This is a genomic window from Tenacibaculum todarodis (assembly GCF_001889045.1).
In the GTDB taxonomy this organism is placed as follows: Bacteria; Bacteroidota; Bacteroidia; order Flavobacteriales; family Flavobacteriaceae; genus Polaribacter; species Polaribacter todarodis.
The window spans coordinates 2701102-2816444 of sequence record NZ_CP018155.1 but is presented as its reverse complement, the minus strand read 5'-3'; the positions used below and the strand labels follow the sequence as shown (position 1 = coordinate 2816444).

General features: G+C 31.1%; 106 protein-coding genes and 2 tRNA genes (1 of these 108 running past the window's edge). 56 read left to right on the top strand and 52 right to left on the bottom strand.

Annotated elements, in window-relative coordinates:
• Window positions 1-100 precede the first annotated feature (100 nt).
• Both LPB136_RS12890 and LPB136_RS12885 read left to right on the top strand, forming a co-directional pair.
• A complete protein-coding gene (locus LPB136_RS12890) occupies window positions 101-892 on the top strand; it encodes a class I SAM-dependent methyltransferase (protein WP_072556726.1) in 792 nt (263 codons plus the stop codon).
• A gap of 90 nt (window positions 893-982) precedes the next feature.
• Window positions 983-1798 carry a T9SS type A sorting domain-containing protein gene (locus tag LPB136_RS12885; RefSeq protein ID WP_083426219.1) on the top strand — a complete coding sequence of 272 codons (816 nt, stop codon included), beginning with the start codon at window positions 983-985 and terminating at the stop codon, window positions 1796-1798.
• Between the two features lie 55 nt (window positions 1799-1853).
• Here LPB136_RS12885 and LPB136_RS12880 read toward each other — a convergent pair whose 3' ends face one another.
• From LPB136_RS12880 to LPB136_RS12795, 18 genes are all read right to left on the bottom strand, one after another.
• Window positions 1854-2120, bottom strand: a complete 267-nt coding sequence (locus tag LPB136_RS12880; protein ID WP_072556994.1) for a heavy-metal-associated domain-containing protein — start codon at window positions 2118-2120, stop codon at window positions 1854-1856.
• A gap of 13 nt (window positions 2121-2133) precedes the next feature.
• Window positions 2134-2496 (bottom strand): rhodanese-like domain-containing protein, encoded by a 363-nt coding sequence (locus LPB136_RS12875; protein ID WP_072556724.1) that lies wholly within the window; start codon window positions 2494-2496, stop codon window positions 2134-2136.
• Window positions 2497-2502: 6 nt separating this feature from the next.
• Window positions 2503-3516, bottom strand: coding sequence for an alginate O-acetyltransferase AlgX-related protein (locus LPB136_RS12870; protein ID WP_072556723.1), 1014 nt, complete (start codon window positions 3514-3516; stop codon window positions 2503-2505).
• 4 nt (window positions 3517-3520) lie between these two features.
• Window positions 3521-5089: an alginate O-acetyltransferase AlgX-related protein gene (locus LPB136_RS12865; protein WP_072556722.1), complete on the bottom strand. Its 1569-nt coding sequence runs from the start codon at window positions 5087-5089 to the stop codon at window positions 3521-3523.
• A gap of 3 nt (window positions 5090-5092) precedes the next feature.
• Window positions 5093-6412, bottom strand: coding sequence for an MBOAT family O-acyltransferase (locus tag LPB136_RS12860; RefSeq protein ID WP_083426218.1), 1320 nt, complete (start codon window positions 6410-6412; stop codon window positions 5093-5095).
• 565 nt (window positions 6413-6977) lie between these two features.
• The gene (locus tag LPB136_RS12855) at window positions 6978-8450 is read right to left on the bottom strand and encodes an alginate O-acetyltransferase AlgX-related protein (RefSeq protein WP_072556720.1); all 1473 of its coding nucleotides are present in this window, start codon (window positions 8448-8450) and stop codon (window positions 6978-6980) included.
• A gap of 6 nt (window positions 8451-8456) precedes the next feature.
• Window positions 8457-9863, bottom strand: coding sequence for an MBL fold metallo-hydrolase (locus tag LPB136_RS12850; RefSeq protein WP_072556719.1), 1407 nt, complete (start codon window positions 9861-9863; stop codon window positions 8457-8459).
• A gap of 80 nt (window positions 9864-9943) precedes the next feature.
• Entirely contained in the window at window positions 9944-11671 is a 1728-nt protein-coding gene (locus LPB136_RS12845; RefSeq protein WP_072556718.1) for a SulP family inorganic anion transporter, read from the bottom strand.
• A gap of 10 nt (window positions 11672-11681) precedes the next feature.
• A complete protein-coding gene (locus LPB136_RS12840) occupies window positions 11682-12995 on the bottom strand; it encodes a hypothetical protein (RefSeq protein ID WP_072556717.1) in 1314 nt (437 codons plus the stop codon).
• Between the two features lie 13 nt (window positions 12996-13008).
• Window positions 13009-14031, bottom strand: coding sequence for a Holliday junction branch migration DNA helicase RuvB (gene ruvB, locus LPB136_RS12835; RefSeq protein ID WP_072556716.1), 1023 nt, complete (start codon window positions 14029-14031; stop codon window positions 13009-13011).
• A 108-nt stretch (window positions 14032-14139) separates the two neighbouring features.
• On the bottom strand, window positions 14140-15921 hold the full coding sequence (locus tag LPB136_RS12830; protein ID WP_072556715.1) for a cytochrome c oxidase subunit I: 1782 nt from the start codon (window positions 15919-15921) through the stop codon (window positions 14140-14142).
• Window positions 15922-15951: 30 nt separating this feature from the next.
• Window positions 15952-16959: a cytochrome c oxidase subunit II gene (locus tag LPB136_RS12825; RefSeq protein ID WP_072556714.1), complete on the bottom strand. Its 1008-nt coding sequence runs from the start codon at window positions 16957-16959 to the stop codon at window positions 15952-15954.
• A gap of 39 nt (window positions 16960-16998) precedes the next feature.
• A complete protein-coding gene (locus LPB136_RS12820) occupies window positions 16999-18564 on the bottom strand; it encodes a quinol:cytochrome C oxidoreductase (RefSeq protein WP_072556713.1) in 1566 nt (521 codons plus the stop codon).
• A 13-nt stretch (window positions 18565-18577) separates the two neighbouring features.
• Window positions 18578-19123, bottom strand: a complete 546-nt coding sequence (locus LPB136_RS12815) for a c-type cytochrome (RefSeq protein WP_204218337.1) — start codon at window positions 19121-19123, stop codon at window positions 18578-18580.
• Window positions 19124-19134: 11 nt separating this feature from the next.
• Window positions 19135-19671, bottom strand: a complete 537-nt coding sequence (locus LPB136_RS12810; RefSeq protein ID WP_072556712.1) for a DUF3341 domain-containing protein — start codon at window positions 19669-19671, stop codon at window positions 19135-19137.
• A gap of 2 nt (window positions 19672-19673) precedes the next feature.
• Window positions 19674-21101, bottom strand: a complete 1428-nt coding sequence (gene nrfD, locus LPB136_RS12805; protein ID WP_072556711.1) for an NrfD/PsrC family molybdoenzyme membrane anchor subunit — start codon at window positions 21099-21101, stop codon at window positions 19674-19676.
• A 65-nt stretch (window positions 21102-21166) separates the two neighbouring features.
• On the bottom strand, window positions 21167-24223 hold the full coding sequence (locus LPB136_RS12800; protein WP_072556710.1) for a TAT-variant-translocated molybdopterin oxidoreductase: 3057 nt from the start codon (window positions 24221-24223) through the stop codon (window positions 21167-21169).
• A 77-nt stretch (window positions 24224-24300) separates the two neighbouring features.
• Window positions 24301-25587 (bottom strand): c-type cytochrome, encoded by a 1287-nt coding sequence (locus LPB136_RS12795; RefSeq protein ID WP_072556709.1) that lies wholly within the window; start codon window positions 25585-25587, stop codon window positions 24301-24303.
• Window positions 25588-25785: 198 nt separating this feature from the next.
• Here LPB136_RS12795 and LPB136_RS12790 point away from each other — a divergent pair, with 198 nt between their 5' ends.
• Entirely contained in the window at window positions 25786-26154 is a 369-nt protein-coding gene (locus tag LPB136_RS12790; protein ID WP_072556708.1) for an SPOR domain-containing protein, read from the top strand.
• A gap of 527 nt (window positions 26155-26681) precedes the next feature.
• Here LPB136_RS12790 and infB read toward each other — a convergent pair.
• From infB to rimP, 3 genes are all read right to left on the bottom strand, one after another.
• Window positions 26682-29483, bottom strand: coding sequence for a translation initiation factor IF-2 (gene infB, locus LPB136_RS12785; RefSeq protein ID WP_072556707.1), 2802 nt, complete (start codon window positions 29481-29483; stop codon window positions 26682-26684).
• A 128-nt stretch (window positions 29484-29611) separates the two neighbouring features.
• On the bottom strand, window positions 29612-30868 hold the full coding sequence (gene nusA / locus LPB136_RS12780; RefSeq protein ID WP_072556706.1) for a transcription termination factor NusA: 1257 nt from the start codon (window positions 30866-30868) through the stop codon (window positions 29612-29614).
• Window positions 30869-30879: 11 nt separating this feature from the next.
• The gene (gene rimP / locus LPB136_RS12775; protein ID WP_072556705.1) at window positions 30880-31341 is read right to left on the bottom strand and encodes a ribosome assembly cofactor RimP; all 462 of its coding nucleotides are present in this window, start codon (window positions 31339-31341) and stop codon (window positions 30880-30882) included.
• A 157-nt stretch (window positions 31342-31498) separates the two neighbouring features.
• On the opposite strand from rimP, the gene LPB136_RS12770 reads away from it, so the two are divergent.
• Window positions 31499-32326: a universal stress protein gene (locus LPB136_RS12770; protein ID WP_072556704.1), complete on the top strand. Its 828-nt coding sequence runs from the start codon at window positions 31499-31501 to the stop codon at window positions 32324-32326.
• Window positions 32327-32373: 47 nt separating this feature from the next.
• On the opposite strand, the gene LPB136_RS12765 is transcribed toward LPB136_RS12770, so the two are convergent.
• Window positions 32374-32445 (bottom strand) — tRNA-Gln (locus tag LPB136_RS12765).
• Window positions 32446-32629: 184 nt separating this feature from the next.
• Here LPB136_RS12765 and LPB136_RS12760 point away from each other — a divergent pair.
• Together LPB136_RS12760 and LPB136_RS12755 are read left to right on the top strand one after the other, a co-directional pair.
• Window positions 32630-35725, top strand: a complete 3096-nt coding sequence (locus LPB136_RS12760) for a glycosyltransferase family 117 protein (protein WP_072556703.1) — start codon at window positions 32630-32632, stop codon at window positions 35723-35725.
• A gap of 7 nt (window positions 35726-35732) precedes the next feature.
• On the top strand, window positions 35733-36377 hold the full coding sequence (locus tag LPB136_RS12755) for a polysaccharide deacetylase family protein (RefSeq protein WP_072556702.1): 645 nt from the start codon (window positions 35733-35735) through the stop codon (window positions 36375-36377).
• A 96-nt stretch (window positions 36378-36473) separates the two neighbouring features.
• Here LPB136_RS12755 and LPB136_RS12750 read toward each other — a convergent pair whose 3' ends face one another.
• Both LPB136_RS12750 and LPB136_RS12745 read right to left on the bottom strand, forming a co-directional pair.
• The gene (locus LPB136_RS12750) at window positions 36474-36767 is read right to left on the bottom strand and encodes a thioredoxin family protein (RefSeq protein ID WP_072556701.1); all 294 of its coding nucleotides are present in this window, start codon (window positions 36765-36767) and stop codon (window positions 36474-36476) included.
• 86 nt (window positions 36768-36853) lie between these two features.
• Entirely contained in the window at window positions 36854-38074 is a 1221-nt protein-coding gene (locus tag LPB136_RS12745) for a metallophosphoesterase (RefSeq protein ID WP_072556700.1), read from the bottom strand.
• A 148-nt stretch (window positions 38075-38222) separates the two neighbouring features.
• On the opposite strand from LPB136_RS12745, the gene polA reads away from it, so the two are divergent.
• The 15 genes from polA (at window position 38223) to LPB136_RS12670 (ending at window position 54948) form a co-directional block, all read left to right on the top strand.
• Window positions 38223-41051, top strand: a complete 2829-nt coding sequence (gene polA, locus LPB136_RS12740) for a DNA polymerase I (RefSeq protein ID WP_072556699.1) — start codon at window positions 38223-38225, stop codon at window positions 41049-41051.
• Window positions 41052-41054: 3 nt separating this feature from the next.
• The gene (locus LPB136_RS12735; protein ID WP_072556698.1) at window positions 41055-41435 is read left to right on the top strand and encodes a hypothetical protein; all 381 of its coding nucleotides are present in this window, start codon (window positions 41055-41057) and stop codon (window positions 41433-41435) included.
• A gap of 32 nt (window positions 41436-41467) precedes the next feature.
• Entirely contained in the window at window positions 41468-42334 is an 867-nt protein-coding gene (locus LPB136_RS12730; protein ID WP_072556697.1) for a YkgJ family cysteine cluster protein, read from the top strand.
• A gap of 22 nt (window positions 42335-42356) precedes the next feature.
• Window positions 42357-44027, top strand: a complete 1671-nt coding sequence (locus LPB136_RS12725; RefSeq protein ID WP_072556696.1) for an RluA family pseudouridine synthase — start codon at window positions 42357-42359, stop codon at window positions 44025-44027.
• A gap of 114 nt (window positions 44028-44141) precedes the next feature.
• Window positions 44142-44579 (top strand): DUF5675 family protein, encoded by a 438-nt coding sequence (locus LPB136_RS12720; RefSeq protein ID WP_072556695.1) that lies wholly within the window; start codon window positions 44142-44144, stop codon window positions 44577-44579.
• Between the two features lie 123 nt (window positions 44580-44702).
• Window positions 44703-45158 (top strand): 50S ribosomal protein L13, encoded by a 456-nt coding sequence (gene rplM, locus LPB136_RS12715; RefSeq protein WP_072556694.1) that lies wholly within the window; start codon window positions 44703-44705, stop codon window positions 45156-45158.
• Window positions 45158-45544 carry a 30S ribosomal protein S9 gene (gene rpsI, locus LPB136_RS12710; protein ID WP_072556693.1) on the top strand — a complete coding sequence of 129 codons (387 nt, stop codon included), beginning with the start codon at window positions 45158-45160 and terminating at the stop codon, window positions 45542-45544. Before rplM ends, rpsI begins: the two co-directional genes overlap by 1 nt.
• Before the next feature lie 143 nt (window positions 45545-45687).
• Window positions 45688-46479 (top strand): 30S ribosomal protein S2, encoded by a 792-nt coding sequence (gene rpsB / locus LPB136_RS12705; RefSeq protein ID WP_072556692.1) that lies wholly within the window; start codon window positions 45688-45690, stop codon window positions 46477-46479.
• A 24-nt stretch (window positions 46480-46503) separates the two neighbouring features.
• Window positions 46504-47475 carry a translation elongation factor Ts gene (tsf, locus tag LPB136_RS12700; protein ID WP_072556691.1) on the top strand — a complete coding sequence of 324 codons (972 nt, stop codon included), beginning with the start codon at window positions 46504-46506 and terminating at the stop codon, window positions 47473-47475.
• Between the two features lie 112 nt (window positions 47476-47587).
• A complete protein-coding gene (pyrH, locus tag LPB136_RS12695) occupies window positions 47588-48295 on the top strand; it encodes a UMP kinase (protein WP_072556690.1) in 708 nt (235 codons plus the stop codon).
• A gap of 27 nt (window positions 48296-48322) precedes the next feature.
• Complete coding sequence (gene frr, locus LPB136_RS12690) at window positions 48323-48877, top strand: ribosome recycling factor (protein WP_072556689.1); 555 nt, start codon at window positions 48323-48325, stop codon at window positions 48875-48877.
• 97 nt (window positions 48878-48974) lie between these two features.
• Complete coding sequence (locus tag LPB136_RS12685; protein ID WP_072556688.1) at window positions 48975-51353, top strand: efflux RND transporter permease subunit; 2379 nt, start codon at window positions 48975-48977, stop codon at window positions 51351-51353.
• 77 nt (window positions 51354-51430) lie between these two features.
• Entirely contained in the window at window positions 51431-52864 is a 1434-nt protein-coding gene (asnS, locus tag LPB136_RS12680; RefSeq protein ID WP_072556687.1) for an asparagine--tRNA ligase, read from the top strand.
• 24 nt (window positions 52865-52888) lie between these two features.
• Window positions 52889-54349 carry an RNA polymerase factor sigma-54 gene (gene rpoN, locus LPB136_RS12675; protein ID WP_072556686.1) on the top strand — a complete coding sequence of 487 codons (1461 nt, stop codon included), beginning with the start codon at window positions 52889-52891 and terminating at the stop codon, window positions 54347-54349.
• Entirely contained in the window at window positions 54349-54948 is a 600-nt protein-coding gene (locus LPB136_RS12670; protein WP_072556685.1) for a hypothetical protein, read from the top strand. Before rpoN ends, LPB136_RS12670 begins: the two co-directional genes overlap by 1 nt.
• Here the strand turns inward: LPB136_RS12670 and LPB136_RS12665 are convergent.
• The 6 genes from LPB136_RS12665 to LPB136_RS12640 all read right to left on the bottom strand — a co-directional run bounded on the left by LPB136_RS12665 (window position 54943) and on the right by LPB136_RS12640 (window position 59289).
• Window positions 54943-55632 carry a porin family protein gene (locus LPB136_RS12665; RefSeq protein WP_072556684.1) on the bottom strand — a complete coding sequence of 230 codons (690 nt, stop codon included), beginning with the start codon at window positions 55630-55632 and terminating at the stop codon, window positions 54943-54945. The genes LPB136_RS12670 and LPB136_RS12665 overlap by 6 nt on opposite strands.
• Window positions 55633-55714: 82 nt before the next feature.
• Window positions 55715-56188, bottom strand: a complete 474-nt coding sequence (locus LPB136_RS12660; RefSeq protein ID WP_072556683.1) for an ExbD/TolR family protein — start codon at window positions 56186-56188, stop codon at window positions 55715-55717.
• Window positions 56189-56206: 18 nt separating this feature from the next.
• A complete protein-coding gene (locus LPB136_RS12655) occupies window positions 56207-56836 on the bottom strand; it encodes an ExbD/TolR family protein (RefSeq protein WP_072556682.1) in 630 nt (209 codons plus the stop codon).
• A 6-nt stretch (window positions 56837-56842) separates the two neighbouring features.
• Complete coding sequence (locus LPB136_RS12650) at window positions 56843-57283, bottom strand: hypothetical protein (RefSeq protein WP_072556681.1); 441 nt, start codon at window positions 57281-57283, stop codon at window positions 56843-56845.
• A gap of 5 nt (window positions 57284-57288) precedes the next feature.
• Window positions 57289-58014: a MotA/TolQ/ExbB proton channel family protein gene (locus tag LPB136_RS12645; RefSeq protein WP_072556680.1), complete on the bottom strand. Its 726-nt coding sequence runs from the start codon at window positions 58012-58014 to the stop codon at window positions 57289-57291.
• Window positions 58015-58257: 243 nt separating this feature from the next.
• A complete protein-coding gene (locus tag LPB136_RS12640; RefSeq protein ID WP_072556679.1) occupies window positions 58258-59289 on the bottom strand; it encodes an asparaginase in 1032 nt (343 codons plus the stop codon).
• 144 nt (window positions 59290-59433) lie between these two features.
• Between LPB136_RS12640 and LPB136_RS12635 the strand changes: the two genes are divergently transcribed.
• Complete coding sequence (locus LPB136_RS12635) at window positions 59434-60126, top strand: zinc metallopeptidase (protein WP_072556678.1); 693 nt, start codon at window positions 59434-59436, stop codon at window positions 60124-60126.
• Between the two features lie 559 nt (window positions 60127-60685).
• Here LPB136_RS12635 and lepA read toward each other — a convergent pair.
• Entirely contained in the window at window positions 60686-62482 is a 1797-nt protein-coding gene (lepA, locus tag LPB136_RS12630; protein ID WP_072556677.1) for a translation elongation factor 4, read from the bottom strand.
• Between the two features lie 102 nt (window positions 62483-62584).
• Between lepA and dusB the strand changes: the two genes are divergently transcribed.
• Window positions 62585-63586, top strand: a complete 1002-nt coding sequence (gene dusB, locus LPB136_RS12625) for a tRNA dihydrouridine synthase DusB (protein ID WP_072556676.1) — start codon at window positions 62585-62587, stop codon at window positions 63584-63586.
• Here the strand turns inward: dusB and LPB136_RS12620 are convergent, their stop codons facing one another.
• The 8 genes from LPB136_RS12620 to LPB136_RS12585 all read right to left on the bottom strand — a co-directional run bounded on the left by LPB136_RS12620 (window position 63587) and on the right by LPB136_RS12585 (window position 69317).
• Window positions 63587-64729 carry an ABC transporter permease gene (locus LPB136_RS12620; protein WP_418361249.1) on the bottom strand — a complete coding sequence of 381 codons (1143 nt, stop codon included), beginning with the start codon at window positions 64727-64729 and terminating at the stop codon, window positions 63587-63589.
• 61 nt (window positions 64730-64790) lie between these two features.
• Window positions 64791-65186, bottom strand: coding sequence for a 30S ribosome-binding factor RbfA (gene rbfA, locus LPB136_RS12615; protein WP_072556674.1), 396 nt, complete (start codon window positions 65184-65186; stop codon window positions 64791-64793).
• 67 nt (window positions 65187-65253) lie between these two features.
• Window positions 65254-65895 (bottom strand): response regulator transcription factor, encoded by a 642-nt coding sequence (locus LPB136_RS12610; protein WP_072556673.1) that lies wholly within the window; start codon window positions 65893-65895, stop codon window positions 65254-65256.
• A gap of 75 nt (window positions 65896-65970) precedes the next feature.
• Window positions 65971-66720: a sensor histidine kinase gene (locus LPB136_RS12605; protein ID WP_072556672.1), complete on the bottom strand. Its 750-nt coding sequence runs from the start codon at window positions 66718-66720 to the stop codon at window positions 65971-65973.
• Window positions 66693-67313, bottom strand: coding sequence for a hypothetical protein (locus LPB136_RS12600; protein ID WP_072556671.1), 621 nt, complete (start codon window positions 67311-67313; stop codon window positions 66693-66695). The genes LPB136_RS12605 and LPB136_RS12600 overlap by 28 nt, the downstream gene beginning before the upstream one ends.
• A gap of 67 nt (window positions 67314-67380) precedes the next feature.
• Complete coding sequence (locus tag LPB136_RS14045; RefSeq protein WP_158009641.1) at window positions 67381-67761, bottom strand: hypothetical protein; 381 nt, start codon at window positions 67759-67761, stop codon at window positions 67381-67383.
• Window positions 67762-68021: 260 nt separating this feature from the next.
• Window positions 68022-68645: a hypothetical protein gene (locus LPB136_RS12590; RefSeq protein WP_158009640.1), complete on the bottom strand. Its 624-nt coding sequence runs from the start codon at window positions 68643-68645 to the stop codon at window positions 68022-68024.
• 6 nt (window positions 68646-68651) lie between these two features.
• On the bottom strand, window positions 68652-69317 hold the full coding sequence (locus LPB136_RS12585; RefSeq protein ID WP_072556668.1) for a hypothetical protein: 666 nt from the start codon (window positions 69315-69317) through the stop codon (window positions 68652-68654).
• 325 nt (window positions 69318-69642) lie between these two features.
• On the opposite strand from LPB136_RS12585, the gene mce reads away from it, so the two are divergent.
• From mce to truB, 5 genes are all read left to right on the top strand, one after another.
• Complete coding sequence (gene mce / locus LPB136_RS12580) at window positions 69643-70044, top strand: methylmalonyl-CoA epimerase (protein WP_072556667.1); 402 nt, start codon at window positions 69643-69645, stop codon at window positions 70042-70044.
• 83 nt (window positions 70045-70127) lie between these two features.
• Window positions 70128-71006 carry a cell division protein FtsX gene (locus LPB136_RS12575; RefSeq protein ID WP_072556666.1) on the top strand — a complete coding sequence of 293 codons (879 nt, stop codon included), beginning with the start codon at window positions 70128-70130 and terminating at the stop codon, window positions 71004-71006.
• Between the two features lies 1 nt (window position 71007).
• Window positions 71008-71253 (top strand): DUF3098 domain-containing protein, encoded by a 246-nt coding sequence (locus tag LPB136_RS12570; RefSeq protein ID WP_072556665.1) that lies wholly within the window; start codon window positions 71008-71010, stop codon window positions 71251-71253.
• Window positions 71253-72047, top strand: coding sequence for an undecaprenyl-diphosphate phosphatase (locus LPB136_RS12565; protein ID WP_072556664.1), 795 nt, complete (start codon window positions 71253-71255; stop codon window positions 72045-72047). Before LPB136_RS12570 ends, LPB136_RS12565 begins: the two co-directional genes overlap by 1 nt.
• A 7-nt stretch (window positions 72048-72054) precedes the next feature.
• Window positions 72055-72750, top strand: a complete 696-nt coding sequence (gene truB, locus LPB136_RS12560) for a tRNA pseudouridine(55) synthase TruB (RefSeq protein ID WP_072556663.1) — start codon at window positions 72055-72057, stop codon at window positions 72748-72750.
• 6 nt (window positions 72751-72756) lie between these two features.
• Here the strand turns inward: truB and LPB136_RS12555 are convergent, their stop codons facing one another.
• Genes LPB136_RS12555 through LPB136_RS12545 form a run of 3 tightly spaced genes read right to left on the bottom strand, consistent with a single transcriptional unit; the run spans window position 72757 to window position 74900 of the window.
• On the bottom strand, window positions 72757-73296 hold the full coding sequence (locus tag LPB136_RS12555; protein WP_335743860.1) for an ABC transporter ATPase: 540 nt from the start codon (window positions 73294-73296) through the stop codon (window positions 72757-72759).
• A 20-nt stretch (window positions 73297-73316) separates the two neighbouring features.
• Entirely contained in the window at window positions 73317-73907 is a 591-nt protein-coding gene (locus LPB136_RS12550; RefSeq protein ID WP_072556662.1) for a thioredoxin family protein, read from the bottom strand.
• A gap of 30 nt (window positions 73908-73937) precedes the next feature.
• The gene (locus LPB136_RS12545; RefSeq protein WP_072556661.1) at window positions 73938-74900 is read right to left on the bottom strand and encodes an NAD-dependent epimerase/dehydratase family protein; all 963 of its coding nucleotides are present in this window, start codon (window positions 74898-74900) and stop codon (window positions 73938-73940) included.
• A gap of 188 nt (window positions 74901-75088) precedes the next feature.
• Between LPB136_RS12545 and LPB136_RS12540 the strand changes: the two genes are divergently transcribed.
• From LPB136_RS12540 to LPB136_RS12530, 3 genes are read left to right on the top strand one after another with little or no spacing between them, the layout of a single operon-like run.
• Window positions 75089-75745 carry a hypothetical protein gene (locus tag LPB136_RS12540; RefSeq protein ID WP_072556660.1) on the top strand — a complete coding sequence of 219 codons (657 nt, stop codon included), beginning with the start codon at window positions 75089-75091 and terminating at the stop codon, window positions 75743-75745.
• Window positions 75745-76281 (top strand): nuclear transport factor 2 family protein, encoded by a 537-nt coding sequence (locus tag LPB136_RS12535; protein WP_072556659.1) that lies wholly within the window; start codon window positions 75745-75747, stop codon window positions 76279-76281. Before LPB136_RS12540 ends, LPB136_RS12535 begins: the two co-directional genes overlap by 1 nt.
• Window positions 76282-76291: 10 nt before the next feature.
• The gene (locus LPB136_RS12530; protein ID WP_072556658.1) at window positions 76292-79741 is read left to right on the top strand and encodes a T9SS type A sorting domain-containing protein; all 3450 of its coding nucleotides are present in this window, start codon (window positions 76292-76294) and stop codon (window positions 79739-79741) included.
• A 55-nt stretch (window positions 79742-79796) separates the two neighbouring features.
• On the opposite strand, the gene LPB136_RS12525 is transcribed toward LPB136_RS12530, so the two are convergent.
• From LPB136_RS12525 to LPB136_RS12505, 5 genes are all read right to left on the bottom strand, one after another.
• Window positions 79797-80273: a regulatory protein RecX gene (locus tag LPB136_RS12525; RefSeq protein ID WP_072556657.1), complete on the bottom strand. Its 477-nt coding sequence runs from the start codon at window positions 80271-80273 to the stop codon at window positions 79797-79799.
• Between the two features lie 77 nt (window positions 80274-80350).
• Window positions 80351-83866 carry an efflux RND transporter permease subunit gene (locus LPB136_RS12520; protein ID WP_072556656.1) on the bottom strand — a complete coding sequence of 1172 codons (3516 nt, stop codon included), beginning with the start codon at window positions 83864-83866 and terminating at the stop codon, window positions 80351-80353.
• Window positions 83867-83886: 20 nt separating this feature from the next.
• Window positions 83887-85053, bottom strand: a complete 1167-nt coding sequence (locus tag LPB136_RS12515; protein WP_072556655.1) for an efflux RND transporter periplasmic adaptor subunit — start codon at window positions 85051-85053, stop codon at window positions 83887-83889.
• Between the two features lie 14 nt (window positions 85054-85067).
• Window positions 85068-86411 carry a TolC family protein gene (locus tag LPB136_RS12510; RefSeq protein WP_072556654.1) on the bottom strand — a complete coding sequence of 448 codons (1344 nt, stop codon included), beginning with the start codon at window positions 86409-86411 and terminating at the stop codon, window positions 85068-85070.
• 7 nt (window positions 86412-86418) lie between these two features.
• Window positions 86419-87012, bottom strand: coding sequence for a TetR/AcrR family transcriptional regulator (locus tag LPB136_RS12505; protein WP_072556653.1), 594 nt, complete (start codon window positions 87010-87012; stop codon window positions 86419-86421).
• A gap of 126 nt (window positions 87013-87138) precedes the next feature.
• On the opposite strand from LPB136_RS12505, the gene LPB136_RS12500 reads away from it, so the two are divergent.
• From LPB136_RS12500 to LPB136_RS12490, 3 genes are all read left to right on the top strand, one after another.
• A complete protein-coding gene (locus LPB136_RS12500; protein WP_083426217.1) occupies window positions 87139-88110 on the top strand; it encodes a polyprenyl synthetase family protein in 972 nt (323 codons plus the stop codon).
• Window positions 88111-88241: 131 nt separating this feature from the next.
• Window positions 88242-88315: transfer RNA gene (locus tag LPB136_RS12495), tRNA-Ile, on the top strand.
• A 158-nt stretch (window positions 88316-88473) separates the two neighbouring features.
• Entirely contained in the window at window positions 88474-88659 is a 186-nt protein-coding gene (locus LPB136_RS12490; RefSeq protein ID WP_072556651.1) for a PID-CTERM protein-sorting domain-containing protein, read from the top strand.
• A 2-nt stretch (window positions 88660-88661) separates the two neighbouring features.
• Here LPB136_RS12490 and LPB136_RS12485 read toward each other — a convergent pair whose 3' ends face one another.
• The gene (locus LPB136_RS12485; RefSeq protein WP_072556650.1) at window positions 88662-89249 is read right to left on the bottom strand and encodes a riboflavin synthase; all 588 of its coding nucleotides are present in this window, start codon (window positions 89247-89249) and stop codon (window positions 88662-88664) included.
• 59 nt (window positions 89250-89308) lie between these two features.
• Here LPB136_RS12485 and pdxA point away from each other — a divergent pair, with 59 nt between their 5' ends.
• The 11 genes from pdxA (at window position 89309) to LPB136_RS12430 (ending at window position 98203) form a co-directional block, all read left to right on the top strand.
• Complete coding sequence (gene pdxA / locus LPB136_RS12480) at window positions 89309-90343, top strand: 4-hydroxythreonine-4-phosphate dehydrogenase PdxA (RefSeq protein ID WP_072556649.1); 1035 nt, start codon at window positions 89309-89311, stop codon at window positions 90341-90343.
• A gap of 71 nt (window positions 90344-90414) precedes the next feature.
• The gene (locus tag LPB136_RS12475; protein ID WP_072556648.1) at window positions 90415-90951 is read left to right on the top strand and encodes a YceD family protein; all 537 of its coding nucleotides are present in this window, start codon (window positions 90415-90417) and stop codon (window positions 90949-90951) included.
• A 1-nt stretch (window position 90952) separates the two neighbouring features.
• Window positions 90953-91147, top strand: a complete 195-nt coding sequence (gene rpmF / locus LPB136_RS12470) for a 50S ribosomal protein L32 (RefSeq protein WP_072556647.1) — start codon at window positions 90953-90955, stop codon at window positions 91145-91147.
• A gap of 165 nt (window positions 91148-91312) precedes the next feature.
• Window positions 91313-92308, top strand: coding sequence for a beta-ketoacyl-ACP synthase III (locus tag LPB136_RS12465; RefSeq protein ID WP_072556991.1), 996 nt, complete (start codon window positions 91313-91315; stop codon window positions 92306-92308).
• A 28-nt stretch (window positions 92309-92336) separates the two neighbouring features.
• Entirely contained in the window at window positions 92337-92813 is a 477-nt protein-coding gene (accB, locus tag LPB136_RS12460) for an acetyl-CoA carboxylase biotin carboxyl carrier protein (protein WP_072556646.1), read from the top strand.
• 82 nt (window positions 92814-92895) lie between these two features.
• Window positions 92896-94236 (top strand): acetyl-CoA carboxylase biotin carboxylase subunit, encoded by a 1341-nt coding sequence (gene accC, locus LPB136_RS12455; protein WP_072556645.1) that lies wholly within the window; start codon window positions 92896-92898, stop codon window positions 94234-94236.
• Between the two features lie 90 nt (window positions 94237-94326).
• Window positions 94327-94788 (top strand): Lrp/AsnC ligand binding domain-containing protein, encoded by a 462-nt coding sequence (locus LPB136_RS12450; protein ID WP_072556644.1) that lies wholly within the window; start codon window positions 94327-94329, stop codon window positions 94786-94788.
• 16 nt (window positions 94789-94804) lie between these two features.
• Complete coding sequence (locus tag LPB136_RS12445) at window positions 94805-95386, top strand: HupE/UreJ family protein (RefSeq protein ID WP_072556643.1); 582 nt, start codon at window positions 94805-94807, stop codon at window positions 95384-95386.
• Between the two features lie 44 nt (window positions 95387-95430).
• A complete protein-coding gene (locus LPB136_RS12440) occupies window positions 95431-95853 on the top strand; it encodes a deoxycytidylate deaminase (RefSeq protein WP_072556642.1) in 423 nt (140 codons plus the stop codon).
• Window positions 95846-97420, top strand: a complete 1575-nt coding sequence (locus LPB136_RS12435; RefSeq protein ID WP_072556641.1) for a S41 family peptidase — start codon at window positions 95846-95848, stop codon at window positions 97418-97420. The genes LPB136_RS12440 and LPB136_RS12435 overlap by 8 nt, the downstream gene beginning before the upstream one ends.
• A gap of 18 nt (window positions 97421-97438) precedes the next feature.
• Entirely contained in the window at window positions 97439-98203 is a 765-nt protein-coding gene (locus LPB136_RS12430; protein ID WP_072556640.1) for a UDP-2,3-diacylglucosamine diphosphatase, read from the top strand.
• Window positions 98204-98256: 53 nt separating this feature from the next.
• Here LPB136_RS12430 and LPB136_RS12425 read toward each other — a convergent pair whose 3' ends face one another.
• Genes LPB136_RS12425 through LPB136_RS12415 form a run of 3 tightly spaced genes read right to left on the bottom strand, consistent with a single transcriptional unit; the run spans window position 98257 to window position 102906 of the window.
• Window positions 98257-99090 carry a hypothetical protein gene (locus LPB136_RS12425; protein ID WP_072556639.1) on the bottom strand — a complete coding sequence of 278 codons (834 nt, stop codon included), beginning with the start codon at window positions 99088-99090 and terminating at the stop codon, window positions 98257-98259.
• Between the two features lie 16 nt (window positions 99091-99106).
• Window positions 99107-99967, bottom strand: coding sequence for a Calx-beta domain-containing protein (locus LPB136_RS12420; protein WP_072556638.1), 861 nt, complete (start codon window positions 99965-99967; stop codon window positions 99107-99109).
• Window positions 99968-99978: 11 nt separating this feature from the next.
• Window positions 99979-102906, bottom strand: coding sequence for a TonB-dependent receptor (locus LPB136_RS12415; protein ID WP_072556637.1), 2928 nt, complete (start codon window positions 102904-102906; stop codon window positions 99979-99981).
• Window positions 102907-103146: 240 nt separating this feature from the next.
• Between LPB136_RS12415 and LPB136_RS12410 the strand changes: the two genes are divergently transcribed.
• The 11 genes from LPB136_RS12410 to LPB136_RS12360 all read left to right on the top strand — a co-directional run bounded on the left by LPB136_RS12410 (window position 103147) and on the right by LPB136_RS12360 (window position 114711).
• The gene (locus tag LPB136_RS12410) at window positions 103147-104136 is read left to right on the top strand and encodes an AAA family ATPase (protein WP_072556636.1); all 990 of its coding nucleotides are present in this window, start codon (window positions 103147-103149) and stop codon (window positions 104134-104136) included.
• Between the two features lie 88 nt (window positions 104137-104224).
• Window positions 104225-105088, top strand: coding sequence for a DUF58 domain-containing protein (locus tag LPB136_RS12405; protein WP_072556635.1), 864 nt, complete (start codon window positions 104225-104227; stop codon window positions 105086-105088).
• Between the two features lie 179 nt (window positions 105089-105267).
• Window positions 105268-106158 (top strand): hypothetical protein, encoded by an 891-nt coding sequence (locus LPB136_RS12400; protein WP_072556634.1) that lies wholly within the window; start codon window positions 105268-105270, stop codon window positions 106156-106158.
• The gene (locus LPB136_RS12395) at window positions 106145-107152 is read left to right on the top strand and encodes a vWA domain-containing protein (RefSeq protein WP_072556633.1); all 1008 of its coding nucleotides are present in this window, start codon (window positions 106145-106147) and stop codon (window positions 107150-107152) included. Before LPB136_RS12400 ends, LPB136_RS12395 begins: the two co-directional genes overlap by 14 nt.
• 85 nt (window positions 107153-107237) lie before the next feature.
• Window positions 107238-108278 carry a VWA domain-containing protein gene (locus tag LPB136_RS12390; protein WP_072556632.1) on the top strand — a complete coding sequence of 347 codons (1041 nt, stop codon included), beginning with the start codon at window positions 107238-107240 and terminating at the stop codon, window positions 108276-108278.
• A gap of 1 nt (window position 108279) precedes the next feature.
• Window positions 108280-109074 (top strand): tetratricopeptide repeat protein, encoded by a 795-nt coding sequence (locus LPB136_RS12385; protein ID WP_072556990.1) that lies wholly within the window; start codon window positions 108280-108282, stop codon window positions 109072-109074.
• Between the two features lie 69 nt (window positions 109075-109143).
• Window positions 109144-110907, top strand: a complete 1764-nt coding sequence (locus LPB136_RS12380) for a BatD family protein (protein ID WP_072556631.1) — start codon at window positions 109144-109146, stop codon at window positions 110905-110907.
• Between the two features lie 100 nt (window positions 110908-111007).
• Window positions 111008-111769 carry an SH3 domain-containing protein gene (locus tag LPB136_RS12375; RefSeq protein WP_072556630.1) on the top strand — a complete coding sequence of 254 codons (762 nt, stop codon included), beginning with the start codon at window positions 111008-111010 and terminating at the stop codon, window positions 111767-111769.
• A 64-nt stretch (window positions 111770-111833) separates the two neighbouring features.
• Window positions 111834-112124, top strand: coding sequence for a hypothetical protein (locus LPB136_RS12370; protein ID WP_072556629.1), 291 nt, complete (start codon window positions 111834-111836; stop codon window positions 112122-112124).
• A 75-nt stretch (window positions 112125-112199) separates the two neighbouring features.
• The gene (locus LPB136_RS12365) at window positions 112200-114065 is read left to right on the top strand and encodes a SulP family inorganic anion transporter (RefSeq protein WP_072556628.1); all 1866 of its coding nucleotides are present in this window, start codon (window positions 112200-112202) and stop codon (window positions 114063-114065) included.
• A 10-nt stretch (window positions 114066-114075) separates the two neighbouring features.
• Window positions 114076-114711: a carbonic anhydrase family protein gene (locus LPB136_RS12360; RefSeq protein ID WP_072556627.1), complete on the top strand. Its 636-nt coding sequence runs from the start codon at window positions 114076-114078 to the stop codon at window positions 114709-114711.
• Window positions 114712-114768: 57 nt separating this feature from the next.
• Here the strand turns inward: LPB136_RS12360 and LPB136_RS12355 are convergent, their stop codons facing one another.
• Window positions 114769-115343, bottom strand: the 3' portion of a protein-coding gene (locus LPB136_RS12355) for a bile acid:sodium symporter family protein (RefSeq protein WP_072556626.1). 304 nt of this gene lie beyond the right edge of the window; the window shows 575 of its 879 coding nt (coding positions 305-879); the start codon falls outside the window, past its right edge — the gene reads right to left on this strand; the stop codon is at window positions 114769-114771.

Here is a 115343-nt window from a genome sequence, read left to right as displayed (position 1 = left end):
TTATTTTTTTTAGTGTTATTAAGATAACTTAGTACTTGCTTAACTTAAATATGCTATTATTTAGTTAAATAAGAGTTATAAATAACCCTAAGAATAAAGTATGGGATCACAAAAAATACAAGGAGAACTTTGGGGAAAAAGACCCAAAGATTGGGCTAACATACAAGAACTAACAGGAGATTCTGGATATAGACACGCATTAGAATTACTTAAAATAGAACCTAACCAAACTTTATTAGATGTAGGTTGTGGTACAGGATATTTTTGTGATTTAGCTACAAAACAAGAAATTGATGTTACCGGAATTGACGCGAGTGAAGAGCTTATTAAATACGCTAAAAAAAGAAATTCAAACATAAAATTTTTAACAGGTGAAATGGAAGAACTACCTTTTGATGATAATTCATTTGATTTTGTTTGTGGGTTTAACTCCTATCAATATGCTAATAATATAAAAAATGCATTTACGGAAGCTAAAAGGGTCTTAAAAGATAATGGAAAACTAACAGTAATGATTTGGGGTAACAAAGAAGACTGTGAAGCATTAACCTATCTAAAAACTATTGAAAGTTTACTTCCGCCACCACCTCCAGGAGCAGCTGGTCCTTTTGCTCTTTCAGAAAACAAACTACTTGAGCGAACATTAGAAGAGGTTGGTTTTAAAATAATTTCAAGTAATGACGTGGATTCAATTTGGGATTATCCCAATTCTATAACAGCTTTAAAAGGATTATTATCTGCTGGCCCTGTAGCAAAAGCGATAGATAATAGCGGTTTCGAAAAAGTATTTGATGCAATAGATGTAGATATACAATCCTACATTCAATCTGATGGAGGTATTATCTATAAAAATAAATTTAGAGTTGTTATTTGTGAAACAAATAACAACTAATTAATATACAGTGTTTTACCTTTGGGTAATTGTTAATTAATAACTAACTTTCGTATAACTAATTATTTTAATAATCTAAAAAAAAATATTATGATAAACAACTATTTTTCATTTAAAAAATCTGGTTATAACTACTTATTATATTGTCTAATGTTATTAAATAGTAGTTACTTAAATAGCCAAACAATTAACTTTACTATAGACACTGCTGTGGATGAAAACACTGTTTCTATTACAGAAACTATAGGTAATGGAACAGACACGTATACATTAAATGTAGAACATCCTGGAAATGAGGAACTTGATGAATTAACTTCAGGAGATTTTATTTTTTATCTGAGTACAGGCGGAACAGTTGCTCTTCAACCCTATACAATTTCTATAACTAAAAATAATAATCCTGTAACATTCACTTTAAATGGTGTTGATTATGACACATTAGAAGCAGGAAGTATTTCTATTACAAACCAAGATGATGCTGAAATTTCAGCTAATAAGTTATATGCTATTGGTTCTGGCGCATTAACTTTTACAAATACTACAAATGCAACTGGTATCTCAGCTTTTAAAATTGTACCGAATTCTAACGGAGAATTAAATGATTTTGGGTTTCACAATATTCAAGTAGAAATATCTAACGTATTAAACGTAGATAACAACACATTAAGTACTAAAGGAATAATGATATATCCTAATCCTACTGAAGGATTAATAACTATAGAAAACTCGAGCAACACACCTTTAAAAGAAGTACAAATTATAGGCTTAAATGGTAGATTACTTAAAAGTTATGATTTTAGTTCCGAGAATAAAGAACTTAATTTAGACTATCTTTCTAGTGGTATTTATATATTAAAAATAAACACTTCTAAATCGTCAATAAGTAAAAAAATACTTATTAAATAATAATATAATTTTTAAAAAAATACTGAACATTTAAGTGATGTTCAGTATTTTTATTTTAAGAATCAATTCTACCAACAGCACAACTAACAAAAGATTTTGCCTTGTGTACAATAGTGTTTTTACCACCCACTTCTGGATATCCCAATTTAGATAATTTTTCTTTTATAACTTCTATTTTTTCATTTTCTGAAGTTACAAAAACCATTGATTTTTCTACATCAACTTCAACATTAGCAATTCCATCTAAGTTTAATAGTCCTTTTTTAATAGTTGCTGCACAACCACCACATTTAAGGTTTTCTATTTCTATTTTTGTTTTCATTTTTTCTATTTTTCTATTTTTCTTGTTTCCAAGCGTTATATCCACCCAAAACATTAATTACTTTATACCCTTTTTCTTGTAAAATTTTAGAGGCCTTCATACTTCTCCCTCCACTTCTACAGTAAATATATACAGGTTTTTTTTTATCTATAACTGAAGACACGCTATCATAAAAACCATCTTTATTAACATCTGAAAAGACAGCTGTTTCTATAAATCCCTGCTCAATTTCTGATGTAGTTCTAACATCTAATAATTGAATTTTATCATTTGATAAAATTGTTTTTAATTCCCTAGTTGTAATAGATTTTATTTCTTGAGAATTACTGCAAGAGATAAAAAATAGTGTTAAAAATACACATAGTAAACTTCTCATAATTTATTAATTTTTAACTACTGGTATCTTTCTCCATCCACTTATAGACTCAGAAAAATCTCTACCTGTAAAACACCAAATAACAACTTTTTTATTTTTAATCCAATCTATTTTTTTTGCTTTTCTGTACAAATCTATTCTAACTGAATTTGTACCTGAACCCTTAACTGCAATCAAATCTAAATTAAAGCCTAACTTAGAAGCCAATACACCAGGTAAACCTGCGTTTTCCGCTAACATATCATTACTTGAATGAAATATTAGACAATGGCTGTCACCCATTAAAAGTACGGGTGAATTATTATTAAGTTGAGACAACTTATTATATTGTTTGATTTTAATTTTCTCTTTCTTATCTGATTTATTAGAATTCTTCCATAAATCTCCTTCAATTTCTATTTCTAATTTATTTGGAGATTCGGACAATTTATTTTCTTTAAGGTAATCTATGTACCAACTATTTTCACTTACTTTTTTAAGTATTTCTTCTGAAGCAGTATTAATACCGTTAGGACTCCAATGAGAATCTTGCTTACAATAAGTTTCTATTCCTTTTCTTCTATTATTTTTAAATTTTGAAATAAGGTTTATAGTTTTAACCCCGCTTTTTTCTAACTTACTAAACAACTCTTTATAATTAACATCATATGTATTTTTAATAGAAAGTTTTTTTGATAATTTATCTGGGTAAAGCAAAGCTTTAGGAGGAACTGGCATTACAAATAAAGTTACTCCTAATTTTTGTAGTTGATTATTAAAATCTACAATTGCAGGTATTGGATCTTGCCTACCATTTTGTTTGTTTTCAGAAGTTATTTTGGAAACTTCTCCATAAAACTTACCCTTAGATAAATGGTTTATTTCATCTCTTAAAAACATCCACCCATCAAGACCTTTAATCGTTTTTTTTGTTTTATTATCTGTTAAAATTCTTTTACTTTCAACTTCTAATAAGTTTTGAGATCTAGTTTGTAAAATATTAAAAAATATTAAACTTAATATAAAAACTGTTTTTTTCATTATTTTATTTAATTAATTCTCCCCATAAAGGTTCTTCCAATGAAAGAATTTCATCATCTAATTCAGAACGATTTAAAGACCCGAATTTATTGATTTTTCTTTGCCAATTAGAGAGTTTTAGAGTAATCTTAGTCCCAACATTTAAACTAGCTGCTGGCGTCCAAACATTATTTTTCATGCTCTCTAAATATACTACTGCATCTCCTAATTTTTTATTATTTAAGGAAGAAACAACTTCTTTTAAGTGAACTGAAACTATATGGTCTTTATAAGGCACACTACCAACCATTGGGATTTTAGCAACGTCTTCAACCACAGCATTAACTATAATTTCATCTTCTTGTTTTAACATTAAAAAACTTGTTTCAAAATTGGGATTATATTTTAAAGGAATTAGTTTCCAATTCCCTAAAGATAATTCCCTTTCTGCAAATTGCCATATTATTACCTTTTTTCCTGCTAACCTATTCTCTCCTCTATTTAATTTATTAGCTAATTCTTGTCGGGTTGCAAAAGCACCGTTATTATTTAATGTAATTTTATCTATTGTTTTATTTAAACTTAAACTTAAGTTTTCAAATAGTCCTGCAGAAATACCCCATTCCATATTATTTATCGAGTAAATATTTGAAAAACTGTCTCCTAATAGCAACACGTCAGAATTTTTATTTGGTTTTAATGGATAGTTATTCTCTAAAACTTGCTTAATACCTACTGTTTGCTTATCAAATAACCTGCCAATCTTTTTCACCTTTAACATATTTGCAATATCTCCATAATTTGAAACTGCTGTATGATGAATAACAAATTCAGCATTACCTTTTTCGACCTTTAAACTATCAAGAATTTTGGCTAATAAAAAGTTGGCTTTATGCATTGTTTTTGGTGTCCAATGAGTATCTAAATTAAGGTATTTATCTTCTACAGACAATTTATTATACAGATCTAAAACTACAATATTTTCTTTTTTTATTTTATTGATGAATGCAGAAAATGATGTGTTATTTATTAGTTTACCCTTAGTATTATTAATGGACATTTTTGAAGGAACTGGCATCAAAACTAATTCTATACCTTGTTTCTTTAACTGATTACTAAAATCTACTATTGCTGCTATTGGGCTTGCTGAAACACCTTCATTTTCTACTCTTTGTTTTATTTTTTGTTCATCTAAAAAACCAGATGAAAACACATATTTATTAGAATCATAGAAATATAATTTATCATTGTCTATCCAAACCTTTTCATTTCCTACTTTAAAAACTGATGTTAATAGAGTTTGTACTCTTGGTAGAAAATATTGCTGTAATAATGATTTCTCTTCAATATCTTTTTCTAAATCTTTAAAAGATGTTATTAACTCTTCATTTAAATTAAATAAAGAGCTATTCTTTTCAGTTTTTACAGAAAATGTAGAACCATCACTAAATATATTTTGAATTATAGGAACCAAAGTAATTACTGCTATAAACACATAAAAAAGTATTTTACTTAAAACAGGATTAATTATTGTTTTACCAACTTCTAAACTTGCTAATTCTTCTGGTGTTATATTTATTTTTTTTTCGCTCATTAATTAAAAAATAAAATAAATAAATGGGTTAAAACTTTGTGTTAATAATGTAATTACGGAAACAGTAAATAAAGTAAGAATATATACAGCTTTTGGTATTGTTATTTTTTTTGTAAAATCCCATGTTTGAGGAAAAAACCAAACAACTATAGCAGAAATTATAAAGCATAAAAGGTAATACGGATTCCAAATTAAAATATCTATAACATTATCTGTAATTACATTTGTATTGAACCCTAACATTGAGCTTAGGTAATTTATTGCGCTAGAAAGTGTATCTGATCTAAAAAACACCCATGCAAAAACAACTATAATAAAGGTCACTAATATTGATGCATTCTTTGGTAGTTTTTTATACAAACTTTCTTTACCCACCATTCTTTCAATAGATAAAAACACTCCATGAATAATACCCCAAATTACAAAATTCCATGAGGCTCCATGCCATAAACCTCCTAGTAACATTACAATCATTAAGTTTATGTAAGTTCTATGTTTTCCTTTTTTGTTTCCCCCTAACGGTATGTATAAATAATCTCTTAACCATGTTGATAATGAAATGTGCCATTTTCTCCAGAAATCTGTAATGCTTCTTGATGAATATGGAGAGTCGAAATTTTTAGAAAAAACAAAACCCAGCATTAAACCTATACCGATAGCCATATCTGTATAACCACTAAAATCAAAATATATTTGAAAAGCATAAGCTATTGCACCATACCAAGAATCAATAAAACCAACTTCTACGGCATTAAAACAAGAGTCTGCAATTTTCCCACAGGGATTTGCTAATAAAATTTTTTTTGCTAGACCTAAACTAAAAAAGGCAATACCTCTAGTAAATTTTTGTATTGTATGAGTTCTAGTTTCTAATTGGTTTGCTATTTCTTGAAATCTTATAATAGGTCCTGCTACTAATTGAGGAAACATAGAAACAAAACACGTAAAGTCAATAAAATTCCTAATAGCCTTTGCATTACCTCTATATATATCTATAGTATAACTCATACTTTGAAATGTATAAAAGCTAATTCCTAAAGGAAGTATAACTCTAAAAAAACTATCATATTGATAATTATCAAAACCCAACCCTGTCATTAAACCATTATAACTTTCAATACCAAAGTTAAAATATTTAAAAAAAGCCAAAAGGCTTAAATTTGAAATTATTGATATTAATAAAGCTCTATATTGAACTTTAGTTCTTGTAGAATTCTTATTTAGCAGCTTAATTGGTTTACCCCATTCTCCAATACTTTCAGAAATAAAGAGCCCACAAATGTAATCTATAGTTGTGCTAAAGAGCATTAATAAAATAAACATTGGGTTAGCCCAACCGTAAAAAACATAACTTATAATTGTTAATGTAAGGTGGCGTATTTTTTTGGGAGATAAGTAGTATAATACCAATGCTATTGGCAGAAAATAAAATATAAAAAAGTAAGAGCTAAAAACCAAATCTTATTTACTTTTGAGAGAGTTAATTGTAATACTTTCTATTTCTAGGGGCCTAGAACTTCTTGTTTTTAAAAATTCTATTATAAGCTCTTTACTATTCATACTTATATTAAAATAGACTGTTTCTGTATGGCTATCTTTAACATTTTTTGTTCTAACTATTTTTTTTGAAATATTGTTATAACTTACTTTTAAATACCCAGGAACTATGCTTGTAAACTTTATAGGTACTTTTATGTAATATATGTTTTTATCAAATTTATAATTAACCTAGTCTATTTATCAGATTTATTCTTATTAATAATTTTCGGAAAAACCTTTAAATTACCATTACAAAGAATGTAAAACTCTTTTTCATTCTTGGTTTTATTAAATTTAAAAGGTGCAGATAAATATGTAAGATTTTTCCAATTTTCTTTTGATAATTTAACTATTTTTTTTCTAAAAATTCATCCTTTTTAAATTTATACGCTTCAGGAATTTTCAAAACATCTCCTTGAAAATGATCTGGATGCACAATATAAACTAAAACTTTTTTTCCTTCTAAATATTTCTCTCCGTTTTTAAAAATCAATCTACCAAATCCTGAGCCACCACTTCTTAAAAAAACATCAGGAGTAATATTACTTTGTTGTTTAAAATAATGCGGTACACTTGCCCCTTTCTTGAATGATGGATATGCTAAAAAAGAATTTCCAACAAAAAGAATACTAGATTTAGATTTGTCTGTTAATAAAAATGGGGTTTTCTGTTCATTAATAACAGCTGAATATGTAATATCATCTGTTGCTTGATATATATCATTTCCATTAGGCCATTTATATTTTTTCCTATTTCTAAATTGATTCTCTTTTTTTTCTGAAATTATATTTTCCTTTTTACTTTCTTTTTTAAAAAAAGGGTATCTTTTAACTCTATTAACAACTTCATCTGCAATAACCAAAGAGACTTTTTCCCCTGGATGTGATTCAGTAAAATCATTATAAAAATACGTCAAAGGAGAATTTAGTCTTTCTTTTATAAGCCGTGGAGTTATATTTATTACTTCTAGATCATTCTCTAATAACTCTTTTGTTATTTTTAAAACATAAGGATCTATTATTAAATTTTCTGGAGGATGCTCTATAAACAAGTCAGCACAAATCTCTCCTTTATAAGGGACTCTTACTAAAATTAAATCTATATTAAACTTATTTAAGTAATCCTTAAATTCAACCATTGCATCCACAAAGTTACCTTCCTTTTGTTTATGAAATGCTTTTCCAGCTGAAAAAAAAGAATTTTCGACCCATTTTTCCTCCTTTTTACTAAAAGATTTAATATATTCTTTTCGGTAATCTAATGTGCTGTCATACCAAGATTCCCAATTGCTACTTCCTTCTTTCTTATAACGTTTTCTTAACGCCTTTAAGTCTTTCTTAATATACTTTTTCCGTTGTTTTATTGCGAATCTACTTCTTGGTTTTATTACTAATTTTTCTTCTTTTACTTTATTTTTATTTACTTTATTTTTCTTTAAATATGATTTAACTTTAGAAAAGTTACTTGCAAAATATATAGGTAAATCAAAATCTTCTATATCATCTGAAAGTTGCATTTGTTGTATTTCTGAAGACGTATTTTTAAAAGGAACTAAATTCAATTTTAATTTATCCCCTTTTTTTAAAGTTGATGCAACTAGTAATTCATTATTTTTTATACCTCTAAAAATAACGCTTATTTTTTCATTTTCAGACGTTAAAAGAACAACTGAAAAATTACAATTGGGATAATTAATACTCTTAGGATCTGGCAATTTCGAAATAAAAGATAACTCACCAAACGTTAGTTTTTTAATTTGAAAAGTAAAAGCTTTATTACTCAAAACAAAAACAACAACAAGAAACAAAAGCTTAGACTTCATCTATATTTATTTTAAAGTTGAAGGACAAACTGTTGCTGTTCTTTTAATAGTAGTATTTTTAATTGCACCATAACCACCAGCAATATCAATTACATTATGAAATCCACGGGCTTTTAAAATTGAAGAAGCAATTACAGAACGATAACCACCTGCACAATGCACATAAAAATCTTTATCGTTTGGAAATTCCGAAATATGATTATTCAAGAAATCTAGCGGAGTACTTGGCACGTTTTCAATATGTTCACTGTCATATTCCCCAGGTTTTCTAACATCGAATACAAGTGCGTTTTCATTTATTTTTTCTTCCAAAGTAGCTGCAGAAACCGATTCTAACGTATCAATTTCTTTATTTGCTTTTTTCCAAGCATCAAAACTACCATCTAAATATCCTAAAACATTATCGAAACCAACACGAGATAAACGTGTAATTGTAGTTTCTTCTTCTCCAATTGGAGTAACTAATAAAATCGGTTGCGTAATATCTTTTATTAACGCGCCAACCCAAGGTGCAAAAGTTCCTCCTAAGCCAATAAAAATTGACTGCGGAATAAATCCTTTTATAAATTCTGATTGATGACGTACATCTAAAATGATTGCATCCGTTTCGTTTGCAATTAATTCAAAATCAGCAACAGATAGTGGTTTTTTAGAAGTCTTAACAATCTGATCTAACGATTCATAACCTTCTTTATTCAACTTTACATTTAGAGGAAAATATGCTGGCGGAGGCAACAAACCATCTGTTACTTCTTTAATAAATTCTTCTTTGGTCATATCTCCTCTAAGTGCATAGTTGGTTTTCTTTTGATCTCCAATTGTACCTACAGTTTCTTTACTTAAGTTTTTACCACAAGCAGAACCTGCTCCATGTGCTGGATATACTATTACATCATCTGCTAAAACCATCACCTTGTTACGCAAGCTATCAAATAACAAGCCTGCTAAATCTTCTTGTGTCAAATCTCCCTTTTGAGCTAAATCTGGTCTTCCAACATCACCTAAAAACAAGGTGTCTCCACTAAAAATAGCATGATTATTTCCTTGTTCATCTTTCAATAAATAACAAGTACTTTCCATTGTATGTCCTGGAGTGTGTAGTACCGTAATTGTAATATCACCTACTTCAAAAACTTGATTATCTTCAGCAATTATAGCATTAAAACTTGTTTTTGCTGTTGGTCCATACACTATTTCTGCTCCAGTTTTTTCTGCCAAAGTAACATGACCGCTAACAAAATCTGCATGAAAGTGTGTTTCGAAAATATATTTAATTTTAGCTTCATTTTTATCTGCTTTGGTAATATAATCTTCTACTTCACGTAGTGGATCTATTATAGCAACCTCTCCGTTACTTTCTATATAATAAGCTCCTTGTGCCAAACAGCCTGTATAAATTTGTTCTATTATCATTATTCTTGTATTCTTTTCTAACTTTAAAATAACTCATTAGTCGGTATTTGACATATGATATTTATCAGTTTTATTTTAAATTATTTATATGCTTGATGTATATATTTCGCATATTTTTCTTGATGCTTTCTATCACCTGTTTTATAAAATTTTACTGCTTGATTTGCTCTCATAAAAAAATGATTGACATCTATGATTTCTAAAAGTCCTCCTCTAAACAGCAAGTCTCTTACAGGTCCTTTTACCCCTGCAAAATAAAAGGCTATTCCTTTATTTTGATAAAACTTAACTCGCTCTTTAAGCATTTCTACTCCAGTACTATCAACTCTATTAATACTTTCTGCATCTATAACTATCAATTTTAATGCCGAGCCTTTTTTAGATGCCATTTCATCTAAATTATCTCTAAAATAACTTGAATTGGCATAAAATAACTGAGCATCGAATCTAAAAACTAATACATCTTCATCTATTACAACTTCTTCAAACCTATTTTTGTTTTTATAAAAATTAGAGTTTGGTACTTTTCCTAATTCTGTAACATAAGGTCTAGACGTTCTAAATATCAAAATTATTAAAGACAAGCCTACTCCTGTTATAATTCCGTATTCAACACCAAAGAAAAGGGTTGCTAAAAAAGTAGCCATCATCAACCAAAAATCTAGGTTATTCGCTTTCCATAAATAAGCTGCCTCTTTAAAATTTATCAATCCAAAAACTGCTACAATAATTATTGCTGCTAATACTGTTTTTGGCAAATAATAAAAAACGGGTGTTAAAAAAAGTAGAGAAATTACAATCATTATAACTGACACAATTGCCGACATGCCTGTTGTTCCACCGTTTTCTTGATTGATTGCTGAACGAGAAAAACTTGATGTTGTAGGATATGCTTTAAACAATGAACCTGCCATATTACTTAAGCCTAAAGCGATTAATTCCTGATTCGCATTTACGCGGTATTCATTTTGTTTAGCTTCTAATGATTTACCAATAGATATGGTTTCTAGGTAACCAACCATTACTAAAGTTAATGCAATTGGTAATAGTTCTCTAATCTGATAAAATTCAATCTCTGGCATTGTAAATTTTGGTAATCCAGATGGAATTTCTTTGACTATAGAAACATCAATTAAATTTTTTCCAAAATAATACATTATTAAAATTCCTAAAATCACCACAAAAAGTGCGCTTGGTAATTTCTTGTTTACTTTTCTAAAAGCAATTATAATTACTACAGTTATTAAACCAATTACAGATGTATTAAAGTTAAAAGTTGCTATTTGCTGCCAAATATCTTGTATTAAAATGTGTATTTGATCACTTTGAATGAAATCCACACCTAATAAATTTTTAAATTGATTTGCGCCAATTATTAACGCTAAAGCGGAAGTAAAACCCGTTATTACCGGTTTAGATAAGAAATTTACAATAAAGCCTAACCTAAAAACACCCATTAAAAATTGAATTGCACCAACTATAAGTGCCAACAAAATTGCAATGGCAATATAACTTTCCGATCCTGCTAGTGCAAGTGCAGAAACTCCTGAAGCTACAATTAAAGAATCTATGGCAACTGGGCCAATTGCTACTTGCCTTGACGATCCAAAAACAGCATATATTATCTGTGGAACTAACGCGCAATATAAACCGTAAATTGGAGGTAAACCAGCAATTAACGCATACGCAATTCCTTGTGGAATTAAAACAATTGCAACTGTAATCCCAGCAATAAAATCTCCTTTAAATTGAGATGTATTGTAGTTAGGCAACCACTCTAAAATTGGTATGAGCTTTTTTAAATTCATTTTATAAAAACTAATTTTTAGGTATGTAATAAAATGGAATTTTCCAATTTAAAATCTTAGTCTCTCCAAACTCTTTTTTTACTTCAATAGAATTAATACCTTTTTTAAGGTTTGAAATATCTAAATAAGAAATTACTCCAGATTGCTTCGTTCTTGAATGTGCATTAAGTCTTAAAAATTCAACATCAATTTTTTTATCATTAATATAAATATGATAATATTGATTATAACAATCTAAAATAAAAGTATTCCACTCTTCTCTACGAACTTCTAAAGATAGCTCAGAATTTTCATTATCATCTCCACAAAATTCAGTTTTCATATTTTCTTCATGCTTAAAAACAGGAATAAAGATTTTTAACACATTAGCTTCAACTTTGTCTGATTCTATTTCTGGCGTTAATAAAAAAGTATTGTTTTTATTTTCATCATTATAAAAACTTGAATATACTTTTGTAGTATTAAAATGTTTTTTATGACTAGTTAAATAAAGAATATTCGTTTTAGGAATTTGATTTGCAAAAACTAAAACACCTGCAAATAAAAATGTTAAGACAAGATATATTAACGATTTTTTCTTCTTAAAATTAGAGCCAAAAATCATGCTTATTTGTAAAATTGATCTATATAAAGGCCCAAAAAGAATTTTAGATACAAATGTATTTACTTTAAAAGATAGAATCTGTAATTTCTCTTTTTTTCTGTTAACTTTTAAGTTTGCTACAAAAGTAATAATAATTTGTACTAATAGACTTAATCCAATTAAAACTGCAGGAATTAATAATATATAAGTGTTTATATAAGTAGACAATAAATTAAAAACAAATAAATAAACACTAGTAAATAAAGATGAATATGCATATATCATCAGCATAGTAAATGCAGCAGAGAAAATAACGCTACATAGTTCATCTGTCTTTTGTATAGAATCTTTTAATTTAGGTAATATTCCTAATATTTTTCGAGTATAAATTTCTGAATACGCACTATCTTCAATACTATAATCAGGAAAAACTGAATTTAAACCTACTAATCCAATCCAATAAGCTCTAAGGGAAAAATGTATTATAAACATTGATACTAAAATACTCACAGCTAAAAGTCCAAAAGTTACGATATAATACCCAATAACATATTGTTCAGGGTTTAAGACATTAATAAAAAAATTAACACACCAAGAAATTACACCAAACAACTTAAATGTACCAAAAATAGCAATTGCAGAAACTAGTAATTCAGCTTCCCAACTTTCATCTTTTAACCTTTGTAACCAACCTGTTGTTGATGGTTTCGCTATCGTATTATTTACTTCTTGTTGTTCCATTTAAAATTTATGCCTAAAATAATTCGCCTTGATTTCTCCCTTTAATTAAACCTAAATGTTTATACGCTAAATCTGTAACTTCTCTTCCACGAGGTGTTCTCATTATAAAACCTTGTTGAATTAAGAAAGGTTCGTACACTTCTTCGATAGTTTCTGTGTTTTCGGAAACAGCTGTAGCAATAGTACTTAAACCAACAGGACCTCCTTTAAATTTATCTATAATGGTTTTTAAAATTTTATTATCCATTTCATCCAAGCCATGTGCATCTACATTTAATGCTTTTAAAGCATACTTTGCTATTTCAATAGTAATGTTTCCATCACCTTTTATTTGTGCAAAATCTCTTACTCTACGTAACAATGCATTTGCAATTCTTGGTGTCCCTCTACTTCGTCCTGCAATTTCAATTGCCGCTTCCATAGAAATTGGAACGCCTAAAATTTGTGCGCTTCTCTGTACAATTGTAGTTAAAAGTTCTGTAGAATAATAATGTAAACGACTACTTATTCCAAAACGAGCACGCATTGGCGCAGTTAATAATCCTGAACGGGTGGTTGCTCCTATTAATGTGAATGGTTCTAAATTGATTTGAACAGTACGGGCATTTGGCCCAGATTCAATCATAATATCAATTTTATAATCTTCCATTGCAGAATACAAGTATTCCTCTACAATTGGGCTTAATCGATGGATTTCATCAATAAATAAAACATCTCGTTCATCGAGATTTGTAAGCAAACCAGCCAAATCTCCAGGCTTGTCCAGAACTGGTCCAGAAGTTACTTTTATACCAACTTGTAATTCATTTGCTAAAATATGTGCCAAAGTAGTTTTTCCCAAACCTGGAGGTCCATGAAAAAGTGTATGATCTAAAGCTTCATCTCTTTGATTTGCTGCTTCAACAAAAATCTTAAGGTTTTCAATTGCCTGATCTTGACCACTAAAGTCTTCAAAAGAAAGTGGGCGCAATTTTTTTTCTACATCAATATCTTCATTAGAAAGATTTGTGTTTTCAGGATTTAAATTTTCATTCATACTTAACAAAGATAACAATTTGACAAGAAGCAAAAAACCTTTCCAATGGAAAGGTTTTTTTGTTATTTATAATGACCTTTAGCTAGGCTCAAGGTTACAATTTAATTTTTAAGACGGCTCTTCTCCATCATATAATGGTACTACTTGAGGTATAAAGTCTTTACCTCCTAAGTAATCACTATCATCATCTTTAGGATCTACTCTTTTACTATAGTCATAAGGCCAACGGTGTACTTCTGGAATTTTTCCAGGCCAGTTACCGTGAATATGTTCTACTGGTGTAGTCCATTCTATTGTATTAGAATTCCAAGGATTCTGAGTTGCATTTTTCCCTCTATAAATTGAGATAAAAAAGTTAGCTAAGAATATTATTTGACCTAAACCTCCAACTAAAGCAAAAATTGTAATTACAACGTTTACATCAGCTAGATCATCAAACATTGGAAAGTTTGTATTTGTATAATATCTACGTGGTAAACCTGCTAAACCAATAAAGTGCATTGGCCAGAATACACCGTAAGCACAAATAATGCTTATCCAGAAGTGCCAATAACCCATAGTTTTGTTCATCATTTTACCATACATTTTCGGGAACCAGTGATAGACACCAGCAAACATTCCAAAAATTGCAGATACTCCCATTACTAAGTGGAAATGCGCTACAACGAAATATGTATCATGAACATTAATATCTAATGCAGAATCTCCTAAAACTAATCCTGTTAAACCTCCTGTAACGAATGTAGAAACTAATCCGATTGAAAATAACATGGCAGGATTTAGTTGAAGATTTCCTTTCCACAAAGTGGTTATATAGTTAAATGCTTTTACCGCTGAAGGAATTGCAATTAATACAGTTGTAAAGGTAAACACAGATCCTAAAAATGGATTCATTCCTGAGATAAACATGTGGTGACCCCAAACAATTGTAGATAAAAATGCAATTGCCATAATAGAACCAATCATTGCTCTATATCCAAAAATTGGTTTTCTAGAATGCGTTGAAATAATTTCTGAAGTTAAACCTAAAGCTGGTAATAATACAATATAAACCTCTGGGTGACCTAAGAACCAAAATAAGTGTTCAAATAATACTGGTGATCCTCCTTGGTAATGTAATACTTCACCAGAAATAAATATATCTGATAAGTAAAATGAGGTACCAAAACTTCTATCAAAAATTAATAATAATGCTGCTGATAATAATACTGGGAAAGAAACCACACCAATAATTGCTGTGATAAAAAACGCCCACATTGTAAGTGGTAAACGCGTCATTTTCATTCCTTTTGTACGTAAGTTTAAAACTGTAACTATATAGTTTAATGATCCAATTAAAGATGAAGCAATAAAAATTGCCATAGAAACCAACCATAACGTCATACCTGCTCCAGAACCCGGAATTGCTTGTGGTAATGCTGAAAGTGGTGGGTAAATTGTCCATCCTGCAGATGCTGGTCCTGCTTCAACAAATAAAGATATAACCATGATTATACTTGATAAAAAGAATAACCAATAAGAAACCATATTTAAGAAACCAGATGCCATATCTCTAGCACCAATTTGTAAGGGAATTAATAAGTTAGAAAATGTACCACTTAAACCTGCAGTTAGTACAAAGAATACCATTATTGTTCCATGAATGGTAACTAATGCCAAATACATATCTGGATTCATTATACCATCTGTTTGATGATGTCCTAAAAATGCTTCTATAATAGAAAATGATTTTTCTGGCCATGCAATTTGCATACGGAATAACATTGACATGAATACTCCAATAACTCCCATAAAAATTCCTGTAACTAGGAATTGTTTAGAAATCATTTTATGGTCTGTACTAAAAATATATTTTGTTACAAATGTTTCTTTGTGATGATGCTCTGACATAATCTATTTATTTGTAGTCTCTTTTAATTATTATTTTACAACTTGGGCTAATGCTGGCTGTTCAGCTAACCATTTCTTATATACTGCGTCTTCTACAACTGTAATTTTCATTTGCATGTTATAGTGAGATGCTCCACATATTTTATTACATAAAAGTACGTAGTCAAAAACATAAGGATCTTCACCTTTGGCTTTTCTTATCTTATTAATTCCGTTTGTTTTAGCAACAACTTCAGATTGCACACGCATTTCTTCTGTTGTAAACTTAGGTGTAAAAGCAAACTGAGTAACCATACCAGGAACACAATTCATTTGTGCTCTAAAGTGAGGCATATAAGCTGAGTGCAATACGTCTTGTGAACGGAACTTGAACAATACTTTTTTACCTTTAGGCAAGTATAATTCTGTTACTTGTTTATCGTCTTGAGAGTTTTTATCAGACATATCAACTCCCATTGTATTAACTCCTTTAATATAGTTTACGTTTCCTAAACCTAAAGTATTATCTTCTCCTGCATAACGAGCTTCCCATTGAAATTGTTTTGAATATACTTCAATAACAATTGGGTTTTCATCATCACCAACATACATAATGTTATTCCAAGCCCATAAACCATAACCTATTAAGATTACAATAGTAAAAGCAGGGATTATAGTCCAAATCATCTCTAATTTATGACTATCTGCATAGAATTTTGCTTTATTTTCTTTTTTCCCTCTATACTTGTACGTAAAAAAGAAAATTAAAAATTGCATGATAAACTGCACAATACCAATTAACCAAAAGGTAATATTGAAAAGATTATCATCATGTTCTCCTTCAATTGAGGCAGATTCTGGTAACATTAACACATTCATTGCTATTAAACAATAAACCATCATTGCATATAAAAACACCATAAAACCAATGGCAATTTTACCTTGCGAATTATTGTCTTTATCTGTAGCAATAACTTCTCTCAAGTTCATTACACGGGTAATTTGCCAAAAGCTTACCCCGATTGCAACAGCTATAAAAATATAAAATAGAGCTAACATATTTATTTTTTCTTATTTATTTTTAATTCAATTATTTAATTAATGGTGCGCATCTGCGTCTTCACCTCTATGTTCAATATTATAATAGTGAAAGTGTTCACTTTCTCCTAAAAATGGATTTCCTTTTGCAACAGGATCTGCTTTTGCAAATGCACTAAAGGTTGTCCAAATTAGTAATCCTAAGAAAAATAGTATAGCACCAATTTCTGGAATACCAATTGCCCATTGAGCACCAACTGTCGCTGGCATAATCATAACAAATACATCTACATAATGCCCTGCTAAAATCACTATTCCTCCCATAACTACAAACCAAGGTATACTCTTAAAATCACTATTGATTAATAATAAAATTGGGAAAACGAAATTCATTACAACCATTCCTAAAAATAGTCCTTTATATTCGTTAAAACGCATTGCGTAATACGTGGTTTCTTCAGGAATATCTGCATACCAGATCAACATAAACTGTGCAAACCATAAGTACGTCCAGAATACTGAGAAACCAAACATAAACTTCGCTAAATCATGAATATGACTATCATTTACTTTTGGTAAATATCCTTTAGAACGTAAATAAATTGTTACAAATGTAATTGTAGTTACAGCACTTACTAAGAAAGTAGCTAAAACATACCAACCAAATAACGTTGAGAACCAGTGAGGGTCTAAGCCCATAATCCAATCCCAAACTGCCATACTTTCAGTAATCATGAATAGGAATAAAAATATTACAGAAACGTTATAATTCTTTTTGTATGTTGAAATATTTTCAGCAGTATCTTCTTTAATAGAATTTCTTCTAATAAACCAACGGTAAGCATTCCAAACAAATAAATAGAATACACTTCTAATCATCCACCAAGGTGCGTTTATCCATCCTGATTTACCATCTACAATTGGATCATAATTCTCGTGACCTGGAGTAAAAGTTCCTTCAGTCATCCAAGAAAATAAGTGATTCATGTGCATAAATGATGCAACTAAAACAGCAATCAAAATTAAACTAACTGGTAATAAGTTAGCAGTAATTGCTTCCATTACTCTAAACAAAACTATTGACCAACCTGCTTGCGCAACTCTTTGAATTGCATAAAAAGCTAAAACTAATAACGTAACTCCTAAAAAGAATATTAAAGCTACATAAAGTGCAGCCCAAGGTCTGTTTTGTAATTGGTGAAATACATGTTCTGCATGTGCATCATCATGACTTGTTCCGTGTGCGTTATCTGAAGCATGAGTGTCTAATTTTTCTGCATGTACTTCATCAACTTCTTTTACTTCTATTACTTCTTCTGAATGAGATTCACCTTCACTGTGAGAATCACCGTGTACTTCTTCAACTATAACTTCTGAATGAGAATTCTCTTCTGAATGATTATCTTCAGCATGAGCATCTTCTTTCTTTTCTGTATGAGTTTCCTCTACATGTTTTGTTTCACCATGGTCATTACCGTGTGCTCCGTGAGCAGATTGGTTAGCCATAATTTCTTTAGCGTCTTCTAAAGTTTTTGGTGCATTGTAAAAACCTAAAGCAACTCCTAAGGCTCCAAGAACCATAAATGCAATAGCGAGTGTTTTTAATCTACCTGAAAATTGATACATATCTATTATAGATTTATTTTAAATCTGCTTTTAATTTTTCTACATACTGAACAACTTGCCAACGTTCTGTTGGTGTCATTTGTGATGCGTGAGAACCCATTAAGTTTTTACCGTGCATAATTACGTGGTAAATACTTCCTTCGGTAAGTTCTCTATCTTTATAGTTAGGAATACCTGCAAACTTATCACGTTCAGTTAAAATTCCGTTTCCATCACCTTTTTTACCATGACATACTGCACAGTAAATATCGTACATTGCTTTTCCGTTTGTTAAGTTATCTTCAGTAACTTCTAACGGATTTTTTAATTCATTCTTAGCAATTTCGTAACCTTCATTAGTGTCTAAGATGTCATAAGCAGGATATCCTCCTCTTTTAACTGTACCTGCAACTGGTTTAGAGTTAACTGGTTTTCCATTTACACCTTCTGCTCCATTTACATCATAAGGTACAGACACATACATATCTGGCATATATTGTAAACTTGGCTCACGTTTGTTACCACAAGAAACTATACTTGTAAGTACTACTAAACTGAATATTATTTTTAAACTCTTCATTTATCTATTGATTAATGCTTGTCTACTACGTTAATTTCTACAGCTCCTGTAGCTGCCAATAACGTTTTTAATTCTTCTTCGTTTCCATGAACTGGAATTTCCATTAAGAAATGGTCATCGGTTGTTCTTGGATCTGGGTTTTCTGCTTCTTTAAATGGCCAAATCTTACTTCTCATGTAAAAAGTAATTACCATTAAGTGGGCTGCAAAAAACACTGTTAATTCAAACATAATTGGCACAAATGCTGGCATGTTTGTTGCCCAAGAAAAGTTTGGTTTACCACCAATATCTTGCGGCCAATCGTGAATCATTGTATACCAAGTAAGCCATATTGCTACAGACAAACCTGTAATACCATACATAAAAGCTGTAATTGCCAAACGTGTAGGCGCTAAACCCATTGCTTTGTCTAGTCCGTGAACTGGAAAAGGACAAAATATTTCTTCTATATGATGGTGTTCTCCTTTTACTTTTTTAACTGCATCCATTAGGATTTCGTCATCATTGTAAAGTGCATGAATAACTTTTGATGCTTCGTGTGCTCCCATAATTATCCGTTTATAGTGTTATTATCTTCAACTTGAGAAGTAGAAATTCCATCTCTTTGCTTCTTGTAATTTTCTCCTGAAGATTTTAATATTGTTTTCATTTCTGCAATAGGAATTACTGGGAATGTTCTTGCGTATAATAAGAATAATACAAAGAAGAAACCGATAGTTCCAATAAAGATACCTACATCTACAAATGTTGGTTCAAAACGCCACCAAGTTGATGGTAAGTGACCTTTACTTAATACAATTGCAATAATATCAAAACGTTCAAACCACATACCAATATTAATTACAATAGAGATAATGAATGACCAGATAAAACTTCTTCTTATTTTTTTAATCCAAAGTAATTGTGGCGTAAAGATGTTACATATTAATAATGACCAAAAAGCCCATCCATAAGGTCCAGTTTCTGCACCAATTGATAAATAAGTGTAATATTCATAAGGAGAACCTGTATACCATGCAATAAAGAATTCTGTTGCGTAGGCAACTGCTACGATTCCTCCAGTAACAATAATTACAATGTTCATATATTCTACGTGTAAACGTGTAATATATGCTTCCATATTAGTAACTTTTCTCATTATACCTAATAACGTTTGTACCATTGCAAATCCAGAAAAGATTGCTCCAGCTACGAAATAAGGAGGGAAAATTGTTGAATGCCAACCTGGGTTAATTGAAGTAGCGAAGTCCATCGATACGATTGTGTGTACAGAAAGTACTAATGGTGTTGCTAAACCAGCAAGTACCAAAGATACTTCTTCAAAACGTTGCCAATCTTTTGCTCTACCAGACCAACCGAAAGATAATAAAGAATATATTTTCTTTTGAAAAGGTTTTACTGCTCTATCTCTAATAGTTGCAAAATCTGGTAATAAACCTGTCCACCAGAAAACTAAAGATACAGATAAATATGTTGAAATTGCAAATACATCCCAAAGTAATGGCGAGTTAAAGTTTACCCATAATGAACCAAATTGATTCGGAATTGGTAAAACCCAATACCCATTCCATGGACGTCCCATGTGAATAATTGGAAACAATCCTGCTTGGAATACAGCAAAGATTGTCATTGCTTCTGCAGAACGGTTAATTGCCATTCTCCATTTTTGACGGAATAAAAGTAGTACAGCTGAGATTAATGTACCGGCGTGACCAATACCAACCCACCATACAAAGTTTGTGATATCCCAAGCCCAACCAATGTTCTTGCTTAATCCCCAAACTCCAATACCTGTTCCAACTGTATAAAATATACACCCAAATCCCCATAACATTGCTGCTAAAGAAATATAAAATGCTATATACCAGTTTTTGTTTGCTTTACCTTCTATAGGTTTAGCAATGTCTTCGGTAATGTCGTGGTAACTTTTATTACCTAATACTAAAGGTTCCCTTATGGGTGCTTCGTAATGAGACATATTTTTATTACTTAGTTTTTAATTTTTATTGAAGTTAAAGTTTTGAATTCTAACTTTCAACTCGTTTATGCTTCGTTTGTATTTCTAACTTTCACTTGATACACTACATTCGGTTTCGTCTGTAGATAATCTAATACGTGAAATGCTCTTTTATCTTCTGCTAATGCAGCTACTTCGTCTTTTTTGTTGTTAACATCTCCAAAGACCATAGCTCCAGTTGTACAAGCTGATGAACAAGCTGTTGAGAATTCATCTTTATTAACAGCTCTACCTTCTTTCTTAGCTTTTAAAATTGTTGCTTGTGTCATTTGAATACACATAGAACATTTTTCCATAACTCCACGAGAACGAACTACAACATCTGGATTTAACACCATTTTACCGTACTCATTATTCATATTGAAATCGAACTCTTTGTTTTCTGAATAATTAAACCAGTTAAAACGCCTAACTCTATAAGGACAGTTGTTTGCACAATATCTTGTACCCACACATCTATTATAAGCCATTTGGTTTTGACCTTGACGACCATGAGATGTTGCTGCAACTGGACAAACTGTTTCACATGGAGCGTGATTACAGTGCTGACACATCATTGGTTGGAAAGTAACAGAAGGATTTTCTGCTTCAGTTTCTAAAGCTGAATACATTTCTGCTCTACTTAAACCTAATTCCTTAGCTTCTTCTCTTGTTTCAACTTCCGAAGAATAGTATCTATCAATACGCAACCAGTGCATATCTCTACCAACTCTTACTTCGTTTTTACCCACAACAGGTACGTTGTTTTCTGCATGACATGCAACAACACAAGCACCACATCCTGTACAAGATGTTAAATCTATAGATAAGTTAAAGTGATGACCTATTTCTCTGTTATGCTCATCCCATAAATCAATAGATTTTGCTTCTACTTCTTGATGGTCATAAGAAACCATAGCAGGAACATTCCATCCATTTTTATGATCTTTAGGATCTACAGTTAAATATTCTTTTAACGTAGCTTCCTTTAATATATCGTGACGACCTGCAATTGTTTTCTGTACTTGCGTACAAGCAAACTTGTGTACTGCTCCAGATGTCTTCTCAATAGAAACATTATACTGAACATTATTACCGTTTGCATATAAAGAGTAAGCATTTACTCCAACTTGCATTTCTTCTTTTAAACCTTCTAATTTACCGTAACCTAATGCTAAACCAACAGATCCATTTGCTTGACCAGGTTGTATCATTACAGGAACATTTTCTAAAATGACACCATTAACAGTGACTTTAGCATAATTACCATTTATGGCTCCATTATCTTTTACAGGGTTTTCAAACTCTAATGTTTTGGCATCTGCCATAGAAACAGTTAAGTAATTATCCCATGAAGCACGTGTAATTGGGTCTGGGAATTCTTGTAACCAAGGATTGTTTGCTTGTTTACCGTCTCCCATACCGCCTTTGGTATATAAGTTTAATTCAAATGCTGATGCTTTTGTTGCTTTACTTAACTCAGCAGCAACTGCATTTACATCAATATCTCCAGCTGTGTTACTTGCAGTTACTTCTTTATTGAAAGAACCATCATGTAAAACTGTATTCCAAGAAGTTGTTCCTAAAATAGCAGCTGAATTAGTTTTTAAATAATCGTAATATTTTGTTGAATTTCCAGACCAAGTTATTAACGTGTCTTGTAATTGACGTGTATTAAATAATGGTTGAATAGTTGGTTGCATTAATCCGAAATTAGATTCAGAAATCATAATATCTCCCCAAGATTCTAAATAGTGAGGCGCTGGTAATACAAATTCAGAAGCCATTGCCGTTGCGCTATTTTCCGTAGAAATTGCAACAGATAATTTAGCTTTCTTTAATCCTTCTGAAAAATCGGCTGAATTAGCAAGTGTGTAAACAGGATCTACATTATAAGTAATAAGACCTGCAACTTTTCCTGATTTTAAATCAGCAACTACTTGTGCAACTTTAGCATCATTTCCTTGACGGATGTTTAATGTATTGTTTACATCAATCACATCACTACTCAATGCTTTGTTAATTGCTAATGCAATTAATTGTGCATTCTTATCATTTAACCCTGTTAAAACAACTGCTTTAGAACCTGCTTTACGCAAATCTTTAGCTAATGTTTTTACAACAGCATCAACTGGTGTAGTTTTAGAAGGAACATTTGCTCCTGTTACTGCGTTGTATAAGTTTAATAAAGCGAATACTTGATCTGATGGTTTTACAACCACACGTTTATCTGCATTTGCTCCAGTTAAAGACATATTACTTTCCACTTGAACGTGGTAAGACATATGTCCTGTTTCTGGTTTACGACCTGCTATGTAAGATTTTTCGAATCCTCCGTGGAAATCTCCTAAGAAATCTGCCCCAAAAGAAACAATAACTTTCGCTTTGCTAAAATCGTAATTTGGTAATGCGCGCTTTCCGTACATTTCTTCAAAAGCATCGGCAGCACCGCTTTCTGAAATTGCATCATATACAACGTGTTCTACGTTTGGATATGCTGTTGTAAATTCAGAAATAATTTTATCTGTAGATGGACTTGCCATTGTTCCTGTTAATAACACAACAGGTTGGTTAGCATCTTTTAATTCGTTTAATTTTGCCCCAATTTCTTTATCGGCATCTGCCCAAGAAATTACAGTTGAACCTTTAGTTGGCTCTTTAATACGTAATGCCTCATCATATAAAGACAATACAGAAGCTTGCACACGTGCATTTGTTGTTCCGTTTGCTTCTTTATTTGGCATTATTTGAATTGGACGACCTTCACGTGTTTTTACTAACACATTTGCAAAATCGTATCCATCTGCCATTGTAGTTGCATACCAGTCCGCAACACCTGCAACAGTGTCTTCAGGTCTTACTACATAAGGAATAGATTTTCTTACTGGACCTTCACATGCTGCTAAAGAAGCGGCTGCTGTTGTAAATCCTACATATTTTAAGAAATCTCTACGAGAAGTTGAAGAGTTTTCAAGCGTTTCTTTATCGCCTAAAAAATCATCAGTTGGAATTTCTTCTACAAACTCATTTTTACTTAACGCCTCAACTACAGAACTATCTTTTAGTTCTTCGACGCTTTTCCAGTATTTTTTGTTTGAAGCCATTGCTCTTATTAGTTATTAGTTGTTAGTTATTAGTTATTAGTTTGCACTAAAACTGTAACTAGCTATCTCTTTTATTATTAATAGTGACATTTACCACACTCTTTACCTCCAAGTTGTGCAATTGTTACTTGCTCAACGCCAAATTTGGCAGCCAACTCTTTGTGTATTTTAGCGTAATATTCGTTACCTTTTAAATCTACTTTTGTGTCTTTATGACAATCGATACACCAACCCATTGTTAATGGAGAATATTGATATACCTCTTCCATTTCCTCAACTGGACCGTGACATTTTTGACATTTTAAACCTCCAACAGTTACGTGTTGTGAGTGATTAAAATATGCAAAGTCAGGCAAGTTGTGTACACGAACCCATTTTACCGGTTTCGTTTCACCTGTATACTCTAACTTATCAGCATCCCAACCTGCAGCATCGTAAATCTTAGCGATTTCTTTATTCAACTCTTCTTTACCTAAAGTAGCTTGTTCTAAAACTACTTGAGTATCGTCTGCTACTTCAGAAATTCCTTTATGACAGTTCATACAAACATTTACTGAAGGTATACCAGATGTTTTACTATGTTTTGCTGATGAGTGACAATATTGACATTCTATCTTATTATCTCCTGCGTGAATTTTATGTGAAAATGCAATTGGCTGAATTGGTTGATATCCCTCTTCAACTCCAATTTTAAATAAAGTTCCAAATAAGAAATACGCAGTAACTAATGCTCCAAATATTACAGCTAATACTTTTAAGAAAGTGTTTTTCTTTACGCCTTCCCAAACTTCATTTAAGGTAGCTACAGCTCCTGGTGTTTTTGGCGCTCCTTTTAATTCGCTAATTGTTTTTAATAAACTTGCAATAATTAAAAAAGCTACAATAATTGCTGCTGCCAATATATAGATTAACCAACCTGGCGCTTCGCCTTGCTCTCCTGAAGAAGCTACATCTGCAACAGCTCCTGGCTTTACAGGATCTCCAACAGTTGTATAATACAAGATGTCATTTATTTGCTTTTCATCTAATTGAGGAAAAGCCGTCATTGCTGTTGGACTGAATTCCGCCGCTTCAATTGCATCTGCGTTTCCAGATTTAATTAAGGCTGTATTATCTTTAATCCAGCTTTGTAACCAATCGTTTTCTCTTTTATCTTCAATTCCACCTAATGCAGGTCCAACTAGTTTTTTATCTAGCTTATGACACGATGCACAAAGTGATCTAAATAATTTTCTACCTTCTTTTTGACGCGCTGCATCTACTTCTTGTGCTTGCGCAGAAAAGCTAAAAGATAATATTAAAAGTAAAGTAAGACTCTTTAAGAATACGTTGGTTAGTCTATTGTGTAGTGCTACACTCTTCATATTTTACAAACTATAGTTTAAAATCTATGTATTTTTGGCATAAGGTTTGCACCGTATGCAGTTGCACAAAAGTACTAATTCTGTTCAGATTTTGAAATGCTAAAAGAATGTTAATTATAATTTATATTAATTCTAAATAAAGAATTATTTCAATTTATTCAGAAACAAGTCGTTACTTTTGTATAAACTAAAATGATAATGAAAATTAAGATATATTTTTCCGCTGCATTGTTTTTCCTATTCTTTGGAATTTCTACTGTAAATGCACAAACTAGCACACAAGATAACGATAAGATTTCTAGCTTATTAGCTAAAAAAAGAGACTACAATAAACGATATGGTTATGGTTTTAGAATACAGTTATATAATGGCTTAGAAAAACGCGCAAGAAGCACAAAAGGCAGATTTCAAGTAGAATTTCCAGGTGTTTACAGCAAGTTAGATTACGATGCTCCTGAATGGAAAGTGCAAGTAGGAAATTACAAAACAAGATTAGAGGCTGATAAAGCTATTAATAAAATTAGAGAAAAATTTTCTGGCGCTATTGTTATTGAAAAGAATGATTAGATGATTAGATGATTAGATGATTAGATGATTAGATGATTAGATGATTAGATGATTAGATGATTAGATGAAAATACAAATTATAAAAATCCGAGGCTATTGCTTAGGATTTTTTTTGTTTTAAACTTATTTTACTAAAATGCCTTAAAGTTTAATCTGGCATCGAAAAAAGTTCTCTATACAATTTTTAGTTCCTCATAATCACTTAACAACCTTAACAAAGATAAACACACCTCTTAACTCATTATAATAGCAAGTAGGAGCGTTAGCGATTGCAGCGGCATCCTTTTTGTTTTTTCTACAAAAAGATATAGTGGAAAGCGCGGGCGGTTTTGGTGTTATTTACTTTACTAAAAAGCTAAGCAAAATTCTGAAACAAGTTCAGAATGCTAATTGATAAGAAAATTACCCAAAACCGTAACGCACAAAAAAACCGACACTTTCGTATCGGTTTTAGTTTTATAATAAAACACAAAATATTCTTGAGTTTTTAGCATGAGATTCCTGCCTTCGCAGGAATGACAGTAAGCTTATTTCAGTTTCTTTTTAACGGCTACTTCTTGATAAGCTTCTATAACATCACCTTGTTGTATATCGTTGTATCCTTTTATCTGAACACCACAATCGTATCCTTTTGCAACTTCTTTTACATCGTCTTTAAAACGTTTAAGGGCTGCTAATGTTCCTGTATGAACTACAATACCGTCTCTAATAATTCTAATTAATGAGTTTCTGAATATTTTACCTGACATAACCATACATCCTGCAATGTTACCAACTTTAGAGATTTTATAGATTTCTCTAATTTCTACATTACCTGTAACTTCTTCTTTAATGTCTGGAGATAACATACCTTCCATTGCATCTTTAAGATCGTTAATTGCATCGTAAATAATTGAGTACATTCTAATATCTACTTCTTCTCTATCTGCAATTACCCTAGCGTTTGCTTGAGGACGAACGTTAAATCCGATTACAATTGCGTCTGAAGCGGTTGCTAATAACACATCACTTTCTGTAATGGCTCCAACTCCTTTATGTAAAATATTAACTTGAATTTCTTCTGTTGATAATTTCTGGAACGAATCTGTTAAAGCTTCTACAGAACCATCTACATCTCCTTTTAAGATAATGTTTAATTCTTTAAAGTCTCCTAACGCAATACGACGACCAATTTCATCTAACGTTAATGTTTTTTGAGTTCTTACAGATTGCTCACGTTGTAATTGAGAACGTTTAGAGGCAATTTGTTTTGCTTCTCTTTCGTCTTCAAATACATTGAATTTATCTCCTGCTTGTGGCGCTCCGTCTAAACCAAGTATAGATACTGGTGTTGATGGACCTGCAACTTTAAGTTTCTTCCCTTTGTCATCAAACATGGCTTTTACTTTACCACTATTTTTACCTGCAAGGATATAATCTCCAATTTTTAAAGTTCCGGCTTGTACTAATATTGTTGTAACATAACCTCTACCTTTATCTAATTGTGCTTCTACTACTGCACCAACTGCGTTTTTATTAGGATTTGCTTTTAATTCTAATATTTCAGCTTCTAATAAAACTTTTTCTAATAACTCCTCAATTCCTTGACCAGTTTTTGCAGAAATATCTTGAGACTGAATGTTTCCACCCCATTCTTCAATTAATAAATTCATTGAAGATAGTTGCGTTTTAACGTTGTCTGGATTAGCGTTTGGCTTATCAATTTTATTAATTGCAAATATAATTGGTACTCCTGCTGCTTGTGCGTGAGAAATTGCCTCTTTTGTTTGTGGCATTACATCATCATCTGCTGCTGCTACAATAATTACTAAATCTGTAACTTGAGCTCCACGAGCACGCATTGCTGTAAAGGCCTCGTGACCAGGTGTATCTAAAAATGCTATTTTCTGATCTCCTACGTTTACAGAATAAGCTCCAATATGCTGTGTAATTCCACCAGATTCTCCGTCAACAATATTTGCTTTACGAATGTAATCTAATAATGAAGTTTTACCATGATCTACGTGACCCATTACCGTAATAATTGGCGCACGAGTAACTAAATCTTCTGGCTTATCTTCTACTTCTTCTATTGATTCTTCTACTTCTGCACCAACAAATTCTACAGTATAATTAAACTCTTCTGCAACAATAGTTAATGTTTCTGCATCTAAACGCTGGTTCATTGTTACCATCATTCCTAACATCATACATGAAGAAATAATGTTTGTAACTGGTACATCCATCATTGTTGCAACCTCACTTACAGTAACAAATTCTGTCACTTTAAGTACTTTGCTTTCTAATGCTTGTGCTTCTAATTCTGCTTCAGTTTGTTCTCTGTGAGCATCTCTTTTATCTCTACGATACTTAGCTCCTTTACCTTTCTTAGATTTACCTTGAAGTTTTTCTAAGGTTTCTCTTACTTGTTTTTGAACTTGCTCGTCAGTTAATTCTGCTTTTTGAACTACAGGTCTTCTACCTCTTTGTTGTCCTCCACGATTACCTCCACTTCGGTTTCCACCTCTATTTCCTCCAGTACTAGGAGTTCTTGTTCCGCCTGTTGCTGGCTTCACAATTCTTTTACGTTTCTTCTTATCGTCTCCAGGTCTTACTACCTTTTTCTTCGGCTTCTTCTCAAACTGCTTTAAGTCAATTTTTTGCCCTGTAATCTTAGGACCGTCTAACTTTTTATATTGCGTTTTAAGTTTTTCTGAATTTTCAGGTGTAATTTCAACTTTTGGCTCTTCTTTAACCTCAGGTTCTTTCTTTTTAATTCCAGCTACCTTAGGTTTTTCTGTTTTATGAACCTCTACCTTTTTCACTTCTTTAACCTCAACCTTTTTTGGAGTTTCCTTTACAGGTTCCGCTACTTTAGGAGTCTCCTTTTTTGGAGCTTTTTTAACAGGTTCTACAGCTTTAGGAGCTTCTTGTTTTGGTTCAGCTACTTTTGGAGTTTCCTTTACAGGTTCTTCCGTTTTTGCAGATGGTTTTTTATCTACATCTATTTTTCCGACAGTTTTAATCTCTAACTTAACTGCCTTGGCCTTAAGAACTTCTCTTTTAGCTTCTTCCTCTAAACGCTTTTGCTCTTGCTTAGCTTCTAACGCTAACTTAAGTGCTTCTTTCTCTTTTCTCTTTTCTTCTCCAACCTCACGAGATTCTGCTCTTTTACTAGCATCCGTTTGAAAACCATCTAATAGAATTTGATATTCTGCATTAGAGATTTTTGTTGTAGGGCGCGCTTCTACATCATGGCCTTTTTTAGCCAAATGTTCTACTGCTCTATCTAAAGAGATATTTAATTCTTTTAAAACTTTGTTAAGCCTTAATTTTTTAACGTCAGACATATACTGTTTTTTAGTCTTAATTTACAAAAAACACACTTTACAAATTAATTGTAGTTATGAATTCTGTTATTATGTTGATTTTTATTTTCTAATGAAAAAAGGAAATAAACACACCCTTTACTATCAATTTAGTCTTCGAACTCTTCTTTTAAAATTCTTTGAACTTCTAGGATTGTTTCTTCTTCTAAATCTGTTCTTTTTACTAATTCAGCAACGTTAGTTTCTAATACTGCTCTTGCAGTATCTAAACCAATTTTCTTGAATTCTACAATTACCCAGTCTTCAATTTCATCTCCAAATTCTGTCAACTCAACATCTTCTTCCTCTAAACCTTCACGCTGAACATCTATTTCATATCCTGTTAACTGACTTGCTAAACGGATATTTACACCGCCACGCCCAATTGCTTTAGATACTTCTTCTGGTTTTAACAACACTTTTACACGTCCTTTTTTACCATCTTTTTCTTCTTCGTACAAAGTAATCTCCATAGAAGTTACTTTTGCAGGACTTAAAGCTCTAGCAATAAATAATTGGTCGTTCTTAGTATAATTAATTACATCAATATTTTCGTTTCCTAACTCACGTACAATACCGTGAATACGAGATCCTTTAACACCAACACAAGCTCCAACAGGATCAATCCTATCATCGTAAGAATCTACAGCAACTTTTGCCTTATCTCCTGGTATTCTTGCAACTCCTTCAACCGTAATTAAACCATCAAATACTTCAGGGATTTCTTGCTCAAATAATTTATTTAAAAATAATGGCGATGTTCTTGATAAAATAATTGCAGGTTTATTACCTCTTAATTCTACCGATTTTATTACACCACGAACAGCATCTCCTTTTCTAAAGAAATCTGAACGAATCTGCTCACTTTTTGGCAACACCAACTCATTCCCTTCATCATCTAACATTATAATTGCGTTATGACGTATGTGATGAACCTCTGCACTGTATAATTCTCCTTCTAAATCTTTAAACTGCTTAAAGATATTTGTACTATCGTGTTCATGAATTTTAGAAATCAAGTTTTGGCGTAGTGCTAAAATTGCTCTTCTTCCTAAATCTATTAACTTCACTTCTTCAGATACATCTTCACCAATTTCAAAATCTGGCTCAATTAATCTTGCTTCAGCTAGTTCTATTTCTTCATTATCATCTTCAGAAAAGCCATCTGCAACTACAACACGATTTCTCCAAATCTCTAAATCTCCTTTATCAGGATTAATAATAATATCAAAGTTATCATCTGACCCAAACTTACGTTTTAAAGTCGCACGAAATACTTCTTCTAAAATAGACATAAGTGTAACTCTGTCTATACTTTTATTGTCTTTAAATTCTGAAAACGAATCAATTAATGCTATATTCTCCATTGCATATTCTCTTAAAATATAATTTTTACTCTTGCTTCTTTTATTTCTGAATACAATAGATTTAATGTCTTCTCTACTGTATGCTTACCTTTACCTATTGGTTTAGGTTCTCTTGCTTTCCACGTTAAAACTATTCCGTCTTCATCAGCGGATGCTAAAGTTCCTTCGTATTTATCTTCTGCTGTTACAACTTTAATAATTCTGCCAATATTTTTTTTGTATTGACGTAATACTAAAAATGGGTGTGCGATATCTGGTGAAGTAACTTCTAAAGAAAAATCTTCTTCTTCTCTATCTAAACTACTTTCTATACTTCTACTTATTCTAATACATTCGCTAAGCGGAACACCAGCATCTCCATCTACAACAACTTTAATTTTACTACTTGCCAAGAAGGCCAACTCTATTAAAAATAAAGAGGGATTCTCATCTAACGCTTCTTGCAATAATTTTTTAACTGTATCTTGGTTCATTTTTGATATAAAAAGAGGGGACTTCCGTCCCCTTTCCTTCCTTTTGCCTTAATTTCGGTGCAAATATAGGAAGTAATTTACTAATACACAAGTAGGTTTGTATTTATCTTTTCCGTATATTTAGGTGTCTTTTCCACTCTTTTAAAACTTTTTAATTATGAGAAAAATTTTAGTCCCAGTAGATTTTTCAGTTTCATCTGAATACGCCTCAAAATTAGCTTCAAGAATTGCTAAAAAATCCGATAGCGAAGTACATTTACTACACATGGTAGAACTACCTACAGGAATTGTAGATATGGGTGCCGGAAGCAATTTTAGCATTCCAGAAAGCATGTTGTACTTACGTAAGGTAAGAGATAAACTGTTTGATTATAAAGAAAAGTATTTCTCAAAAAACACAGCAATAAAACATGCAATCCGTTTTCAAAAACCTTATGAAGGCATAGAAGATTATGGTAACAAAATTGACGCAAACTTAATTGTTATGGGTTCTAAAGGGCATTCTGAATTTGAAGAAATACTAATTGGTTCTAATACAGAAAAAGTAGTAAGAAACTCTAAAATACCAGTTCTTGTCGTAAAAAAAGATCAAGAAAAGTTTAAACCAAAAAAGTTAGTTTTCGCATCTAGTTTTAAAAAAGGAAACAAAGAGGCTTTTGAAAAATTTCTTGATTTCGCCGAAAAATTCAACAGTCAAATTCATTTATTAAAAATAAATACCCCAAGAAAATTTGAAAGCACTCAAGAAACAAAAAACAAAATAACTGAGTTTATAAAAGACTACAACCTACCTAAACACTCTGTAAATGTGTATAGCGACTCTTCTATAGAAAAAGGTGTTTTAAATTTTTCTGAAGAAATAAATGCAGACATTATAGCAATGAGTACACACGGCAGAAGTGGTTTATCTCATCTATTTAACAACAGCGTAACAAAAAGCTTATCTAAGAATGCTTTAAGACCAATATTAACTTTTAGAGTTTAATAATTCTTAAAATTAAAAAACGCTCACTAGAAAGTGAGCGTTTTTTGTTGGCCTACAAGGACTCGAACCTTGAATGTCGGTACCAAAAACCGGTGTGTTACCAATTACACCATAGGCCAATAGTATTATTGCGGGTGCAAATTTAAACCAAACTTTTTATTATGCAAACAATTTTTAATCATTTTTTCATTTCTTTTTTTTCTCTTTAACAAACTTTTATGACCAACTCTTATTATTTCAATGAAACTTAAGGCTTTAATATTCTATTAAATTAGTAAATTCGCCCGACATTTAAGTACAACTATGAACACTATCAACTATAAAAAATTAAATACAATCTTAGGATGGGTTGCTTTTGCAATTGCATTAATCACTTACACACTTACCTTAGAACCTACGGTAAGCGCTTGGGATTGTGGAGAATATATTTCAACTTCAGTAAAACTAGAAGTAGGTCATCCACCAGGAGCACCACTTTTTCAAATGTTGGGAGCCTTCTTTGCAATGTTTACAAATGACGTTGCTAACATTGCTAAAATGGTAAACTTTATGTCTGCTTTAGCAAGTGCATTTACTATTTTATTTTTGTTTTGGACCATTACAAACCTTGCAGAAAAACTTGCAAAAAAATCTGGTGAGTTAACAGAAGGAAAATATATTGCCATTTTAGGAAGTGGTTTAGTTGGTGCTTTAGCCTATACATTTTCAGACAGTTTTTGGTTTAGTGCTGTTGAAGGAGAAGTGTATGCAATGTCTTCATTTTTAATGGCTTTACTATTTTGGCTTGGTCTTAAATGGGAAAGTGAAATTGGACAACCAAGAGGAAACAAATGGTTGGTTTTAATCAGTTTTGTAGTTGGTTTATCATTTGGAGTTCATATTTTATCTTTACTGGTAATTCCATCAATTGTACTTCTATATTTCTTTAAAACGTATAAAAACATCAATTTAAAAACTACAGCAATTGCTACAATAGCTTCTATTGTTGTATTGTTATTTGTTTTTAAATTTCTATTTCCGTTTACGTTAAAATTCTTTAGTGTATCAGAATTATTCTTTATCAATTCAATAGGATTACCATACAATTCAGGAACTATAATTGCTGGTATTGTATTGATTGCACTTTTTTACTTCGGATTAAACTACACACGTAAAAAAGGATATGTTACCGGAAATACCTTAACACTTTCTGTACTATTTATTGTAATCGGTTTTTCTTCTTGGTTAATGTTACCAATTAGAGCGAATGCCAACACAACAATTAATGAAAATGATCCGTCGAGTGCGCGTGAATTATTAGCATATTATAATCGTGAACAATACGGAGACGCAAACGTATTTTACGATAAATATTACTCATTTACACACAATAGAGAGCAAGACGCTTCTAATCCTTATAGAGATGACAAGCCAAAATACGAAAAAAGAAACGGTAAATACGAGATTGTAAATAACTACAAAAACGCATTACCAAACTGGTCTAGCAAGCACAAAGGTTTTATACCAAGAATGGTTGATCCTGCTTCCGAAGAAATGTATAAAGCTATTGCTGGTATTCCAAAAAACAGCAAACGAAGACCTACATTTTTAGAGAACATTAAATTTATGGTCGATTTTCAGTTTGGCTATATGTATGGACGTTATTTTATGTGGAATTTCGCCGGAAGACAAAACGATGTTCAAGGACATTTAGATGCTAAAAACGGAAACTGGATTAGTGGTTTTGATGTGATTGATGAAGCTCGTCTTGGCTCGCAACAAGCATTGCCAGACGATGTTAAAAATAACAAAGGAAGAAATGTATATTTCTTTTTACCACTAATTTTAGGAATTATAGGATTGTTATATCAAATTAGTAAAGACAAAAAGAACTTATTTGTGTTATTTTTATTCTTTGCTTTTACAGGTTTTGCCATTATTTTCTATACAAACCCTAAACCTTTTGAACCAAGAGAACGTGACTACGCAGTAGTTGGTTCCTTTTATATTTTTGCAATTTGGATTGGCTTTGGAGTACTCTCGCTTTATGAAAGCTTAAAAAAATACGCCAACAAGAAAATGGTTGCAACAGGAATTTCTGCGGTTGCCTTATTAGCTGTTCCTGTTTTAATGGGAGTTCAAAATTGGGACGACCATGACAGATCTAACAGATACACAACTCATTTAAACGCACAAGCGTATTTAGAAAGCTGCGATCCTAACGCAATTATGTTTACCATTGGAGATAATGACACGTTCCCACTTTGGTACATGCAAGAAGTAGAAGGTATTAGAACCGATATTAAATTGGTAAATACAAGCCTTTTTCAAACTGATTGGTATATAGATCAAATGAAAAAAGCAACTTATAAAGCCGCTCCAATTCCTTCTGCATTAACACATGAAGAATATTCTTACGGAACTTTAGATGCAGCTTATTATTTTGAAGGATTAGCTGCAGTTCCAAAAGACTCTGTACTATCTTTAAAAGATTTTATGCGTTGGGTAAGAAGCGACAATGAAAGAACTTTTTATGATTTAGAAGAAGATGGTGTTCCTGAAAAAATATTGCCAACTAATAAAATCAGAATTCCTGTAAACAAAGAAAATGCTCTTAAATACGGAATTGTTGCCCAAAAAGACGCCAATAAAATGGTAGATTATATTGACATTACTATTGACGGTGGAATTGGAAAAAACAGCATTTTAATGCTAGATATTTTAAATAATTTTGATTGGAAACGTCCAATTTATTTTACTGGTGGATCTAATGCTGATTCTGAATATATTTGGATGAAAGATTACTTACAACTAGATGGCTTAGCCTTTAAATTAGTACCAATTAAAACACCAGTTGGACAAAACAGTATGTTTGATATGGGTAGAATTGATCCTGATAAAATGTACAACAATGTCAAAAAGTGGAACTTTAGAAACATTAATGACGGTAACATCTATTTAGACTCTCAAACAAAAAGAAACGCTATTTCTATGCGCAATAACTTAATGCGCTTATCGGAAGCATTTGTAAAAGAAGGAGACACATTAAAAGCAAACGAAGTATTAGATTTATCTTTAGAAAAAATGCCGATAAAAGATTTTGGACACTATTCTATTGCGTTAGCATATCCTGAATTATATTACGAAGCTGGCAATATTAACAAAGCTAGACAAACAGCAAATACGCTAGCAGAAATCATTGAACAGCGTTTAGTACATTATAGTACATTTAAAGATGAAGACATTAATTTGATGTTTGATGATTTAGATACTGATTTATATATGTTTCAGAATATAGTTAGGCAAGCCGAAAACTTTGACTCTGACCCTTTATATATAACTAAATTAAAAGATAGATTTCTTAAAAATGTAAAGCTATTTAGTCATTTATTACCTGATGAAGAAACTGGATTAGAATAACATAAGAATGAAATTATATTTCACTAAAACGCCACGTATATTTACGAGAATTTTCTCTAATTATACGTGGCGTTTTGCTGAAGATAAAAAGGAAATTTACTTAACTTTTGATGATGGACCAACACCAGAAATAACCAATTTTGTACTTTCTGAATTACAAAAGCACAACGCAAAAGCTACTTTTTTTTGCATTGGTAAAAACATTGAAAAACATCCTGAAATTTTTAAACAAATACTTTCTGAAGGACATTCGGTTGGAAACCATACTCAAAATCATTTTAATGGATGGAAACACAAAACCAATGATTATTTAGATAATGTTTTAAAGGTTGAAGAAACTTTAAAAACTTGTAACTATCAAAGCTTAAAACTCAACTTATTTAGACCGCCTTACGGGAAAATAAAAACGTCTCAAGCTAAAGAACTCATTAAAAAAGGCTATAAAATTATAATGTGGAGTGTTCTTTCTGCTGATTTTGACACTTCAATTTCTAAAGAACAATGTTTACAGAATGTTCTAAAAAATACCACAAACGGAAGTATTATTGTTTTTCACGATAGTGTAAAAGCAAGCGAAAAATTACGCTTTGTTTTACCAAAAATTTTGGATGAATTTTCTAAAAAAGGTTTTAAGTTTAAAGCAATTAAATAAGTTTTTAAACTAGTTTAGCCCCGATTGAAGTGGCATCCTTTTTTTGTTTTTCTCAAAAAAAGATATAACGGAAAGCAGGAATGGCTTCTAAAAAAATTAAAGATATTGTTGTACTAAACCTATAAGCGTCTTTGCGTCTTGATTACCTGTTTGACGCCATTTCATTTCGCCATTTTTGTAAATCATAAACGTTGGGTTTCCTTTAACGCTGAGCGCATCGGCAAGAAACTCATTTTTTTCTACGTCTATCTTAATTACTTTTGCCTTGTCTCCTAAAGCAGCAGCAACAGAACGTAGTGTAGCTGCAGGATTGTCTACTTCTTCCCACGCTGTATAAAAATCTATTAACACGGGTTTGTCTGTACTAATTATATCTCCAAACTTTGTCATTTTTTTTATTTTTAGTTTATACTGAAACACTTGGGAGAAATTGTTTCAATTACAAATATACTATTTTTACACAAACCAACTGGTTATCAGCCTTTTTTGAGTTCTATGACCGTAATTTCTGGCCAAATACCAACACGACCTGGAAAAGCATGATAGCCAAAACCGCGGTTTACATTAACGTATCTTCCAAATTCTTCATACAAACCTGCCCATTGTTTATAAACATATTTTGCTGGACTCCATTTTATAAATCCTGGAATTTCTATTCCAAATTGCAAACCGTGTGTATGACCACTTAAGGTTAAGTGATAGTTGAAATCGTTTTGTTTTACTTTATTTTCCCAATGACTTGGATCGTGAGAAAGTAAAATTTTAAAGTCCTCTTTATTAACGCCTTCTGATGCTTTTTGAAGATCACCGGCTTGATTGAACCCTTTTCCCCAATTTTCTACACCAATTAAGGCTATTTTTTGCCCGTCTTTTTCTATGTAACGATTTTCGTTTAGTAATAAATCGAATCCAATTTTAGGGTGAATTTCTTTTACAGCTTCAAAGTTCTTAGCTTTTGCTTCTGGTGTTTTCCAGTCGGAATAATCTCCATAATCGTGATTTCCAAGGATTGAATATTTACCCATTGGTGCTTCTAATTTACTGAAAGAAGGAATCCACTCATCCATTTCTGAAGCAAAATTATTTACAATATCTCCTGTAAAAAACAGAATATCTGATTTTTGCTGATTGATTAAATCTACAGCATATTCAATTTTCTCTTTATTATCGAAACTCCCTGAGTGAATATCAGTAATATGAGAAATTGTAAAACCATCAAAAGCCTCAGGCAGGTCTTTGAATGTTAGCTGATATTTTAAAACTTTGTAATTGTATTTCCCTTTAAAAATACCGTACAACAAGCTCGCAAACGGAATTGCCGCTAAACCTAATGCAATTTGCGACATAAATTTTCTACGTCCTGCCAGTGGTTTTGTTTCCGAAGAAAACAACGAAACACCTTTCTGTAAAATTCTAAAAACGTCTTCGCTTAATAAAGCTATGATCATAAAAATTTTAGGAATTAAAGCAATAAGTAAAATACCAACTGCCCATTGAAATTCTCTTGTTTGCCCATTACCTCTATCATACGTAAACATTGTGTATAAAAAATACCCGTAAGCAACAACACTAAATAACAACCAACCATAACGAATTAACTTATTCTTGGTAAGCGTTTTTATAGCTTGAAAAGCATATATTTCTAAAACAAAAAAAAGTACTGAAAGGATTAGTAAAGGGATAAACCAACGTGGCATAAAAAAAGTTTAAAATACTGACAAAGATAACTGTTTAAATTTCTAATGAATTTTAACGTCTTGTTAAAGTTTTGTACCTTTCTCAATTCTCAAAAAACACTATTTTTGAGGAATATTTTCATCACTTTTAAATTATAAAATTACTATAATGTCAGATCAAAAAAGAGTTTTTTTAGTGGATGCTTTTGCATTAATTTTCCGTGGATATTATGCTTTTATTAAAAACCCAAGAATTAATAGCAAAGGATTAGACACTTCTGCAATTATGGGTTTTATGAACTCACTTTTAGACGTAATTAAACGAGAAAGACCAGATCATTTAGCAGTTTGTTTTGATAAAGGCGGAAGTGTAGACAGAGTAGAAATGTTTGAAGCCTATAAAGCTAACAGAGACGAAACTCCAGAAGCTATAAAATTGGCGGTACCTTATATACAGGAAATTTTAAAAGCCATGCACATACCCATTATGGTTAAAGCTGGTTTTGAAGCAGATGATGTTATTGGAACACTTTCTAAACAAGCAGAAAAAGAAGGTTACAAAACTTATATGGTAACGCCAGATAAGGATTTTGCGCAATTGGTTTCAGAAAATATTTTCATGTACAAACCTCGTTTTGGTGGTGGTTATGATATTTGGGGAGTTCCAGAAGTACAAGAAAAATTTGGCGTAGAAACACCTGAACAAGTTATTGATTTCTTAGGGATGATGGGAGATTCTGCCGATAACATTCCTGGTTTACCTGGTGTTGGAGAAAAAACAGCAAAGAAGTTTTTAGCCGCTTATGGTTCTATGGAAAACCTATTAGCAAACACTGCAGATTTAAAAGGAAAAATGAAAGAGAAAGTTGAAGCTAATGGAGAGTTAGGTTTACTTTCTAAGAAATTGGCAACCATTATGCTCGATGTTCCTGTAACTTTTCATGCAAAGGATTTTGAATTAGATCAGCCAGATATTCCAAAAGTAACGGAGCTTTTTAACGAGTTAGAATTCAGAAACTTATTAACTAACTTTTTAAGAACTTTTAATACAGAAACAACAACTGAAGTTAAAACAGCAACCAAAGTTGAAGCTAAAAAAGTAGCACCAAAAACTGAAGGTCAGTTCGATTTATTTGCAGCGCCAGGAACAGGAACTGTTTCTGAAGCCGAAGTTGCATCGGGATTTAAAACTATTGAAAACACCAATCATTTTTACCAACATATAGATTCACCTTTATCAAGAAAATTATTGCTTAAAAAGCTGATGCAGCAAACTTCGGTTTGTTTTGATACAGAGACTACAGGTTTAAAAGCCTTGGAAGTTGAACTAATCGGAATTGCTTTTTCATTTGAAGTAGGAAAAGGATATTATGTTTCATTTCCAGAAGACCAAAACGAAACGGAAGCTATTTTAGAGGAATTTCGACCGTTTTTCACTTCCGAAGGAATTGAAAAAATCGGACATAATTTAAAGTATGATATTAAAGTATTATCGAATTATAATATGCCTGTAAAAGGTAAATTATTCGACACTATGATTGCGCATTATTTGATAAATCCAGATATGCGACATAATATGGATATGTTGGCAGAAACCTATTTAAATTATCAACCTGTTTCCATTACAGAATTAATTGGTAAAAAAGGAAAAAACCAACTTTCTATGCGAACTGTTGCTTTAGACAAGCAAACAGAATACGCCGTTGAAGATGCAGATATTACGTTGCAATTAAAGGAGCATTTTAGCAAAGAATTATCCGAAGGAAACCTAACAAAATTATACAACGAAGTTGAGTTGCCATTAGTTTCGGTTTTAACAGCCATGGAAATTGAGGGAATTAACTTAAATGTAGATTTCTTAAAAGAATTGTCAATTGCTTTAACGGATGATATTAATCGTCTTGAAAAAGGAATTTACGAACAAGCTGGTGAAGAATTTAATATTGCTTCCCCTAAACAATTAGGTATTGTTTTGTTTGAAAACATGAAATTGGTAGACAAGCCAAAAAAGACAAAAACGGGTCAATATAAAACAGGAGAAGATATTTTATCATTCCTTGAAAAAGATCATCAAATTATTAGAGATATTAAAGAATATCGTCAGTATAAAAAATTACAAAGCACGTATGTTGATGCGTTGCCAAATGAAATAAACCCAAAAACAGGAAGAATTCATACACAATACATGCAAGCTGTTGCTGCAACTGGACGTTTGAGTTCTAACAATCCTAATTTACAGAACATTCCTATTAGAACTGAACGCGGTAGAGAGGTTAGAAAAGCCTTTATTCCAAGAGATGAAAACCATGTTTTATTGGCTGCAGATTATTCTCAAATTGAATTGCGAATTATCGCTGCATTAAGCCAAGAAGAAACCATGATTAATGCTTTTAAAAATGGCGAAGACATTCACGCTTCAACCGCTGCAAAAGTATTTAATGTTCCGTTAGATGAAGTTACTCGTGAGCAACGTAGCAACGCAAAAACGGTAAATTTCGGAATTATTTATGGTGTTTCTGCTTTCGGATTAAGCAATCAAACTGATTTATCTCGTGGCGAAGCAAAAGAACTAATTGACACCTATTACGAAACCTATCCGAAGTTAAAAGCCTACATGGCTTCTTTAGTAGATTTTGCGCGTGAACATGGTTATGTAGAAACGGTTTTAAAAAGACGTAGATATTTAAAAGACATCAACTCAAGAAATGCTGTTGTAAAAAATGCTACGGAAAGAAATGCTGTAAATGCACCAATACAAGGTTCTGCAGCAGATATTATCAAGTTAGCAATGATTAACATTTACAATCGTTTTGAGAAAGAAAACTTTAAATCTAAAATGCTTTTACAAGTACATGACGAATTGGTTTTTGATGCACATAAAGACGAATTAGATATTATAAAACCAATTATTAAGGAAGAAATGGAAAATGCTTTTAAAATGGCTGTTCCGTTAGATGTTGAAATGGATTTAGGACAAAACTGGTTAGAAGCACATTAAAAAATGGAATTAGATTATATAGAAAATGTTAACGGTCTTGACGAAAACATAGTGCGTCTTTACAACTTTAACAAAGCGGAGGCAATTTTGTTTAGAGACTTATTAATTGATACAATTATTAACAAAAGGCAAAAATTAGATTTGTCTCAAGTTGATTTTATAACACCAAGAAATTGCAATTTAATTTTAGGTTTATTCAAATCTGATGAAGGAATTTTAACCCAAGATAATGAGACTTTTTTCTGTATTTTAACGTTAGAAGGTTTTGAAAACATGGTGAAACTTATAGAACCTTTTTGCTTGAAAGAAACCAGAAGTTATCAATACTTATATGATATTGACAATCCTACTGATTTATTATTTTCTCCTTCGGCTAGTTGGTAATTTTTCTTTCTAATAAATTTAAGTATTCATAAATGCAGATAACAAAACTCAACTCTGAAAGTGTATTGCCACTAACCTGTTCCCGATCTGGAACTTGTTGTTTTGGCAAAGACGTAATGTTGAATCCGTGGGAATTATTAAACTTCAGTAAAGAGAAAAAAATTACCCCAAGAGAATTTCGTGATTTATATTCTGAATTTGGTGGTATTCAACTACTTTTTGATGGAAAAAACGACAATAAAGGACAAAAATCTTGTAGTCAATATTTAGACAATGCTGGTTGCAGTGTTCATTTGGGGCGTCCGTTAGCGTGTCGCTTATATCCGTTAGGTCGCCAAATTCAATTTAACAAAGCACAATATATTTATGAAGGCGATACATTTCCTTGTTTAACGGATTGTGCTGAAGTATTAGATTTACCAAAAATGACCGTTGGCGAATATCTTGAAGGACAAGAAACCGATTTATTTGAAAAAGCGTTAAATGAATACTTAAAGGTGATGCAAAACATTGCCGATTTAGGTTTTGAATTACTTTTAGATTCGGGTTTATCGGAATCTGGAGATACAAAAACACTGGCTGCTTGGAGAGAAATAGGAAAAGCATCTCATCAATTTTCAGCAAAAAAAATAGGCAACGATTGGATGGATCTTTTAATGATCCCACCAATAACTGATGAAACTGAAAATCCTATTATTTTTGCTCAAAAACATAATGAATTGCTACTTTTAAAGGCGCAAGAAGAATTTGGAAGCATACAAACATTAGAAGAACTTAGCCAAGCTTCAACCTTATTAATTAGTGTAGCACTACATTTATCTAGAGGTTTGGGAGCAGATACAAAAGGAATTTCTGAACTTTGGATAGAGACCGCAAAAAGCCATGGCGCTAAGGAATAGCATTTAAAGTAAAAAACATAAATTGAAACATTTTCAACATTTCAAAACCGATATTTCAGAAATTGAACTTCCCGCTAAGTTTACCTTTCCGTTTTATTACGAACCTAGTTTAATTGCTAAAATAGCAGCAAAAGAACTGCAAGAGTATTTAGAAAATCAAACTGATTTTGAACATAATTTTGGTTTAAATGAAACACAAACCGACTTGCCAATTGGAAAAATGTTTGGCGTTTTAGTTGTTAAAAATGAAAAGAATGAAATTGGTTATTTGGCAGCTTTTTCAGGAAAACTAGCAGACAAAAGTCTACCCGAAAAATTTGTTCCTCCTGTTTTTAATATGAGAACCGAAGGCAGTTTTTATATAAAAGGTGAACTTGAAATTGATGAAATTAATCGACAATTAAGTTTACTTAAAAAAGATAAAAATTATAACAAATTAAAAAAATCAGTAAAAAAAATAACGGAAACTATTGCGGAAGATTTAGCACTACAACGCAAAAAGATGAGGCTTTCTAAAAAGGATAGAAAACTTCGTAAAAAAAATGCACAAGCAACTTTAAACGATTCTGATTTCAATAATCTCATTAAAAAACTAACTCAAGAAAGTTATAACGATCAATTTTTCTACAAAGAACTAGTTGAATATTATGATCTTAAAATTAAAAAAAACAGACTAGAATTAATCAATTTTGAAGAAAAAATAGCTTCACTTAAAACAGCACGAAAAGAAAAATCTAACTACTTACAACAAACGTTGTTTAGCAAATATGCTTTTTTAAATCAACAAAAAGAATTAAAAAACTTGTTAGATATCTTTAACAATCCTGCAATAAAACCACCTGCAGGAGCTGGAGAATGTGCAGCTCCAAAATTATTACAATATGCTTTTTTAAATAACTTAACTCCAATTTCTATGTCGGAGTTTTGGTGGGGAATTTCACCAAATTCAGCAATACGAAAGCACAAAAATTATTATCCAGCTTGCCAAAGTAGATGTAAACCAATTTTAGCGCACATGTTAGAAGGCGTTGAAATGGACGCCAATTTATTGATTGAAAATGTTTCCGAAGAAAAAGAATTGGAAATCATTTACGAAGACGATGTGCTACTTGTGGTAAACAAACCTGCCGAATTACTATCGGTTCCTGGAAAAGAAATTACAGATTCAGTGTATACAAGAATCAAAGAAAAATATCCAAATGCAACTGGACCTTTAATTGTACATCGACTTGACATGGCAACTTCCGGGATTCTACTATTAACAAAAACCAAAGAAGCTAACAAAACACTCCAAAGTCAGTTTATAAACAGAACTATTAAGAAACGATACATTGCCTTATTAGAAGGAAATCTAACAGAAAAAAAAGGTGAAATCAACTTGCCTTTACGAGTAGATTTAGATGATAGACCACGACAGTTAGTTTGTTTTGAACATGGAAAAAATGCAGTTACAGAGTGGGAAATTATTGAACAAAAAAACAATACAACACGTGTTTATTTTTACCCAATTACTGGAAGAACGCATCAATTAAGAGTCCACGCAGCTCATAAAGACGGATTAAACTCTCCTATAATTGGAGATGACTTATACGGAACAAAGAAAAACAGATTGCATTTACATGCAGAGTTTATTGAATTTTTACATCCAACTTCTAGAGATAAAATGTCATTTTCTATCAAACCAAATTTTTAAAAACTTCAACAAAAACCATTTACAGCGTTTTTCCTATAGCATAATCAGTTTAAATGCTGATGTATTTAGTTTTAAGTAGCTTAATTTTAACCGTTTAATCAAAACAACTATGTTATGAAAAAAATGGTTTTATACAGAAACAATTATATTGGTCCAGAAATATTAGGGCACTTATTAGTCTTTGAAGATTTACCTTCCGGTGGAAGCAAACTTATTTTTGATTGTAAAACATTAGAACTTGAATGGAAAAATAATGCTAGAAATGTTTCTTGCGTTCCTTCAGGGTTTTACAATCTAAATTATGAGTTCTCAAATAAATTTAATAGAAGTTTATGGGAATTAAAAGGTGTTCCAGGAAGAAGTGAAGCCAAAATTCATGTTGCAAATTATTACACTCAAATACAAGGTTGTATTGCCGTTGGTGATATGCATACCAAAATTAATAGCGATGGTTTTTTAGACGTTAGAAACAGTGCAAACACGCTGTCTAGATTGCATAATATTATGAGTTCTCAATCTAAAAGTACAATTAGAATTGTAGGAAAAACCTAATCACTTCATTTTCAATAAAAAAACAACTTAAATTAGTGTTTGCCAATCAAATAAATAGTTGTAATTTTGCAGTCCTTTTTTAAGGGAAAAACTTTTTATTAATAAACAAAAACTAATAGTGTAATGAACACATTAAGTTACAAAACAGTATCAGCAAACAGCTCTACGGTAAACAAAGAGTGGGTTTTAGTTGATGCAGACGGGCAAACGTTGGGTCGTCTAGCTTCTAAAGTAGCAATGCTAATTAGAGGTAAGTACAAACCAAGTTTTACACCACACGTAGATTGTGGAGATAACGTGGTAATTATCAACGCAGAAAAAATTCAATTAACTGGAAAGAAATGGACTGAAAAGTCTTACATCCGTCACACGGGTTATCCAGGAGGTCAAAGATCACTTACTGCAACAGAAATGTTTGAGAAAGATCCTACAAGATTAATCGAAAAAGCAGTAAAAGGTATGTTACCAAAAAACAAATTAGGTAGTGCTTTATTCAAAAACTTGTATGTATATGCAGGAACTGAGCACGGTCAAGACGCACAAAAACCTAAACTTACTAACCTTAACGATCTTAAATAATGGAAACTGTACACAAAATAGGTAGAAGAAAAACAGCAGTTGCTCGTATTTATCTTTCAGAAGGAAAAGGAAACATTATTGTAAACAAAAAAGAGTATAAAAATTACTTTACTACTCCAACGTTACAATATAAAGTTCAACAACCATTAATGTTAACTGAGAACTTAGAGTCTTATGACATTAAAGTAAATGTATATGGTGGTGGTGTTACTGGTCAAGCAGAAGCAATCCGTTTAGCAATTACAAGAGCGTTAGTTTCTATAAACGAAGAACACAGAGCTATATTAAAACCAGAAGGTTTATTAACTCGTGATCCAAGAATGGTTGAACGTAAGAAATTCGGTCAGAAGAAAGCACGTAAGAAATTCCAGTTCTCTAAGCGTTAATATTTTTGCCGAATATATTTTGGCAATTATACTACCAAGAGACTGTTATATAAATTAATTATAAACAGTTTAGTATCTAAATATTTGAGACTTGAAAAACTACTCAAATATTGTGAAAACAGAACGTAAACACATTTTTTAAAATGGCAAATATTCAAGAATTATTAGATAGTGGTGTACACTTTGGACACTTAACTAGAAAATGGAACCCAAACATGGCTCCATACATTTATACTGAGCGTAATGGTGTACACATCATTGACTTGTATAAAACATCAGCTAAAATTGACGAAGCTTCAGCTGCGTTACAAAAAATAGCTAACTCAGGACGTAAAATCTTATTTGTTGCAACTAAAAAGCAAGCAAAAGATATCGTTGCAGAAAAAGCTAAAGCTGTAAACATGCCTTACATTACAGAAAGATGGCCTGGAGGAATGTTAACAAACTTTGTTACTATCCGTAAAGCTGTTAAGAAAATGGCACATATTGATAGAATGAAACAAGATGGTTCTTTCGACGCTTTATCTAAAAGAGAAAAGTTACAAATTAACCGTCAGCGTGAAAAATTAGAAAAGAATTTAGGTTCAATTTCTGATATGACACGTTTACCAGCTGCAATTTTTATTGTAGATGTTAAGAAAGAGCACATTGCAATTGCAGAAGCTTTAAACTTAAACATTCCAATCTTTGCAATGGTAGATACAAACTCTGATCCTAGACCAGTAGATTATGTAATTCCTGCAAATGATGATGCTTCTAAATCTATTGATAAAGTATTATCTTATGTAACTGATGCGATTGCTGTAGGTTTATCTGACAGAAAAGCAGATAAAGAAAAAGTAAAAGAAACTAAAGAAGTTGCTAAAAAAGAAGCTCTTAAAGCTGTAGAAGCTAAAGTTGAAGTTACTGAAGTACCTACTGAAGAAAAAAAATAATTATAATCAAAAAACACAAATAACATGGAAACAGTAAAGATTAGTGCTGCTGATGTTAAAAAATTAAGAGAAGCAACTGGAGCTGGAATGATGGACTGTAAAAAGGCATTAGTTGAAGCTGGAGGAGACTTTGATAAAGCAATTGACATCTTACGTAAAAAAGGTCAGAAGATTGCTGCAAAAAGAGCTGATAGAGAATCTACAGAAGGTGTTGCAGTAACAAGAATTAATGAAGCAAACACAGAAGGTGTTGCTATTGTTTTAGCTTGTGAAACTGATTTTGTTGGTAAAAACGAATCTTTTGTAGCTTTAGGTGGACAATTTGCTGATATCGCATTAAACTGCGCAGACAAAGAAGCTTTCTTAGCTGCAGATTTTGGAGGTATGACAGTTGCTGATAAATTAGTTGAACAAACTGGTGTTATTGGAGAAAAGTTAGAAATAACAGCTTTCGAAAAAATTGAAGCTGCTTATGTTGGTTCTTATACTCATATTGGTAAAATTGCTGCATTAGTAGGTTTATCTAACGCTGTAGATAAAGCAGATGTTTTATCTAAAGACGTTGCTATGCAAGTAGCATCTATGGGAGCAACAACTTTATCTTATAAAGATTTTGACGCTGCTTATGTAGCTGCAGAAACTGAAGCTAGAATTGCTGTTATTGAAAAAGATAATATTGAATTAGGAAGATTAGGGAAAACATTAAAAAATGTACCTCAATTTATTTCTATGTCTCAATTATCTGATGAAGTATTAGCAAAAGCTCAAGAAGCAGCAAAAGCTGAATTAGCTGCTGAAGGAAAACCAGAAAAAATCTGGGATAGAATTTTACCAGGGAAAATGGAAAGATTCATTTCTGACAATACAACTTTAGATATGGAGCAGTGTCTTTTAGACCAAGCTTTTATTAAAGATGAAAAGAAAAATGTAGCTGAATATGTTAAAACTTACGGAGATGTTTCTGTAAGTGGATTCAAAAGAGTTACTTTAGGATAATTAAATCCTTAAAACTTTACTTAAAAACCTCGCAAAATTGCGAGGTTTTTTTATTTCAATAAAAAATAAACTCAAAAAAAATGCGTAGTTTTGCTCAACTTTCAACAAAACTATGCAATACAAAAGAATTCTTTTAAAATTAAGCGGAGAAGCCTTAATGGGCGATAGACAATATGGTATTGACCCAAAACGTCTTAAAGAATATGCTCAAGAAATAAAACAAGTATTAGCAACAGGTGTAGAAATTGCTATTGTTATTGGTGGAGGAAATATCTTTAGAGGAGTTGCTGGTGCAGCAAACGGGATGGATCGAGTACAAGGAGATCACATGGGAATGTTAGCAACTTGTATCAATGGTTTAGCTTTACAAAGCGCATTGGAAGACGAAGATGTTCATACACGTTTACAAACTGCATTAGAAATTAAAGAAGTAGCAGAACCATATATTAAAAGAAAAGCAATTCGTCATTTAGAAAAAGGAAGAGTTGTTATTTTTGGAGCTGGAACCGGAAATCCGTATTTTACAACAGATACTGCTGCGGTTTTAAGAGCAATAGAAATTGATGCTGATGCAATTTTAAAGGGAACTCGTGTTAATGGAATATACAACGTAGATCCAGAAAAAGATAAAAATGCTATAAAATTTGATACTATTACCTTTAAAGATGTAATCAAAAAAGGGTTAAAAGTAATGGATATGACAGCTTTTACATTAAGTGAAGAAAACAAACTTCCAATTATTGTTTTTGATATGAATACAAAAGGAAATTTACTAAAATTGATTTCTGGAGAACAAATTGGAACAGTAGTTGATAATTAATTATCGAATCTTTTAAAAATACTAAAGATGAACGAAGAAACAGAATTTATTATAGACACAGCCAAAGAGGCTATGAATAGTGCAATTGAGCATTTAGTTAAAGAATTACGTGCTATTAGAGCAGGTAAAGCATCACCATCAATGTTAGCAAATGTTAAGGTAGATTATTATGGCTCTGCAACACCATTAGGTCAAGTTGCAAACGTTAATACTCCAGATGCAAGAACAATTGCAATACAACCTTGGGAAAAAAACATGTTGCAAGAAATTGAAAAAGCAATTATGAATGCTAATCTTGGCTTTAACCCAATGAATAATGGAGAAAACATTATTATTAATGTTCCCGCTTTAACAGAAGAACGCCGTAGAGATTTAGCAAAACAAGCTAAAGCTGAAGCTGAACACGCAAAAGTTGGTATCCGAAATGCACGTAAAGAGGCAAATAACGACATCAAAAAAACAGATATTTCTGATGATATGAAAAAGGTAGCAGAATCAGATATTCAAAATTTAACAGACACGTTTGTAAAAGACACTGAAGAAAAACTTTCTGTAAAAGAAAAAGAAATTATGACTGTATAATTTCAACCAAATAACAATATTAAAAGAGTGTTTTTACACTCTTTTTTTTGCTTAAAAAACAACAAACTTTTAATTATATTTGCTAAAACTTTTTTAAATGAACTTTTGGACTAAAGTAGCCCGCCTAATCTTAAGAAATAGAATTATTGTCTTAATATTAATAGCTGCAGCTACTACTTTTTTAGCACTTCAAACAAAAAATACACGTTTTTCTTTCTCTGAAGCTAACCTATTACCTGAAGATCATGAAGCAAACCTTGAGTACAATAAATTCTTAGAAATTTTTGGTGAAGAAGGAAATTTAATTATTCTAGGAGTTAAAGATTCAACATTATTTACACCAGAAAAATTTAATAACTGGAACAAATTAGTTAAAACATTTGATTCTGTTCCTCAAGTAGATTTTACGGTGTCTTTAGCAGATATTCAAAAACTAAAAGCAGATAGAAAAAAGCAAAAATTTGTTGTAGAACCGTTGTTTAAAGGCACTCCAAAAACACAAGAAGAAGTAAATCAAATAAAACAACAACTATTCGACAAGCTTCCTTTTTACGATAACTTACTATATAATGAAGGCGGAACAATACAAACCGCAATTTATATTAAGAAGAGTATTGTAAATACTGAAGAACGTCCAGAGTTTATTCATAATATATTAACGCCAACTATTGAAAAATTTGAGAAAGACAATAATATTGAAGTTCGTATTTCTGGAATGCCATACATTAGAACTTTAAACTCTCAAAATATTGTTGATGAAATAGGGATTTTTGTACTACTTGCATTGTTAGCAACCGCAGTAATCTTTTTCTTTTTCTTCCGCTCTTATAGAGCAACTTTTATAACACTTTTAGTAGTAAGTATTGGTGTAATTTGGGCATTCGGTTTTATTGGTTTATTTGGCTATGAAATTACTGTTTTAACAGCTTTAATTCCGCCATTAATTATTGTAATTGGAGTACCAAACGCCATCTTTTTAATCAACAAATATCAGCAAGAAGTAAAAAAACACGGTAACCAAGCCAAGTCTTTACAACGTGTAATATCTAAAGTTGGTAACGCAACTTTAATGACTAATATTACTACAGCTTCTGGTTTTGCAACCTTTATTTTTGTAAAAAGTCAGTTACTTAGAGAGTTTGGTATTTTGGCTTCAATCAACATTATAAGTATTTTCATTTTGGCATTATTGATTATACCAATCATCTATAGTTTTATGCCACTTCCAAAGAAAAAGCATTTAAATCACCTTGAAAAAAGATGGATCGATAATGTGGTAAAATGGATGGAAAATACAGTTAGAAACAGAAGAATTTCTGTGTATTTTGGAACCGTATTAATTATAATATTTGGTATTATTGGTATTTATCAAATTAGAGTTTCGGGTAGTTTAATTGAAGACATGCCACATGGAATGCAGTTTTATAAAGACATTAAATTCTTTGAAAAGGAATTTGGTGGAATTATGCCACTCGAAATTTTAGTAGACACCAAAAAAGATAAAGGAGTAATGAAACTTTCCACTTTAAAAAAGATGGAAAAAATTAATGAAGCTATTGAAAGTTTCTCTGAATTATCGAAACCAGTTTCTGTAATTAACTTAGTAAAATACTCTAAGCAGGCTTATTACAACGGAAATCCAAAGTATTATCAGCTACCAACTTCACAAGAGCAAAGTCATATTTTTGCATACACTAAAAACTCTACAAATAATTCTGGAATGTTAAAGAATTTTGTAGATTCAACAGGTCGTTATGCAAGAATTACCACGTTTATGAAGGACATTGGTACCGATAAAATGGACATTATTCAAGAGCGTTTAAAAGGTGTTGTAGACAAAGAATTTCCGAAGGAAAGATACAATGTTTCCTTTACTGGTAAAGCATTGGTTTTTATAAAAGGAACTAATTATTTAATTAAAAACTTAGTTTTTTCTTTATCATTAGCAATTATATTAATTTCATTATTTATGGCGTGGATGTTCCGTTCTTATAAAATGATTTTAATTTCATTATTGCCAAATATGTTACCATTATTGTTAACTGCAGGTTTAATGGGCTTTTTTGACATTCCTATAAAACCATCAACAATTTTAGTATTTAGTATTGCATTCGGTATTTCTGTTGATGATACAATTCACTTTTTAGCAAAATATAGACAAGAATTAATTGCGAATGACTGGAAGATAAAAAAGTCAGTTTATGCAGCATTAAATGAAACTGGTGTAAGTATGTTTTACACTTCAATAGTATTGTTTTTTGGGTTCTTAGTCTTTACAGTTTCTAGTTTTGGTGGTACAATTGCCTTAGGTGGTTTAGTATCCATAACATTACTTTTTGCTATGACTTCTAATTTAATATTATTGCCTTCACTCCTATTAACTTTTGAAGACAAAATTGCCAACGAAAAAGTGTTTAAAGAGCCAAAAATTAAGATTATTCCTCCCAAAGATGGGGATAAAAATTCTACAGAATAAAATTACCTTTTTATTCACACTTCTATCATTGCTAAATTTAACGCAAAAAAGTATCTTTGCTTTTCAATTTATGTAAGATGCAAAGAAGTAGCGTATTAAATTTAGTAACAACTAAAGAATTTGATCAAAAAGTAACCGTTAAAGGTTGGGTAAGAACTTTTAGAAGCAATCGTTTTATTGCTTTAAATGACGGTTCTACCATAAAAAATATACAATGTGTAATCGATTTTGAAAACACAGCTGAAGAAATTCTAAAAAGAATTACTACAGGTGCTTGTGTAAGTATTGTTGGTACTTTGGTAGAAAGCCAAGGAAAAGGACAAAATTCTGAAATTCAAGTTGACGAATTAGAAATCTTAGGAGATTCTAATCCAGATGAATATCCAATTCAACCTAAAAAACACAGTTTTGAATTTTTAAGAGAAAACGCACATTTACGCGTTAGAACAAATACATTTTCTGCAGTGATGAGAGTGCGTTCTAAACTGTCTTTCGCTGTACATAAATATTTTCAAGAGAATGGTTTCAACTACGTTAACACGCCAATTATAACAGGTTCCGATGCTGAAGGTGCTGGTGAAATGTTTAAGGTCACTAATTTTGAAGCTAACAAGGCTCCGAAAAATGAAGATGGAAATGTAGATTTTAAACAAGATTTCTTCGGAAAAGAAACAAACCTTACCGTTTCTGGTCAATTAGAAGCAGAAACTTATGCAATGGCTTTAGGTAAAGTGTATACTTTTGGACCAACTTTTAGAGCTGAGAACTCGAACACAACTCGCCATTTATCTGAATTTTGGATGATTGAACCTGAAGTTGCCTTTATGGATTTAGAAGGTAACATGGATTTATCTGAAGACTTTATTAAATCGGTTATTAACTATGTTTTAGAAAACTGTAAAGACGATTTAGAATTTTTAGATCAACGTTTTGCTCAAGAAGAAAAAGGAAAACCACAATTACAACGAAGCGAATTAGGTTTAATTGATAAATTAAAGTTTGTTACAGAAAACGATTTTAAACGTGTTTCTTACACAGAAGCTATTGATATTTTACGCAACAGTAAACCAAATAAAAAGAAGAAATTTCAGTTTCCTATTAATGAATGGGGAGCAGATTTACAATCGGAACACGAACGTTTTTTAGTTGAAAAACACTTTAAATGTCCGGTAATATTATTTGATTACCCTGCAAACATTAAGGCATTTTACATGCGTTTAAATGACGATGGAAAAACTGTACGAGCAATGGATGTTCTTTTCCCTGGAATTGGAGAAATAGTTGGTGGCGCGCAACGTGAGGAACGATATGATGTTTTAATTGAAAAAATGAAAGCATTAGACATTGACGAGAAAGAATTATGGTGGTATTTAGATTTACGTAAATTTGGTACAGCAGTTCACTCTGGTTTTGGTCTTGGTTTTGAGCGTTTAGTTCAGTTTACAACAGGAATGGGTAATATTAGAGACGTAATTCCGTTTCCAAGAACACCACAAAACGCAGAATTCTAAAATACTTTTCGTATATTCAAACCTATGCTAAAACAAAGTTTACATTATAAACTCTTACAAAAATTATCTCCACAACAAATTCAGTTGATGAAGCTAATTCAATTACCTACACAGGCTTTTGAAGAGCGTTTAAAACAAGAAATTGAAGAGAATCCTGCGTTAGATACAGGTAAAGAAGAGCCAGAAAACTTTGAAGACACATTAGCAGATCAAGAATTTGACGATACTGGAAATGAAAAAATAGAAGCTGAAGATATAAACATTGATGAATATCTTAGCGATGATGAATATCCAAGTTATAAAACACAAGCGAATAATTATTCCGCAGATGATGAAGAAAAAAACGTTCCTTATGCAGCTGGAACTACTTTTCATCAATCTTTATTAAATCAATTAAACACCTTCATGATTGATGAAGAAGAACGTGCAATTGCAGAGTTTTTAGTTGGTAGTATTGATGATAGCGGTTATATACGTAGAGAAATTATTGATTTAGTAGATGATCTAGCTTTTACCCAAAACATCTTCACTGAAGAAGATAAAGTGGAAAAAGTAATGTGTAATGTTGTACAAAGATTAGATCCAATTGGAGTTGGCGCAAGAGATTTAAAAGAATGTTTAATTATTCAATTAAAAGCTAAATCTGCTACAAAATATAGAGATTTAGCTATTGACATTCTTGAAAACGCGTTTGATCATTTTGTAAAGAAACATTATAAAAAACTACAAGAAAAATTTAATATTTCTGAAGAAGAATTGAAAGATACTATCACAGAAATAGGGAAATTAAATCCAAAACCAGGAAGTTCTTACGCAGGTAATAATAAGATTGCAGAGCAAATAGTTCCAGATTATTCAATGAGAATTGTTGACGGACAATTAGAGCTAACTTTAAATTCTAGAAACGCTCCAGAATTACATGTTTCTCGTGAATATAACAACATGTTAAAAGGATATCAAGAGTCAAAAGAGAAAAGTAAATCTCAAAAAGATGCGGTATTTTTTATCAAGCAAAAATTAGATGCTGCAAAATGGTTTATTGACGCTATTAAACAACGTCAACAAACACTTTTAGTTACTATGAACTGCATAATGCACCATCAATACGATTATTTTTTAACTGGTGATGAGCGCAAGTTAAAACCAATGATCTTAAAAGATATTGCAGATAAAATTAACATGGATGTTTCTACAGTTTCTCGTGTAGCAAACAGTAAGTATGTATCTACGCCTTACGGAACAAAATTGATTAAAGAATTCTTCTCAGAATCGATGAAAAATGACCAAGGGGAAGATGTATCTACAAGAGAAATAAAGAAAATTTTAGAGACTGTTGTTTCTGAAGAAGATAAACGCAAGCCTTTTACAGATGAAAAATTATCTAAATTACTCAAAGAAAAAGGCTACCCAATCGCTAGAAGGACTGTTGCCAAATATCGTGAGCAATTAGATATTCCCGTTGCAAGACTTAGAAAAGAAATTTAATGCGTTTTCATAAATTAATATCAGTTTTACTACATCCAATTGTAGTACCTACAATTGGTGTTATTCTCTATTTTCTTACAGTTCCAACATTGTTTGTAAAATCACAAAAACTAGCCATTTTAGGTCTAATTTTTGTGGCAACTTACTTTGTTCCACTAGTTATTTTAATCATTCTTAAAGCATTAAATAAGATTGAATCTTACCAAGTTAGCACTATTAAAGAAAGGAAGTTACCGCTAGCTTTTATGATAGTTCTTTTTTATTTACTAGGGAATTCTCTTTATAATATTGCACAAATAAGAGATATTGGAATTTTGTTTTATGCAACTTCATTAGGATTAATGCTTATTTACATTTTATTTCTCTTTAAACTTAAAACAAGTTTGCATTTAATATCAATGGGAATTGCTTTGGGATTCTTTTTATTGATGAGTACTTTGTACTCAACAAATTTCACTGCAATAATTATAGTAATAATTATACTTTCTGGACTACTAGGAAGCTCTAGATTGCACTTAAAAGCACATACATCAACTGAAGTATATCTTGGCTTTACACTTGGAGTAATAGCTCCATTCTTAATTACTATTATATTATAAAATATAGAAAGTTAATCCAAACTTCAATATTTTAGTATCAATACTGTCGTTACCAATAAAAGAATCTTTAAATAATGGTGTTAATCCATAATAAAAATGAAGATTAAAAGCGTCATAACCTGCAGATAGCATTAAGCCAGTTTGAAATTTTTTAAAGCTAGAAATATTATTAAATTCAAACGAATCATTATTACTTACATAGGTGAAATTGTTAGAGAAGTTATACGTTAATTTAACGCCGGCATAAATACGCCAGAAAGCATACTTAGTTGGTGTAGAATTTCTCCATCTTAATTCCAATGGCAATTCAATATTATGCACTACAAATTTGTTTGACATTAAAGTATTGTCAATTTCAAAAGATGTTTGATTATTATTTTCCATCACTTTTAATCCATGATTAAAAGAATCAAAACCATAACCTAAGCCAATTCCGAAAGCAAAATTTCTTTTAGTATTTAGTGGTAAGTCTTTAATAAAACCGGCAGATATACCATAAGAAAAACCACTATCAGTTACCATGTTTGGCTGATTACTTAAAGTGTTATAAGTTATAGTAAGATATAACTGATCTTCTAAATATTTTGTATCAACTTTTAAAGAATCATTAGTTTGAAAATCTTCTTCTTGTGAAAAAGAAAGAGTAGAAAAGAATATAAAAAAGAGTAAGAATAAATTTTTCATCTTTATAAAGGTACTTTATTTAATAAACATAAAAAAGCCTTCAAATAAATTTGAAGGCTTTATATAAAATAATATAAATTATTTATTTCTTTATTGCATCTCCTTTTTGAGTAGATAAAGATAATTTAAGAGCATTTACATCTCTTAACTTTAATCTTATGTCAGCTAATGTACCAACATTAGATTCTTTATCAGCTTTAATTGAAGTTGTCATAAATGGAACTTCAGTCTCAGAAACCTTACTTCTTGCATTTTCAATAAATGCAGGAATTTGGTCTGGAGTTCCAATCTTATCATTTAATTGGATTCTATTAAAACCTGTACCATACTTCCCTGTTTCTTTGGCTTTACCTACATAAATTGTAGTTACCAAACTTTTATGCTCTAATTTTTTAACTTCAGAAGCACTAGGTAGACGAGGACTATCAATTTTTAAGTCAGTTTCTCTCATGGTTGTTGTAACCATAAAGAAGAATAATAACATAAAAACAATATCTGGTAAAGATGCCGTTGAAACTGGTGGCAATCCTTTTTTCTTTTTTCCAAATTTAGCCATGAAATGTATACTTTTTAATTAATTAACGTCTGTAGGTTCAATATCCGTAATAATTTGCGGATAACTATTTTTAATAAACTCTACTTTCTTTCTTAAGCTTTCATCTTTACGACCAGATGCTTTAAAAGCCTCTTCTAGTTCCGGATATGTCATATTGTACTTCTTTTGAGATAATCTATCTCTTAACTCAGAGTAAGCACTTAATAATTCATTTTGTACAACTATATATGTACCGTATTCCGTTGCACGATCACTCTCTACCGCAATAATTGCTTTGTTTGGGTGATCTGAAGATTCTGGATCTTTAGCTCCTTGACAATAATCACAAGGTTTAGCTTCTTCTCCTTCTTTTGCATTTCCTAGTCCTCCACCGTTATCAATAAAATTTAAAGCAGCTTCTCTTAAATCTTTCATCTCCATAACTTGACCATCTACAAATAGTTGGTTATTACGGTTAATACTGATTTCAAAGATATTCTTTTGCTTAATTTTTGGTGGCTCGTAATTCTTTGGTGGTTTTTCAGCTAATCTTTTAGATATACCTGAATCTACATCCATAGTTGTTGTTACAAGGAAAAAGATAAGTAGCAAGAAAGCAATATCTGCCATAGAACCTGCATTAATTTCTGGGTTTTCTCTTCTTGCCATCTTAAATTATGATTTTATTAATCCTTTTACTAAATCTATGATAAAGAAAGCACCTGCTACAAGCATTAAAACTCCACTGAATAAAATTCCAGTACTAGTTAATTTTGAAACTTGGCTTCCTGCTGCTGCTATTATTTCATCTTTAGCATCAATTACCTGATCGCTATTTGCTAACATGTATGCTATTCCAAATACCACAACTAAAGCTACTAAACCTAAACCGGCCTTTTTTAAAGCTGCTGGGTTTTTAAGTAGACTAAACACAGAACCTAAAAAGGCTACTGCTGCAGATATACCTAATAGGATCAAAGAATAAGTTACCAATGGAGATACAACTCCAGAAATAGCTTCTGCATCTTCTACATCAACACCTAGTGTCATTACAAATAACGCTATACCGATAATAGATAGTACAGCTACTATTATTGTTATTATTTTGTTATTCATAAGTTTTATTTTTTATATTTTGCTAATAAATCTATTAAAGAAATAGATGCATCTTCCATGTTATTTGTAATTGCATCCATTTTAGAAATAATGTAATTATAAAAAATCTGTAAGATAATTGCTACTACAAGACCAAATACCGTTGTTAAAAGTGCTACTTTAATACCACCTGCTACTACGGCTGGAGAAATATCATTTGCTACAGCAATTGCATCAAAGGCTCCAATCATACCAATTACAGTACCCATAAAACCAAGCATTGGTGCTAAGGCAATGAATAAAGATAACCAAGAGATATTTTTCTCTAATAATCCCATTTGTACACCACCGTAAGATACTACAGCTTTTTCAGCAGCGTCTAAACCTTCGCTAGATCTCTCTAAACCTTGGTAAAAGATAGATGCAACGGGTCCTTTTGTATTTCTACAAACCTCTTTTGCAGCTTCTACACCACCTGAACTTAAGGCATCATCTACACTTGCTACTAATTTCTTAGTATTAGTTGTTGCCATGTTTAAATAAATAATTCTTTCAATAGCAATTGCTAAACCTAAAATTAAGGCTACTAATACAATTCCCATAAAACCAGGACCACCTTCAATAAAGTAACGCTTTAAAATTTGGTGAAATGTTTCTGATTCTGCTGCTGCTGCCGCTTCTTGAGCTTGTGCTGAGACTGCTCCAAAAAACATAAATCCTGTTACTGTAAGGATATTTACTACTTTTTTCATCTTTTGTATAATTAATTTTTAATAGTTAACGGGTTAAAGATATTGTTTTACTTTCAATTCTTCAAAATTATTTTTTTTAAACATTTTCTGAATTGAGACTGCCAAGTAACAAAAAAATGTTGGGACATTAAAAAAAAATGAAAGGTATTTACATATAAATGCTAAAATTTAAGGCTTTTCGCTACTTATTCAGCAAGTTATGCAAGAAGTATTTATTAATTTATTAATAGCTTAAAACTCTTTTTAATCAATTTCTCCACGCAAAGGCAGTTCAAAATAGTGTTTAAATTCTTCTGTACTTAAATTTTCACCTAATAAATACATCATTTTGGCAATTGCAGTTTCTGTTGTAATGTCCTTACCATCTACTAAACCTATCTCCTTTAATTTAACACTTGTTTCATAATGTCCTAAAATAACACTACCTCCTGCGCATTGTGTAACATTTACAATTCTAATTCCTTTTTTTATGGCTGCATCAAGAATGTTTATAAATTGTTTTTCTGTTGGTGCGTTTCCTGAGCCATACGTTTCTAAAACTATTCCTTTTAAATTTGGGATTGCCACAATACTTTGGACTACATTAAGTGTAATTCCAGGGAATAATTTAAGTATTACAATATTATAATCTAATTTTTTTCTAACTATTAATTCTTTGTCTACGTTTTTAGGTTGTTCTAATAAATGTTCATTAAACTGAAGATGCACTCCGCTTTCTGCTAAAGGTGGGTAATTCATGGATGCAAACGCCTCAAACTGTTCTGCATTTATTTTTGTAGTTCTATTTGCTCTATATAATTTATATTCAAAATAAAGACACACTTCGGAAATAATAGGTAAACCATTTTTTCTTGCTGAAGCTATTTCTATTGAGGTTATTAAATTTTCTTTTGCATCTGTTCTTAAATCTCCAATTGGTAATTGAGAACCTGTAAAAATTACAGGTTTTTGCAAATTTTCTAGTAAAAAGCTAATTGCTGAAGACGTATAAGACATGGTATCCGAACCTGTAAGAACTACAAAACCATCGAATTTTTGATAGTTTTCTTCTATAATTTCGGCAATTTTGATGTAATACTTTGTATTCATATCTGAAGAATCTATTGGCTCTTCAAATGAAATTACTTCAATTTTACAGTTTAATTGCTGTAGTTCAGGAATCTTTTCTACTATCTGACTAAAATCAAATGCTTTTAAAGCATTGGTTTTATAGTCTTTCATCATACCAATTGTACCTCCAGTATACACCAATAAAATGGTTGATTTTTTTGTCATATTGTCATTTTTTCTAAATAAAATAAAAAACGGAATAATTTATGTTGTAAATTTATCAAACAAAAATAAAACAACCTTTAAGTAAGTGTTCTTTTTTTTCGGATGAAAAAACAATGTACTTGAAAAAATAAAATTTATATATAAATGGGATTAGAATATTATGCAATAATTGGAGTTATCACCTTATTAAGTTCTTTGGTAAGCAATACGCTAAAGAGGAAATTTAAAAAATACTCGCAAGTTCATTTAAGAAACGGAATGAGCGGTGCTGAAATTGCTAAAAAAATGTTAGCTGATCATGGAATTACAGATGTTAAAGTGATTTCTACTCCAGGAATGTTAACGGACCATTACAACCCAAGAGATAAAACGGTTAATTTAAGCGAAGGTGTTTACAATCAAAGAAACGCATCTGCTGCTGCGGTTTCTGCTCATGAAGTTGGGCACGCAATACAACATGCACAAGCGTATAAATGGTTAACAATGCGTTCTAATTTAGTGCCAATGGTAAATGTTTCTTCTAAATTTTCTCAATATTTAATTATGGGCGGTTTGGTTTTAGGCGCAGCATCTAATATGGGATATTGGGTTTTAGCTGCCGGTGTTGTTTTAATGGGAATGGCAACATTATTCAGTTTTATAACATTACCTGTAGAATATGATGCAAGTAACAGAGCTTTGGCTTGGCTAGAGAATAAACATATTGTTACTCGTGAAGAATTAGCGGGTTCTAAAGATGCTTTAAAATGGGCCGCAAGAACTTATTTAGTAGCTGCTCTAGGCTCTTTAGCTATGTTAGCGTATTGGATTTTAAAATTAATGGCGAGCAGAGATTAAAGCTAATGCAACATTTTTTTATGTGAAAATATAACAATTGAAAAATTATTTATAAGTTGACCTTTCAAGTTTTAAAACCTGAAAGGTCTTATTTTTTGAAAAAACTCACAAAAAAACACTTCCTTTAGATTCATGCCTTCGCAGGAATGACAATTAGTTTGCAAACTGGCTTAGCCCTGATTGAAACGACATCCTTTTTTATTTTTCTTAAAAAAGATATAGTGGAAAGCAGGAAATAGCTTCCAATAAAAAACCTTCTTAATTTCTTAAAAAGGTTTGCGATTCTTAATTCTATATTGATTTCTGCCTGAGCAATAATAGCAAAAAGATTAACTATCGTTTTGTTTTTTTCTAGGAAAAGTTCCGATAATAAACAGAAGACCAATTATAAAAAAAAATCCAACAATAAATGGTATCCAAAAACCTTTGTAATCAATATTTTTTACGAAATAAGTAAGTATCATAATTATAAATATGCCTATAATTTGATAGTGTGATTTTTTCATTTACGTACTTTAGATTATTAACTCTTGTTTTTAAGAACTTAGATTCAAAATATCTAATCATTCAGCTTTAAAACAGCCATAAATGCTTCTTGCGGAATTTCTACATTACCAACTTGACGCATTCTTTTCTTACCTTTTTTCTGCTTTTCTAACAGTTTACGCTTACGCGAAATATCTCCTCCATAACATTTTGCAGTTACATCTTTACGCAATGCTTTTGTGGTTTCACGAGCAATAATTTTTGCTCCAATTGCTGCCTGAATAGGAATATCAAACTGTTGTCTTGGTATTAATGTTTTTAATTTCTCTACTATTTTTTTACCAATTGTATAGGCATTGTCTGCGTGTAAAAGCGCCGAAAGTGCATCTACTGGTTGTGCGTTTAAAAGAATATCTACTCTGACTAATTTCGATTCTTTCATGCCAATTGGATGATAATCGAAAGATGCGTATCCTTTTGAAACGGTTTTTAAACGATCATAAAAATCGAATACAATTTCTGCTAATGGCATTTCGAAAATTAACTCAACTCTTTGGGTTGTTAAATACGTCTGATTTACAATTTGTCCACGTTTTTCTATACACAAGCTCATTACCTGCCCAACAAAATCGGATTTTGTTATAATTGACGCCTTAATAAATGGCTCTTCTACTCTATCTAATCTAGAAGGATCTGGTAAATCTGTTGGGTTATTTAACAGGATTATTTCTTCTGGATTTTTCTTTGAATATGCGTGGTACGATACGTTTGGTACGGTTGTAATTACCGTCATATTAAACTCGCGCTCTAAACGTTCTTGAATAATTTCCATGTGTAACATTCCTAAGAATCCACAACGGAAACCAAAACCTAAAGCGGCAGAACTTTCTGGCGCAAACACCAAAGAAGCGTCGTTTAATTGCAGTTTTTCCATAGAATAACGCAATTCTTCATAATCTTCTGTATCTACAGGATAAATTCCTGCAAAAACCATTGGTTTTACGTCTTCAAAACCATCAATAGTTTCTGTTGTTGGTTTATGTGCATCTGTAATTGTATCTCCTACTTTTACTTCTTTTGCAGTTTTAATTCCTGTAATTAAATATCCAACATCACCTGTTTTTACAGATTTTTTGACAACTTGCTCTAACTTTAAAGTACCAACCTCATCAGCAAAATAGTTTTTTCCGGTTGCCATGAACTTAATTTCTTGTCCTTTTTTAATTTCTCCGTTTAAAACACGGAAATACGTTTCAATTCCTCTATAAGAATTGTAAACAGAATCGAAAATTAAGGCTTGTAATGGCGCTTCTGGGTCTCCTTTTGGAGCTGGAATTCTATCTATAATTGCTTCTAAAATATTATCTACTCCAAAACCAGTTTTTCCACTTGCGTGAATTACCTCTTCTGGATCGCAACCTAATAAATCTACAATATCATCGGTTACTTCTTCTGGATTTGCAGAAGGTAAATCGACTTTATTTAATACCGGAATAATTTCTAAATCGTTCTCTAACGCTAAGTATAGGTTAGAAATTGTTTGTGCTTGGATACTTTGCGCAGCATCTACAATTAACAATGCACCTTCACAAGCAGCAATAGAACGAGAAACTTCGTAAGAGAAATCTACGTGACCTGGAGTGTCAATTAAATTTAAAATATATTGCTCTCCTTTGTGTACAAAATCCATTTGAATGGCATGCGATTTTATGGTAATACCACGTTCTCGCTCCAAATCCATACTATCTAATAACTGTGCTTTCTTTTCGCGCTCAGTTACAGTGTTCGTATAATCTAACAATCTATCTGCCAACGTACTTTTACCGTGATCAATATGCGCAATGATGCAAAAATTTCTAATATTCTTCATTCGTCGTAATTCTAACTTCTTATTATGCACAAAGATACTTTTTTAAACGTGTTGTACAATTAAAAATTTACTCAATAAAAAAATAAAAAGTAACTTTGCAACATGGTAAAAATTGGTAACATAGAACTTCCAGATTTTCCGCTATTATTAGCGCCAATGGAAGATGTTTCAGATCCTCCGTTTAGAGCTTTGTGCAAAGAAAATGGAGCAGATGTGGTTTACACTGAATTTATTTCTTCGGAAGGATTAATACGTGACGCTGCAAAAAGTGTTATGAAATTGGATATTTATGAAAAAGAACGTCCGGTTGGAATTCAGATTTTTGGAGCCAATTTAGATTCTATGTTAAAAACTGTGGAGATTGTTGAGAAATCAAATCCAGATATTATTGACATAAATTTTGGTTGTCCAGTAAAAAAAGTTGTCTCTAAAGGAGCTGGAGCTGGAATTTTAAAAGACATCGATTTAATGGTTTCTCTTACAGAAGCAATGGTAAAACACACCAATTTACCTGTAACTGTAAAAACTCGTTTAGGTTGGGATCACGATTCTATAAGAATAGTTGAAGTTGCAGAACGTTTACAAGATGTTGGTTGCGCAGCAATTTCGATCCATGGAAGAACGCGTGCACAAATGTATAAAGGTGATGCCGATTGGAAACCTATTGCTGCCGTAAAAAATAACCAAAGAATGCACATTCCTGTTTTTGGAAACGGTGATGTTACTTCTCCTGAAAAAGCAATGGAAATGCGAGATAAATACGGATTAGACGGCTGTATGATTGGTAGAGCTTCCATAGGTTATCCTTGGTTTTTTAACGAAGTAAAACACTATTTTAAAACTGGCGAATATTTAGCAAAACCAACAATTGCACAACGTGTAGAAATGGCGCGTAGACATTTACAAATGGCAATTGATTGGAAAGGTCCTGTTTTAGGTGTTTTTGAAACCAGAAGACATTATACAAACTATTTTAAAGGAATTCCGCATTTTAAAGAATACAGAATGAAAATGGTAACTTCTGATGACCCAAAAGATGTTTTTACTGCTTTTGATGAAGTTGAACGTAAATTTGGAAATATGATTATACCTGAAATTGGGTAATTATTTTTCTATAAAATCTTTTGAAATTCTTGAACTCGCAACTTTAGCCGCAATAAAACCAAGTACGGAAATTGTTGCAATAACTACAAATAGATTAAACCATTTAAATTCCACTGGATATGGTAAATTTTGAGTTATCATAAAAAAGCCAAACTGTTTTTGTAATAAAACTAAAACTACTCCAATAAACAAACCAATTGCCATTCCGAAAAGCGTGAGTAAAAAACCTTGTGTTACAAATATTTGCTTTATTTCTTTTACAGATGCTCCTAAATTAGCTAAGGTTTTTAGATTTTTTCTTTTATCAATAATCATCATAATTACTGCACCAATTACATTAAAAAGTGCAATTATTACAATTAAAGTAAATATTAGATAGGAAATAAAATTCTCAGAATTTATTACTTTATAATATAACTCATTTAACTGCTCTCTTGTTTCTACTTTTAAAGAATCACCTAATTTTGATTGTAATTCTTCTTGAATATCCTCAGAAAGCAAAGCGTTATTCAGTTTTATTTCTATTCCTGTAAGTTGATTTTCTTGATAACGCAATAACTCTTGTGCAGTGTTAATTTCAGTAAAAACATACTTATTCTGAAATTCTTCAGAACCTCCATAAACACCAATAATTTGTGTCTTAACACTTCTAAATGCTGTTGCCGGATTTATAAATCCTTTTCCAGGCTTCGGCACAGAAATAGTTAAAGGTTCACCAAAATTGAGTATTCCGAGAGATAATTTATAAGAAATTCCGTTTCCAATTACAGCAGTATTTTGAAATTCAGAATCTAACCAAGTACCTACATTTAAAACAGAATCTATTGCTACAACTTCATTGTACTTATCATCAACTCCTTTTATGTAAGCAATTTGTTGTTTGTTGTTATATTGTAGAAAAACACGCTCTTCTACTACTTTACTAAATGAAGTAATTTCTGTATTATTAAGAAGAATTTGCTGAACATCATCTGTAAGTAGAAAAGTTTTACCTTTTACTGATGTTATTTTTAAATCAGGATCAGATGCATCTAAAAGCGAGTAACTAAAAGTTCTTAATCCAGAAAAACCAGATAATATTATAAACAAGGCTAAAGAACCTACAATTACACCAAAGGTTGCAATTATGGTAATTATATTAATTGCATTATTTCCGCTTTTAGCGAATAAATACCTTTTAGCTATGTAATGCGGAAACTTAATGTTATTTCTTTTTTCTTCGTGGAAGTACGTCTGGATTTTTAATAGGATCTACATCTCCTCCTTTTAAGGATTTATCAATCTCTTCAATATAATCTAAAGTATCGTCTCCAAAAAACAACAACTCTGGCATTCTGCGTAATTGATGTCTTGTACGTTGCGCTAATTCGTGACGAATTAATGGTGTATTTGATTTTACACCAGCAATAATATCTTCTCTATTTTTTGAAGGAAAAACACTTAGATACACTTTAGCTATTCCTAAATCTGAAGTAACATGTACTTTAGATACAGAAATAATAACACCTTGCATACCTTCTTGCGCTGCTTTTTGCAGTACATCTACCAAGTCTTTTTGTAGTACACCAGCAATTTTTCGTTGTCTATTAGTTTCTTCCATGCTGCAAAAATACTAATTACTTAACAAACTAGTACTAATACTACTTATTAACTATTAAAAACTAAACTTATGGAGTATAAATTTTATTTCTTACTGCATACATTACCAAACCAACCCGGTTACGCACATTTAGTTTAGTAAATAGACAGTCTCTATAACCATCTATAGTTTTTGGACTTAGAAACATTTTATCAGCAATTTCTTTATACGTTAACTCCGTACAAGCTAGCTTCATAAATGTCAACTCGTTATCTTTAAATTTATGACCATTATTCCCTCTACCGGAAACTGAATCAATTAACAAGTTAGTAACATCTTTAGTGTGATAAAAACCGTTATCCATCATTTCTAATAATGCGGTTTCTAATACTTGTTTTTTAGTATCTTTAAGTAAATAACCTGCGGCACCTGCCTTTAACATCTTTAAGATTGTTCCGTCTGCATCTTCTACGGATAATGCCATTACATGAACGCTTGAATACTTTTCAACAATCAATTCAGTAGTTTCAATGCCGTTCATTACTGGCATATTAACATCTACCAGTACTATGTCTGGAATGTTTTTAGGTGAAGCAGAAAATTTGTCTGCTAATTCTTTTCCGTTTTTACATGTGTATAATACTTTGAATTTATCAAAAGTATTAACCATACCTTCTATTGCCTGGGACAATAAAGTATGATCATCTACAACAACAACTGAGTATTTCATTTTAGTAGTTTTTGGTTATACAGTTTGGTTGTAAGGGTGTTTTATTTAAGGGATGCCTATTTTATATTTTTTTTGTTAAAAATAATGATTTATAATTAAATAGGTACCTTTATCTGGAATTGATGTTAAATTTGCATCTGCACCAATGATCTCTGCTCTTTTTTTTATATTAGTTAATCCTATACCATTGTCCTTAATTTTTTTAATATCGAAGCCAATTCCATTGTCTTCAGCTTTAATCTTTAATTTGGTTTTCATATAACTTAACTCAACATCTAACCTAGTTGCCTTAGAATGCTTTACGGTATTAGAAAAAAACTCTTGAAGCATTCTAAATATTATAATTCCCGCTCTTTCATCTATTTTTATATTTTCTCCTTTTACAATTAGTTTGGATTCGAGAAAATTAAGTCTATTAAATCGATCAACTTCTAATTGTATTGCATCTTTTAATTCAATATTTTTTATAAACTCTGGGTTTATAAGCTTTGATAATATTCTTAATTCTGTTAAGCTTTTTGTTATAGTAACTGAAATTTCCGGAATACTTTCCTCTGTGGCATTTTGCAACTGTATCTTAGCTAAAGTTAATAGTTGCCCAATATTATCATGTAATTCCCAACTTATGTTTCTTAATGTTTGCTCTCTAATTTCTATTTGAGTTTCTCCAATTTCTCGTTCAAACCTTTTTTTCTCATCTTCTTTTTCTTGTAACAGTTTATTTTTACGGCGTTGAAAAACAGTAAATAATATGATAAGAAACACCACAATTAATACTATTACAAAAGTTGTAATAACTAATATTTCACTTCCTTCCTGCTGCATAACAATCCATATATTATAAATAAATTCATTACTATTATTAATAATTCAATCAAAAAAAACAAACCTCTACCCTGCATAAAAGGCATCTTTAAAAAAAAAGGGATAGATGATAAATAAAAAACCAAAAAACCTACAGAAATCCAAAAAGGTAAATGCTTTTTATAATTTAAAATTTTATCAGAGATAAGTAGCTCTCTAAGATATAAAAAAGAAAATAAACTTGTATTTAAACAACCAAATATTAACAAATAAGTAAATAGTTTATATTTAAAATAGGTGTAGAAACAAAAAACACTAAGTAAGACACTTAAAATTAAAATTATTTTAATCCATTTTTTATCTTTTATAAGCTGAACATACATTAATGCTATTAAGTTAAATTGCAAAAAAGCCGCAAGTGGCAAGTGATTAAAGACTGGCAAACCCTTATTATAATTAATAGTATTATGCGCTCCATAAAACTCTGTAATAAGAACAACGATTAAATAAAAACAAAAAAACAAATAAAAAGATGATGTGTGTTTTCTTACACAAAAAACACTTAAAACAGCTACTATCACCTGAGATGCTAACCCTAAATCCTGAACATCCATGAAATTAAAAATTACTTTAGATAACCTACCTTTTACTTGTCACTATAACAACATAACCAATAAATTATTATTTAATAATATTGACTTCTTTTTTACTCCAAATTAACCCAGTTACAATAAAAAGATTCATTAGAATAATTAAGATACTTACAATATAAAATAATTCTCTACCCTTCATATATTTTAAAAAAGCAAAAAATGGAATTGATGATAAATAAAAAACCGAAAAACCTACAGAAATCCAAAAGGGTAATAGTTTTTTATAGTTTAATATTTTATTAGATAATAGCAATTCTTTTAAATAAAGAAAAACATATAGGCTAATTATTACTCCTTCAAAAATTATTAAATAATGAAATAACTTACTATTAAAATAAACTGAAATCCAAAAAAGCAAAAAAGAAACCGTTAACCCTATAAATAATACTCTCCACTTTTTATTTTTCATTAGTTTAAAATACATAAAAGATATTATCAATAGTTCTACTAAAACATAAACATAATGGTATTTATAACTAGGTTTTTTAATATAAGAAAGATATGTACCAATACTTTCCACCAAAACTGTAGCAAATAACAGCAATGTTAATAACAGCAAAAAATTAGTTTTATATTTTACATAAAAAAATAGACTAAAAATAAATGTTATTATTTGTGAAAGAAATCCATAATCAAGAATATCCATGAAATTAAAAATTACTTTAGAGATTATACATTTTCCTCTTTATCACTGTATAGTAGTCCGAAAATTATAAATAGATTCATTAAAATAATTAACACATGCAAAACAGGGAATGAGCCTCTATCATTCATATATTTTAAAGCTGCAAGAAATGGTACTGCTGGTAGGTAAAAAATCAAAAAACTAATAGAAACCCAAAATGGTAATAATTTCTTGTAATTAATTATTTTATCAGAAATCAATAATTCTCTTAAATATAAAATACTATAACTACTTATAGTTATAGATTCAAAAATTACTTCAGAATAAAAAAATTTATTATTTATAAAAAATAAACTCCAAATAATTAAGAAAATACTAAATAAAATAATCATTATTTTTCTCCACAAGCCTCCCTTAATTATTTTAAAAAAAAGAAAAGTAACTATTGATAAAAATATCAGATTATAAAAATGATAATAATGATTATTAAAACTCGTATCTTCAACATACCTAAAATAAGTACCTATAGACTCAATAACAACTGTTGTAAATAACAATAGCGTTAAAGTTCTTAAAAAAACACTTTTGTATTTGAACATAAAAAAGAAACTAATACAAAAAGCTAATATCTGAGAGATTAGTCCATAGGTAATTATTTGACCTACCATTTTAGATTATTTTGGTGGAGTTAATTGCCCCCAATTACCCGCGCCACTTTTCTGATTTCCTGTTAAAATCGTACTTTTCTGTTGTTGTTGTTGTTGTTGTGTACTATAGTTATTATCAGGTCTTTTACCTTTCTTAAAATCTTCTATACTATTGTAAATCCAATTATATCCGTTTGCAGCCAACATTTCTTTAAAAGTTACTAATTTACCTTGTTTTAAAGATTGTACAGGGTCAAAAGCAATTTGCTTACCATTTACTGTAGTGGTTGGTATGTAAATTAAATCTTGGTAACTTCTCTTAGTCCCATCGTAATTAGCTTTTGCAGCAGAAATAAAACTAATACCACTAATTTTAATTTTTGCTTTTTTACTTAAGTTCTCTATATGTCCTAGATACTTTTTAAACCCCTCAAAATTGTATGTATTTAAACGAGAATCTTCATACCCTAATGCTTTCTCTAAAGGAGCAATCCTTGTGGCATCATAATTTCTTAACATTGCTACAATTTCGGTGTAATCTAACATTTCTTCAGTCCTACCTTCATCTACATAACAAAAAGTACCATCTGGCGGCGTAAAATTTTGATCATCACAATTACATTTTTTTTCACAAGATGTTAAAAAACCTATCATTACAATAGACAAAAACAATACTAAACGGTTAGTTTTCATAATTAGCTTGGTTTAAAATTATGTTCTAAAATAGTGTTTTTTTTCAACCAACAACCAACAATAATTAACAATCAACATATAAGACACCTAAAAATCAATCACTTGGCACACAAAATACTTTGTAAAACAGGAAAAACACCCTAAGTCATAAGATAAATACACCTTTACCTTTACAAGATTACTACTCTTGTCTAATCCTAAGAGCTGTTTAATCTTTGTAAGATATATTTTATTGATATAATGTATTAATAAGATTTTCAGGGGAAATTGCTAAAAACGCCTTTTATTTTATAAAAGGTGTTTTTGTTTTTTATACTTTTACCTCATGGAAAAAATAGAACACATTGGTATTGCTGTAAAAAATCTAGAAGAATCAAATGTGTTATTTGCTTCTTTGTTTGGAGAAAAACATTATAAAACTGAAGAAGTTGCTTCCGAAGGTGTTAAAACTTCATTTTTTAAAGCCGGTCCTAATAAAATAGAATTATTAGAAGCTACAAATCCAAATAGTCCAATTGCAAAATTTATAGAAAAAAAAGGTGAAGGAATTCATCATATTGCATTTGCTGTTAAAGACATAAAATCAGAAATTAGACGCTTGCAAGAAGAAGGCTTTACTGTTTTAAATGAGACTCCTAAAAAAGGCGCAGACAATAAATTAGTTGCATTTTTACACCCTAAAACCACCAATGGAGTTCTTATTGAATTGTGTCAGGAAATTGAATAATTTTTAACAAATTTACTGTAAACTGCATACTTGCTTACTGCCAACTTATTAGTATCTTGCCAAGCAGAAAATTGAACAAAAAAATGGCCTCTTCTTTCGATTCTTATCAAAAACGACGTTTGCAATCTTCCTACATATCTGTAGTAATAAGTATTGCTCTAGTATTGTTTATGCTTGGAATTTTAGGCTTAGTTTTATTAAAATCTACTAAAGTTGCCAATCATTTTAAAGAAAAAGTTGCCATGACACTTTTCTTAAAAGATGGTGTTACAAAAGAACAAACTGAAAATTTAAGAGCTTCTTTACTTAAAGAACCTTTCATAAAAAACATTTACTATATAACTAAAGAGGAAGCTGCAAAAGCGTATTCTAAAGATATTGGTGAGGATTTTTTAAAATTCCTTGGTAAAAATCCGTTAAAAAATGGAATTGACCTATACTTAAATGCCGATTTTGTTACACCTGAAAAAATGTTAGAAATTGAAACAGAATTCAAAAAAAACAATCTAATTTCTGAAGTTTCTTACGATAAACCTTTAATTCAATTACTAACCAAAAACATTCAACGAATTAGTTTTTGGCTGTTAGTTTTAAGTGGATTTTTCGGTTTAGTTGCTATTATTTTAATCAATAGTTCAATTAGATTATCAATTTATTCAAAACGATTCAATATAAAAACCATGCAAATGGTTGGAGCAACAAAACGCTTTATTAGAAAACCCTTTATTTGGCAAAGTATAAAATTAGGGGTTTTAGCCTCTGTAATTGCTTTACTTGGCTTAGCAGCCGTAATTTATTATGTAGATAAATTTATACCCGCTTTAGAATTAACAAAAGACTATGTTTCTTTAGGGTATTTGGTTGGCGGAGTTTTGCTTACGGCATTTATAATCACTTGGATAAGCACTTTCTTTGCAACCCAACGTTTTTTAAATTTACAAACAGACGAACTTTATTATTAAGATGAAAAAAGATAACAATATTCAAAAACAAGAGTTTCTTTTCGGAAAAAAGAATTACTTATTTATGCTTATAGGAATTGCTGTAATTTCACTTGGCTTTATACTAATGGCTGGTGGCGGAAGCGATGACCCAAATGTATTTAACGAAGAAATTTACAATTGGAGAAGAATCCGTTTAGCACCAACTTTAGTACTAATTGGACTTGGAATTGAAATTTATGCAATCTTATTAAATCCGAAGAAGTAATGGATATTATTGAAGCAATTGTTCTTGGAATTATTCAAGGATTGACAGAGTTTTTACCTGTATCGTCAAGCGGACATTTAGAACTTGCAAAAGCTATTTTAGGAGACAATTCTGTACCAGAAGAAAGCTTAACTTTTACCGTTGTTTTACACGCTGCAACAGCATTAAGTACTTTGGTGGTTTTTAGAAAAGAGGTTGCAGAAATTCTTAAAGGTTTATTTCAATTTAAATGGAATGAACAAACTGAATTCTCTTTAAAAATTATTGTTTCTATGATTCCCGCAGTAATTATTGGGTTACTTTTTGAAGAAGAATTAGAATCTTTCTTCGGCGGAAAAATATTATTTGTAGGTCTAATGTTATTAGTAACTGCCGTTTTACTTTTACTTGCTGATAGAGCAAAGAAAACAGATAAAAAAGTTTCTATTACCAACGCCATAATTATTGGTATTTCTCAAGCAATTGCAATGTTACCAGGAATTTCTAGATCTGGTGCAACAATTTCAACTTCTGTTTTATTAGGAATAGACAGAACTAAAGCCGCAAAGTTTTCATTCTTAATGGTAGTTCCTTTAATCTTCGGAAAAGTTGCTAAAGACCTTTTAAGTGGCGATATTAATTTTACAAGCGCAGAAGCTTTACCAATGTCGGCAGGTTTTATTGCAGCATTTTTAGCTGGCTTAGTTGCCTGTAATTGGATGATTGCTTTAGTTAAAAAGAGCAAACTTTCTTACTTCTCAATTTACTGTGCAATTGTTGGTGTTATTGCAATTGTGTATTCATTGATGCAATAATTCAGAAATGACAAAAACGTTAGAAGATTACAAAAACGGACAAGTTTTATTGATTGATAAACCGCTAGAATGGACTTCATTTCAAGTAGTAAATAAATTGCGTTGGCATATAAAACAACAGTTTAACATCAAAAAAATAAAAGTTGGTCATGCAGGAACTTTAGATCCGTTAGCAACTGGTTTGTTAATTATTTGTACTGGCAAGCAAACCAAAAATATTCACGAATATCAAGGGCAAATAAAAGAATATACAGGTACTTTTACAATTGGTGCAACTACACCAAGCTACGATCTTGAAACCGAAGTAAACGAAATCTTTTCCACAGAACATATTACGGAAGATTTATTACACAAAACCACCAAACAATTTCTAGGTAAAATTCAGCAAAAACCACCAATTTTTTCAGCAATTAAAAAAGACGGAAAGCGTTTATACGAATTGGCCAGAAAAGGTGAAACTACTGAAATTAAAGCGCGTGAAGTAGAAATTACCGAGTTTGAAATTACAAAAATTGATTTACCGAAAGTAGATTTTAGAATTGTTTGCAGTAAAGGAACTTACATACGTTCTATTGCTTACGATTACGGAATAGCTTTAAATTCTGGCGCACATTTATCTACATTAAGACGTACAAAAATTGGTGATTTTTCAACAGAAAACGCACAAAGTATAGAAGGTTTTATTGCACAACTTTCTGAATAGTTGTTTTTACAAAAAACGTTTATACCAACTTTCAGTAATTGGCACTTCCCAATAATATTTAAATTCAGATTTTGAAGTAATCAAATTGTCAAAAACTATTGATTTTTCATTTACCGCTTTGTTTTTTACCAATTTTTTAAAGTCTTTTAAATCTTTATACTGCACATATTCGCCTTGCTTAAAGCAAACATTCATTTTATCTAACAATTCAACTTTATATCCCTCTTGTAATTGAATTATGAATGCCACTTGCAAATCAATATCTGCATTTGTAAACGGCTTATCTCCTTCCGCAGAAAAAACAATAAATCTATTGTATTTTAATTGATAAGAAGCCTTAAAGCTTTCATCATCACTTTTCCAATCAGTTATAAAATCTTCAATCTTTTTCTCCAATTCTGGAATTTCAGGCTGGTGAAATTTTCTACTAGATGGATAAATCCAAACTTTAGCTTCTTCTGATAAGTTTTCAAACGGTACAAACATGTGGCAAATATAGGCAAAAGAAAATCCGTCTAAAGCACTAACTTTAAACGGATTTTCCACTTTTAAGTGTTATTGAATGATTATCTCAATAACGAAACGATATCTTCTTGTAAATTTAAACTTTTATTCTTGTTGTACCAAACTTGTAAATCTTTCTTAAAATCAGCATCTAACCCTCCGTTTACCTCTTTATAATCAGCAACCATTTGTGTGGCTATTGTTGGTCTTGGACCCCAAGTTTCAATTACATTATTATCTGAATCTAAGGCAACTAATTTTGGTATAGAACGTCCTCCATTAGTTAAAAATTGATCCATTAACTCTAAATTTTCGTCTCGTAAAACTAATTTTAGATTTATATTTTCGTTTTCTTCAGCAATTTTATTGATAATTGGCAAATTTTGAGCTGCGTCTCCACACCAACCTTCTGTAATAACCAACCAAGTTTGTGGTGTCTTTACTTTTTTTAAAGCAGTTTTAGTTTCTTCAGAAATTGAAATAGTTTTATCTAACCGCTTCATTCTTCTGTCGTTTAATAAACTATAATTTAATATATCTTCTGATTGATTTGGTCCAGTTGATTTTCCTTCAGCTAACAAATTACTTACTAAATCTCTATAGGTGAGATATGAGATTGCGTTATTTAAACTTTTTTCAATTATTTCTTTCATATTCGTTTTGACGTGCTTAAAGCAAATACCTTACACCTCTTCTAAATGTTGGTTTTGTGCCTTTAAATTTTTTAGAATATCGTTTGTCATCGATTTTAAATCAAATTTATGTTGCCAATTCCAATCTCCTCTAGCTGTAGAATCATCAATTATTTGCGGCCAACTATCTGCAATTTTCTGTCTAAAATCTGGCTCATATGTAATTTCAAAATTAGGAATATATTTCTTTATTTCTGAAGCTATTTGAGCTGGCGTAAAACTAATTGCTGCTAAATTATAAGATGTTCTAATTTTAATTTCACTTGAATTTGCCTGCATTATTTTTATAGTTGCATCTACAGCATCAGCCATATACATCATTGGTAAACGAGTGTCTTCTGCTAAGAAACAAGTATACTTTGCTTGTTCTAGCGCCTTAAAATATATATCTACAGCATAATCTGTTGTTCCTCCACCGGGTTTTGTTTTCCAAGATATTACGCCAGGATAACGTAAACTTCTTACATCTACTCCATAATTTTTATGATAATACTCGCACCAGAACTCACCAGTTCTCTTACTAATTCCGTAAACAGTTGATGGCTCCATAACAGTAATTTGTGGTGTATTAATTTTTGGTGAAGTAGGCCCAAAAGCAGCAATAGAACTTGGCCAATACACTTGTTTAATATGTTTTTCTTTTGCTAAGTCTAAAACTGCTAAAAGAGAATTCATATTTAAATCCCAAGCTTTTTGCGGAAACTTTTCTGCAGTTGCAGATAACATTGCCGCTAATAAATACACTTGTGTTACTTTGTATTTATTTACTATTTTTAAAATAGCACCTTTATCTGTAGCATCTATAATTTCAAAAGGCCCAGAATTTATTTGAGAAGAACAATCTCTAATGTCTGAAGCAATTACATTATTGCTTCCATAAATAGCTCGAAGTTTTTCGGTAAGTTCATTACCTATTTGACCACAAGCACCAAGTATTAATATGGTTTCATTCATTTTATGATAATCAAAAAAATTAGATGGTTCAAAAGTACAAAATTAATGTATTCATAAAATAACATGTACATAATTTAATATACCGTAAATTAACCTTGTAGTTTACTGATTTTTAAGGATTAAGTTTTTATTGAGTTTAGACATTAAAAAAAAACGTAATTTTACTGCATTAACTTTAATCTTTAAAAGTGAAAAAAGCTACACTTCTTATAATCTTATTCTGTTCTTTCTTAGGATGTAAAAAAAACATACAAGAACAAAAAGAAAATATTAAAAAACCAGAGTTAAGCATTGCTGTAGACTTTCCTAAACCAGATAATTTAGATCAGTTTTCAAAAAAGAATATTACAAATTGGAAAGAATACGAGATATTTAACTCCTTCTTAGAAAGATTTGATAAAATATCACCAAATGAAGCTCTAAACTACGCTATTGAATTAAAAGATTTGATTGTAAATTTAAAAGACAGTCTTAAACCAAAAATACTTAAAAACAATGCTTTTAACACTAGACTTAATGTTTTAGAAAATGAAGCCTTAAGATTAGTTGACATGACTTATATTTCTGCTATTAAAGCAGAAGAAGTTAATACACAAATCTTAAAAATAATTGAAGTTTTTGGCAGTGTAAATCAAAAAATTAACACACTATATTCTCAAAAAAGGTTTGAAGATGCTATTTTAATTGATGACAACAATTACCAAACAGATACATTACCTGTAATAAAAGAAAGGGTTAAGAAACAACAAAACAAACCCAATACTAAAAATTTGAAAAAATTAACTTTGGGCAGTCAAAACGCTAGAAGTAAATTTAAAAAAATTCCTACTAAAAAAGACAACTAATGAAAAAAATGTTTTTAACAATACTTTTTCTAAGCTTAATGTCCGCTTGTAAAAAAGAACAAACTACAGATAATTCTGAATACACAAAATTAACAAAACAACAAATAAACAATACAGTAAACAACTGGCATAAAGCTGCATCTGAAGCTAATTTTGAAAATTACTTTAATATAATGGATAATATTTCTGTTTTTATTGGTACTGATGCTAGTGAAAATTGGAGTAAATCAGAATTTTCAAAATTTAGTAAACCTTATTTTGACAAAGGAAAAGCTTGGAGTTTTCAAACTTTAGAAAGAAATATTTATGTAAATGAAAATAAAGATTTTGCTTGGTTTGATGAACTATTAAATACATGGATGGGAGTCAGTAGAGGCTCAGGAGTACTTGAAAAAAAAGGAAATAACTGGAAATTAAAACACTATGTTCTTTCAGTAACAGTACCTAATGATAATATAAATCAGGTTATTAACATAAATAAAGTGAAAGATTCACTATTTTTGACGACTAAATTCAAAGATTCCATTAAAAAATAACTCCATAGATATGAAAAAAATAATTACTCTTACTCTTTTTTTAACTTCAGTATTTTCTTTTGGACAAATGCTGGAAAATGCACCTTGGTCCAATAATGTTGATGCTAGTAGAGCAGGAAAACCTACATTAGAAGAAATATCAGCTGCAGCAGAAACTTATTTTAGTACAATAGACATCAACAAAAAAGGTAGTGGATATAAGCCTTTTAAAAGATGGCAATACAATTGGTCTAGAAACTTAAATACAGACGGAACAATAAGGTCTAAAGAAGACTTATTGAAAGCCTGGAAACAGAAAAAAGAATTAAATAGTAGAACACAATCTAGAACTGATATTAGCAATTGGACACCATTAGGTCCGTTTACAAATTCTAACACTCATAATGCAACAAACGCAAAACAAACTGGACAAGGGCGTGTTAATGCAATAGCTGTTGATCCAAGTAATTCAAATACATATTATGTTGGTACACCAGCTGGTGGACTTTGGAGATCTACAAATTCTGGTCTAGATTGGACACCTTTAACAGATGAGCTACCTCAAATTGGAGTGTCAGGAATTGCAATTCACCCAACTAACTCAAATATTATATACATAGCTACAGGAGATGATGATGCAGCTGATACATATGCAGTAGGAGTATGGAAATCCATTGATGGTGGTACTTCTTGGAATAATACTGGTAACATTCCTGGAAACCCAAACTCTATGAATGAAATTTATATCATTCCAAATAGTCCAGAAACTATTTTAGTTGCTACTTCTACCGGAATTCATAAAACAATAAATGGGGGAACAAATTGGACAACTTCTTTAAGTTTAAACGTAGGGAATACACCACAAGGTACAAATGCTGGATTAGATTTAAAAATGAAACCTGGCAATCCTAATATTTGGTATGCTTCTTCTCGTAATAGTTTTTATAAATCTACAGATGCAGGAAGTACATTTACACAAAAAATCGTTACGGGTCTTGCCAATTCTACAAAACTTATAATGGACGTTACTGTAGCCAATAACAATTATGTTTATCTTCTAAGTTACCTAAGTAATAGTGGACCGAACTCAAATGGATTTAATGGTATTTATAAATCTACAAATAGTGGAGAAACATTTACTAAAACCAATGAAACTAGTGATATTTTTGGTGGCTCTCAAGCTTGGTATGATTTAGCATTTACTGTTTCATCTAACGATGCCGATATTTTATATGTTGGTGTTTTAGATGTTTGGAAATCTAATAACGGAGGAAATAGTTTTACTAAAATTAACTCTTGGGACAACCCAAATCAAAACTCTTATACACATGCTGATATTCATTTTATGCGCTTTATTGATGGTAATTTTTTTGCAGGAACAGATGGAGGAATCTATGTTTCTACAGATGAAGGTAGTAGTTTTACCGATTTAACTAAAAACCTGGCAATCAGTCAATTTTACAAAATCTCTGTATCCCCACAAAATTATCAAGCTTTAGCTGGAGGTCTACAAGACAATGGTGGATTTGGATACAAAAATGGTGAATGGAGAAACTACCATGGAGCAGATGGTATGGAAGGAATTGTTGACCCTAACAATGAAAAAAAATACTATGGGTTTATTCAAAACGGAAGACAATTACATATTACTGAAAATGGCGGTGAAAGTAGGTCAGCCGCTTTACTTTCACCAGATAATCGTCAAGGAGAATGGGTAACACCATTAGCTTCAAATAAAAATGGAGATATATATGCAGGTTACGATCAACTTTTTGTATTATCTGGCTTCAGTTGGACACAAATTTCTAACCAATCTTTTGGAGGAAACCTAGATGTAATAGAAATAGATCCAATAAACACTAGCAACATATACGTTTCTAATGGAGCTGCTCTATATAGAAGTAAAGATAAGGGTATTAATTTTAAAGAGTTTACAATTGGAGGAAACATAACTTCAATTGAAATTAGCAACAATAACTCTAATACAGCTTGGTTTACAACACAGCTTGGAGTTTTTAAGAGTGAAAACATCTTAGACGACACACCAACGTTCACTAACATTACCGGAAATTTACCTTCAGAATCTAAACTAATAGTAAAGCACCATGAAAGAAGTGGAAATAATACTATTTATGTAGGTACAGCTTTAGGTGTTTATTTTATAAATGATGACTTAGCTGTTTGGGAAACTTTTGACACAGGCTTACCTAACACTCAAATTATAGATTTAGCAATTAACGAAGAAGACTCAAAATTAATTGCCGCTACATATGGAAGAGGAATATTTATCTCAGACATGCCAAGACAATTACCAAATAATGATGTACGATTAGTTTCCATTAACAACCCTATAAATGGTATTAGCTGTGAGGAAAGTATAATTCCTGAAATTAAAATAAAAAACCAGGGAGTTAACACTATAAACTCAATTACAATTAACTATAAAATAGATGAAGGAGCAATCAATACTTTTTCATGGTCAGGGTCTTTAACTTCAGAAGAGATTGAAGATATTTTATTACCAGAATTAGGCAGCCTTACTATTGGCTCACATACTTTAAATATTGAGGTTGTTATAGCTGACGATACTTATAGTAATAATATTGCCAATACTGTATTTTCAATAAATGAAAATAATTCTAGTCCTATAACAGTTAATACTTTTGAATCTAATTCAGATGAACTTTTAACTGAAACATCTAATGCTCCAGTTTGGGATATAGGTAGAGTTAATAAGTTATTATTATCAAGTCCAGAAGGACAAAGAGCATACTCAACAAGTTTAAACACTAATTATCCTGACCAAACAACTGCTTACCTTTATACTAATTGCTATGATCTGAGTGAAGTTAGCAACCCAGAATTAGCATTTAAGATGGGATTTGATTTAGAGCTAGGTTTCGACTACCTTCTTGTTGAATACTCAACAAATTTTGGTGCAGAGTGGAATGTTTTAGGTACTTCTTCTGACCCAAACTGGTATAATGATTCTGCAACATCAACATCGCAAGGAGCTCCATTACCAGGTAACCAATGGACTGGAGAAGGAGAGAACGTAAACCCAAGTGACGGACTATCAAACGCAACTGCAAAAGATTATAGCTATGATTTATCTGCTTTTACAAACGAAACAAATATTGTTTTTAGATTTAAATTCTCTTCGGATCAAAACACAAATGAAGAAGGAGTAGTAATTGACAACTTAGTAATTAACGGAGTATTATCTACAGATAATTTCAATTTACTAAATAATATAGCTATTTACCCAAACCCTTCAGATAGTGTTTTTAACATTAACTGGAATACAGGTGAAGCTTTAAATATTAGAGTTTTTGATATTACTGGTAAACAAGTTTTTACTAAAAAGAATATTACAAACAATTCTTATCAATTAGATTTAGATGGCTACGCACAGGGTATTTATCTTTTAAACATGAATATGAATGGCAAAACAGCTACCAAGAAAATCATTTTAAAATAGCCTAACAAACATTGAAAATTAAGTAAAAAATAATCCTTTTGAGTATTCAAAAGGGTTATTTTTTTGTAATTAATTCATTTATTTTCGCATAAACCAAACTACTTTCCCAACCTCTATACAATAAATAATCAGCTAGCTTTTTACGCTTTTTATAAATATCTGTTTCCGTAATTTGTTTGAGTCTTTTTTCAGCTAGTTCATTAAATGAATTAATATACTCAACCTCATCAATTTCTTTTAAAGCTGTTTTAATATTATATGCCGAAATGTCTTTAAATTTCAATTCTCTAACAATACGTTGTTTTCCCCATTTTTTTATTCTGAATTTTCCGCGTGCAAAACTCTTTGAAAAGCGTTCTTCGTTTAAAAAATTATCATTCATTAAACTTAAAAGAATTAATTCTCTTGCTTCAGGAATAACGCTATATTCTTTAAGTTTGGCTTCTACCTCTTTATGACAGCGGTCTTGGTAGGCACAATAATGTTCTATTTTTCTTTTTATCTCTTCAACAGTAAAAGATTTTTTACCCATATTACAAAAATAAAAAAAGAGCTGATAGTTTTTACACTTTCAACTCTTTTTCAGTTAACAAAAAATTGTTTTTATCCTTACTCTAAACGTTTTTCAACTTCAAAGACATGTTGGTCAATTACTTCATTAGAAGTTGTATTTCCCTTAAACCACATATTAAATCTAGTAATTAGATAGAATAAAATTGGCACTGCAATTAACGTTAAAAAGGTTGCTATAATTAAACCGTAAATTACTGTCCAAGCTAAAGGCCCCCAGAAAACAACATTATCTCCTCCCATATATATTTTTGGATCAAGGTCCGAAAATAAAGTAAAGAAGTTAATATTAAAACCAATTGCCAACGGTATTAAACCAAGTATAGTTGTAATTGCCGTTAATAAAACTGGACGTAAACGTGCTTTACCTGCTTTAACTATTGCTTCAAATAAATCATTAGTTTCTAAATATTCAGATTCATCTAAACCTAAATCATTTTTCTTTCTATCTATTAAAAGTTGGGCGTAATCTAAGAGCACCACTCCATTGTTTACTACAATTCCCGCAAGCGAAATAATACCCATCATTGTCATCATAATAACAAAAGAAGAACCTGTAATTACCATTCCGCCAAATACACCAATTAAACTTAAAAGAATAGAAATCATGATTATTGTTGGCTTTGAAATAGAATTAAATTGGAAGATTAAAATGAAGAAAATTAACCCCAAACCAGTCAATAAAGCTCCCATTAAGAAAGCCATTTGCTTGTTCTGTTCTTCGATTTGACCTGTATAATCTATTTTGATGTTTTCTGGCAAGTTTTCAAAAGAATTCATCTCATTTTGAACTTGTGCTACAATTGCTCCAGCATCTGTAAACCCAGGTGATAATTGAGAATACACAGTAACAACTCGCTTAACATCCTTGTGCTTAATTGCACTAAATCCTGAGTTATTTCTATGATCTGCAACAGCAGAAATAGGAATTTCTTTTATTTGTCCCGTATTATCTCTAAATGTTATTTTCTGATTGAAAATAGCACTAGAATTATATCTATTTGCTTTATTAAAACGAACATAAATATCATAATCTTCGCCATCTTCTTTATAGATTCCTGCTTTTGCTCCAAAAATAGAATTACGTATTTGCTGACCAACTTGCGATGCATTTACACCTAACTCTCCCGCTTTTTTTCTATCTACAACAACCTGCATACCAGGTTTATCTTTATTTACATCTATCTTAATCTCATCTACTCCAGGAATACTTTTAGAGTTGATAAAATCTCGCATTCTTTCTGCTGTAGAAATCAACTCTACATAATCATCTCCTTCAATTTCAATATTGATTGGCGCTCCTGCTGGAGGTCCATTTGCATCTTTTTCAACCGAAATTAAAACTCCTGGATAAATTCCTACCAAAGCAGCCTGTACTTTTTGACGAAGCAACTCACTATCTTCTCCTCTACGGTATTTATACTCTCGCATTGAAGCGGTAATTTTCCCTTTATGTGGTAATTCTCCACCTCCACCAGCATCTGCTGTCGGGTTTCCTGCTCCTTCACCAACTTGAGAAACGGCGCTTTCTACTAAGAAATTATAATCTCCATCTGTATATTGAGAATCATTTAAAACTGTATATACTTTCTTTTCAATTTCTTTAGTAATTACATTCGTTTTTTCAATATCGGTTCCTTGTGGATATTCGATATACACAATAATTTGATTTGGTTTATTATCTGGAAAAAACTCAATCTTTGTTCGCTGACTTGCAACTGAAGCTCCAAAAGCTATAAATGAAATAATTAATAAAGCAAATGTTCCTCCAATTAACCAATAAGGTCTAGACTTAGATAACGCTCTTCTCAATTGGCGTTCATACCAGTTTTCTAAACGCGGTAACACTTTGTTTTGAAACGCGTTTGCCAGTTTTCGTAAAAACAATCGATACACCCAAAGCATTATTGCAGTGAAAATCATTAACATTCCTAAACCTCTATAAGTTCCTCCAATAAGATAAATTAGAACTCCAATAATTGTCATAATTACTGTCATAATAATTATTCTCTTTATTGGCATATCTTCATCTTCAGTACTCATATAATCAGAGACTAAAACCGAATTGAAAAATATGGCAACTACTAAAGAAGAACTTAACACAATACCTAATGTTATTGGCAAAAGTTTCATAAATTCTCCCATAACGCCTGGCCATAAACCTAAAGGAATAAATGCGGCAACTGTTGTTGCTGTTGAAATAATAATAGGAAATGCAATTTCACCAATTCCTTTTTTAGCAGCTTTAATTCTGCTCATTCCTTCTTCATCCATTAAACGATATACGTTTTCTACAACCACAATTCCGTTATCTACCAACATTCCCAGTCCCATAATTAACCCGAAGAGAATCATAGTATTTAATGTATAACCCAACATGTTTAATATCATTAAAGACATAAACATTGACATTGGAATTGCAAAACCAACAAAAATTGCGTTTTTAAATCCTAAAAAGAACATTAAAACTACTACTACTAAAATAACTCCAAAAAGGATATTGTTTACCAAATCGTCAACAGCTGCAATGGTTACAGAAGATTGATCGTTTGTAATACTAACCTCTAAGTCTGGCGGAAATACATTTGCTTTAGCGTCCTCAACCATAATTCTAATTTGCTCTGCAGCAGCAACCATATTAGAACCTGCACGTTTTTTAACGTCTAACATAACAACCTGTTCACCTGATTTTCTAGCGTAAGTTGTAATGTCTTTTTCTTTAAACTTTACTTCTGCAACATCTTTTAAGTAAATAGAATTTCCCTTTTCAGATTTTACAACAAAGTTTTCTAAATCTGAAGGTTTTTCAATTTCACCAAGTATTCTAATAGTTCTACGCTGACCACTTGTAATTAAATTACCCGCAGACATTGTTGAATTCCCGCCGTTTATTGTGTTTATAATATCGCCAAAGCTTACTTTAGCCGCTTGCATTTTGTAAATATCAACAGCAACTTCAACTTCTTTATCCTGAACTCCACGAATATCTACTTGCTTAATTTCTTGCAATCCTTCTATTTCATCTTGAAGATACTCACCAAATTCTTTTAATTTTCCTACGGTATAATCACCAGAAATATTAATATTTAGAATTGGCATTTCTTCAGACATACTTAAAGCAAATACATTTGGTTCTACTTTTGCTCCATTAAAAGTTGGCCAATCTTCACTTGAAGTTTCAGAATCTATTTCGTCTTTAACCTTCTGTTTTGCATCTTTTACTTCAATATTTTCATCAAACTCAACAATAACCATTGAGTAATCTTCCTGAGAAGTAGACGTAATTTCTACAACATTACTTACCGTTTTTAGTTTTTCTTCTAACGGATCTGTAATTAGCTTCTCAATATCTTCAGCAGTATTTCCAAAGAAAGGCGTACTTATATAAATTTTAGTTTCTTTTATTTCCGGAAAGCTTTCACGAGGCATTTCAAAAAATGCAGAAACACCAAGATAAAATATAACAGCCATAACCACATACATTGTAGTTTTGTTGTTAATTGCCCAAGAGGATAAGCCAAATTCTTTATCCACTTTTTTGTTCATTTTTGACATACTTCTAATTTATTAGTGGATTAGTTTATAATTTGTACTTCTTGACCATTTTGAACACTACGTGCACCTTCCATAATAATTTGATCGCCAGTTTTAACTCCTTCTAAAACCTCAACAACATCTCCTTGTGTTTTTCCAGTTAAAATAATTACTTGTTTAGCCGTACCTATTTTATCTTTTAAATCTGTAACAATATATACGTATTGTTCTCCTTTAGCATTTTCAGAAATAATACTTTGCGGAATTAACAATGCTTCTTTATTAGAATAATCGTTAATCTTTAATTTAGCCGTTAAATTTGGTTTTATAGTTCTATCTTTATTATCTACAGGAATTTCTACCTTAAATGTTCTGTTTGAAGGATTGATAAAATTACCTGCTTGACGCACATTAGATTTGATTGTCTTTCCTAAAACTGGAAATTCTACTTCAACACTTTTACCTTTTTTTATTGAAGTAATATAACTTTCTGGGACATCTGTTTCAATATACATTTTAGAAAGGTTTACGATTCTAAAAATTTCTGATCCTGGTCCCGGAGCAACAACAGTTCCTTGTTCTTTAATTACATCATCAATTACTCCAGAAAAAGGAGCTCTTATACTATATTTTCCTAACGTTTTATGTAGGTTTTTTACAGCGTTTTGTTGCGATTCGTAATTTGTTTTTGCTTGTAAATATTGAATTTCACTTCCAATTTTTTGATCCCACAAACGTTTTTGACGTTCAAAACTTGTTTTAGCAAATGCTTCTGCTGCTTGTGCTTGTGCTAATTGATTAGACATTCCGCCATTATCAATACTACCTAAAATTTGACCTTTATATACTCGTTGGCCTTCTTTTACATTAATACGTTGTAATTGACCTGCCATTTCTGGATAGATTAATACATTTTGTTTTGTTTGTACATTTCCTTGTAATTCTAAAAAGTGTGTAAACTCTTCTTGATTTGCTGTAAAAGTTGAAATTAACGGAACTTTTTTGTTTGTATCAAGTTTAGAAATTTCATCGTTTAATTGTTTAATTTGAGCTGCTAATTCTTGTTGCTGAGTATCTAATTTAGTTTTCTTTGCTCTTATAGTTGTTAAATCTTTACTTGCTAAAACTGCTTCTAAAGATTGTTCTTTTTTTTCTCCACAAGAAATTAAAAGAATTGATAGTATAGTTAGTGATATTATTTTTTTCATCTTTTCAGTTTTACTTATTTTACAGGAATATTTAATGCGTTTTCTAATGTTGCTTTGTTAGCAATTATGTCTAACATAGATTGCACAAAGTTATTTTGTTGTGTATAAAGTTGCTGTTGCGCTTGTAAAAGCTCAAAGTTTGTTGCAACACCTTCTTTAAATTTAATTTGATTTTTATTTTCAATACGCGTTGCAAGGTTTAAATTCTTTTTTGCAGTCTCGTAATTCTCAATACTTAATTGATAGGTACTACGCGCTTGTGCTACCTGTAAATTTAAACGTTGTTTTGTTTCTTCTAATTCAATATCAGAATTTTCTAAAGCAATTTGCGCTTGTGCGGTTCTTGCACTTCTTCCCATACTACTAAAAATTGGTATATTTAAATTTACACCTAAAACAGAAGATTGAAACCATTTTTGATCGCTATTAAAAAAACTAAACGAATCTGAATTTGCAGCAAATCCATAATTAACAAAAGCACTTAGTGTTGGCAATGCTTTACTTTTTTCTAACTGCATTAAAAGCCTATTACTTTCTCTTGTATTTTCTGCAATTTTAAAATCTATATGATTGTTTAGTTGAAAATCTTGTCCTAATAAGTTTAAATCTGTATTGGTAAGCACCAATTTTTCTAATGTATCTGTTAAGGTAAGTTTGGTATTAATTTCGTTTCCTAAAGTAATATTTAACATTTGATAAGCAAGTGTTTTTAAACGCTCTGCATTTCTAATACTACTTATTATAGTTCCTTCAGTAATTTCAAATTGCTCTACCTCTTCTTGTTCTGCTAAACCGTTTTCATAACCTATTCTAGCACTTTTTAACAACCTATCATTTACTTTTTTATTTCGATCTAAAATCTCGATAGATTTTTCAGTAACCAAAATATTACCGTAAGCATTAATAACAGCTTCTCTAGTTACCAATTCAGTTTTTTCTTTTGCCTGATTAGATATTTTTAAATAAGTTTTGGCAGATTGTAAACCTACTAAATAAGAACCATCAAATAACAACTGATTTAATGTTACTGTACCATTCATTGTTTGCTTTGTACCAAAAAGAACTGGTGTAAAAGTACCTGGAGTTCCTCCTGTAATTTCTGCAGGTAATAAAGAAACTGCTTGTTTTAAATTGTTTTGATAGTTAACAACTCCGTTAACTTGTGGCAAACCCATTGTTGTGGTTTCCCATTTGCGTTTTTCCGCAGCTTTAATATCATTTATAGCCGTTTTATTTTGGTAACTATTTTTAATAGCATAATTTATTGCCTCTTGCATAGACAAACTCATTTTTTTTTCTTGAGCTTGTATATTACTTATAGAAAGCACCATAAAATATATGTATAATACTCTTTTCATGTAGTTATTATTTTAACTGATTTTCTAATATTTGGATTCCTTTTTCTGTACAAATTCCTCTTAAATGATATTCTAAATAATGATTCATTAATTGATTCATAGAAAACTTTTTTAGCGGAAATAAATCGTTATCTTTTATAGCAATCATTCCATTAAAATAAATTCTTGCAATAAAATCTATATCAATGTCCGCTCTATAAAACTCTTGATCAATCCCTCTAGTTAAGTTTTTCTTAATACAATGTTGCATATACTCAAACTGTTTCAATTTAAGCGAGGCATATATTTTAGGGTAATACTTTTGTAATTGATATTGTGGAGAAGAGTTTTCGTCTTTTAAAAAAGACATTGCAAAGCTTTTAACCTCAAATAATTCTATAATTGGATTTTTTTTCTGCTCATTAATTGCATCTATACCTTCACAAATTGTACAAAACACCTTTGACGTAACCGCTGCAACTAACTCTGTTTTATTTTTAAAATGGCTATAAATGGTTTTTTTAGACACACCAATTTCATTGGCAATATCATCCATAGTAACACTCTTAAAACCTAGATTTAAGAACATTTCAGAAGCTGTATGTAATAATTTATCTCTCATAAGCGCAGGCAAAGATACGTTAGGAAACTTTAGAAACAAAAAAAGTTTCCAAAGTTTTAATCATTTTTTAACATTTCAACAAAAATGAATTAATAGATTACTGTATTTTTACAAAAAATTAAAGATTTGGATATTTTACATTATCAAAAAGAGTTTCTTGCCTATTTAAATAGTAAAAACTGGATTCACAATCCTAAAAACCTTTATGAACCCATAGAGTATATTTTACAATTAGGCGGCAAAAGAATGCGCCCTGTATTAACTTTAATGGGTTGTCATATATTTTCTGATGATTATAAAAAATCGCTTCCTGCAGCTTTAGCTATTGAGGTTTTTCATAATTTCACATTAGTTCATGATGATATTATGGACGACGCCCCTTTAAGAAGAGGAAAAGAAACGGTTCATGAAAAATGGAATTTAAACACCGGTATTCTTTCTGGTGACGCCATGTTAATATTAGCATATCAATATTTTGAAAACTATGAACCAGTGGTCTTTCAAAAACTAGCAAAATTATTTAGCAAAACAGCACTAGAAGTTTGCGATGGCCAGCAATTAGATGTAGATTTTGAAACAAGAAACAATGTTACAATTCCTGAATACATAAACATGATTCGTTTAAAAACATCAGTTTTAGTGGGTGCTGCATTAAAAATGGGTGCAATTGTTGCAGAAACTGAAGAAAAAAATACAGATTTAATTTATGAGTTCGGATTAAATTTAGGTATTGCTTTTCAGCTACAAGACGATTATTTAGATACTTTTGGTAATCCTGAAACTTTTGGAAAACAAGTTGGTGGAGATATTATGGAAAACAAGAAAACCTTTCTATATTTAAAATCTTTACTAATTGCTTCAACAAAAGATAAAGAGAAATTAAAATCTTTATACAGCACTAAATTAGAAGATAATGATACTAAAATAATTGAAGTAAAAAATATCTTTACTACTTATAAAATTCCAGAGGAAACCCAAAGTATTATAAAAGAGTACACGGAAAAAGCGTTTAAAACACTTGAAATTATAGATATTTCTGAAGAAAACAAAATCAATCTTAAAAATTTTGGTTTGCAATTAATGCAACGAGAAGTTTAAAATATATTGATTCTGAATAAATTAAAAACTTTAAAGGATAATTTTAACGTCAATTTTTATAAAATATTAAGAATAAGTTATTTTTATGTTGATTATGTTGAAAAAATAACATTAATTTGCAGTCCGAAAATGGTCCTATAGCTCAGTTGGTTAGAGCACCTGACTCATAATCAGGTGGTCCGAGGTTCGAGTCCTCGTGGGACCACTTTAATTTTCAAGCCTTTACAGCAATGTAAAGGCTTTTTTTATACTTATAAAACATAAACCCCATATCTTTTATAAGTATTGTTTGGTTTTTAATTCTAAAACCATATATTTGGCTCTAGATTTCAAAAGAATCAACCCCTAAAACTGTAAAACAAAGTGAGAAAATCCCTATTTTTCTTATTCTTTTTTTGTGTTATAAACACGTATTCTCAAATTGGACCTCCTTGTCCTTTTCCTCCTTGTCTACCTACTGGACCAGGTCTTCCTATTGATGGTGGTATTTCTTTTTTATTAGCTGCAGGAATTGCTTATGGATACAAGAAATTAAAAGAAGAAAAGTAGTTTTATTGCACTTGTGTTAATCGCGCTACATATTTCCCAATTACATCAAACTCAAGATTTACTCTATCATTAACCGACAAACTCTTAAAAGTTGTATGTTCCAATGTATAAGGAATTATTGCAACACTAAATTCATTTTTCTTTGAGTTAACAACAGTTAAACTAACTCCGTTTATAGTTATAGAGCCTTTCTCTATAGTAATATTATTTTTATCAGAATTATAAGCAAAAGTAAACACAGTACTTCCGTCTTGATCATTTATACCTTTACAAACCCCAGTTTCATCAACATGACCTTGAACAATATGTCCATCAAGTCTATCACCTAGCTTCATTGCTCTTTCTAAATTAACTTTAGTGTTAAGTGAAAGGTTTTCAAGATTTGTTTTCACTAATGTTTCCTTAATTGCTGTAACCGTATATATATCATTATCTATAGCTACAACTGTTAAACAAACACCATTATGCGCAACACTTTGATCTATTTTTAATTCTGAAGTAATATCACTTTTTATAGTAAAATGAATATTCTCTTGCTCTCTTTCTATTCTTACAACCTCTCCAAGAGTTTCTATAATTCCGGTAAACATATCGTTAAAAATTAGTTACTTTTGTTTTGTTCAAAAATAAGAACATTAGACAAGATAATATGGATAAATCAGATAAAATTATTGTTGGTATTTCTCTAGGTGATAGCAACGGAATTGGAATTGAAGTGGTTTTAAAAACTTTTAACGACAGACGTATGTTAGACTTTTGTACGCCTGTTTTATTTGGAACTACTAAGATTGTCTCTTATTATAAGAAATTACTAAAGCTAGAAAACAATATACACGGAATACATTCTTTAGATAAGATTTCTCACGGAAAAATAAACCTATTAAATATTACTAAAGATGAAGTTCCTGTTAATTTAGGAACTGCAACGGAACAATCAGGTAACTTTGCACTTCAATCATTATCTACAGCAACAAATGCATTAAAAAATAACTCTATTGATTTATTGGTAACTGCTCCAATTAATAAAGAAAATATTCAGTCGGATGAATTCTCTTTTCCAGGTCATACAGAATATCTTGAAGAAAATTTAGAAGGAAAAAGCTTAATGATATTAATGACTGAAGAACTGCGAATTGGTTTAATTACTGGTCATATTCCAATCTCTTTAGTTGCAGAAACAATTTCAGAAGAACTAATTAAGGAAAAAGTAGAAATCATGTACACATCTCTTGTACAAGATTTTGGAATAAGTAAACCAAAAATTGCTGTTTTAGGATTAAATCCACATTGTGGAGACAAAGGTGTAATTGGTACAGAAGACGATACTATTATTAAGCCAACTATTGATAAAATTAAAGAATCTGGAAAACTTGTTTTTGGGCCTTATGCCTCAGATGGTTTTTTTGGATCTAAAACTTACACGCAGTTTGACGGTGTTTTAGCAATGTACCATGACCAAGGCTTAGCCCCATTTAAAGCATTATCATTTGGCAACGGCGTTAATTTTACAGCCGGACTAAATAAAGTAAGAACATCTCCAGACCATGGAACTGGTTTTGATATTGCAGGAAAAAACACAGCAAACGAAGCATCTTTTAAAGAAGCATTGTTTACCGCATTAAAAATTTACAAGAATAGAAACGAGCACAAAAATCTAACTAAAAACATATTGAAAGTCAAATAGTTATTTTTTTTTACTCAAAGTTATTTAAACAAACAATTTTTTATATCTTTGCACGCTCAATTAGATTGATGATGAAAGACTTAAAACAATTCAACATACCGTTTGTAGGATTAAAAGAAGGAAGCCATTCGTTTGATTATCAAATTGATAAAAAGTTCTTTGACGCATTTAAGTTTGACGATTTTCTTGACGCAAACGTTCAAGTAGATATCAATTTTGTAAAGAAAAGTACACTTTTAGAGCTTACCTTTACAGCAAACGGAACCGTAAATGTTCCTTGTGATATCTCAAATGAAACTTTTAATCAAGAAATAAAATCAACTTTACCATTGGTTGTAAAGTTTGGAGAAGAATTCAATGATGAAAATGAGGAGTTATTAATATTACCTCATGGAGCTTATGAATTTAGTGTTGCACAATATATCTATGAAATGATTGTATTAGCAGTACCAAGCAAAAGAATACACCCAAATGTATTAGACGGCACAATGCAGTCTGAAGCATTAAAAAAGTTAAAAAAACTAGAAGTTTTCAAAGAAGAAAAAACAGAAGAAACAGACCCAAGGTGGGATAAATTAAAGAATTTACTAACAGAAAAAAACACATAAAATGGCACATCCTAAAAGAAAAATATCTAAAACAAGAAGAGATAAAAGGAGAACTCATTATAAAGCAGTAATGCCTCAAATAGCAACTGACCCAACTACTGGTGAAGCTCACTTATACCACAGAGCACACTGGCACGAAGGAAAACTATATTATAGAGGACAAATTGTTTTAGAATCTGCAGGAGCAGAAGCTTAAAAAAACTCTTTAAAAATTAAAAATCCCTCAAGTTTGAGGGATTTTTTACGTATTTACGTCAAAAATGAATGTTTTTGACGTTTTTTTGGTCAAAAAGTGAAAAAAAAACACGTAATTTGAATTCTCAACTCTATTATTAATAGATTGATAAACAAACAACAATTTATGACTAAAATAACTGCCGCAATTACCGCAGTAGGAAAATTTCTTCCTGAATATAAACTCACAAACAAAGTATTAGAAACTTTGGTTGACACTAATGATGAGTGGATTACCTCAAGAACGGGTATAAAAGAAAGGAGAATATTAAAAGAAGAAGGCAAAGGAACTTCTTTTATGGCTATAAAAGCTGCTGAAGATTTATTGCAAAAATCAGGAACAAATCCAGAAGATATAGACTTAGTAATAGTTGCCACTGCAACACCAGATATGCCTGTAGCTTCTACAGCTGTATATACAGCATCTAAAATTGGCGCAATAAATGCTTTTGCTTACGACTTACAAGCTGCTTGTTCAGGTTTTTTGTACGGAATGTCTACTGCATCTAGTTACATAGAATCTGGTAGATATAAAAAAGTTTTATTAATTGGAGCAGATAAAATGTCTTCAATAATAGACTACACAGATAGAGCAACCTGCATAATTTTTGGTGACGGAGCTGGCGCTGTACTTTTTGAACCCAATACAGAAGGTTTTGGATTACAAGACGAATATCTAAGAAGTGATGGTTACGGCCGAGATTTTCTAAAAATAGAAGCTGGTGGCTCAATACTTCCTCCATCAGAAGAAACAATTGCTAATAAACAACACTTTGTTCATCAAGAAGGAAGAACAGTTTTTAAATTTGCAGTTTCAAACATGGCTGAAGTTGCAGAAAAAATGCTGACCAGAAATAATTTAACCGAAGAAGACATTCAATGGTTAGTTCCGCATCAAGCAAATACAAGAATCATAGATGCTACAGCTAAAAGAGTTGGCGTAAGCCCAGAAAAAGTAATGATGAATATCCATAAATATGGAAACACAACATCAGCTACTTTACCATTATTATTAAACGATTACGAAAATCAACTAAAAAAAGGAGATAACTTAATTTTTGCCGCATTTGGTGGTGGTTTCACATGGGGAGCCAATTACCTAACTTGGGCATATAACTCATAACTAAAACAACTAATTAACCCAAAAGAATATGGATATTAAAGAAATTCAAAATCTTATAAAATTTGTAGCTAAATCTGGTGCAAGTGAAGTAAAACTTGAAATGGAAGATGTAAAAATTACCATTAAAACAGGTTCAGATACTCCTGAAACAACAATTGTGCACACTGCAGCTCCAGTTGCTCAAATGCCAATTGCAGCATCAATACCTGCTGCACAACCAGTTGCTGCCGCTCCAATTCCTGCTGCTGTAAATGATGATTCTAAATACGTTACGGTTAAATCTCCTATTATAGGAACTTTTTACCGTAAACCATCTCCAGACAAACCAAATTTTGCCGAAGTAGGTACAGAAATTAAAGTTGGAGACACAGTTTGTATCATTGAAGCAATGAAATTATTTAATGAGATTGAATCTGAAGTTTCTGGTAAAATTGTAAAGATTTTAGTAGATGATTCTTCTCCGGTTGAATTTGATCAACCATTATTTTTAGTAGATCCATCATAATTAGAAGGAAGAAGTTAGACTTTAGACGTTAGAAAAACTAACCCTAAAATCAAAAAAAACTAAACTCTCAAACTCGAAAATTATGTTTAAAAAAATATTAATCGCCAATAGAGGTGAAATCGCTTTACGTGTCATAAGAACCTGTAGAGAGATGGGAATAAAAACTGTAGCTGTATATTCTAAAGCAGATGCAGAAAGTTTACACGTACGTTTTGCAGATGAAGCCGTTTGTATTGGTCCTGCACCAAGTAGTGAGTCATACTTAAAAATGGCAAATATTATTGCTGCAGCAGAAATTACAAATGCAGATGCAATACATCCTGGTTATGGCTTCTTATCTGAAAATGCTAAATTTTCTAAATTATGTGCCGAACATGAAATTAAATTTATTGGAGCTTCTCCAGAAATGATTGACAGAATGGGAGACAAAGCCAACGCAAAATCTACAATGATTGAAGCTGGTGTGCCTTGTGTTCCTGGAAGTGAAGGTGTTATTGAATCTTTTGAAGATTGTGAAAAAACAGCTATAGAAACTGGTTACCCTGTTATGCTTAAAGCATCTGCTGGTGGTGGTGGAAAAGGAATGCGTGCTGTTTGGAAACCTGAAGATTTAAAAGATGCTTGGGATTCTGCAAGACAAGAATCTAAAGCTGCATTTGGTAATGATGATATGTATATGGAAAAGCTTATTGAAGAGCCTCGCCATATAGAAATTCAAATTATTGGAGATTCTTTTGGAAAAGCATGTCATTTATCTGAAAGAGATTGCTCTGTACAACGTCGTCATCAAAAGTTAACGGAAGAAACTCCTTCTCCTTTTATGACAGACAAATTGCGTACTGCAATGGGTGAAGCTGCGGTAAAAGCTGCAGAATACATTAAATATGAAGGCGCTGGAACGGTAGAATTCTTAGTAGACAAACACCGTAACTTCTACTTCATGGAAATGAATACTCGTATCCAAGTAGAACACCCAATTACTGAAGAAGTAGTTGATTACGATTTAATTAGAGAGCAGATTTTAGTAGCTGCTGGCGTACCAATTTCTGGAAAAAATTATTTTCCACAAATGCACGCAATTGAATGTAGAATTAACGCAGAAGACCCATATAATAACTTTAGACCTTCACCAGGAAAAGTAACAACTTTTCATGCTCCTGGAGGCCATGGAGTAAGAATGGATACACACGTGTATGCAGGTTATATGATTCCTCCAAATTACGATTCTATGATCGCAAAATTAATTGTAAAAGCACAAACACGTGAAGAAGCAATTAATAAAATGAAGCGTGCTTTAGATGAGTTTATTATTGAAGGAATTAAAACAACAATTCCATTTCATAGACAATTAATGGATCATCCAGATTATGTAGCAGGAAACTACACTACAAAATTTATGGAAGATTTTGAAATGAAAGCATAAACAAGTTTTTTGTTTAAAAAATAAATTAAAAATAGCATATACACTTTTGTATGTGCTATTTTTTTATATTTATGCCTTATTGAATTTACAATGAAGAAAAAACTAAAAATTGACGGAATAGACAAAATAATTATCAAAAGTTTGGTGAAAGATGCTCGTACACCAATTTTAAGTATTGCAAGAGAAGTTGGCATTTCTGGAGCAGCCATTCATCAAAGATTACGAAAATTAGAAGAGTCCGACTTAATTGAAGGTTTTAAAATGGTCTTAAACCCTAAAGCTTTAGGGTATACTACAACAGCTTTTGTTGGAATTTTTTTAGATTCATCTAGTATTTATTCTTCTGCCATAAAAAGACTTAAAGAAATACCAGAAGTTGTAGAAAGTCATTATACTACAGGAAATTATGCTGTTTTTATTAAAATACTATGTAAGAATAACGAAGATTTAATGCACTTACTTAATAAAGATATTCAAAATATAAAAGGAGTTTCTAGAACAGAAACTTTTATTTCTTTAGACCAACAAATTGATAGACAAATTAAAATTTAACCCTTAAACTACCAAAATGAACGATTTTATCCTCTACTTTAAAATGGGCTTATATCACGTATTAGACATAAGAGCCTACGATCATATTCTATTTTTAATTGTACTTGCTTGTGTCTATATTTTTAGACAATGGACAAAACTTATTTGGTTAGTTACCTTATTTACAATTGGACACTCTATAACTCTAGCTTTATCTGCTTACGGAATTATAAATGTTCGTGCAGATTTGGTTGAATTTCTTATTCCGCTAACTATTTTTATTACCGGTTTAATGAATATTTTTACAGCCAAAAAAGCATCACAAGGAAAAGAAAACCAGAATTTATTTTTCGCTCTTTTCTTCGGATTAGTGCACGGACTTGGTTTTTCCAACTATTTTAAAATGATGATTGGAAGAAATGAGGATAAACTCTTTCCACTATTAGAATTTGCTTTAGGTGTAGAAGTTGCTCAGGTAATTATTGTATTAATAATCTTATTAATTGGCGCTTTATTTCAAGGAATATTTAATGTAAGTAGAAGAGATTGGATTTTGGTTGCATCTGCAGTTGTAGCCGGTTTTGCTGCCCAAATGATGATTAACAGGGTTTTTTGGTAAATAATTAACGCATCAATAAAACTGAACTTACTAATTTAGCTTTTATGAGTAAAAAGAAATTGAAATACGATAAAGCCTACTTAAGGATGGCGCATGAATGGGGGAAACTTTCTCACTGCGAACGCAAAAAAGTAGGTGCAATTATTGTAAAGGATAGAATGATAATTTCTGATGGATTTAATGGTACTCCAACCGGTTTCGAAAATCCATGTGAAGATGAAGAAAACTATACTAAATGGTATGTTTTACATGCAGAAGCTAACGCAATTTTAAAAGTTGCTGGCTCAACACAATCGTGCAAAGACGCCACTTTATATATAACATTATCTCCTTGTAAAGAGTGTAGCAAACTCATCCATCAATCAGGAATTAAAAGAGTTGTTTATGCTCAAAAATACAAAGACACATCTGGAATAGATTTCTTAGAAAAAGCAGGCGTTGAACTTATGCACCTAACTAATGAATAAAAATAATTTACCTATATATTTATCAATTGCCGTTGTATTCGGAATATTAATTGGTGTTTTTTTTAATGGCGGAAATTCTTCCAGTTTAGCATTTGGGAATTCTTCCAAAGAGAAGAAAATTAAACGATTAATAGATTATATTCAACGAGATTATGTTGATACTGTTAATACAGACAACCTTTTAGACGGAGCTATTACTGAAATGATGGAAAAATTAGATCCGCATTCTGTATACATTCCAAAAGAAAGACTACAAGCAGTTACCGAAAGTATGCAAGGTAATTTTGTGGGAATTGGTGTACAATTTAGAATGATTGAAGATTCTATTATGGTAATTAGACCTATTGAAAATGGGCCAAGTATAAAAGCAGGAATTAAAGCTGGTGACAGAATTTTAATGGCAAATAAAGATACTTTATTTGGCAAAAACTTACCGAGTGGAAAAGTTCCAGATTACTTAAAAGGAAAACCAAACACACAAGTAAAACTTCAAATTTATAGAAGAGAGAATGATTCAACTTTTAACGTTATGGTTAATCGTGGCAACGTAAACATTAAAAGCGTAGATGTAGCATATATGTTAAATGACTCTGTTGGATATATAAAATTAGACAGATTTGCTCGTAATACATACAAAGAGTTTAAAACTTCTTTAGATAATTTATTAGACGATGGAATGACCGACTTAGTTCTCGATTTACGTGGAAACGGTGGTGGATTTATGGACATCGCAAATAGTATTATTGATGAATTTTTAGAAGACGATAAACTAATTGTCTTCACAAAAAACAATAAGGGTTTTATTGATAAATCATTTGCAACCTCTAAAGGCGATTTTGAAAAAGGTGGTTTATATGTTTTAATTGATGAAAACTCAGCTTCTGCTTCAGAGATTGTAGCTGGAGCATTGCAAGACAATGATAAAGGAACCATTATAGGGCGCCGTTCTTTTGGAAAAGGATTAGTACAGGAAGAAATGGATTTAGGAGACGGATCTGCCGTTAGATTAACTACGGCACGTTATTATACTCCAACAGGAAGATCTATCCAGAAACCCTACAGTAAATCTCAAAAAAACAACAATTCAATTGATTATGATGGTGATGTAGAACAACGTTATGAAAATGGAGAGTTATTTAGCAAAGACAGCATTAAAACCATTGATAGTTTACAATTTAAAACACCAAAAGGGAAAATAGTTTTTGGTGGCGGAGGAATTATTCCTGATGTATTTGTACCAATTGATACAACTGGTTATGTACATACAAACTTCTTTATTTCTTTAAATAGGTTTGCTTTTAAGTATGTAGATGATAATAGAAAAGAATTATCTAAGGAAACAGTTGAAAGTTTTATGTTGAATTTTGATAAAAACGGAACAGTTTCGGATCAATACTTATCAAAATTAAAAGATTTTAATCCATCTTATAAAACAAAAGAACAGTTAAAAAAATACTTAAAAACCATAATTGCTTCTGAATTATATGGTGAAGAAGGAATATATAGAGCTAACCAAGAAGACGACAAAATGCTTCAAAAAGTTTTTGAGTTGGAAAGCCAAAATTAAAGCCGTTTCTTTGCTATAATGATTACTATAAATACTTCAGACAATAAAAAAGTCTATTTTGCATCTGATCAACATTTAGGAGCGCCAACTACAGAAGCTAGCTTTCCACGCGAAAAAAAATTCGTTGCTTGGTTAGATGAAGTAAAAGAAGATGCTGAAGCATTTTTTTTATTAGGCGATTTATTCGATTTCTGGTTCGAATATAAAACTGTAGTTCCAAAAGGCTTTGTTAGAGTTTTAGGTAAACTTGCAGAAATTCGCGATAGTGGAATCCCTATTTATTTCTTTGTTGGAAATCATGATCTATGGATGCATGATTATTTTGAAAAAGAATTGAACATTCCTGTTTTTCATGAACCAAAAGAATTTACCATTAACAATAAGTTATTCTTAATCGGGCATGGAGATGGTTTAGGACCGCATGATAAAGGTTATAAAAGAATGAAAAAAGTGTTTACTTTCCCTTTGTTTAAGTGGTTATTTAAATGGCTACATCCAGACTTAGGAGTTCGTTTAGGGCAATACATGTCTGTTAAAAATAAAATGATTTCTGGTGATGAAGATGCTAAATTTTTAGGCGAAGAAAATGAATGGTTAGTGCAATATTGCAAAAAGAAACTAACTGAAAAACATTATGATTATTTTGTTTTTGGTCATCGTCATTTGCCATTAGATATACAACTACAAGAAAACAGCAAGTATGTTAATTTAGGTGATTGGATACAGTATTTTACGTATGGAGTTGTTGACAAAGAAAGTTTAAAACTAAAAACATATAAATAAAAAAAGGATGCTTTCGCATCCTTTTTAATTTATTTGATTTTTAAATCTTTATCCTATAATTCATAAAATGAATAAAGTACTTGATTTGGATTAGTACTTGATGTATCAGTTTTAACGCTTACACCAACTACTGCATTATCTACAAATTGACCTGGAGGAACATCACCAGTAAATTTCTCTACAGTTCCATCAGGAAAAACAGCATAAATAGTAAAACCAATTGGTTCTGCTGAAGTACTTTGGTTAAATAAATTTAATGCCATAAAAGCATCAATTGAAGCAAGTAAATCATCATTTGGAATATAGAAACCTGCATTTCCTAAACCATCCAAAGGTAAAGTCATTGGTCTTGGGTGCGTACCTGCCGAGTTTGTTTGGATATCAGTAATCCAATCTCCAGTTGCTATATCAAAAGCACTCATACCAAACCATAATGCTCCAGCTTCGCCTAGCTCATTAAAAGCCAACAACTCAATACCATTAGGATTTGGTGCAGGTAAAACTAGAAATGAAACAGCTTGTTTATCTCCTAACTGAACATTGTTATATAATCCTCTAACACCATCTAAAGTTAAGCTATTAAAAGCTCCAGAATCATTTGCGAATTCAAATAATCTTGAAGTTTCTCCTGGAGAAAAAATCATAGTTTCAGATACTCCGTTTAAAGTATATTCAACCTGAGTATTTGTATCTAATGCTTCAGATAAGCGAATAGCAACAAAAGAGCTTTCTTGTGTTGCATCTGCTATAAGCTCACCAGCAGTAGTTAAACTGACTGTGTAAACCTTTGAAGACGCAATCGTTGGTTCATCATCATCAATAGCACATGAGCTAAATATTAGCGCAAATGCAATAATTGCAAATTTTAATTTATATATATATTTCATCTTTTATTTTTTAAAGTTATACTTTTCCTATTAAATAGGTTACTTCTGATCCATTAGTTGTTTTAGAAATTTCTAAAGTATCTTCAATTGTATCATAAAACCCCGAAGCATTTATTAGCGTATCAGTAAAATTTTCTGATCCTGTTGGTGAAACAAATTCTAAATTATAATCAATAGCATTGCTACCCGCTTCCCAAACATAAATTGTAAAAGTGAATATATCATCTGCTTCAGCTTCTAAAATAGTTAAGGTTTCTGGCGTTGTATTAAATGCAGAACCAAAATCTATACTTGAGCCAGCAGAATTAAACATACCGAAATCAAAATCTGTTGCAGCATCTCTCCAACTTAATGTAACCGTAGCATCACCTGCTGTTGTTACTACTGTTTTTAATGAATCGTAAACTTTTACAGTTCTAGATTGATTCTCAACATCATTAGTAAGTAATATAAAATTACTGTTTTGAGATTCTGTAAAAGTCAAATTCTCAATTGCAACTGTATATACTTCTCTAGCATCTTCTTTAGCATCATCTGCAAAAGTTAAAACTAATTCTTTACTTGTTTCTCCTGCTGCAAACATAACTTCTGAATAACTTACTTCTTGTGCTCCATTAGATTCTATAGAACCATCTGAAGAAGTTATTTTAAAAGTAACACTTGCCTCTAAAGGTAATGCTTTAGACAAAGAAATTTCATAATTAGCAGTACCTCCTGCTTCCAAAGCCATAACATTTTTATTAGTATCAGAAAAAGAGATTTCTACTTGTTCTGGATCAAAACTTGTTGCTACTACAGGATCAAAATCATCTGTTTCACAAGAAGTAAAAGCTATTGCTGCTATTGCTGCAAATAGTATTTTATTTAAATATTTCATATTTCTTTATTTTATTTTAATGTGAAACTTAACCTAGCAAATAAGAATCTACCTCCAATACCAAACTGCTGTGCTCTTCTTGACCAATCAAAACGACCACTACTTCTATTGTTTCCTCCATCTGCTAAAGCATCTGCAGCTCTGTCTGGATATACATCAAAAATGTTATTTGCTCCAACAGTTAATGTTAAGTTATCTGTAGCTTTATACCCTACTGATAAATCAGTAACAATTTTATCACTAAAAACTTGTTGTCTATCTACATTTGTTGTTGCTTCTGTAACTTCTCCAAAATAGACGTTTCTCATAAATACGTTAAACTTATCGGCTGTTAAGTTGTTTGATAAACTTAATTTAGTTCTTGGAACTGCTTCCTCTAAGTAAACTCTACTATCATCAGGAAAATAAGTACCTTCTAGACCTGCATTTACAATCTGTTGAGAAGAATGAATATCATCCACTTGTTTTGTTTCAGAAAATGTTCCTGATAAATCAGATTTTAAAGTCATATCATTTCCAAAACGAGCTTTATGGGTAATAACAACATCAATCCCTTTAGACTCTGTATCAATTGCATTTGCAAAGAATGATGCTGCTGTTGCATTTGCATCTCTTAACAATTGACCAAACTCTGAATTTGAATCATCATTAGGGTTACTATTAGTATCATTAGTAGTAAACTGACCTGTATAAACAACTCTATCTTCTATACCAACCCAATAACCGTCTACAGTAATTTTCATGTTTGCATCTGGTAATTTAGCTGTAAAACCTAAACTTACACTTGCAGATTCCTCTTGTTTTAATTCAGGAATTCCTAATAATTTTGCTACTCTACTATCATTTGCAAACGTACCAACCTCTTGTGGGTCTCCATTTTGATCAAAAATAGTTGATGTAGAGTTAAAATTTAATTGGTGTAAAGACGGTGCTCTGAAACCTGTATTAAACGCTCCTCTTACAGCAAAATTATCAGTTAACTTATACCTTGATGCTACCTTATAATTAAATGTTGAACCAAAATCTGAATAGTTTTCAAATCTACCAGCAACACTTACTAAAAATCTCTCAGTAAGATCTGCTTCAAAATCTACGTAAGCCGCAATACTATTTCTATTTCTTGAAACTTCATTATCTGGGCTAAATCCAGGGAAAACTTGTGATCCTCCTGGTCTTGTATTTCCAAAGAAATCTGTTGCTCCAGAAGTTGTAGCAGTAACTGGCAATCCATTAATGTCATATTGTGTATATGAAGCTTCTTCTCCAGCTTCAATCTCATAAACTTCAGTTCTATATTCTGCTCCTAATGCAACGTTAAATCCACTAAACACATCAGGATAGTTCTTAGAAAAATCTAAATTTGTTGTGTTTTGTCCAAAAGAAAAACCTCCTGCATCAAATCTAGTAGGCGTAGAACTTAACATAGATGCGTTGGCTGTATTAGAAATTTCATACAAGAAACTGTTTTTACCCCAAGTATTAGAAAAATCTACATCCCATTCACCAATTTTACCTTTAATACCAACACCAACAGACTGATCGTTAATTTTAGAGTTTATTTCTGGTAAAAAACCATTTAAATATGCTGGTGTGTAAGTACGAGATTGATTTGGCAGTCTATAAAAACCAGCTGAGTTACCATTACGAGAACTTATACCTGCAAAAGAATACAATTCTGTTCCGTTATCATCTAAAGGCAATTCCATATTTGCAAAGAAACGCCCGCTACGTAAGCCAGACTGACCAACTCTCATGTTATAATCGCTACGAGTTTGCCCTCTTGCAATTAATTCAGCATCTGTTGTATCAAAACCTAAAAGACCCTGTAACTCACTCATTGAACCAGCATTATTAATAGCATTTTTAGTAGCTAAATCAAAATGCGTTACACCTTGCGCTAAAAACTGAATATCACCCATTGAAAGATTTGACAAATCATATCCACCAGATTGCGCTGCAACCCATTCAATAGAATTGTAAGCATTAAAAACGCTTCCTTCCCATTCTTTCATTCTACTATATGGATTTCTAAAATCAAAATCTCCAGTAAAATTAATAAAACCACCGTCTTTACCTAAGTCAATACCGTAGTTAGCAGAAACATTTACGGTTTCACCATCCATACCTCCAGTTTGTTCATTTGCATTACTAGAAACATTAGCTCCAGCTGTAACAGATAAGTTTAACTCATTAGTAGTATCATTTAAAACAATATTAATAACTCCTGCAATTGCATCAGAACCATACTGAGCCGCTGCACCATCTTTTAATATCTCTAATCTTTTAATAGCTGCAGCAGGTATTGCATTTAAATCTGTACCTACACTACCTCTACCAAAAGTTCCATTTACATTAACTAAAGAAGAGTTATGTCTTCTTTTACCGTTAACAAGTACTAATACCTGATCTGGACCTAAACCTCTTAAAGATGCTGGGTCAATATGGTCTGTACCGTCAGAAATAGTTTGAGTGTTAGACGTAAATGAAGGTGCAGCATAATTTAAAATTTGATTTAAATTAACTTGCGGACTAGCTTGTGCTAATTCCTTTACATCTAAAACTTCAATTGGTACTGGTGTATCAATTATTGTACGACTCTTGTTACGAGAACCTACTAATACAATTTCATCTAAACTTACACTGTCTTCTGCAAGAGTAATTGTAAGATATTTAGATGAAGTTACAGACTGTTCTACAGTCTCAAATCCAATTGAAGAAACTACTATTGTAGTTGGTAATTGCTTTAAATTTATAGCAAATTCTCCATTATCATCGGTAGTTGTACCGTTGGTAGTTCCTTTTTCTATTACATTTATGTAAGGAAGTGTCTCACCATCTGAGCCCACAACTTTACCTTTTATTGTTTGAGCTATTAAAGAGCTGCTTAATAAAAGTAAAAATGCAACAAGTGTTTTCTTAAAAAAATAACTTTGTTTCATATATTTATTGGTTAAATGTTATCATACAAATATTTATATTTTTTTTAACAAAAACAAACTATTATTAACATATTTACAACTTTAACACCTTTCCATTAAATAATAACATCTCATAATTAATTTCAATTAAAAAAGACTCACCTAATTTAACATTAATCTTTAACCATACTTTAACAACTCAAAATTTACTATTATTGTAGCTTTGTTTTTCTAAAATTATAACACAAATAAAGATATCAAATGGATGTAGATGTAAGAGCTATTAATGAGAAAATTGAAAGAGAGAGTGCTTTTGTAGACATACTTACAACCGAAATAAATAAGGTTATTATCGGTCAAAAAGAAATGGTTGAGCGCTTATTAATTGGTTTATTAGGTAACGGACACATACTTTTAGAAGGTGTACCTGGACTAGCAAAAACACTAGCCATCAATACTTTATCCAAAGCTGTGCAAGCAAGTTTTAGTAGAGTACAGTTTACTCCAGATTTATTACCAGCGGATGTTGTTGGTACAATGATTTACAATGTAAAAGAAAACGACTTTTCAATAAAAAAAGGACCAATTTTCGCAAATTTTGTGTTGGCTGATGAGATTAATCGTGCGCCAGCAAAAGTTCAATCAGCTTTATTGGAAGCCATGCAAGAACGTCAAATTACAATTGGCGACACTACTTTTAAATTAGATGAACCATTTTTAGTAATGGCAACTCAAAATCCAGTTGAACAAGAAGGAACTTACCCGTTACCAGAAGCCCAAATGGACCGTTTTATGTTGAAGGTGGTTATTGATTACCCAAAATTAGCGGATGAACAATTAATTATGCGTCAAAATTTGAATGGCGGATTTGGAACTGTAAATCCAACTGTTTCTGTTGCCGAAATAATTAAAGCTCGTGAAGTAGTGAATGAAGTTTACATGGACGAAAAGATTGAAAAATATATTTTAGACATCATTTTTGCTACTCGTTATCCTGAAAAATACAATTTAGAAAGCTTAAAACCATTAATTAGTTTTGGAGCTTCGCCTCGTGGAAGTATCAACTTAGCAAAAGCTGCAAAATGTTACGCTTTTATTAAACGAAGAGGTTATGTAATTCCAGAAGATGTACGTGCCATTGTGTACGATGTTTTACGTCATAGAATTGGAGTTACTTATGAAGCGGAAGCGGAAAATATTTCTTCAATGGATATTATTAGCCAAATAGTAAACGAGATTGAAGTACCATAGAAAGTTTGCAGTAAAATAAGTAGCAGTAGGCAGTTGCTTACTCTTACTAACTACTAAATTAGAATACTGAAAACTGTTTACTAAAACAATGGATACAAAAGAATTACTTAAAAAAGTTCGTAAAATAGAGATTAAGACAAAACGCTTGTCTAATCATATTTTTGGAGGCGAATACCATTCGACATTTAAAGGTCGTGGTATGACGTTTTCTGAAGTGCGACAATACCAATATGGCGATGATATTAGAGCCATTGATTGGAATGTTACAGCGCGCTACAACGAAACTTATATAAAAGTTTTTGAAGAAGAAAGAGAGTTAACCATGATGTTAATGGTTGATGTTTCTGGATCAGAGCTTTTTGGAACTAAAGATCAATTTAAAAAAGATACTGTTACAGAAATTGCTGCAACTCTAGCATTTTCAGCAATTCAAAATAACGATAAAGTTGGGTTAATTTTATTTTCTGATGCTATTGAATTGTATATTCCGCCAAAAAAAGGTAGAAGTCACGTTTTAAGAATTATTAGAGAATTAATTGAATTTAAGCCAAAAAGTAAACAAACGAATATTGCCGAAGCGTTTAAATTTCTTTCTAACATCATGAAGAAAAAAGCCATAGTTTTTATGTTGTCTGATTTTATGGATGATAATTATGAACGAACGCTAAAAATTGCTGGAAATAAACATGATGTAACCGGAATTAGGGTTTATGACAAACACGATGAGGAAATTCCTAATTTAGGAATGGTGCCAATGTTAGATGCTGAAAACGGACAAGTAAGTTTAGTTAACACTTCATCAAAATCTGTAAGAACAAGCTACAAAGCAAACGCATTAAGATTGTCCGATTATTTTATTTCAACATTTAAAAAAAGTGGCGCTGGAACAATAAACACTCGTATAGACGAGAGTTATGTTAAAAAATTATTAGGCTATTTTAAACACAAATAAAAAGCACACCCTAACCTTCTCAAAAGGAAGAAACGGTTAGACGAAATAAGAATAAAAAAATAGAATATTTTAAAAAATTGAAAAAAAACGACACATATAACGAGTTTCAGAAAAGCCAAAAGAAAAGACAAGCCAAACGCCTTCTTTCCTTTGGAGAGAAGGCCGGGAAGAGAGGTTTTATGTTGCTATTTTTCTTTGTTTCCTCTCTTGGATTTTCTCAAGTTGAAGTGGAAATTGATACTGCAAACATTAGAATTGGAGAGCAGTTTCAATATAAAATTTCTATAAATGAAACAGAAAATGTAATTATACCAAAACTAGCATTAAAAGGCTTAGAAGTTGTTGATTCCACCAAAATAGATACTGTTAAAAATAGCTTGATTAGAAAGTATATTTTAACAGGTTTTGATAGTGGCGCATTTTACATTCCACAACAGCAAATATTCATAAAAAATCAGGCATTTTTAACTGACAGTTTATTGGTGAATGTAGCAACTGTGGCTGTTGACACTACTAAAGTAAAGAAATTTGAAATTAAAGGAATAAAATCTGAACCGTATCAATTTGATGACTTTAAAAACCTTGTTTATTGGATTATTGCTGCACTTGTAATTATTGGATTATTGGTGTATTATTTCTTCTTCCGTAAGAAAAAAGAGGAAGAAGAGCTTATTATTGTTCCTGCTTTAGCTCCTTTTGAAGAAGCTATGAAAAAACTACAACAATTAGATGAAAAGTTATTGTGGCAAAACAATCATGTTAAAAAATACTATAGTGAATTAACAGATATTGTTCGTGGCTACATTGAGAGAGAATTAAAAATACCTGCACTAGAAAGCACTACGGATGAAGTAATAGATACTTTAGTAGATTTCAATAACATAAAATCTATTGAAACTTCAAAAGAAACAATTAAAACACTAAAAGGGTTATTGCAAGAAGCCGATTTAGTAAAATTCGCGAAATCTAAACCTATGGCTTTAGAAATTGAAGAAGACCGTAAAGATGCAGAAAACATTATTGCTAACTTGAAACCTAAAACTATAACTACAGAAGATGAATTGGAGTAATTTCGAGTTTCATAGTCCAGAGTTTTTGTGGTTGCTTATAGCAATTCCACTACTTGCTTTGTGGTATTTTTTCAGCAGAAAAAGAGAAAGCGCACAACTTACAATGCCAAGTGTAAAAGGCTTTAATGTTAAAGGTTCTTTTCTTCCGAAGTTAAAACCACTACTCTACTTATTACGTTTATTGGCTTTAACCGCATTTATAGTTGCATTGGCACGTCCAAGAAATGTTTCAGTAAGTAAAAAAACAAAAACAAACCGCGGAATTGATATTGTTATGGCAATTGACGTTTCTGCAAGTATGTTGGCAAAAGATTTAAGACCAAACCGATTAGAAGCTCTTAAAAAAGTGGCTACGGAATTTGTAAATCGTCGTCCAAATGATAGAATCGGAATAGTAATTTATGCTGGAGAAAGTTTTACACAAACACCAATTACAAGCGATAAATCTATTGTAAAAAGAACCATTTCTGAAATTAAATGGGGACAATTAGAAGGTGGAACCGCAATTGGAATGGGATTAGGTTCTGCTGTAAATAGACTAAAAGAAAGCAAAGCAAAAAGTAAGGTAATTATTTTGCTAACTGATGGTGTAAATAATTCCGGAAACATTGACCCAAGAACTGCAACTGAACTTGCTAAAGAGTTAAAAATAAAAACATACACAATTGGAATTGGAACCAACGGAATGGCAGATTTTCCATGGAGTAAAGACCCAAGAACGGGTAAGTTATCATTTAGAAAACAACAGGTAGAAATTGACGAAGCGTTGTTAAAACACATTGCAAAAGAAACCGAAGGAAAATATTTTAGAGCAACAGACAATTCAAAATTAAAAGAAATTTATGATGAAATTGACAAGCTTGAAAAAACAAAAATAGAAGAATTTAAATATTACAATTACCAAGAAAAGTATAGAGATTTAGTATTACTTGGCTTAGGTTTATTATTGTTTGAATTCATTTTAAGAAACACAATATTTAAGAGTTTTATATAGTAGTTGTAAAGTAAAAAAGTATAAAGTTGCAAAGTTTCGCACTCAACTTTCAACTTTTAAACCTTCAACTTTTTAACTAAGAGAAATGTACAAATTAGAAGAACCAATATATTTTTACCTATTAGCAATTATTCCTGTAATGATTGTTATTTTTCTGTTGGTTTTATGGTGGAAAAAACGCACACAGAAGAAATTTGCTAATTCCGATTTATTAGAAAGATTAGCGCCTAACTCTTCCACATTTAAAACTACTTTAAAGTTAGTTTTCTTGTTGATTGGAATGGCCTTTTTAATAGTTTCTTTGGTAAATCCAAAAATGGGAACAAAGCTACAAACTGTTAAAAGAGAAGGTGTAGATGTAGTGTTTGCCTTAGACGTTTCTAAAAGTATGTTGGCAGAAGATATTGCACCAAACAGATTAGAAAAATCGAAACAAATTATCTCTAAAATTATTGATAAACTTGGTAGCGATAGAGTTGGAATTATAATTTATGCAGGTAATGCGTATCCGCTTTTACCAATTACAACCGACCATGGAGCTGCAAAAATGTTTTTACAAAATGCGAATCCAGATTTGGTTTCTAGCCAAGGAACAGCAATTACCGAAGCTTTAAATTTGGCAAAAACATATTATAATAATGACGAGCAAACCAACCGTTTTTTAATTATTATTTCTGATGGTGAAGATCATCAAGAAGAAACCAAACAAGTAGCTCAAAATATAGCCAATGAAGGTGTAAAAGTTTACACTATTGGTGTTGGGACAGAAAAAGGTGGCCCAATTCCTATGAAAATTAATGGCTCGCTTATTGGTTATAAAAAAGATAACAAAGGAGAAACGGTAATTACAAAACGTAAACCAGAGGTTTTACAAGGAATTGCAGATGCTGCTAATGGAAATTATATAGACGGAAACAAAACCGATAATCCTGTAAAAATTATAGAGAATATTATTTCAAATGCGCAAAAAAGTGAGTTTGAAACCAAACAGTTTTCAGACTATAAAGACCAATTTCAGTGGTTTATTGGTATTGGTATTTTGTTTTTATTAATAGACATTTTTCTATTTGATAAAAAAACAAAATGGTTGCGTAAAGTTGATTTATTTAACGAAGAAAAGAAGTAAAATGAAGATTTTTAGAAACATACTTTTATTCCTTTTAATGCTAACTTCCACAGGAATTTTAGCACAACAAGACACACTTAAACTCCAAAGAGAAGCACGTGCTTTATTACGAGATGGAAACGATTTGTATAACAAACAAAAGTATGTAGATGCTTCTGTAGCCTATAAAAAAGCATTGGGCAAAAACAGTAAATATCAAAAAGGAAACTATAATTTAGGAAACGCTCTTTATCAAGAAAAAAATTATAAAGAAGCAGTTCCTCAATACGAATTAACCGCAAAAACAGCAAAAGACAAGTTTGCCAAAGCAGAAGCATATCACAATATTGGTAACGCAATGATGGAGCAAAAACAATATCAACCTGCTGTAGATGCTTATAAAAATTCTTTAAGAAATAATCCTAAAGATGATGAAACTCGTTACAATCTCGCTGTTGCACAACAATTATTAGATAAAGAGAATAAAGACAAGAAAGACGACAAAAATAAAGATAAAAACAAGGATAAAAAAGACGACAAGAACAAGGACGACAAAAATAAAGACAAGGATAAAGATAAGAAAGACGGCGACGACAAGGATAAGAAGAAAGATGATAAAGATGGCAAAGGTGATGACAAACAGGATAAAAACAAAGACAAGAAAAAACAAGAGCCTAAGCCACAACAAGGAAAAATGACACCTCAGCAGATGAAGCAACTTTTAGAAAGTCTTAATAATGAAGAAAAAAAGACTCAGAAAAAGATGAATGCTAAAAAAGCAAAAGGTAAGAAAGTAAAACAAGAAAAAGACTGGTAGAAAATCAGTTGACAGTTTTCAGTCACAGTTGGCAGTTAAAAAATATTATTTTTGCCGTTTTAAAGAATTATGAAGTTGAAATTTTACATAACATTTATACTAAGTTTTTTAGCTGTTATTGCAACCGCACAAGAAACTGAACTTACAGCAACTGTTAGTAAAAACAAACTGGGTGTAAACCAACGTTTACGTGTACAGTTTACTATAAACAAACAAGGAGCAGATAATTTTAAATCGCCAAATTTCACAAACTTTAAAGTTGTTGGCGGCCCAAGTCAATCGGTTAGTCAATCTTGGATAAACGGTAAAGCGAGTTTTTCTCAATCTTATACGTATATTATTGAACCTAAAAGACAAGGTGAGTTTAATATACCAAGTGCAAGTATTGAAATAGGCGGAAAAACATTACAATCTAAACCTGTTAAAATTATTGTTACTGGAGCAGTTAAAGTTCCTAAAAACCCAAACGATCCAAATTATATTGCCGAGCAAAACATACATTTAGTAGCAGAAATATCTAAATCCAGACCTTATGTTGGCGAAGGTATTTATGTAGAATATCGACTTTATTTTAGCGAAAATGTTGGTATTTATGACAATGCAATTACACAAGCACCACAATATAATGGCTTTTGGAATCAAGAGATAAAACTAAACGGTGTACAAGCAAAAATCGGCGAATATAACGGCGAACGTTATCGATATGCAGTCTTACACAAAGCTTATTTAATTCCTACAAAATCTGGTAAACTAACTATTGACCCAATGAAAATGGACATTGTAGTTGCTGTTCCAACAGGTCGTGGAGATTTCTTTGGAAACCCAATAACACGTCAAGTTAGAAAAGATTTTTCTTCAACAAGAAAAACAATTCAAGTTAAAGGTTTACCATTAGAAAATAAACCAGCAGATTTTACAGGTGCCGTTGGTGAGTTTTCTTTTGATGTAACACTAAGTAAAAATACACTTAAAGCAAACGAATCTTCTCAAATTAAAGTAGGTGTAAAAGGAAAAGGAAACCTAAAATTATTTGAATTACCATCTATTGAAACTCCAGAAGAATTAGAAGTCTACGCACCAGAAAGAAAAGAAAAAGTAAGTGTTGGTGCAGGCGGTTTACGCGGAGAAGTATTCGATTTATATACAGTTGTTCCAGAATATAAAGGGAAATATAAAATTCCGAATACGTCATTTTCTTATTTTAATCCGAAGGAAAAAGCCTATCAAACTATTACAACTGAAGATTTATATGTAGATGTTTTAGAAGGCAAGGAATTAGTTGCTAAAGTTGATGAAAATGCAGTTAATAAACAAGCAGTAAAAGCAACAGGTAACAATTTTAGATACATACAAACTTCAAGCAGTTTTGCTACCTTAGAAAAGGATGATTTCTTTAAATCTAATTTATTTTATGTGTTATTGCTTTTACCGTTACTTTCAATTCCTATCGGTATTTTTTTAGCTAAAAAGAAAGAAGAACGAGATGGAGATATTGTTGGTAATCGTTTACGAAAAGCAGACAAACTTGCTAAAAAATATTTATCAGAAGCGCAAAAGCAACTAGGTAAAAAAGAAGCGTTTTACGAAGCTTTAGAAAGAGCATTGCATAATTATTTAAAAGCGAAGTTAAGCATTGAAACTTCTGATATTAGTAGAGAAAAAATAACACTTCTTTTACAAGATAAGAAAATAGATAACACAACCATTTCTCAATTTATTGATGTTTTAAAATCAAGTGATTTTGCACGTTACACACCAATAACCAACTTGCAAATGGAAGAAGAATACAACAATGCAAAACAAGTAATAACACAATTAGATAAACAATTATAAAGCAAGAAAACTAAAGTTTGTCATTCCTGCCTAGGCAGGAATCCAATCAAAGTAAATTTAATAAGAATAAGATTCCTGCCTTCGCAGGAATGACAGAAAAATGAAGAACATAATTTTCATATTAACAATAATTATTAGCGGATTTGCAACCGCTCAAACTACTGACGAATTATTTACCAAAGCAAACACATTCTATAAAGAGGGTAAATATCAAGAAGCTATTGATATTTATAATCAAATTGAAGCCAACAAAGAAGTTTCTTCTGAGTTGTATTACAACTTAGGAAACGCTTATTATAAACTAAATAAAGTTGCTCCAACAGTTTATAATTACGAGAAAGCTTTAAAATTAAATCCGTTAAACACAGACGCAAAAAACAATTTAATTTTTGCCAATAGATTAACTTTAGATAGCATTGAAGAGTTACCAAAATCGCTGTTACAACAATTTAACAAAAACTACTTACAGAAACTCACTTATAACGAATGGGCAATTGTATGTGTATTTCTATCATTCTTAGCAGCTATCTTATTTTTAGTATTCTATTTTGCAGAAACTCCCAATAGAAAAAGGTTGTTTTTTGTATTTAGTAGTCTTAGTTTTTTATTACTGATTGCTACAATTGCTATAACTTATAATCAATTCAATTTAAAGAAAAATACTGTTGAGGCTATTATTTTTAGTGAAGAAGTTGAAGTTAAAAATGCTCCAACAGAAAATTCTAATGATGTTTTCACAATCCATGAAGGAACTAAAGTATTTGTTTTAGATACAGTTGATAATTGGAAAAAAATTAAACTTGCAGACGGTAAAATTGGCTGGACTATTGATGAAAATTTAAAAATTATAACCACTTTTTAATTGTAAATTAACAATTATTAACGTGTACTTTCTTATTTTTGCTTTTTTAAAAACATAAGTTAATTTGAAAATTAAAGTTGCAACTTTTTTTCTACTTCTCTTTACTAGCTTAATTGTAGCTCCTACAATAATAAGTCTGGTTGATAATACACAAGATATTACCATTTTATTAAACCTAAATGAAGAGGAAGAAAGCACTGGAAAAGTTTCTTTAAAAGACGTTAAAATTAACACAACTACATCAAATTCTTTCCTATTCAATAGAATTCAAAAGAAAAAAAACGTACGTTTTACAACTAAAAATTACGTTTCTGAGTATCCAAAATTAGATACGCCTCCTCCCGAGTTGAGTTAACTCAAATTCAATAAAAATTATTAACCCTGCATCTTTCTTTAAATTTCAGAAAAGATGCTAATCAAACATTTATAAATGAAAAATTTATTTAGTAACCTTAAAGGTGATATTTTAGGTGGTATAACCGCTGGTATTGTTGCCTTACCTTTAGCATTAGCCTTTGGAGTTTCCTCTGGTTTAGGACCAAGTGCTGGTCTTTATGGTGCAATTTTTATTAGTTTTTTCGCCGCTCTTTTTGGTGGAACAAGCACACAAATTTCTGGACCAACTGCACCAATGACAGCAGTAAGTATGGTTGTAATTGCAGGTTTAGTAGCTGCAAATGATGGAGATGTTTCAAAAGCTTTACCAATAATTTTAACTGTATTTTTATTAGCCGGTTTATTACAAGTTGGTTTAGGTTTAATTGGTTTAGGTAAATATATACGATACATTCCGTATCCTGTAGTTTCCGGTTTTATGACCGCAATTGGAGTTATTATCTTAGTAACTCAAATTTTACCTGCCGTAGGTTATTATGCAAAAGAAGATGCGCAATTTGTAGAACAATTTAAACCGCAAGCGGAAGAAATAATTCTTGAAAACATCTTAAAAGAAGAGGCTGGAGAAGGAATTTTAGTTCTAGAAAACTTTAAAGAAACTGTAGATAGAGCAGGAAAAATAACGCAAGATGATATTTTAAGAGAAAGTAAAACATTGGCTGGTAAAGAAGCTTCTGGTGTTATGGGAACTTTTAAAGTTTTGGGTAGAGCATTACAAAACATCAATTGGCTAGAGCTTTTATTAGCTTTAGGAACCATTGTAATTATCTACGGATTTAAAAAGATAACAACAGCTGTTCCAAGTACATTGGTAGCATTGTTAGTAGTAACAGTAATTGCTATTTTCTTTTTCCCAGATTATAGACCAATTGAAGAAATTCCTGGTGGATTTCCTGTTCCGAATTTAGGCATTTTTACAGACTTTAGTTTTAGTAGTGTAACGCCATATATTTTTACAGCGTTAACATTAGCGTTATTAGGTGCCATAGATTCACTTTTAACATCTGTAGTTGCAGATAATATGACGAAGACTAAACACAAGCCCAATAAGGAATTAATTGGTCAGGGAATTGGAAATAGTATTGCAGCTATTTTTGGAGGAATTCCTGGAGCTGGAGCAACTATTAGAACGGTTGTAAATATTAATGCTGGAGGAAAGACAAAGCTTTCCGGAATGGTTGCTGGTATTATGCTATTAGTAATTATGTATGCTTTAGGTCCAGTTGCATCTAAAATTCCTGCCGCAGTATTAGCAGGTATTTTAATTACCGTTGGTATTGGTGTAATGGATTATAAAGGTTTAAAAGCAATACCTGCTTTACCAAGAGATGCTAAAATTGGTCCTTTTAAAGTAAGTTCTGAAGTTATTATAATGTTGGTAGTATTATTTTTATCTACATTTTGGAACTTAGTGTACGCCGTTGGTATTGGTTTAGTTATTGCTTCATTAATGTTTATGAAGAAAATTGGTGATTTAACAGCAGAACGTTCTGACGTAAAATCATTAAAAGAAGAAGCTTGGGACGATGAAGGCGATTTTCCAAGTAATCTAAAAGAGGAAGTTTTTATCAAACATATAAAAGGACCATTATTCTTTGGTTCTACAAGCGATTTCCAAGCACTAACTCTTCAAATTCCAAAAACTGCAAAAACAGTAATTTTAAGATTAGGTCGTATGCAGTATATGGATCAATCTGGTTTATATGCCATGGAAGACATGCTACAAGATTTAAAAACAAAAGATGTTGATGTTCTATTTGTTGGTTTATTAAAACAACCTCGTTATATGATGGAACGTATTGACATTATTCCAGATTTTATTCCAAATGAGCATATTTTTAAAGATTTTAAAAAATGTACAAAATGGATTAAAGAAAATGTAAAAGACACAACAAAATAAAAAAAACATTATGCCACATAGAAATAAAGCAGTAACAAAAGACGTACAAGATAAATTAACACCTTTAATGGTGTTACAAGATTTTATTGAAGGTAATTCTCGTTTTATAAGAGACGAAGTACACACAATAGATCATAAAGCATTAATAACACAAACTACAGATGGTCAACACCCAAAAGCAATTGTTCTTTCGTGTATTGACTCTAGAGTTCCTGTAGAATTAATTTTTGATCAAACAATTGGAGATGTTTTTGTAGCTAGAGTTGCAGGAAACTTCGAAAACGTAGACATTTTAGGTTCTATGGAATATTCTTGTAAAGTTGCAGGAAGTAAGTTAATCTTTGTATTAGGTCACGAAAGCTGTGGAGCAATTAAAGCAGCTTGCGACCATGTAGAATTAGGAAACATTACTTCAATGTTAGACAATATTCAGCCAGCAGTTAAAAAATCTGAATCACAAGTAAAAGGAAAACACAACTCTTCTAATACAGAGTTTGTAAACCAAACAATTGAAAATAACGTAAGATTAACCATTGAAAGAATTAGAGAGAAAAGTCCTATTCTAAAAGAAATGGAAGCTAACGGAGAAATTAAAATTGTTGGTGGAGTTTACCATATTAGCTCTGGTAAAGTTGCCATGTTATAAAAAACAATCTTTTTTATATATTGAAAAGCGAACCGAGAGGTTCGCTTTTTTTTTGCTTTAATTAGAAACGGTTTCTTCTCTTTTACCAAAATACCACATTAAAAACCCTCCAGTTACAAACATCCAAATTGAGTAAGCTCCTGTTGGTATTCCCATTTCGGCATTATTTAATATAGAAGTAGCAATTACAAAAGCGAGCGTTCCGTTTTGTATTCCGCTTTCTACAGTTACCGAAATACTACTTTTAAAATCGAGTTTAAAAAACTTAGCTGTTAAAAAACCTAAGCCCATTGTTGCAATATTTAAAACCAACGTAACCAAACCAACTTCTTTCATTGCGCTACCAATTACATTTAGGTTTGCTGCAATTACCGCTATAAAAACCAATATAAAAATTACTGTGGAGGCAATACGCATTGGTTTTTCCATTCGTTTTGCAAAACTAGTTTTATACTTACGGATTAACATTCCTATTGAAATTGGAATAACCGTTATGACCATTATTTGTAAAATAGTATCTACTATTGGCAATTGAATTGTAACATTTGTATCTGAACCAAAATACTCTAAAGCGTACGATAAAATAAACGGAATTGTAAGCACACTAACAATACTTGCTATCGCTGTTAAAG

What these genes read in the sequence shown, in the direction of transcription:
- LPB136_RS12815 (WP_204218337.1), bottom strand. Translation starts at nt 19,123, where the DNA reads ATGAAGAGTTTAAAAATAATATTCAGTTTAGTAGTACTTACAAGTATA.
- rpmF (WP_072556647.1), top strand. Translation starts at nt 90,953, where the DNA reads ATGGCACATCCTAAAAGAAAAATATCTAAAACAAGAAGAGATAAAAGG.
- LPB136_RS12545 (WP_072556661.1), bottom strand. Translation starts at nt 74,900, where the DNA reads ATGAATGAAACCATATTAATACTTGGTGCTTGTGGTCAAATAGGTAAT.
- LPB136_RS12735 (WP_072556698.1), top strand. Translation starts at nt 41,055, where the DNA reads ATGGAATTAGATTATATAGAAAATGTTAACGGTCTTGACGAAAACATA.
- LPB136_RS12440 (WP_072556642.1), top strand. Translation starts at nt 95,431, where the DNA reads ATGAGTAAAAAGAAATTGAAATACGATAAAGCCTACTTAAGGATGGCG.
- LPB136_RS12790 (WP_072556708.1), top strand. Translation starts at nt 25,786, where the DNA reads ATGAAAATTAAGATATATTTTTCCGCTGCATTGTTTTTCCTATTCTTT.
- polA (WP_072556699.1), top strand. Translation starts at nt 38,223, where the DNA reads ATGTCAGATCAAAAAAGAGTTTTTTTAGTGGATGCTTTTGCATTAATT.
- LPB136_RS12810 (WP_072556712.1), bottom strand. Translation starts at nt 19,671, where the DNA reads ATGGGAGCACACGAAGCATCAAAAGTTATTCATGCACTTTACAATGAT.
- LPB136_RS12385 (WP_072556990.1), top strand. Translation starts at nt 108,280, where the DNA reads ATGAAGATTTTTAGAAACATACTTTTATTCCTTTTAATGCTAACTTCC.
- LPB136_RS12860 (WP_083426218.1), bottom strand. Translation starts at nt 6,412, where the DNA reads ATGTTTATTTTATTAATGCTCTTTAGCACAACTATAGATTACATTTGT.
- LPB136_RS12380 (WP_072556631.1), top strand. Translation starts at nt 109,144, where the DNA reads ATGAAGTTGAAATTTTACATAACATTTATACTAAGTTTTTTAGCTGTT.
- LPB136_RS12845 (WP_072556718.1), bottom strand. Translation starts at nt 11,671, where the DNA reads ATGAATTTAAAAAAGCTCATACCAATTTTAGAGTGGTTGCCTAACTAC.
- asnS (WP_072556687.1), top strand. Translation starts at nt 51,431, where the DNA reads ATGCAAAGAAGTAGCGTATTAAATTTAGTAACAACTAAAGAATTTGAT.
- LPB136_RS12420 (WP_072556638.1), bottom strand. Translation starts at nt 99,967, where the DNA reads ATGAAATATTTAAATAAAATACTATTTGCAGCAATAGCAGCAATAGCT.
- LPB136_RS12405 (WP_072556635.1), top strand. Translation starts at nt 104,225, where the DNA reads ATGGATACAAAAGAATTACTTAAAAAAGTTCGTAAAATAGAGATTAAG.
- pyrH (WP_072556690.1), top strand. Translation starts at nt 47,588, where the DNA reads ATGCAATACAAAAGAATTCTTTTAAAATTAAGCGGAGAAGCCTTAATG.
- LPB136_RS12850 (WP_072556719.1), bottom strand. Translation starts at nt 9,863, where the DNA reads ATGATAATAGAACAAATTTATACAGGCTGTTTGGCACAAGGAGCTTAT.
- LPB136_RS12875 (WP_072556724.1), bottom strand. Translation starts at nt 2,496, where the DNA reads ATGAGAAGTTTACTATGTGTATTTTTAACACTATTTTTTATCTCTTGC.
- LPB136_RS12475 (WP_072556648.1), top strand. Translation starts at nt 90,415, where the DNA reads ATGAAAGACTTAAAACAATTCAACATACCGTTTGTAGGATTAAAAGAA.
- LPB136_RS12585 (WP_072556668.1), bottom strand. Translation starts at nt 69,317, where the DNA reads ATGAAAACTAACCGTTTAGTATTGTTTTTGTCTATTGTAATGATAGGT.
- LPB136_RS12400 (WP_072556634.1), top strand. Translation starts at nt 105,268, where the DNA reads ATGTTGCTATTTTTCTTTGTTTCCTCTCTTGGATTTTCTCAAGTTGAA.
- LPB136_RS12410 (WP_072556636.1), top strand. Translation starts at nt 103,147, where the DNA reads ATGGATGTAGATGTAAGAGCTATTAATGAGAAAATTGAAAGAGAGAGT.
- LPB136_RS12395 (WP_072556633.1), top strand. Translation starts at nt 106,145, where the DNA reads ATGAATTGGAGTAATTTCGAGTTTCATAGTCCAGAGTTTTTGTGGTTG.
- LPB136_RS12635 (WP_072556678.1), top strand. Translation starts at nt 59,434, where the DNA reads ATGGGATTAGAATATTATGCAATAATTGGAGTTATCACCTTATTAAGT.
- LPB136_RS12575 (WP_072556666.1), top strand. Translation starts at nt 70,128, where the DNA reads ATGGCCTCTTCTTTCGATTCTTATCAAAAACGACGTTTGCAATCTTCC.
- LPB136_RS12665 (WP_072556684.1), bottom strand. Translation starts at nt 55,632, where the DNA reads ATGAAAAATTTATTCTTACTCTTTTTTATATTCTTTTCTACTCTTTCT.
- LPB136_RS12890 (WP_072556726.1), top strand. Translation starts at nt 101, where the DNA reads ATGGGATCACAAAAAATACAAGGAGAACTTTGGGGAAAAAGACCCAAA.
- LPB136_RS12365 (WP_072556628.1), top strand. Translation starts at nt 112,200, where the DNA reads ATGAAAAATTTATTTAGTAACCTTAAAGGTGATATTTTAGGTGGTATA.
- rpsI (WP_072556693.1), top strand. Translation starts at nt 45,158, where the DNA reads ATGGAAACTGTACACAAAATAGGTAGAAGAAAAACAGCAGTTGCTCGT.
- LPB136_RS12435 (WP_072556641.1), top strand. Translation starts at nt 95,846, where the DNA reads ATGAATAAAAATAATTTACCTATATATTTATCAATTGCCGTTGTATTC.
- rimP (WP_072556705.1), bottom strand. Translation starts at nt 31,341, where the DNA reads ATGAACCAAGATACAGTTAAAAAATTATTGCAAGAAGCGTTAGATGAG.
- LPB136_RS12745 (WP_072556700.1), bottom strand. Translation starts at nt 38,074, where the DNA reads ATGCCACGTTGGTTTATCCCTTTACTAATCCTTTCAGTACTTTTTTTT.
- LPB136_RS12590 (WP_158009640.1), bottom strand. Translation starts at nt 68,645, where the DNA reads ATGGTAGGTCAAATAATTACCTATGGACTAATCTCTCAGATATTAGCT.
- tsf (WP_072556691.1), top strand. Translation starts at nt 46,504, where the DNA reads ATGGAAACAGTAAAGATTAGTGCTGCTGATGTTAAAAAATTAAGAGAA.
- LPB136_RS12730 (WP_072556697.1), top strand. Translation starts at nt 41,468, where the DNA reads ATGCAGATAACAAAACTCAACTCTGAAAGTGTATTGCCACTAACCTGT.
- LPB136_RS12685 (WP_072556688.1), top strand. Translation starts at nt 48,975, where the DNA reads ATGAACTTTTGGACTAAAGTAGCCCGCCTAATCTTAAGAAATAGAATT.
- LPB136_RS12570 (WP_072556665.1), top strand. Translation starts at nt 71,008, where the DNA reads ATGAAAAAAGATAACAATATTCAAAAACAAGAGTTTCTTTTCGGAAAA.
- LPB136_RS12750 (WP_072556701.1), bottom strand. Translation starts at nt 36,767, where the DNA reads ATGACAAAGTTTGGAGATATAATTAGTACAGACAAACCCGTGTTAATA.
- truB (WP_072556663.1), top strand. Translation starts at nt 72,055, where the DNA reads ATGACAAAAACGTTAGAAGATTACAAAAACGGACAAGTTTTATTGATT.
- LPB136_RS12855 (WP_072556720.1), bottom strand. Translation starts at nt 8,450, where the DNA reads ATGAAGTCTAAGCTTTTGTTTCTTGTTGTTGTTTTTGTTTTGAGTAAT.
- LPB136_RS12565 (WP_072556664.1), top strand. Translation starts at nt 71,253, where the DNA reads ATGGATATTATTGAAGCAATTGTTCTTGGAATTATTCAAGGATTGACA.
- LPB136_RS12360 (WP_072556627.1), top strand. Translation starts at nt 114,076, where the DNA reads ATGCCACATAGAAATAAAGCAGTAACAAAAGACGTACAAGATAAATTA.
- LPB136_RS12885 (WP_083426219.1), top strand. Translation starts at nt 983, where the DNA reads ATGATAAACAACTATTTTTCATTTAAAAAATCTGGTTATAACTACTTA.
- LPB136_RS12840 (WP_072556717.1), bottom strand. Translation starts at nt 12,995, where the DNA reads ATGGAACAACAAGAAGTAAATAATACGATAGCGAAACCATCAACAACA.
- LPB136_RS12720 (WP_072556695.1), top strand. Translation starts at nt 44,142, where the DNA reads ATGAAAAAAATGGTTTTATACAGAAACAATTATATTGGTCCAGAAATA.
- LPB136_RS12600 (WP_072556671.1), bottom strand. Translation starts at nt 67,313, where the DNA reads ATGGATGTTCAGGATTTAGGGTTAGCATCTCAGGTGATAGTAGCTGTT.
- rbfA (WP_072556674.1), bottom strand. Translation starts at nt 65,186, where the DNA reads ATGGAAGAAACTAATAGACAACGAAAAATTGCTGGTGTACTACAAAAA.
- frr (WP_072556689.1), top strand. Translation starts at nt 48,323, where the DNA reads ATGAACGAAGAAACAGAATTTATTATAGACACAGCCAAAGAGGCTATG.
- LPB136_RS12415 (WP_072556637.1), bottom strand. Translation starts at nt 102,906, where the DNA reads ATGAAACAAAGTTATTTTTTTAAGAAAACACTTGTTGCATTTTTACTT.
- LPB136_RS12645 (WP_072556680.1), bottom strand. Translation starts at nt 58,014, where the DNA reads ATGAAAAAAGTAGTAAATATCCTTACAGTAACAGGATTTATGTTTTTT.
- LPB136_RS14045 (WP_158009641.1), bottom strand. Translation starts at nt 67,761, where the DNA reads ATGAAAAATAAAAAGTGGAGAGTATTATTTATAGGGTTAACGGTTTCT.
- rpoN (WP_072556686.1), top strand. Translation starts at nt 52,889, where the DNA reads ATGCTAAAACAAAGTTTACATTATAAACTCTTACAAAAATTATCTCCA.
- LPB136_RS12795 (WP_072556709.1), bottom strand. Translation starts at nt 25,587, where the DNA reads ATGAAGAGTGTAGCACTACACAATAGACTAACCAACGTATTCTTAAAG.
- ruvB (WP_072556716.1), bottom strand. Translation starts at nt 14,031, where the DNA reads ATGAATGAAAATTTAAATCCTGAAAACACAAATCTTTCTAATGAAGAT.
- LPB136_RS12825 (WP_072556714.1), bottom strand. Translation starts at nt 16,959, where the DNA reads ATGTTAGCTCTATTTTATATTTTTATAGCTGTTGCAATCGGGGTAAGC.
- LPB136_RS12375 (WP_072556630.1), top strand. Translation starts at nt 111,008, where the DNA reads ATGAAGAACATAATTTTCATATTAACAATAATTATTAGCGGATTTGCA.
- LPB136_RS12390 (WP_072556632.1), top strand. Translation starts at nt 107,238, where the DNA reads ATGTACAAATTAGAAGAACCAATATATTTTTACCTATTAGCAATTATT.
- LPB136_RS12660 (WP_072556683.1), bottom strand. Translation starts at nt 56,188, where the DNA reads ATGGCTAAATTTGGAAAAAAGAAAAAAGGATTGCCACCAGTTTCAACG.
- LPB136_RS12755 (WP_072556702.1), top strand. Translation starts at nt 35,733, where the DNA reads ATGAAATTATATTTCACTAAAACGCCACGTATATTTACGAGAATTTTC.
- LPB136_RS12510 (WP_072556654.1), bottom strand. Translation starts at nt 86,411, where the DNA reads ATGAAAAGAGTATTATACATATATTTTATGGTGCTTTCTATAAGTAAT.
- mce (WP_072556667.1), top strand. Translation starts at nt 69,643, where the DNA reads ATGGAAAAAATAGAACACATTGGTATTGCTGTAAAAAATCTAGAAGAA.
- rpsB (WP_072556692.1), top strand. Translation starts at nt 45,688, where the DNA reads ATGGCAAATATTCAAGAATTATTAGATAGTGGTGTACACTTTGGACAC.
- rplM (WP_072556694.1), top strand. Translation starts at nt 44,703, where the DNA reads ATGAACACATTAAGTTACAAAACAGTATCAGCAAACAGCTCTACGGTA.
- LPB136_RS12610 (WP_072556673.1), bottom strand. Translation starts at nt 65,895, where the DNA reads ATGAAATACTCAGTTGTTGTTGTAGATGATCATACTTTATTGTCCCAG.
- LPB136_RS12670 (WP_072556685.1), top strand. Translation starts at nt 54,349, where the DNA reads ATGCGTTTTCATAAATTAATATCAGTTTTACTACATCCAATTGTAGTA.
- LPB136_RS12430 (WP_072556640.1), top strand. Translation starts at nt 97,439, where the DNA reads ATGATTACTATAAATACTTCAGACAATAAAAAAGTCTATTTTGCATCT.
- LPB136_RS12870 (WP_072556723.1), bottom strand. Translation starts at nt 3,516, where the DNA reads ATGAAAAAAACAGTTTTTATATTAAGTTTAATATTTTTTAATATTTTA.
- LPB136_RS12425 (WP_072556639.1), bottom strand. Translation starts at nt 99,090, where the DNA reads ATGAAATATATATATAAATTAAAATTTGCAATTATTGCATTTGCGCTA.
- LPB136_RS12450 (WP_072556644.1), top strand. Translation starts at nt 94,327, where the DNA reads ATGAAGAAAAAACTAAAAATTGACGGAATAGACAAAATAATTATCAAA.
- accC (WP_072556645.1), top strand. Translation starts at nt 92,896, where the DNA reads ATGTTTAAAAAAATATTAATCGCCAATAGAGGTGAAATCGCTTTACGT.
- LPB136_RS12535 (WP_072556659.1), top strand. Translation starts at nt 75,745, where the DNA reads ATGAAAAAAATGTTTTTAACAATACTTTTTCTAAGCTTAATGTCCGCT.
- dusB (WP_072556676.1), top strand. Translation starts at nt 62,585, where the DNA reads ATGGTAAAAATTGGTAACATAGAACTTCCAGATTTTCCGCTATTATTA.
- LPB136_RS12550 (WP_072556662.1), bottom strand. Translation starts at nt 73,907, where the DNA reads ATGAAAGAAATAATTGAAAAAAGTTTAAATAACGCAATCTCATATCTC.
- LPB136_RS12830 (WP_072556715.1), bottom strand. Translation starts at nt 15,921, where the DNA reads ATGTCAGAGCATCATCACAAAGAAACATTTGTAACAAAATATATTTTT.
- LPB136_RS12505 (WP_072556653.1), bottom strand. Translation starts at nt 87,012, where the DNA reads ATGAGAGATAAATTATTACATACAGCTTCTGAAATGTTCTTAAATCTA.
- LPB136_RS12520 (WP_072556656.1), bottom strand. Translation starts at nt 83,866, where the DNA reads ATGTCAAAAATGAACAAAAAAGTGGATAAAGAATTTGGCTTATCCTCT.
- LPB136_RS12525 (WP_072556657.1), bottom strand. Translation starts at nt 80,273, where the DNA reads ATGGGTAAAAAATCTTTTACTGTTGAAGAGATAAAAAGAAAAATAGAA.
- LPB136_RS12605 (WP_072556672.1), bottom strand. Translation starts at nt 66,720, where the DNA reads ATGCAGCAGGAAGGAAGTGAAATATTAGTTATTACAACTTTTGTAATA.
- lepA (WP_072556677.1), bottom strand. Translation starts at nt 62,482, where the DNA reads ATGAAGAATATTAGAAATTTTTGCATCATTGCGCATATTGATCACGGT.
- LPB136_RS12650 (WP_072556681.1), bottom strand. Translation starts at nt 57,283, where the DNA reads ATGAATAACAAAATAATAACAATAATAGTAGCTGTACTATCTATTATC.
- LPB136_RS12465 (WP_072556991.1), top strand. Translation starts at nt 91,313, where the DNA reads ATGACTAAAATAACTGCCGCAATTACCGCAGTAGGAAAATTTCTTCCT.
- pdxA (WP_072556649.1), top strand. Translation starts at nt 89,309, where the DNA reads ATGGATAAATCAGATAAAATTATTGTTGGTATTTCTCTAGGTGATAGC.
- LPB136_RS12485 (WP_072556650.1), bottom strand. Translation starts at nt 89,249, where the DNA reads ATGTTTACCGGAATTATAGAAACTCTTGGAGAGGTTGTAAGAATAGAA.
- LPB136_RS12820 (WP_072556713.1), bottom strand. Translation starts at nt 18,564, where the DNA reads ATGTATCAATTTTCAGGTAGATTAAAAACACTCGCTATTGCATTTATG.
- accB (WP_072556646.1), top strand. Translation starts at nt 92,337, where the DNA reads ATGGATATTAAAGAAATTCAAAATCTTATAAAATTTGTAGCTAAATCT.
- LPB136_RS12640 (WP_072556679.1), bottom strand. Translation starts at nt 59,289, where the DNA reads ATGACAAAAAAATCAACCATTTTATTGGTGTATACTGGAGGTACAATT.
- infB (WP_072556707.1), bottom strand. Translation starts at nt 29,483, where the DNA reads ATGTCTGACGTTAAAAAATTAAGGCTTAACAAAGTTTTAAAAGAATTA.
- nrfD (WP_072556711.1), bottom strand. Translation starts at nt 21,101, where the DNA reads ATGTCTCATTACGAAGCACCCATAAGGGAACCTTTAGTATTAGGTAAT.
- LPB136_RS12515 (WP_072556655.1), bottom strand. Translation starts at nt 85,053, where the DNA reads ATGAAAAAAATAATATCACTAACTATACTATCAATTCTTTTAATTTCT.
- LPB136_RS12880 (WP_072556994.1), bottom strand. Translation starts at nt 2,120, where the DNA reads ATGAAAACAAAAATAGAAATAGAAAACCTTAAATGTGGTGGTTGTGCA.
- LPB136_RS12865 (WP_072556722.1), bottom strand. Translation starts at nt 5,089, where the DNA reads ATGAGCGAAAAAAAAATAAATATAACACCAGAAGAATTAGCAAGTTTA.
- LPB136_RS12445 (WP_072556643.1), top strand. Translation starts at nt 94,805, where the DNA reads ATGAACGATTTTATCCTCTACTTTAAAATGGGCTTATATCACGTATTA.
- nusA (WP_072556706.1), bottom strand. Translation starts at nt 30,868, where the DNA reads ATGGAGAATATAGCATTAATTGATTCGTTTTCAGAATTTAAAGACAAT.
- LPB136_RS12760 (WP_072556703.1), top strand. Translation starts at nt 32,630, where the DNA reads ATGAACACTATCAACTATAAAAAATTAAATACAATCTTAGGATGGGTT.
- LPB136_RS12655 (WP_072556682.1), bottom strand. Translation starts at nt 56,836, where the DNA reads ATGGCAAGAAGAGAAAACCCAGAAATTAATGCAGGTTCTATGGCAGAT.
- LPB136_RS12800 (WP_072556710.1), bottom strand. Translation starts at nt 24,223, where the DNA reads ATGGCTTCAAACAAAAAATACTGGAAAAGCGTCGAAGAACTAAAAGAT.
- LPB136_RS12770 (WP_072556704.1), top strand. Translation starts at nt 31,499, where the DNA reads ATGAGAAAAATTTTAGTCCCAGTAGATTTTTCAGTTTCATCTGAATAC.
- LPB136_RS12530 (WP_072556658.1), top strand. Translation starts at nt 76,292, where the DNA reads ATGAAAAAAATAATTACTCTTACTCTTTTTTTAACTTCAGTATTTTCT.